An 81,729-nucleotide genomic window follows, 5' to 3' on the forward strand; every position below is an offset into this window, starting at 1 on the left:
TCAGCGAGGTGGCATTATAGAGATTGCGATCACATTGGCAAGCCCTTTTTCTCGTTTTTTTTGATTTTTTTATCGTTTGGGTGTTTTTTATTCTAAAAGGCGAGTTTTCACTACTATTCTACCTCCATACACCCTGTAATCGCCCTGAATAAGGAAAAAAGATGAGCTCAATGAGAAGCTACAAAGGTATAAAGCCTGAACTTGGTGAGCGTGTTTACGTTGACCCAACCTCTGTTTTAGTCGGTGATATCCGAATTGGCGATGATTCTAGCATTTGGCCATTGGTAGCAGCGCGAGGCGATGTAAACCACATTCACATTGGTGATCGAACGAATATTCAAGATGGCAGTGTTTTGCATGTCACCCATAAGAACGCCGAAAACCCAAACGGCTACCCATTGATTATTGGTAATGACGTTACGATTGGCCACAAAGTGATGCTGCACGGTTGTGAGATCCACGATCGTGTTTTGGTTGGTATGGGAGCTATTGTTTTAGATGCTGTTGTAATTGAGTCAGAGGTGATGATCGGAGCAGGCAGTTTAGTGCCACCTGGGAAAGTATTAGAAAGTGGCTACTTATATGTTGGAAGCCCAGTAAAACAAGCTCGCCCTCTATCAGAAAAAGAACGAGCTTTCTTGCAAAAGTCTGCCAACAACTATGTGCAGAACAAAAACGACTACTTAAATGAAGTAAAAGACTTGAACTAAAGCCCTGTTAACCGATGATGATATGGCCTTCTTCGTTGAAGGCTTCATCTTCTATTAGCTCTTCAGCCATTTCTTCTAGGTCGAATCGGTAATCAGTAAACACTTTAATTGCCGCTTGCTCAGTTTCAATCAGTGAACCACTGAGCTTTTCTAACTTTTGTTTCGTCACAAAGCACTCTATTAGTGCGCCTGATTGTTGCGCCGAAAAGTTTACCGATTGTGATACTTCATCCCATGATTGAATATCTGGGAATAAGATGGATTGATTCATCGCTTATTGACCTTCAAGGTTCTTTCTTAGTTCTCTGAGAATTTGTTTGGCACCAGGACGTAAGCCACGCCAGAGCATAAAGCTTTCCGCAGCCTGCCCAACTAACATTCCAAGACCGTCATACGCATGAGCGGCACCATTCTCTTTTGCCCATAAGTTAAAGCTCGTCACCCCTTTGCCATAAATCATGTCATAGCTTGTACTGTTAGCGGCAAAGATGGAGGATGAAATAGTCGGCAGTTCACCACTAAGAGAAGCGGATGTGGAGTTAATGATGACATCATACTCTTCATCAATACTTGCTATCTCTTTGGCGAGGATAGGACCGTGAGAGACAAACAGCTCTGCAAGCTCCTGTGCTTTACTAAAGGTACGGTTGGTAATGGTTAAAGAGGTCGGCTTTTGATCAAGTAGTGGCTTAATAACACCACGAGCTGCACCACCAGCGCCAATAATTAGGATTCGCGCGCCTTCCAATACAACCTGATGCTGAAGCAGATCTTGCACTAAACCTGCACCATCAGTGTTGTCACCGATGATTTCACCATCGTCTAACTTCTTGAGGGTATTTACCGCGCCTGCTAACTGAGCCCGTTCTGTCAATCGACTAGCAAATTGATAAGCATCTTCTTTAAATGGCATAGTGATGTTGCACCCCTTGCCACCTTCAGCAAAAAACACCTTCGCCGCGTCAATAAAACCATCAACAGGTGCACTTTCTGCGGTGTACACCAAAGATTGATTAGTTTGACGAGCAAACAAGGTGTGAATGAATGGCGACTTACTGTGTCCGATAGGATTACCAAACACGGCATAGCGATCGATTTGCTGGGTCATTTCCTTACCTTTGCTCCTTACTTAGATATAGAGAAAACAGGGCCACCTGATTACAGATGACCCTATCACTATCTATCTATATAGAAAAGGAGATTCCGTGCTTACCACTCTCGGGGCGTTAGGTATCGCTCGTAAAGTTCAGCTTCTGGCGATCCCGCTTCTGGCTCGTAGCAGTACTCCCAGCGAGCGAGCGGCGGCATTGACATCAGAATCGACTCAGTACGCCCACCACTTTGTAAACCAAATAAGGTGCCACGGTCATACACTAAGTTGAACTCTACGTAACGGCCGCGACGATATAGTTGGAATTCACGCTCACGCTCACCATACTTGAACTCTTTACGACGAGAAACGATCGGCAAGTAAGCCTGGCAATAGCCTTCACCGACTGCTTTGATGTAAGCAAAACACTTATCAAATTCCCACTGGTTTAGATCATCAAAGAACAAACCGCCAACACCGCGAGTTTCATTACGATGTGGTAGGAAGAAGTATTTGTCACACCATGCTTTATGCTCTTGGTAAACATCGTCACCAAATGGCGCACAAAGCAGTTTTGCAGTATCGTGCCATGATTGGCAATCTTCTTCAAATGGATAGAACGGCGTTAGGTCAAAACCACCACCAAACCACCAAATTGGGTCTTCGCCATCTTTTTCTGCAATAAAGAAGCGAACATTGGCGTGTGAAGTCGGTACATAAGGGTTTTTAGGGTGAATAACCAAAGAAACACCCATCGCTTCAAAACGACGACCCGCTAGCTCTGGACGATGCGCTGTCGCAGATGCTGGCATTTCTTTCCCTTCCACATGCGAGAAGTTCACGCCTCCCTGCTCGAAAACAAGGCCATCACGCATAACACGTGAGCGCCCACCGCCACCAAGACGTTCGCCCGGTTCACGATGCCATGCATCCTCGACAAAGACGGCCTTTCCATCTTCTTGTTCTAACTGCTGACAAATGGAGTCCTGAAGTGACATCAAGAACTGCTTTACGGCGTGCTTATCGATCGCTGACATACGTTATTACCTATTACGTGAAACCTAATGATGGCTGGTTAGCAGGGTTAACCCTGTCTTAATATTTGTGAAGTTTTGGCGTCACGAATCTCGCTGGGTTTATCACGACCGCTGGTCTCGCCACGAAGAATGGCGACCAGCTTATCACCCAACTGCTCTTCGACTTCTTCCGTGGTCATACACGGTGGTAAGCCGGAAAGATTCGCGCTGGTAGAGGTTAACGGCTTTCCGAATGCATTACACATTTTTTGCACCAAAGGATGATCAGTCACACGAACCGCAATTGAATCAAACTGCCCTGAAACCCAGTTGGATACTTTATCGCTCGCTGGCATGATCCAAGTGTATGGGCCTGGCCAAGTGGCATGAACAGTCTGTAATTGTTCTTCAGTCAACTGAGATTCATCAATATAAGGCAAGAGCTGATCATAACTTGCCGCGATGAGAATCAGCCCTTTTTCTACCGGACGCTGCTTGAGCTCTAATAGCTTTTGAATTGCTTCTGGGTTATCTGGATCACATCCGACACCAAAAACCCCTTCTGTTGGATAGGCAATCACTTCGCCTTGCTTGAGTGCGTTGAGCACTTGTTCAAAGTTATCCACCGATTACTTCCTATTTGTTTGACTGTGTTGTTTTCACTAAGTGTACAAATATTCATTCTCAGACACTAAAGCAATTTTTTTATAAAATGTATCAATAGCGCCAACAACAAAACGCAAACGTTTGCTTGAGATAAAAATCCCCGTATAATGCGCACAAATTTATAGCTCACCTAATTTTTGCAGCTTAAAGGAGTTTGAGATGAAAGTCGGTATCATCATGGGTTCTAAATCCGATTGGCCAACCATGAAACTAGCAGCGGACATGCTAGACCAATTTGGCGTGCCTTACGAAACAAAAGTCGTGTCAGCACACCGAACTCCTCAATTACTGGCTGACTACGCTAGTGGCGCAAAAGAACGCGGCATCAAAGTTATCATCGCAGGCGCAGGTGGTGCAGCCCACCTACCAGGTATGGCGGCGGCGTTTACTAGTTTGCCAGTGCTTGGGGTTCCCGTTCAGTCTCGTGCACTGAAAGGTATGGATTCACTGCTTTCTATTGTACAGATGCCAAAGGGAATTGCGGTTGGTACATTGGCGATTGGCGAAGCGGGCGCAGCAAACGCCGGTATCCTAGCAGCGCAAATCCTAGGCACTCATGATGAAAACATCATGGCGAAGGTAGAAGCATTCCGTAATGAGCAAACGGAAACAGTTCTCGCAAATCCAAACCCTGCAGAGGATTAATCAGATGCATGTACTGGTTCTTGGTGCGGGTCAGTTGGCTCGTATGATGTCTCTGGCTGGTGCGCCACTGAATATTCAAATTTCAGCTTACGATGTCAGCAGCGGTGATGTCGTTCACCCTTTAACTCAACAGGTACTTGGCCATGGCTTGGAAAATGCGATTACGCAAGTTGATGTGATTACTGCCGAGTTCGAGCATATTCCACATGACGTGCTCAAGGTTTGCGAAGCGAGCGGCAAGTTCCTACCAAGTACGCAAGCCATCAAAGCAGGTGGTGATCGCCGTATTGAAAAAGCACTGCTTGATGATGCTGGCGTGCGCAACGCGAAATACTACGTCATTGAAACTCGTGAAGACTTTGACCGCGCAATTGAACACGTTGGTATGCCAATGGTTCTGAAAAGTGCATTAGGTGGTTACGATGGTAAAGGCCAATGGCGCTTAAAAGAAGCTTCTCAAGTCGACGACATTTGGACTGAGATGGCAGAGTGCATCGCGGCAACACCAACTCAAGCGATTGTTGCTGAAGAGTTTGTTCCTTTTAACCGCGAAGTATCACTGGTTGGTGCTCGAAGCAAAGATGGCAGTGTGGAAGTGTATCCTCTTGCAGAGAACGTCCACACCAACGGTGTATTGAGTCTTTCTACTGCGCTTGATGCGCCAGGGTTACAGGAACAAGCAAAGCAAATGTTCACGGCAGTCGCAGATAACCTAGATTACGTTGGCGTATTAGCGCTTGAGTTCTTTGATGTCGATGGGGCACTTTTAGTGAATGAGATTGCTCCACGCGTGCACAACTCTGGTCACTGGACACAGCAAGGTGCAGAAACGTGTCAGTTTGAAAATCATCTGCGCGCAGTGTGCGGCTTACCATTAGGCAGTACGAAATTAGTTCGTGAAACCTCAATGATCAATATTCTTGGTGAAGACACACTACCAGAAGCATTGTTATCAATGGATGGTTGCCACCTTCATTGGTATGGCAAAGAGAAACGTGCAGGTCGCAAGATGGGACACATCAACGTGTGTGGCGACTACCCAGGAGAATTGCACCGTAGGTTGTGCGCTCTGGCAGACATCTTAGACCCAATAGCTTTCCCAGCCGTGCAAGCGTTCGCTAAACAGCCTCAACACTAACGTTTGGCAGCAAAAAAATAAAAAAAGGGTCGCACGATGCGACCCTTTTTAATTCCTTTGATGTATTTACCCTTGTTGGGTGTGCTGGCACTTACGGTTGGCACATTGCAATTTCACACCACTGGCAAGTTTCTTCTCCACCAACAGAGTAAAACCACACTCTTCGCATCGCCCCTTGACCGGAGCAAGGTTCACAGCAAATTTGCATTTAGGGTAGTTGTCACATGCGTAGAAGGTTTTACCAAAACGCGTCTTACGTTCAACTAAATGACCTTTACCGCATTCAGGACACGCTTGATGCTCTTGCGACTGTTTTTCTGGCTCTGGTTGATTAATCGACTCAATATGATGGCACGCCGGATAGTTACTGCAACCAACAAACATGCCGTAGCGCCCTTGGCGGAGTACCAACTCATTGCCACACTCAGGACAAGGCACACCCAACTCTTTCACGATGTGTCCATCATTGTTGTGCAGGGCTTTGATGTAATCACAGCTTGGGTAGTGGCTACAGCCAAGAAAGGGACCGTGTTTGCCATGTTTGAGGGTCAGCTCACCACCACATTTTGGACACGGCTCGTGCTCCAAAGCGTGTTCATGGGCAGAGAAAAGGGTGTTGTCGATTTTACTACTCATACTTACCGTTTCGTGAAAAACACACAAAAAGACAAGCTCGCGTTTATTCTAGTTAAACTCGAACTTGCCCAGATGGTTAGTGAAGAATCCCTTGTTCCTTGGTGTACAACAGCTCTTCCATTAGCGTGTAAGCGTTTTCGTTGCCAGGCACATTAAACAGCACCATCAGAATGATCCATTTGAGGTCTTCAAGCTCAAACTCACTCGTTTCTAATCCCATCACTCGGTCAATCACCATTTCGCGAGTTTCTGTGGTTAACACATTGATTTGCTCGAGAAACAATAGAAATCCTCGGCATTCCAAATCTAAACGCTGCATCTCTTTCGCTGTGTAGATACGAGTTGATGACGAAGCCATGCAAGTCGAGATTGCAGAAGAGGTGTCACTTTGCTGCAATGCGGCAAGCTCTTCTAACCAGACAAGGGCTTTGTAGATATCTTTTTGTTGGAAGCCTGCACGAAGCAACTCTTCTTCCAACTCGTCTTGTTCGACCTGTAACTCTGCATCGCTATGGATGTAGGTTTCGAATAGATACATCAGTATATCCATCATCATAGCTAGCCCCTCCCCTTTCGAATATAGCCACCTGAAACCGCAACGACATGCCCAGAGAGTTCTAACTCTAAGAGCTGCATCATGACTTCTTGGACAGGTATATTGGTCCTGTTTGCAAGAATATCAACCGGTGTAGCTTCACTTCCTACGTTAGCTAACAGCTGAGGAAATGGCAATTCTTCTTCATCATTTAACGTAGAAAATAAATCGGTACTCTGATTAATAGACCAATCAAGCAAGGACTGTATTTCATCTAAGACATCTTTCGTCTTTTCTACGAGGCAAGCGCCATGACGTATCAACTGGTTTCCACCGCAGGCATTGGGGGCATTAATTGACGCTGGCAGCGCAAATACTTCTCGACCTTGCTCAAGCGCGTAACGAGCTGTAATTAACGAGCCGCTCTTTTTCGCCGCCTCGACGACCAGTACACCAAGCGATAATCCACTAATAATACGATTACGACGCGGGAAGTTTTCTGGGCGCGGCTTGGCATTAGGCCGAAACTCAGACACCAAAGCCCCATGTTCAATAACACGTTGCGCTAAACCACGATGACGTGCCGGATAAATATTTGCTAAGCCAGATCCTAGCACCGCAATCGTCTTACCACCCGCTTGCAACGCACCATCATGCGCATGACCATCAATGCCTAAAGCGAGACCACTGGTGACAATAAAATCGTGCTGAACAAACTCTGCAGCAAACTGACGTGCATGCTGTAATCCATCAATACTCGCATTTCGACTGCCAACCATCGCGATTTGTGGCTGAGAGAGACAAGTAGAACTTCCTTGCACAAAAAGCAGAGGTGGCGGCGCAACGATTTGTTTGAGTTGAGGTGGATAATGCGGGTCAGTCAGTGTCAGGATATGATGATTTGTAGAAGCTTCAAGCCAGCTTAAACAAGCATCGACTTCTTTATCTGTTGAAGCCCAAGCTTGAATTTGCTTAGTTGTTAACCCAAGTTGTTGTAGCTGTTCAGGAGAGAAGTTTACGATGTTACGTGGCGTGTCTCTTGCCAGTAGCTTATTCATTTTGACGCCGCCAATGCCTGGCAAACAACTCAGTTTTAACCAGGCAGCGAGATCATCGTTATTTCGTCGATTCATCGATGGTTAATTCGTCCGCCAACGGTGACACCACCGAAATATCTTGGTTAATGGGTTTCTTACTGTTAGTGATCAGTGCCAAGCTAAAGTACTCATAAGGACGAATGACCAGCAACTCACCAACTTTGCTTTGAGGCAAAGTGATTTTCTTATCAAGCACGCCAAACTCTTTCTTGAACTCATCGCCGTCTTTGTAAACTGGGTGCGCGTCTTCTTTTAAATCAAACACACTGCCTTGCTTGAGATTATCTGACGTGCCTTTATCAATCACCACGACTTGGTTAGTTGAACTAAAGCGAATACCTTCGATATTACCTAGCAACTTTGCAGAACTGCCTTGTGGCGACGGCAGCGGATAGAACGTAGTCGTGAAGTCAGTATTCTCAACCGATTGATTTGGCAACGCGATATCGTTACGTAGGATTTCTTGCATTTGCGATGTAAGCTTCAAACCTGAATAATCACTCGAAGCTTCAACGAGCTCGCCTTTGGCAATCAAACGCAGCGCGGTAATCTCTTCGGACACATCGTCACGCGAAAAGGTAGCTACTGGTCGGTAAATAGCCCAACCTGTCGCGGTCTGATTGCCATTGATATACAGCACATCTTCTGTAGTCAGATACTTACTGCCTTTGCTGCTACCCATCACTTTTGCAGCATTGTTCAACGAATCTTTATCTAGCAACCGATCCGATTTGAGGTAAGGCATCACCAAACCTTCCGCGACCGTTGGTACGGCTTTCTTTTCTGTGATGCGAGCTTTCGGGCTCAGCTTCTTAACCGGTTTTAGGCTCAACACGGGCTGACCGTTAATCCATACCAAAGACAGCTTGTCTCCGGGATAAATTAAATGAGGGTTATCGATTTCCGGGTTTACTTGCCATAAACGAGGCCACAACCACGGGCTATCCAAGTACATGGCCGAAATATCCCATAGCGTATCGCCCTTCACAACTACATATGTTTGTGGCGCATCATCTTTAACAGTCAGTGGGTTCGCATCCACATTTGCTACAGCGTTGAAAGAGAAAAGTAACGGCAACGTAACACTGGCAACGTTGCGGAAAATTCGATTCATGACCCTCGTCCTTGGTCTATTAAGCAGGAACCAGAATGGAAATTGGTGCAAGGATGCTGTCATTTAGGCTATAAAATGTCTAGAATTGAGCCAACAAGGTTTGTGCTGTTTCGGCACAGTTCAATATTTCGAGTGAATATGTCTGTATTACAAGTATTAACATTCCCGGATGATCGCCTGCGCACAGTCGCAAAGCCTGTTGAAGCGGTGACACCTGAGATTCAAAAAATCGTCGATGACATGATTGAAACCATGTACGACGAAGAAGGTATTGGCCTTGCTGCAACGCAGGTTGATATCCACAAACGTATCGTAGTGATTGATATTTCAGAAACTCGCGATGAGCCGATGGTGCTAATCAACCCTGAGATTCTGGAAAAGCGTGGCGAAGATGGCATCGAAGAAGGCTGTCTGTCGGTACCAGGTGCGCGCGCACTTGTGCCTCGCGCTGCAGAAGTTACCGTTAAAGCACTGGATCGTGATGGCAAAGAGTTCACCTTTGAAGCCGACGACCTGCTAGCGATTTGTGTTCAACACGAGCTTGATCACTTACAAGGTAAGCTGTTCGTGGATTACCTATCGCCACTGAAACGCAAACGCATTCAGGACAAGCTAGCAAAAATCAAACGCTTTAACGAGAAGCAGCAAAACGCTTAATCTCGAACCATACCAATTAGAAGGAAGTCTACCTTGAGTCAGTCTTTACGAATTGTCTTTGCAGGTACTCCGGATTTCGCCGCCCGTCACTTGGCGGCGTTGTTGTCTTCGGAGCATGAAGTCATCGCGGTTTACACAAACCCAGATCGTCCAGCGGGTCGTGGCAAAAAATTGGCTGCGCCACCGGTAAAACAACTGGCGCTAGAACACAATATCCCGGTTTACCAACCTGAAAGCTTTAAGTCCGACGAAGCGAAACAAGAACTTGCCGATCTGAACGCCGACCTCATGGTTGTCGTGGCGTACGGTATGCTGCTGCCACAAGCGGTTCTTGATACACCTAAACTGGGTTGTATCAACGTACATGGTTCTATCCTACCTCGTTGGCGTGGTGCGGCTCCAATCCAACGCTCTATTTGGGCGGGCGATGCAGAAACTGGCGTGACCATCATGCAGATGGACATCGGTCTCGACACTGGTGATATGCTGAAGATTGCAACTCTGCCAATCGAAGCGACAGATACCAGCGCTTCAATGTACGAAAAATTGGCTGAGCTTGGTCCAGAAGCCCTGATTGACTGCCTAGTAGACATTGCTGCGGGTAAAGCAGTGCCAGTGAAGCAAGACGATGAGCTAGCGAACTATGCGAAAAAGCTCAGCAAAGAAGAAGCACGCATCAACTGGAACGACGATGCGGCGCACATTGAGCGCTGCGTTCGTGCATTTAACCCATGGCCAATGAGCCACTTTGAGGCGGCAGAAAACAGCATCAAAGTATGGCAAAGCCGTGTGGCAGAGCAAACCAGTGACAAGCCAGCCGGCACCATCGTACAAGCAGATAAAACCGGTATTTATGTTGCGACAGGCAACGGCGTACTGGTGCTAGAGCAACTGCAAGTTCCTGGCAAAAAAGCCATGTCAGTTCAGGATATTCTGAATTCGCGTGCGGCTTGGTTTGAAGTTGGCACTCTGCTGGTTTAAGCCATACTAGGGGTTATTATCCCCGATTATACGAACTTTTAGAGGGCAGAGATGCCCTCCTTTACTTTAAGGTACTCATCATGAATGTTCGCGCTGCGGCTGCTAACGTCCTGTATCTTGTCGTCGACAAGGGCCACTCACTTTCAAGCGCTCTTCCAGCGGCTCAACAAACGGTACGACCTCGTGACCACGCTCTGTTACAAGAGATCTGTTACGGTGCGCTACGTTACCTCCCTCGCCTAGAAATGATCGCAAACCAGTTGATGGATAAGCCGCTCAAAGGCAAACAACGTGTATTCCATCACCTAATTCTGGTTGGTATTTACCAACTGAGCTTCATGCGTATTCCTGCGCACGCAGCAGTCGGTGAAACGGTTGAAGGCACTAAAGAGCTGAAAGGTCCTCGTCTGCGTGGTTTGATTAACGCGGTATTGCGTAACTACCAGCGCAACCAAGAAGAACTCGACCAAATGGCCGTCAGCAACAACGCTGGCAAGTACGGTCACCCAAGCTGGTTACTAAAACTGCTGCAAGAGGCCTACCCACAGCAATGGGAAAGCATTGTTGATGCGAACAACCAAAAAGCACCAATGTGGCTGCGTGTGAACCATCAACACCACACTCGTGATGAATACCTTGCGCTGCTCAAAAATGAAAACATTGATAGCACGCCACACACAGAAGCAATGGACGCCATAAAATTGGCCGCACCATGTGATGTGATGAAGCTACCTGGTTTTGAAAAAGGTTGGGTTTCGGTCCAAGATGCGGCGGCGCAGCTCTCGATCAACTACCTAAAACCACAAGACGGCGAACTGATTTTAGATTGCTGTGCTGCGCCAGGTGGCAAGACTGCGCATATTCTAGAGCGCACGTCGGGCAGTGAAGTGGTCGCGATTGACTGCGACGACACACGCCTGAAACGTGTGCATGAAAACCTGAAGCGTCTCAACCTTCAGGCAAAAGTGGTTTGCGGTGATGCGCGTAATCCACAAGAATGGTGGCAAGGCGAGCAATTTGATCGCATTTTGCTGGATGCCCCATGTTCTGCGACTGGCGTGATTCGTCGTCACCCAGACATCAAATGGCTACGTCGTGCAGACGACATCGCCGCATTAGCAGAGCTACAGAGTGAAATTTTTGATGCCATGTGGACGCAACTGAAACCCGGCGGCACAATGGTTTACGCGACTTGTTCAATCACACCGCAAGAAAACGTGGAGCAAGTAAAAGCGTTTTTAGCACGTACCGCGGATGCGCAACTGCTGGATTCTGATCCCGACCAGCCTGGTCGTCAAATTCTACCAGGCGAAGAAGATATGGATGGTTTCTACTACGCAGTGCTAACTAAAACACACGCGTAACAGCATGCTAAATAGGGCGATTGAAGTGATTTCAATCGCCTTTTTCAGATACGAGAAAAGAGTATGAAGATCATTATTCTTGGTGCAGGTCAGGTTGGCGGCACACTGGCAGAAAACCTAGTGGGTGAAAACAACGACATCACCATCGTCGACAATAATGCCGACCGACTGCGTGAATTGCAGGACAAATACGACCTACGTGTGGTCAATGGCCATGCGAGCCATCCAGACGTGCTACACGAAGCTGGCGCGCAAGACGCCGATATGCTCGTCGCAGTAACCAACACTGATGAAACCAACATGGCCGCCTGTCAGGTCGCGTTCACTCTATTCAATACCCCAAACCGCGTTGCGCGTATTCGCTCTCCAGAATACTTGGCAGAAAAAGAAGCCCTGTTTAAATCTGGCGCTATTCCTGTTGATCACCTTATCGCACCAGAAGAACTCGTTACGAGCTACATCGAACGTCTGATCCAATACCCAGGCGCGCTGCAAGTGGTGAGCTTTGCTGAACAGAAAGTCAGCCTAGTGGCGGTGAAAGCCTACTATGGTGGCCCGTTGGTGGGTAATGCGCTATCTGCTTTGCGTGAGCACATGCCGCACATTGATACCCGTGTGGCAGCTATTTTCCGCCAGGGTCGCCCGATTCGCCCACAAGGCACCACGATTATTGAAGCCGACGATGAAGTGTTCTTCGTTGCAGCAAGTAATCATATTCGCTCAGTGATGAGTGAGCTTCAGCGCCTAGAAAAACCGTACCGCCGCATCATGATTGTTGGCGGGGGTAACATCGGCGCAAGCTTGGCAAAACGCCTAGAGCAAACTTACAGCGTGAAGCTGATTGAGCGTAACTACCAGCGTGCAGAAAAGCTCTCTGAGCAACTAGAAAACACCATCGTGTTCTGCGGTGATGCGGCAGACCAAGAGCTTCTCTCGGAAGAGAACATCGACCAAGTCGACGTCTTCATCGCGCTGACCAACGAAGATGAAACCAACATCATGTCTGCAATGTTGGCAAAACGCATGGGCGCTAAAAAAGTGATGGTGCTGATCCAACGTGGCGCTTATGTAGACCTGGTACAAGGCGGCGTAATTGATGTAGCAATCTCACCTCAGCAAGCCACTATTTCAGCCTTGCTAACGCACGTTCGTCGCGCTGATATCGTAAACGTATCCTCACTTCGCCGCGGCGCTGCGGAAGCGATTGAAGCCGTCGCTCACGGTGATGAAAGTACATCTAAAGTGGTTGGACGTGCGATTGGAGATATAAAGCTTCCACCTGGGACCACCATTGGTGCTATCGTTCGTGGCGAAGAAGTTCTTATTGCCCACGACCGTACGGTCATCGAGCAGGATGATCATGTGGTGATGTTCCTGGTCAACAAAAAATACGTATCAGACGTCGAAGCGCTATTCCAACCGAGTCCATTTTTCCTCTAGGATTTTCCTATGGTCAACTTACGTCCCGTACTGTTTGTTATCGGGCTGGTTTTATCCAAACTGGCCCTGTTTATGTACGTGCCGACTTTGGTCGCTTTCTTTACCGGTACGGGGGGATTCCTCGATTTCGCCCAAGCCGTTGTGATCACGCACCTTGCCGCCTTCATCTGCCTAACGATAGGTCGAACCGCCAAGTTCAAACTCAGCGTACGCGATATGTTCCTCATCACCAGTTTGGTTTGGACCATCGCGAGTGCGTTTGCCGCCTTGCCATTTGTGTTTATCAACCACATCAGCTTCACCGACGCCTACTTCGAAACGATGTCGGGTATCACCACGACGGGCTCAACGGTGCTCAGTGGCCTAGACAACATGGCGCCGAGCATCTTGCTGTGGCGCTCTATTTTACAGTGGCTTGGTGGCATTGGTTTTATCGTGATGGCGGTAGCAGTGTTACCTATGCTGAATGTCGGTGGTATGAAGCTATTCCAAACCGAATCATCAGATTGGTCGGATAAAAGTAGTCCAAGAGCGAAAACGGTCGCCAAAAACATCGTAGCGGTTTATTTGATGCTAACAGGCTTATGTATTTTGGGCTACTTGGTCACCGGCATGAACCTGTTCGAAGCAATCAACCATGCCTTTACTACGCTATCGACGGGTGGATACTCTACATCTGATGGGTCAATGAACCACTTCTCTAATGGCGCACATTGGGTGGCCACTACTTTTATGTTCTTAGGTGGTTTGCCGTTTTTGCTCTTTATCGCCGCATTACGTAAACGCCGTATTGATGTGTTGGTTAACGACGCTCAAGTTAGAGGATTTGCGTACCTGTTCGTATTCTCAAGCTTAGTGATTTCAGCTTGGCTAGTGATTCGAGATGGGTACACCATTTTGGATGCCCTGCGAGTGTCGATGTTTAATATTGTCTCTGTCGTCACCACAACTGGCTTTGGCTTAGAAGACTTCACCGCATGGGGCGCATTACCCACCACTCTTTTCGCATTCTTAATGATGGCGGGGGCATGCTCAGGCTCAACGTCTGGCGGGATCAAAATCTTCCGCTTCCAAATTGCAATGACGCTGCTAAACAAACAAATGATGAAGTTGATTCACCCTTCAGGAGTGTTTGTACAGCGTTATAACCAGCGACCGGTGAATGATGATATTGTTCGCTCAGTGGTGGCATTTGGCTTGATGTTTTTTATCACTATTATCTTTATCGCCGGTTGTTTAAGTGCACTAGGCCTCGACCCTGTGACCAGTATTTCTGGCTCAATCACCGCCGTTGCCAATGTTGGCCCTGGTATGGGCAGTGTGATTGGCCCAACAGGCAACTTCGCGCCTCTGCCCGATACTGCCAAATGGCTCTTAAGCTTTGGGATGTTAATGGGCCGCTTGGAAATTCTGACTATTCTTGTACTGTTCTTTCCTGCGTTTTGGCGCCGCTAAGCAGACTCTAATTAAAAGGTATAACAATGAAAACATGGATTACTCTGGCGACCCTACTTGCCGCCTCATCCACATACGCCGCCGAGGTCATCACTTTAGCCGATGGTCGAGAAGTGAAGTTGAACGATGACTTTACCTGGGAATACGTCATGAAAAAACCGGCGCAGCAAGCGACGGAGACACAAACAACAGCAAGCGTAGTTGAAACAATCGCAGCTCCTGCGATTGCGACAATTCCAGTGGTAACGAAAACCGTTGGCACGACCGTGGTGGTAAACGCCAAAAAGCCAACCATGCAGCTATCAGATTCAGGTGTGGATGTATTGATTGGTTCAGCAAGCTATCAAAGCGGTGAGCTTATTTTACCTACATCAATCACTAACCAAAGCTCTCAATCTGTCATTCAAGTGGAAGTTGAGGTGCAAGTGTTTGATATGTCTGGTCAGCAACTGGCAAAAGAAAACGTGACGGTTTGGCAATCCATCAAGCGCATGGCGGATACCTACCTGCGACCACAGCAAGCGGAACAAGGTAAGAGCATTAAATTGGCTGTACCGCAATCACAGCAATACCAGTTTTCTGCCAAAGTGCTAGAGGTAAAAACTCGCTAATACGTGTTTAATATTCTTTGTTGAGCCTATCGGCTAGATAGGCTCAACAAAGTAATAAATCGCAAAGAAATGGCACACGCAGCCAGCCAAAACAAAGCCGTGCCAAATCGCATGGTTAAAGGGAATGCGCTTCGCGACGTAGAAAATTACCCCTAGTGAATACACAATTCCACCAGCAGCAAGCAGTGTAAGTCCGCCGACATCCAAGTTAATAGCTAATTGATAAATCACAATCAACGATAACCATCCCATCACCAAATACGTCATCAAAGAAAGCTTTTTAAATCGATAGACGAACGCAACTTTCATGATGATGCCGATCAACGCAATGCTCCAAATAACGATCATCAACCCAAATGCTAGAGGTGTTCTTAAGCTGACTAACAAGAAAGGGGTATAGCTGCCTGCTATCAAAAGATAAATAGCACAGTGGTCGAAGGTTTTTAGCCAACGTTTCGCTTTGGGATAAGGGATCGCATGATAGAGCGTCGAGGCCAAAAATAGCACGATAATACTCGCACCATAAATCGCCATACTGGTAAGCGTTAAAGTGTCAGCTTGATGGTCTATGGCTTTAACTAACAGCAGTATCAAGCCAACAATACCAAAAATCATCCCTATACCGTGGGTGATGGTATTGGCCAGTTCTTCACGTTGACTGTATTGAGGTTTCTGCAGCTCGGACATCAATGCGCCTATACTAGAGTTTGAAATTTGCTCTAGTATGGCACATTAGGCTTACACGTGTAAGCTTAAATTAAGACTCATGAACGGCAGTAGTTTGATCGAGATAATTGAGTACCAGTTCGCCAACTTGATCTGGCTTAGTCGTGGCAGGAATGGTCAGCTCTCGCTTGAGTTTGCCACTACCCAGTAAGCTCGCGAGCATGCCACCTTGCCCCTTACGTGTGCGGTCAACTTCAAACCATAACTTGAGCTCTTGCTCACTGCGGTGGGCAACAAATTCTAATTCGCGCCACACGCCGTGGTAAGGTCCGTCGGTTGGCACCAGTTCAAACTCTTGCACAAATGGTAGATCGAATCCTTTCACTTCCTCGCATTCCACCTGGCGAATTCGTAAACCTTGCGCTTCAAATGCAGATAGTACCGCATCCATCAGTGGATCAGGTCGAACGGTGAGGATGTCTTTATCAGTCGGATCCAAAGCAGCGGCAACGTCTAAGCCGGTTTCTAACCATACTTTGGCATCACCAATGGTGATAGGCGTGTTCCCAGGCACATCGAGCTTAACATCGAAGGTACGCTCTTCGCCGGAATGGATGGTAAATGCGTAAGGGAGACTCCACTTAGCAAGCACATGAGTTTGAGGTACTCGGCGCATGCTGTATCCTTCTCGCGCACCACGGTCATCAGGGGCTTCGGCGATGTAGCGGCAACAGAGTTTTAAATCAATGTTGTCGATCGCTTGTTCAGTCGCACCACCATATACATGGATAGACACATCCACACTTTGACCTGGGTATAGCACGTCTTGGTTTAAGATTGAGTCGACCTTCGCGCTCCCAATCCCAAAACTGGCAAGTGTCTTCTTCAAAAATGACATAGGCACCTCCTTCATCGAGATCTCATACTACTACTGCTGATCGTGGGATCAAACAAAAATTGCCTCGAACATTGCGACAAAATGACAAAATCTAAACAATTCAATTGCTCAACTATCGACCAATTATTACAAGGATGCTAATCTTACACTTGATATGCATGCATATCGGTATTCCTGACTCATTAACTGGATTGGCGAGAGCCAGAAGAGTGATTCTTCAATCTTGTTGGAGCCTAGCTCATAATGATTCAGGCCATTACATCGGCAATGGATATGCCTGACAGTTAGGTAAATTAATGCGCCCAACAACAGTCAGGTTCGCACACACTAATACTAGTGCAATGCGCCGCCGCAGTGGCTTTACTACTGCACCAAAGGCAAAGCAAGTTGCGCCAGCAATGACATTGGTTGAGAAGACAGCAATGATGTCGAGTGTTCCGGCCAAAGTTATCAAAGCAGCTTAATCAAAAGCGCGGCGCCAGCTGCGCTTTTTTCTTTGCGCGCTACTCATAAACTTCAAAGACTTAGAACAAACCACGGTGAAAGAGATCGTTTTTCCTATTTGGTCTTAGCAAAGCAATTTGGTACCTTTACTGCTAATTACACCTATAAATTCTGTGGAGAAAGAAATGAAGTGTCATCGCATTGAAGAGCTGCTTGAGCTACTAGAGCCTGAATGGCATAAAGATCAAGAGCTGAACCTCTTGCAGTTCATCGTTAAGCTGGCAAAAGAAGCAGGCTATAAAGGAAAGCTAGAAGATCTGACCGACGATGTACTGATCTACCACCTTAAAATGCGTAATAGCAGCAAAGATGAAATGATCCCTGGACTCAAAAAAGACCAAGAGGACGATTTTAAAACGGCGATCCTACGCGCTCGTGGCATCATCAAATAACCAGCTCAACAGCCAGTATTCTTTAAGCGACTCTCTCTGTGAGTCGCTTTTTTATAACCAAAGTTTTTAGTCCCACAATTGGTTATAACTGTTCAGCCAATTATCAGGTTAACTGTACTGATTTTTGTTGTTAAACATTGACTGCGTTAAAGAAACGGAATTGTTATTGATTGTATAATCGCCGTTCATCAGTATTTACTAAAATAATTATGTTCGGTCATCTTTATGACGGAACGAGCAGCAATGTCATCGAGCGACATCAATAGAAATGACGCCGTACATTATAAAAGCCTAAGAAGGATGAGTGCATGAGTCAGGACAAGATCGATATCAAAGATGTGACTCCTAAAACCTATAATCCCAAAACCCATAAAGGAAACGGGGATCGGTTCAACCCAAGTAATCGCATCTATGTACGCGAAAGCAAAGGGACTTACCAGAAACTGCGTCGTTACGGTGGTTGGTTCTTACTGCTTCTCTTCGCTTTGATACCGTGGATCCCTTACGGTGAACGTCAAGCGATCTTGCTCGATATTGGCAACCAGCAGTTCAACTTTTTCGGTACCACGTTGTACCCACAAGATCTTACCCTACTCGCCTTGCTGTTTGTGATCGCGGCGTTTGGGTTGTTCTTTATTACCACCTTCTTAGGTCGAGTTTGGTGTGGCTATCTCTGCCCACAAACCGTCTGGACCTTCATGTATATCTGGTTTGAAGAGAAGCTCGAAGGTAGTGCCAATAAACGCCGTAAACAAGACTCCAATAAGCTGACGGCGAATTTAGCGATGCGTAAAACCGTCAAACATATAGCTTGGTTTGCCATTGCACTCGCCACTGGTTTTACTTTTGTTGGCTACTTCGTGCCAATGAAGCAATTGGTTATCGACTTTTTCACCTTTAACGCCAACTTCTGGCCCGTCTTTTGGGTAATGTTCTTTGCCATTTGTACTTATGGTAATGCTGGTTGGATGCGTTCCATCATGTGTATTCACATGTGTCCTTACGCGCGCTTCCAGTCTGCCATGTTTGATAAAGACACCTTCATCGTTGGCTACGATGCAAAACGTGGGGAAAAACGTGGCCCACGTCCGCGCAAAGCCGATCCAAAGCAACTTGGTTTGGGTGATTGTATTGATTGTGACTTGTGTGTGCAGGTGTGCCCAACAGGTATCGATATTCGTGACGGCTTGCAGTATGAATGTATCAACTGTGGCGCCTGTATTGATGCGTGTGACAACACCATGGATCGCATGGGCTACGAGAAGGGCCTAATTAGTTACACCACCGAGCACCGCTTATCGGGTAAGAGTACCAAAGTCATGCGTCCGAAGCTGCTGGGCTATGGAGCTGTGCTACTGGTCATGGTCGGTCTTTTCTTTGCCCAAATTGCAGCGGTAGACCCAGCCGGTATGAGTGTTATTCGCGACCGTAACCAACTGTTCCGCGTTAATAGCTCGGGCGAAGTAGAAAACACCTACACCCTCAAGGTGATCAACAAAACTCAGCAAGTGCAAGAGTACTCGTTGGATGTTGAAGGGCTATCCGATGTAAGCTGGTATGGTAAGCAGACAATTCAGGTCCAGCCAGGTGAGGTATTGAACCAGCCAATGAGTCTTGGTGCCGATCCTGACAAGCTAAACTCTGCGATTACGACAATTCAGTTTATACTCACCGATAAGAGCAACGAATTCACCATTGAAGTGGAAAGCCGATTTATCAAGAAGCTATAACTTCGATGACTAATGGAAAAAGGCTCAGTAATGAGCCTTTTTGTTTATATGTCCCAAAGTATGTTTAACTTTGACGCCCTTACCCCAGACTTTATGTGGTACGCGTTAGAAAGCATCGGCGTTCGCGCAGAATCAGGCTTTCTTCCCCTCAATAGCTACGAAAACCGTGTTTATCAATTTACTGACGAAGAGCGTCGTCGTTATGTCGTCAAGTTTTACCGTCCTGAACGTTGGAGCAATGAACAGATCCAAGAGGAGCACGACTTTACTTTAGAGCTGATTGGCAATGAGATCCCCGTCGCACCACCTGTGCGCATCAACGGTGAAACCCTGCATCACTATCAAGGCTATGCTTTTGCGCTGTTTGATAGTGTGGGTGGTCGCCAATACGAGGTTGACAATTTAGATCAGCTCGAAGGTGTAGGGCGTTTCCTTGGCCGAATCCATAAAGTCGGCAGCCGCCAAGCCTTCCAACATCGCCCTACGATCGGCTTACAAGAATACCTGTATCAACCAAGAGAGATTCTGCAAAACGCCAATATGATTCCAATGCACTTGGAGAACAGCTTCTTCAATGACTTGGATATGCTGATCAAATCAATTGAAAGCCACTGGCAAGAAGGCTTCAATATGATTCGTTTGCATGGCGATTGCCACCCAGGCAATATTTTGTGGCGAGATGGCCCTATGTTTGTTGATTTGGATGACGCTCGTAACGGCCCTGCAGTACAAGACTTATGGATGCTACTGAACGGTGAACGCCAAGACAAACTGATGCAGTTGGATATTGTTTTAGAGGCTTACCAAGAGTTTTGCGACTTTAATCCTGCAGAATTGAAACTAATCGAGCCACTTCGCGGTCTACGAATGGTGCACTATATGGCATGGCTAGCAAAACGTTGGCATGACCCTGCATTTCCTCTCGCTTTTCCATGGTTTAATGAGCCAAAATACTGGGAAGGTCAGGTCCTTGCATTTAAAGAGCAGATCGCCGCTTTAGAAGAAGCACCGCTGTCTTTAATGCCTCAATGGTAAGTCAGGCCAAAAATTCAAAAATGGAGATATTTCGATGAAAAAACTGTTCGCACTGTTTTCTATGCTGATGTTAAGCCTGTCGGCACATGCAGCGCAATTCAAAGAAGGTGAACATTACAAAGTATTGGATCTTGAGGCATCAAAAAAACCTCTTGTGACGGAGTTTTTCTCTTTCTACTGCCCGCACTGTAATAGCTTTGAACCAGTTATCCAGCAACTGAAAAAGCAGTTGCCAGAAGGTACTAAGCTATTAAAAAACCACGTTTCTTTCATGGGTGGCAACATGGGCCCATCAATGAGCAAAGCCTACGCAACGATGGTTGCACTAAAAGTGGAAGACAAAATGGTGCCAGTGATGTTTAACCGCATCCACAATCTAAAGAAAGCACCACGTAATGATGAAGAACTTCGTCAAATCTTCCTTGATGAAGGTGTAGATGCGAAAAAATTCGATTCTGCATTCAAAGGCTTCGCGGTTGATTCAATGGTTCGCCGTATGGACAAGCAATTTGAAAACAGCGGTCTAACCGGCGTTCCTGCGGTTATCGTTAACAACAAATACCTAGTTCAAGCACAAAGCATCAAAACGATGGATGAGTACTTCTCTCTGGTGAACTACTTGCTGACACTAAAATAAGCACATCGATATCAATCAAAAGGGGAACACGTCGCTCCCCTTTTGTTTATTTGTAAATCTCTTGTAGTAACCGATCTTTTTCTTGCCACACATCCCCCAACCATTGCTGAAATTGTCGCTTATAGGGCTTATCGTTGAAGTAATCACCAAGCACTCTTTCATCAACGGGTAACACATTTACACGCACAACCACCTTGCTCATGCGGCCCATCAATAAATCCTTGAACGGTTTATGCGTATTTTCTGGGTACGCCAACGTAACGTCGATAATGCTCTCGAACTGTTCCCCCATCGCCGCTAACGTGTACGCAATCCCTCCCGATTTTGGTTGCAGCAAATATTGATAGTTTGCTTTACTCTTACGCTGCTTTTCTTCGGTAAATCGGGTTCCTTCGACATAGTTAACCACTGTGGTTGGAGTGTGTTTGAATTTAGCGCACGAGCGACGTGTCGTTTCTAAATCTTGACCTCGCTTATGAGGGTTGCGGATCAGATACTCTCGCGAATAGCGACGCATAAATGGCATATCGAGCGCCCAACACGCCATCCCGATGAAAGGCACATACAGCAGTTGTTGCTTGAGGAAAAACTTCGGCATGGGAATACGGTCTTTAAACACGCAGCAAAGCACAACAATATCTGTCCAACTGAGATGATTACTGATCAGCAGATACCACCCGTCTTTTTTAAGCGCTTCACCGCCCTGAACATCCCACTCAACACGGTTAGATACCGCCAGAATGCACGCATTAACGGTAGCCCATAACCACATCACCTTATTGGCATAAGCGGTCGCTAGTGCTTTTAGCTTTACACCAGGAAGCAATATTTTAAATACAGCGATAACACAAATTGCGAGTGAACAAACCGCAGAATTGAGAATCACAAAAGAAGCGTTAAAAAAAAATAACAAATATGCCAACATGATAGTCAAACAACAGTGATAATGTGTGAAGAATAAAACAGCGTGTAATTATACTGCGCCTTTGCCACATTGGAACATGCGTGGGAATGGTCAGATTTGTTACCGCAACCAATATGTGCACCACTCATTCGACAACAAGGAGATAACGAATGAAACCAAGGCTACTTCTCTTGCCTTTGGCCTTTGTCGTCAGTTCTGCTCAGGCTCAACTCGCTGAAACCGCAGGTTTTGGCGGTGAAATTTCGCTGAATGCCGGATTCATATCATCAGAATCCAATTTCAATACAGAAAATAGTAACACCATCGATTCTCTCGATAAGCGTGCCGATAGTGACAGTTCCGTTATCGCTGCACCGCTAGGGAGTGTGACATACACCTTTGGTAGCCGACTCAACCACCAAGTTTACGCCGGTACCACACGCTCAGATGTCGCGGTAGGTACACTCGCTTTTCAGTTGGGCTATCAACACGAGCTACAATCTGGCACCGTGCTCGATGTTTCCTATCTGCCGACGGTACTCAAAGGCGAAACTTGGCGCAACCCTTATCAAGTAGGAACCGCACGTAAAGAGACGGATGTTGACGGCAATGCGTATCGCTTTCAGATCAAAGGGTTAATTGATAAAAACTTCAACCTTGATCTTGCTTATGCTGATAAAGACATCGAGCAGGAGGAAGTGACAGACCGCTCACTTGCTCGCGATGCTAACCTTTACTATGTCAAAGGCGACTATCGCATTCCACTCAACCAAACGTCTATGTTGCAACCCGCTTTCACCTACATCAATCAAGATGCCGACGGTAAAGCGGAGTCATTTGATTCGTACGGATTTGACATTAGCTGGTTTAAATTTATCAACCGCCATCGATTGGCCCTCACAGCGGGTTATGCATGGAAAGACTATCAAGCCGCTAGCCAAACTTTTGCTAAAACACGAAATGACGACACCATCAGCCTATTTGCGGCCTACGAATATCAAAACGTATTTGACTGGCAAGACTGGTCGTTCATTTCTTTAGCCGGCTATAGCCAAACTGACTCGAATATCACGTTTTATGAGGAGAAAGAGTACCTATTGTCGCTTGGTCTCAACTACACCTTCTAACGTCCTTCATCGCAACAAGGTGCTTACAAAACTTGTTGCGATGACACTTTGCTGTCTATACCGCTTGCGCCGTAAGCTGTTTCAGTAAACGGTCCATCGCTCGATACCCAAGTGCCTCGGCCAAGTGCGTTCGTTCAATTTGCTCCGCCCCATCCAGATCGGCGATTGTTCGCGCCACTTTGATAATACGATGATACGCACGAATCGAGAGTCCTAAACGGTGCAAAGCGGTTTCAAGAAACTCAGCATCACTCTTGTGCAAGGGACAAAACGCCTCAATTTCTCGACTACCTAGCAGTGCATTGACCTTACCACTGCGGTTTAGCATATTGTTACGCGCATGGCTCACACGCGCTTTTACGATAGCAGTCGGCTCACCGCGATCACCACCTTCTGCTAATGTCCCTTTGGGCAAAGCTGGGATTTCTAAAGACATATCAAAGCGATCTAACAGTGGTCCAGATAATCGACCAAGGTAGCGCAAAATAGCTTGTGGATTGGTGCGCGCTTGATTGCCTTCGTAATATCCTGTCGGGCTTGGGTTCAAGGCTCCAACTAATTGGAAGCGAGCCGGAAAGCGTGTTTTACCTTGCGCTCGAGAGATAATGATCTCGCCAGATTCGAGCGGTTCGCGTAACGAGTCTAGAACTTTACGATCAAATTCGGGCATTTCATCGAGAAACAATAACCCGTTGTGGGCTAAAGAGATCTCCCCTGGTCTGGGTACCGAGCCACCGCCGACTAATGCCGCCATTGAACTTGAATGATGCGGAGAACGAAACGGACGCGACTTCCAGTTATGCTCATTAATTTCACTCTGAGTCAACGATGCCACCGAAGCGGTTTCCATTGCTTCTTCGTCACTCATTTCCGGTAATAAGTCACACAAACGCGAAGCCAACATCGTTTTTCCAGTACCTGGCGGGCCAAGGAAAAGTAAGTTGTGGTTTCCAGCGGCAGCAATCTCCAGTGCTCGCTTACCTTGTTGTTGGCCAATAATATCTTGTAAGTCTCGACCATGTTTTTCGATCGTTTTTCGCTTAGGCGTTTGAAAAAGATTCAGTCGATGTTGACCACAAAGCTCGGCACATACTTCCAGTAATGATTGGGCCGATTTATGTTGTTCCTTCCCCACCAGCGCCGCCTGATCGCCATTCACATGTGGGACGACCAAATGGCGTTGAATCTTACTGGCTTCCAGCGCAGCAGGCAGCACACCTTTTACAGGTCTCAGACCACCAGATAGTGCTAACTCACCAACAAATTCGTAGTTTTTGAGCTTATCTGTCGCGATTTGCTCCGAAGCGGCCAAAATTCCCAATGCAATAGGAAGATCAAAACGTCCTCCCTCCTTGGGTAGATCTGCCGGAGCCAAGTTCACGGTGATCCGCTTAGCAGGAAATTGAAAGTTAGAATTAATGATCGCACTGCGTACGCGATCTTTGGACTCTTTTACCGTTGTCTCTGGCAAGCCTACTAAGGTAAACCCTGGCATGCCGTTGCTGATATGAACTTCTACACTAACCGATGGCGCTTGCACCCCGACGCTTGCTCGACTATGAATGATTGCCAGCCCCATACGTTCCTCAATTTTTTTGAACACTCTGTAAACAAATGTTTTATCTGGTTGGTTATGTTATATACCGCGTCCCAATTGAGAGTTAATGTGAAAAAAGAATGACTTTTTGCTTGTCATGCAGCGGAATTGTGTGATACCACTAATGACGCAAACAATTTCGTAGAACATTACACAACATTTTTTAACGAAAAAAGAACGACAGACAGATGAACCTTTTCGCTCATATCAACGCACTGCTAGCCCTGATTATCGTGGTCATTATTGGCACCGCGCGGGGTATTGTGGGCGAAAGGTAACCACAAATTACAAAAAACCCCCGCACTGAAAAGTCCGGGGGTTTTTTTACAACTACAAGTTGTCATCTGTCTAACCCTCGGACAGTTTAACGGGAAGAATGGGAGTGCACATGAAGTGCAATAAATATGGCAATCGCTACGAGCCACAACGTAGCAAAGGAGGTTTACGATGACTGGTGCACAACTTGTCGTAGCCGCTTTAAGACAGCAAGGCATCGAAACCGTTTTTGGCTACCCCGGCGGGGCCATCATGCCAATCTATGATGCTTTGTATGACGGTGGGGTGGAACACATCCTATGCCGTCACGAGCAAGGGGCCGCTATGGCAGCTATCGGGATGGCTCGTTCCACTCAAGACGTTGCTGTGTGCATGGCAACTTCTGGCCCAGGAGCCACTAACCTTGTTACCGGCCTTGCCGACGCTTTCCTTGACTCCGTACCTCTAGTTGCCATCACAGGCCAGGTTGCTAGCTCTCATATCGGTACCGATGCATTCCAAGAAATGGATGTGATCGGAATGTCCCTAGCCTGTACTAAGCACAGCTATCTCGTGACCGAAATTGAAGATCTAGCTCCGACACTTGCCGAAGCCTTTGAGGTCGCAAAAACCGGTCGTCCGGGTCCAGTCATTGTCGATATCGCCAAAGACGTTCAACTCGCTCAAGCACCCACAGACCTTCTTCCTCCATACATAGCACCAGCAATCGAAGATGTCAGCGCTGAAGATATCAAACGTGCGCAAGATGTGCTGGCAGCATCTACTCGCCCAGTGTTGTATGTTGGTGGTGGCGTGCAACTTGCGAAAGCAACCGATGCAGTACGCGAATTTCTTCGCTTAAACCCAATGCCTGCAGTTAGCACATTAAAAGGCCTCGGTACCATTGAACGCCATGATCCCCACTATCTTGGTATGTTGGGTATGCATGGCACCAAAGCCGCCAACCTAGTGGTTCAAGAAGCTGATCTATTGATTGTGGTTGGCGCGCGTTTTGATGACCGTGTGACGGGTAAGCTCGATACGTTTGCACCAAATGCGAAAGTGATTCACATCGACATTGATGCTGCGGAGATTCATAAACTGCGCCACGCCAACGCACCATTACGTGGCGACATCAACACCATTCTCCCTCAGCTAGAACTGACTCAAGATATCTCACCGTGGGTTCATCACAGTGAAAGTCTGCGCAGCGGCTTTAAGTGGCGTTACGACCACCCGGGCGAGTTAATCTACGCACCGCTATTGCTTAAACAGCTGTCTGACATGATGCCAGATAGCTCAATTGTCTCGACCGACGTCGGTCAGCACCAGATGTGGGCAGCGCAACATATCCAGCCACGCGAACCACAAAATTTCATCACTTCTGCTGGCCTTGGCACCATGGGCTTTGGCTTGCCAGCGGCGATGGGTGCTGCAGTCGCACGTCCTGATGATCAGTCTATCCTTATTACAGGTGACGGTTCATTTATGATGAACGTTCAGGAATTGGGCACGCTGAAGCGTCGTCAGATTCCAGTGAAGATTGTCCTTCTTAATAACCAACGTCTTGGCATGGTTCGCCAATGGCAGTCATTGTTCTTTGACGGTCGCCACAGTGAAACCATTCTTGATGACAACCCAGATTTCGTGATGTTAGCAAAAGCGTTCGATATCCCGGGCAAAACCATCACCAAGAAAGAAGAAGTCGAACCTGCTCTCAAAGAGATGCTAGCGAGTGAAACTTCTTACATGCTTCACGTTTTGATTGATGAAGAAGAAAACGTGTGGCCATTGGTGCCACCTGGCGCATCAAACAGTGATATGTTGGAAAATACATAGGAGACAATCGCATGGACAGATATTTACTCGACATCAAAGCCGATGACAAACCGGTACTGTTGGAGCGCGTTCTACGTGTGATTCGTCACCGAGGCTTCGTGATCAAACAAGTCGCTGCTACGCAAAACCACGAAAGCAAAGTAGCCAGCGTCGAGATCATCGTCGACAGCGATCGACCAATCTCGTTTTTGATCAATCAAATAGAGAAGTTGTGGGACGTTCGTAAGGTTGAGGTGCTAAAAATCCGCAACGATGAACTGCCAAATCACAACTTACAACAACACGTAAGTGCATAAGGAAGGCAACAAATGGCAACGAAAACTGCAGATTTCATTTGGTTTAATGGTGAGATGGTTCCATGGGCAGAGGCGAACGTTCACGTTCTGACTCACGCAATGCACTATGGTACATCCGTGTTTGAAGGCGTGCGCTGTTACAACACACCAAAAGGCCCAATTGTCTTCCGTCACCGTGAGCATGCACAACGTCTAAAAGATTCTGCCAAGATTTACCGCTTTCCGATCCCTTTCTCTGTAGAAGAAATCATGGAAGCGACCCGCGAAACACTGCGCCAAAACAAACTCGACAGCGCTTACATTCGTCCATTGGGTTTTGTCGGTAATGTTGGCTTGGGCGTATGTCCACCAGTTGGCACTGAGATGGATCTAATTATTGCAGCATTTCCTTGGGGCTCTTACTTAGGCGAAGAAGCGCTAGAAAAAGGTGTCGATGCGATGATTTCAAGCTGGAACCGCGCTGCGCCAAACACCATCCCAACTGCAGCTAAAGCAGGCGGTAACTACCTATCTTCACTACTGGTTGGTGGTGAAGCGCGTCGTCACGGTTACGACGAAGGTATTGCGCTAAGCGTAGATGGTTACCTATCGGAAGGGGCTGGTGAAAACATCTTCGTTATCAAAGATGGCGTAATCACCACACCACCAGCAACTAGCGCGATTCTACCGGGCATCACTCGTGACTCGATCATGACAATTGCACGCGATAAAGGCTACGAAGTCCGTGAAGCGAACATTGCTCGTGAAGCCCTTTACCTTGCCGATGAAGTCTTCATGACAGGTACTGCGGCTGAGATTGTACCAGTGGCAACCATCGACAAGATTGAAGTGGGCACTGGTAAGCGCGGCCCTATCACTAACGAACTACAAGCAGCCTACTTTGGCCTATTTGACGGCACCACGGAAGATAAGTGGGGCTGGTTAGACTATGTGTACCCAGAACAGAAGTAAGAAGGATTAGGAAATGCCAAAATATAGATCAGCTACCACCACACATGGTCGTAACATGGCGGGTGCACGAGCACTGTGGCGTGCAACGGGTGTGAAAGAAGAAGACTTCGGTAAACCAATCATCGCCGTTGTAAACTCGTTTACTCAATTTGTTCCGGGTCACGTACACCTGAAAGACATGGGTCAGCTTGTAGCACGCGAAATCGAAAAAGCTGGCGGTATTGCGAAAGAATTCAACACCATCGCGGTTGATGATGGTATCGCAATGGGTCACGGCGGCATGCTGTACTCACTGCCTTCACGCGAACTGATCGCAGACTCTGTGGAGTACATGGTCAACGCGCACTGTGCCGATGCCATGGTATGTATCTCTAACTGTGACAAAATCACTCCGGGAATGTTGATGGCATCTATGCGTCTCAACATCCCGGTTATCTTTGTTTCTGGTGGTCCAATGGAAGCGGGTAAAACCAAGCTTTCTGATCAGATCATCAAACTAGACCTTGTAGATGCGATGATCCAAGGCGCGGATCCAAAAGTGTCTGATGAGCAAAGCGAGCAGATCGAACGTAGCGCATGTCCAACGTGTGGATCGTGTTCAGGCATGTTCACTGCAAACTCAATGAACTGTCTAACGGAAGCACTGGGGCTTTCTCAACCAGGTAACGGTTCTATGCTGGCAACGCACGCTGACCGTGAACAACTGTTCCTTAATGCAGGTCGTCGCATCGTTGAACTGACTCGTCGTTACTACGAGCAAGATGACGAATCAGCACTGCCTCGCAACATCGCTACGTTTGATGCCTTCGAAAACGCAATGGCACTGGATATTGCAATGGGTGGCTCGACCAATACCATTTTGCACCTACTGGCTGCAGCGCAAGAAGGCGAAGTCGATTTTGATATGGAAGATATCGATCGCCTATCTCGCCAAGTACCACACCTATGTAAAGTGGCACCATCTACCCAGAAATATCACATGGAAGACGTGCACCGCGCTGGTGGCGTCATGGCTATCCTTGGTGAGCTAGACCGAGCAGGTCTACTGCACAATGATGCGCGCACCGTACTTGGCCTTTCGATGAAAGAGCAGCTAGCAAAATACGACATCATCCAAACTGAAGACGAAGAAGTACTTAAGTTCTACCGCGCAGGCCCTGCGGGTATTCGTACCACTCAAGCGTTCTCACAAGACTGCCGCTGGGATCGCCTTGATGACGACCGAGCAGAAGGTTGTATTCGTACTATCGATCATGCCTTTAGCCAAGAAGGTGGCCTAGCCGTTCTATCAGGCAACATCGCATTAGATGGTTGTATCGTTAAGACAGCTGGTGTTGATGAGAGCATCCATAAGTTCACTGGTCCAGCCGTAGTTTTCGAAAGCCAAGAAGACGCCGTAGAAGGCATCTTAGGCGGCAAAGTAAAAGCTGGCGACGTGGTTGTTATCCGTTACGAAGGCCCTAAAGGTGGTCCGGGCATGCAAGAAATGCTTTACCCAACCACTTATCTAAAATCGATGGGCCTTGGCAAAGAGTGTGCACTTCTGACTGACGGCCGTTTCTCTGGCGGCACATCAGGTCTGTCTATCGGCCACGCCTCTCCTGAAGCAGCAAACGGCGGTGCAATTGGTCTGGTAAAACGAGGCGATATGATCGCAATTGATATTCCAAACCGTTCAATTTCACTCCAAGTGTCTGAACAAGAACTTGCTGAGCGCCGTGCAAAACAAGACGAACTAGGCTGGAAACCAGTTGACCGCCAACGTGAAGTTTCCTTTGCACTCAAAGCGTACGCGAGTATGGCAACCAGTGCTGACAAGGGTGCAGTACGAGACAAGTCGAAGCTAGAGGGCTAGCAATGATGGAAGCTCAACCCGAAAAACAAGTGAACCAAACTGGCGCAGATTATCTGCGCCAAATCCTTCGCGCACCTGTTTATGAAGTAGCAACAGTGACGCCACTGCAAGAAATGCCTCGTTTATCTGCACGTATCGGGAATAACGTGCAGATCAAGCGTGAAGATCGCCAACCCGTACACTCGTTTAAATTGCGCGGTGCATACAACATGGTGGCGAGTTTATCTGAAGCACAAAAAGCCGCTGGTGTCATTGCAGCATCGGCAGGTAACCACGCTCAAGGCATGGCGCTCTCTGGTACTAAGCTAGGCATCAAGACCACCATCGTGATGCCCAAAACCACACCAGACATCAAAGTCGATGCGGTACGTGGCTTCGGTGGCAATGTAGTGCTGCACGGCAGCAACTTTGATGAGGCAAAAGCGGAAGCGGAACGCCTTTCTGATCTGCATGGGTACACATTTGTCCCTCCTTTCGATCACCCACTGGTGATTGCAGGTCAAGGCACCATAGGCATGGAAATGCTGCAGCAAAATGGTCACCTTGATTACATCTTCGTCCCTGTCGGTGGTGGCGGTTTGGCTGCCGGTGTTGCGGTACTCGTGAAGCAGCTCATGCCAGAAATCAAAGTGATTGCGGTCGAGCCAGAAGATTCTTCATGCCTCAAAGCGGCATTGGATGCAGGTGAACCAGTAGTATTAGACCAGGTCAGCATGTTTGCCGATGGCGTTGCAGTAAAACGCATTGGTGAAGAGACGTTTCGTCTATGCCAAAAGTACATTGATGGCCATATTGCAGTCTCTAGCGATGAAATCTGCGCAGCAGTAAAAGACATCTTTGAAGACACCCGTGCGATTGCAGAGCCTTCTGGCGCGCTTGCTCTGGCGGGTTTGAAGAAGTTTGCTGAGCAAAACAAACTGCAAGGTAAGAATTTAGGTACTGTGCTGTCTGGTGCCAACACTAACTTCCATGGCTTACGTTATGTTTCTGAGCGTTGCGAGCTTGGTGAGAAACGTGAAGGTTTGCTTGCCGTCACCATTCCTGAGCGTCAAGGTGCCTTCTTTGAGTTCTGTAACCTCATTGGCGGCCGCGCCGTAACGGAGTTTAACTACCGCTACAACGATGACGCATTGGCAAATATCTTTGTCGGTGTGCGTTTGCAAGGCGGTCAGGAAGAGCTAGAACATATCATTCACGACTTACGTGATGGTGGCTACCCAGTGGTTGATTTGTCTGATGATGAAATGGCGAAGCTGCACGTGCGCTACATGATTGGTGGTAAGCCGTCTAAGCCGCTTAAAGAGCGCCTCTACAGCTTTGAATTCCCAGAATATCCGGGAGCGCTACTCAAGTTCTTAAGCACACTCGGTACTCATTGGAATATCAGCTTGTTCAACTACCGTAACCACGGCGCTGACTACGGACGTGTTTTATGTGGTTTCGAGTTAGATGAAAGCGATTTAGCTCAGTTTTCTGCACATTTACGTGAACTTGGCTATCAATGCAAAGACGAGACAGACAACCCATCGTATAAGTTTTTCTTGTCATAAAACGCCACATTTTAAACATATCAATGAAAACACCTCGCTAATGCGAGGTGTTTTTTATGACTGTAACCAATCTTTATGTAGCTGATTAGGCGACCCAAGATAGTCCACCATCCACTGGATCAATTTATGATTATCATCTTTGCGCCATACTAAGCAGCAGTGACTGAGCGGTTTATCATCCGGCATGACCTTCTCCACCAGCACACCATCATTGATTAAGGGTGTTGCAATATGACGTGGCATGTAACCCACGCCCACCCCATTTTTTAAACATTCAATCGCACTATACCAATTGGGCAATAATAATCGGCGCTGTTGCGGATAATGGCCAGTATGGCGTTTTGGCAGCACGTTCGAAGTATCATCAAGACAGATCGCCGGAAATTGACTCACAAACGCTTCAGTAAGCACTTGTTGTCGAACGCAAGGATGAGCGGGTGACATTACAAATGCCCAATCTAATACGCCCATATCTTTGACTTCAAAATCTCCCCCAACGGGAACCGCAGATGTCGCGCCAACGACAATGTCGGCTCGACCTTGTGCTATGGCTTCCCAAGAACCATTGAAGACCTCCATATTGATCTGCAATTCAGCAAATTCAAACTCGCGATAGAAATCTTCCACCAAAGGTTTGAGTTTTTCTAACTTCACCACGTTATCTAAGGTCAGCTTTAACGTGCTTTTCCATCCTTGAGCCGCTCGCCGCGTTTGTGCTTTCACCTCTTCCATTTGACGCAGCAAAGAGCGCGCCTCGGCCATAAAAAGTTCACCCGCTGGAGTTAGCTCGACTTTCCTTGGTAAACGTCGAAACAGCACCACATCTAAATCTTGCTCGACCTGCCTTACTCCATAGCTGATGGCTGAGGGGACTTTATGCAATACCTCAGCCGCAGCGGTGAAACTGCCTAAACGGGCAACCGTATCCAGCATTTCCAAAGACGCTTTAGAGAACATGATTTAACCTTTCAAAAAATTTGATTGATAACCAACAATTTTAGCGTTTTATTTTCTCAAAATCGAAAAATAGAATAATAAGGTAAATAAATCAGGGTTGGCGCCAACTGATGTTGATTAAAAAATGATTAAATAATTTGACTGGTTGAATCATGAAAATCTCAAAACTACAGCTCATTTATCTGGCAGCATTATCGATGCTTGGCTTCGTTGCTACCGATATGTATCTGCCAGCATTCAAAGCGATGGAAATCGACTTTGCAACAGGCCCTGAGCAAATTGCGCTCTCTTTAACGGTATTCCTCGTTGGTATGGCGATTGGCCAGCTAATGTGGGGATTGGCATCCGATAAATTTGGCCATCGTAATACACTCGCAGCCGGGTTGGTGCTATTTACTATCGCGTCATTCGGTTTGGCTTTCTGTGATCAAGTATGGCAACTACTCACACTGCGCTTTATCCAAGCTATCGGTGTGTGTGCACCAGCCGTGATCTGGCAGGCTATGGTCATTAAACGCTACTCAAGCAGTAGCCAACAAATTTTTGCGACAATCATGCCACTCGTCGCGCTATCACCAGCACTAGCACCTCAATTAGGGGTAGTGTTGGCAGATAACTTCGGCTGGCACAGTATCTTTATTACGCTAACACTGGTTGGTGTCTTTTTGGTCTTTGCGACCATGGCACAAAAAGACGAGAAAGCAGAAATCAAACAAACCAGTATGTCTGCCGACATCAAAGCGCTGCTGAGTTCTAAAAAATACCTTGGCAACGTGTTTATGTTTGCGACGGCTTCAGCTGCATTCTTTGCTTACCTAACTGGGATGCCAGAAATCATGGCGCAACTGGGCTACGAAGCAAAAGATATTGGTTTGAGCTTTATCCCACAAACCATCGCGTTTATGGCTGGTGGCTACTTAGGTAAAGTAGGCGTTCGAAAATTTGGTGATGAAAAGGTTCTGCGCCAACTGATTGGCCTATTTAGTGTCGCGGCATTAATGATTTTCATTGCTTCACAGTGGGATCTGTCATCGATTTGGCCTATTCTTGCGCCATTCTGTTTGATTGCCGTTGCTAACGGCGCGCTGTACCCAATCGTGGTAAACCGTGCATTGGCCAGCGCACAACAGAGCCCTGCAACAGCAGCAGGTCTGCAAAACAGCCTGCAAATCTGTGTAAGTAGCTTCTCAAGTGCATTGGTAGCCGCAATGGCAAGCCAAGCTCAGATGGTTACTGGCATCGCAATCATCATCTGTATGGGTGGGCTGTGGATGGGATACATTCTGTCGAATCGCGAATTATCCAAGCACTTTACGACTCCTGACAACGCCCGAGTCGTGAGTGAAGACGAACTTTAATCGTTCAGATAATAAAAAGAGCCGCGCAATGCGGCTCTTTCTGTTTATAAGCTTTTCAACCCCCATTTCTTGGCAGTCTGCTTAAAAAAGCCTTGAGTCTTTTTCAACTCTACCCAGTGATTGATGTAATTAATCCATACTTGATCGTCTTGCGGCAACAACATAGCAATTGGGGTTGGTTTACGCGGTGCGGTCACTGGCACTATCGCCAACTGTTTAAACTTGTCCACTAACGTCGCTGCTTCCACATTGGACGTCACCGATACATCGGCCCTGCGAGCTAGTAGTTCTTGGAAGTCGCGCGCTGGCGCTTCAATAACAATATGTTGAGCAGACGGGAAGAATTCTTTCACCATTTTTTCTTGTACCGTACCTAACGTCGCCGCGACTTTTACTTCTGGTTTATTAAAATCCGCCCAATCAGAGAATTTGGCGAGATCTTTCTTTTGCACCACAGGTACAAAGGCAAGGTAGAAATACGGCTGGCTATATCCAGCTACTTTCGCGCGAGACATGTTCAGAGATGCGCTGCCAGTAATATCGTATTTGTTGGCGGTAATGCCATTAACTAGCGTCTTCCAATCCGTGGGCACATACTCCACTTTTACACCGAGATCTTTAGCAAGTTCTGTTGTTACATCGATATCGAAGCCACGATAACTGTTTGTCGCGGGGTCTTTCATCGTCATCGGATTCCAATCTCCCGTCGTTCCAACTCGGAGTACGCCATTGTCTAAAATGGATTGAAGACGGCTTTCAGCGTGAGCGACTTGAGTCGCAGCAAGCAAACACATTCCTAGCACTAGTAAAATCTTTCTCATTTTTATTCCCTTAAAAATAATGACCTTATACGGTTTAATAATTAACCTTTATTAGAGCTCTACTGATAACATAGCAGCAACAAAGGAAGTTTTTTAGTTAATTCAGGGAGTAAATGTGACGTTTCGAACTATATGGCTGTTTTCACTGCTATTACTCACTGGTTGTTCAGATTATCAATGGGGCTGGTATGTACTTGACCCTTCGACGGATCAAGGACTCACCAATCTAAAGTTTTTAATCGCTGGGTTTAATGACACCATTCAGGTATCACTCCTCAGTATGTTGTTTGCGATGAGCTTGGGTCTGATCGTTGCGTTACCCGCTCTGTCGGACTCAGCCTCTCTGAAGTGGATAAACCGTATTTATGTCGAGGTGATCCGTTCAGTGCCAGTTTTAGTCTTACTACTTTGGGTGTATTACGGCATGCCTACGCTATTGGATGTCTCACTCAATCACTTTTGGGCGGGTGTTATTGCACTGACTATCGCTGAGAGCGCGTTTATGGCGGAAGTATTTCGCGGTGGAATACAAGCTATCAGCCGTGGCCAGCATGAAGCGGCTGAATCTTTGGGCTTAAGCTATTGGCAAAAGATGCGCTTGGTAATTCTTCCCCAAGCGTTTCGGCAAATTCTCCCACCACTGGGCAATCAATTTGTCTACATCCTCAAGATGAGTTCTTTAGTCAGCGTGATTGGTTTAAGCGATCTCACTCGCCGTGCTAATGAGCTGGTGGTGAATGAGTACTTACCCTTAGAGATTTATACCTTCCTCGTTTTGGAGTACTTGTTACTCATCCTATTTGTATCTCAAGCCGTTCGTTGGCTCGAAAAACGTATTGCCATTCCTAGCTACTAGCGATGAAGCCTTAGCTAGAAACAACAAAGCCGCTCTTGTTGAGCGGCTTTGACAATATAGAGACAGAGTGTAGGTAATGCTTATTTCTGTTTTACAGGACGCTGCCAGCCAGTAATTTTGCGTTCTTTGACGCGAGTAATTACTAACTCACCTTCTTCAACATCTTTTGTTAGTGTCGTGCCAGCACCGATGGTTGCGCCATCAGCGATAGTGACAGGCGCCACCAGCTGGCTATCAGAACCAACAAAAACATCATTACCGATGATGGTTTTAAACTTGTTCGCACCATCGTAGTTACAAGTGATAGTACCTGCGCCGATGTTAGTACGTTGACCGATCTCTGCATCACCTAAGTAAGTTAGGTGGTTCGCTTTTGAACCTTCTCCGATGCGCGCATTTTTCACTTCAACGAAGTTACCCACATGGGAATCGTTACGCATTTCAGCACCAGGACGAAGGCGAGTAAATGGACCAACCGTACATTCTTCACCAACCGTTGCACCTTCAATCACACTGTAAGGGCGAACGATGGTGTTGTCGTCGATTTCACAATCTTTCAGTACACAACCCGCACCGATAACCACGTTATCACCCAGTGAAACATTACCTTCGATGATAACATTCACGTCGATTTCACAGTCCATACCGCACTGTAACTCACCACGCAAATCAAAGCGTGCTGGATCGCGTAGCATGACACCTTGCTCTAGTAGCTTCTGAGCTTGCATTGACTGGAAAGCACGCTCTAGACGAGCAAGCTGTGCGCGGTCATTGACCCCTTCCACTTCAATGGCATTGACTGGGTGTACAGCCTCAACGGCACGACCTTCATCGTGTGCAGCTGCAATAACGTCAGTTAGGTAGTATTCGCCTTGTGCGTTGTTGTTGTTTAAGCCAGACAACCAACGCTTAAGATCCCCACCAGTCGCAACCATCACGCCAGTATTGATCTCTTTAATTTGTTTTTGTTCTTCTGTTGCATCTTTTTGCTCAACGATCGCCACAACAGGACCATTCTTACGGATAATACGACCGTAGCCTGTCGGGTTATCTAGAATCACTGTTAGTAGTGCAATACCGCCTGTTGGCTGTGCATCTAATAGGTTTTCAATCGTTTCAGCTGAAATCAGTGGAACATCACCGTAAAGCACCAGTACTTTTTCATCGTCTTCAAACTTCGGAGACGCTTGATCAACCGCATGACCTGTACCTAGTTGCTCCGCTTGCAGTACCCAGTTTACAGGCTCTTCTGCTAGCGTTTGCTGCATTTGATCACCACCGTGACCATATACTAAGTGGATGTTTTGTGCGCCAAGACCTGTACATGTATCAATCACATGTTTTGCCATTGGCTTCCCTGCCAAAGTGTGTAGCACTTTAGGCATGTTTGAATACATACGGGTACCTTTACCCGCAGCAAGGATCACAGCACTGAATTTCATTAATAACCTATTGACGTTCTATTTTAATTGGGCGTTATTTTAAACACCTTGGAAGGATTAGTTAATGGTGGGATGTAAATTTCCAACTAAAATTAATCAAAAAGGCGACCAATTGGCCGCCTTTTTTCATGCAACGTTGCTAATTGAGCTTAGCGACGCTTTTTTGTCAGCTCGATAACTCGTAGCTGAGCAATGGCTTTAGCCAGTTCACTGGCCGCTTGTGCGAAGTCCATGTCACCATGCTGATTCTGGATTTGCTCCTCAGCGCGGCGTTTGGCTTCTTCTGCCTTCGCTGCGTCTAGCTCTTCACCACGGATAGCTGTATCAGCTAGTACAGTCGCTGTACCAGGCTGAATCTCTACCATACCACCAGAAACATAAATAATTTCTTCGTGGCCGTGCTGTTTCACAATACGCACCATACCAGGCTTGATAGCGGTCAGCAGCGGTGTGTGACCATGGAAAATACCAAGTTCACCTTCGCTACCGGTCACCTGAAACGTTTCAACACGACCAGAGAAGATTTTCTTCTCAGCGCTTACTACGTCTAGGTGAAAGGTTATTGCTGCCATATCGCCTCCTAGTTAGCCTTATAGCTTCTTCGCATTCTCAATAGCATCGTCGATGCTACCGCAGTACATAAATGCCTGCTCAGGAATGTCGTCGTATTCACCAGCTAGTAGGCCTTTAAAGCCACGTAGAGTCTCTTTTAGAGGTACGTAAATACCAGGGTCACCTGTAAATACTTCTGCTACGTGGTAAGGCTGAGTTAGGAAACGCTCAATCTTACGTGCACGAGATACAACTTGCTTATCTTCTTCAGATAGCTCGTCCATACCTAGGATAGCAATGATATCTTTCAGCTCTTTGTAGCGCTGAAGAGTCTGCTGAACACCACGAGCAACTTCGTAGTGATCTTGACCAACGACTAGTGGATCAAGCATACGAGATGTTGAATCTAGCGGGTCGATCGCAGGGTATAGACCCATTGCAGCGATGTTACGGTTAAGTACAACCGTTGCATCCAAGTGCGCGAACGTTGTTGCTGGAGACGGGTCAGTCAAGTCATCCGCTGGTACGTATACCGCCTGTACAGACGTGATAGAACCTGATTTCGTTGACGTGATACGCTCCTGGAGTACACCCATCTCTTCTGCAAGAGTTGGCTGGTAACCTACCGCAGAAGGCATACGACCTAGTAGTGCTGATACCTCTGTACCTGCAAGTGTGTAACGGTAGATGTTATCAATGAACAGTAGTACGTCACGACCTTCGTCACGGAAACGCTCTGCCATTGTTAGACCAGTCAGTGCAACACGTAGACGGTTACCTGGTGGCTCGTTCATCTGACCGTAAACCATCGCTACTTTTGATTCTTCAGGCTTCTCAACGTTTACAACGCCCGCTTCCTGCATCTCGTAGTAGAAATCGTTACCTTCACGAGTACGCTCACCAACACCAGCAAATACTGATAGACCTGAGTGCTGTAGTGCGATGTTGTTGATAAGTTCCATCATGTTAACGGTCTTACCTACACCTGCACCACCGAATAGACCGATTTTACCACCCTTAGCGAATGGACAAATTAGGTCGATTACTTTAACGCCTGTTTCTAGAAGTGCAATTTCGTTTGATTGCTCTTCGTAGCTTGGTGCACTACGGTGGATAGAGTAAACCTCTTCCGCACCTACTTCACCACGCTCGTCAATCGCGTCACCTAGGACGTTCATGATACGACCTAGAGTTTTAGTACCTACTGGTACTGAAATTGGAGCGCCAGTGTTAACCACTTCTACTCCACGACGTAAACCATCAGAGCTACCCATTACGATACAACGAACTACGCCACCGCCTAGCTGTTGTTGAACTTCAAGAACTAGACGCTCTTTTGAGTCCGTTACGTTTAGAGCGTCATATACACTAGGTACATCGCTCTGTGGGAACTCTACGTCGACTACCGCACCGATGATCTGTACGATCTTACCTGTAGCCATCGTTAATCCTCTAAACTATTTCGTTTTACCTAAGCTTAAACCGCAGCTGCACCACCAACGATTTCTGATAGTTCTTGTGTAATCGCAGCCTGACGGGCTTTGTTGTACACAAGTTCCAAATCGTCAATCAAACTGGTTGCGTTATCCGTTGCAGCCTTCATCGCAATCATTCGAGCCGCTTGCTCACAAGCAAGGTTCTCAACCACACCTTGGTATACCTGAGACTCTACGTAACGCACTAATAGCGTATCCAGTAGAGGTTTTGGTTCAGGCTCATAGATGTAGTCCCATGAATGCTCACGCTGCATCTCTTCGCTGTCCGATTTAGGCAAAGGTAGCAATTGATCGATCGTTGGTTGCTGAACCATAGTATTTACAAACTTGTTGAATACTACATATAGACGGTCCAGTTCACCTTCATCGTATTTCTTCAGCATTACGCCAACAGAGCCGATTAGGTCTTGTAGGCTTGGATTATCTCCAAGACCAGAAACCTGTGCCGCAACTTTTGCGCCACCATGTTTAAAGAAAGCTGTTGCTTTTGAGCCAACAACGGCTAGCTCAATCTCAGCACCTTTCTCTCTCCATGCTTGCATGTCTGTAACGGCTTTTTTGAACACGTTAATATTCAAACCACCACACAGACCACGGTCTGTCGAAACGATGATGTAACCAACACGTTTAGCTTCACGCTCTTCTAGGTACGGATGACGGTACTCTAGGTTTGCGTTAGCCACATGACCGATCACTTTACGCATTGTTTCAGCGTATGGACGAGAAGCTTCCATTGCATCTTGAGAACGACGCATTTTTGAAGCTGCTACCATTTCCATCGCTTTCGTAATTTTCTGAGTGCTTTTAACACTACCGATTTTATTACGTATCTCTTTTGCGCCGGCCATCGTTACTCTCCGTTAGTTGGTGGCAGAAACTGCCACCGACCTAATTACCAAGTTTGGGTTGCTTTGAAGTCGTCAGTCAGTTTCTTCAACTGAGCTTCGATTTCATCGTTGTAAGCGCCAGACTTGTCGATCTCAGCTGCTAGTTCAGCGTATTGACCGCGAGCGTACGATAGTAGAGCCGCCTCGAAATCTAGAACTTTGTTAAGTTCTACATCATCAAGGTAACCGCGCTCTGCCGCGAAGATAGTTAGAGCTTGGTCAAATACAGACATTGGAGCGTACTGCTTCTGCTTCATTAGTTCTGTAACTTTTTGACCATGGTCTAGCTGTTTCTTCGTTGCGTCATCAAGGTCAGAAGAGAACTGAGCAAATGCCGCTAGTTCACGGTATGCAGCTAGTGCTGTACGGATACCACCTGATAGTTTCTTGATGATTTTCGTCTGAGCTGAACCACCTACACGAGATACTGAGATACCTGGGTCAACAGCAGGACGAACACCAGCGTTGAATAGCTCAGTTTGTAGGAAGATCTGACCATCGGTAATCGAGATTACGTTAGTCGGTACGAATGCTGAAACGTCACCTGCTTGAGTTTCGATGATAGGAAGAGCAGTCAAAGAACCAGTCTTACCTTTCACTTCACCGTTAGTGAAACGCTCTACGTACTCTTCGTTTACACGAGCTGCACGCTCTAGTAGACGCGAGTGTAAGTAGAATACGTCACCTGGGAATGCCTCACGGCCTGGTGGACGTTTAAGTAGTAGAGAGATCTGACGGTAAGCTACCGCTTGCTTAGATAGATCATCGTAAACAATCAGTGCGTCTTCACCGCGATCGCGGAAGTATTCACCCATCGCACAACCTGCGTAAGGCGCTAGGTATTGAAGCGCTGCAGATTCAGAAGCTGATGCAACTACAACGATAGTGTTTTGTAGTGCACCGTGCTCTTCTAGTTTGCGAACAACGTTAGCGATAGTCGATGCTTTCTGACCGATTGCTACGTAGATAGAGAAAATACCAGAGTCTTTCTGGTTGATGATCGCGTCGATCGCCAGTGCTGTTTTACCAATCTGACGGTCACCGATGATAAGCTCACGCTGACCACGACCGATTGGGATCATTGAGTCAACTGACTTATAACCAGTTTGCACAGGTTGGTCTACCGATTTACGGTCGATTACACCTGGTGCGATCACTTCTACAGGCGAAGTCATTTTCGCTTCGATTGGACCTTTACCATCGATAGGCTCACCCAGCGTGTTTACTACGCGGCCTAGTAGTTCTGGACCAACTGGCACTTCAAGAATGCGGCCAGTACCTGTAACTTTCATGCCTTCCTTAAGGTCAGCATATGGGCCCATTACAACCGCACCAACCGAGTCACGCTCAAGGTTAAGTGCCAGTGCATAACGGCCACCCGGTAATTCAATCATTTCACCTTGCATCACGTCCGCTAGGCCGTGGATGCGGATGATACCATCGCTTACCGATACGATAGTACCCTCGTTGCGAGCTTCACTAACAACTTCGAAAGATTCGATACGTTGTTTGATCAGATCGCTAATTTCCGTGGAATTAAGTTGCATGCTCCAATCCCCATTAAGACTGCAATGCATCGCTCAGGCGGTTCAAACGACCACGCGCTGAGTCATCGATGACTAGGTCTCCGGCTCGAATAATAACCCCACCAAGTAGGGTCTCATCTACACTGCAATTCAGCTTCACTTTGCGTTCAAGACGCTTTTCAAGTTTGCTGCCAATGTTTGCAAGTTGTTCATCAGAAAGCTCTGTTGCTGAAATTACTTCAACATCAATTTCTTTCTCATGTTCTTTTTTCAGAGTAAAAAACTCTTTACAAACATCAGGAAGGGCCGCTAAACGACCATTCTCAGCCATTACCTTCAAAAGGTTTTGACCGTGCGCATCAACTTGCTCGCCGCAAACTGCAACAAAAATTTCTGCCATTTTGTCAGCAGAAACCGAACCCGTTAGTAGTTCGTTCATTTGTTCGTTTTTGGCCACTTCAGCAGCAAAAGATAACATTTGGCCCCATTGGTCCAACTGGTCTTTCTCTAAAGCAAAGTCGAAGGCTGCTTTAGCATAGGGGCGTGCGATAGTAGTCAAATCAGACATATGCGCCCCCAGACTTAAAGTTTTGCAGTAATGTTGTCGAGAATATCTTTTTGCGCATCTTTATCGATAGAACGCTCAAGGATTTTCTCAGCACCAGCTACAGCCAGAGTAGCAACTTGTTTGCGCAGCTCATCGCGTGCACGATTGCGTTCAGCTTCAAGTTCTGCTTCTGCTTGCGCTAGGATTTTCTGGCGTTCTGCCTGAGCTTCCTCGCGAGCTTCATCAAGAATTTGAGACTTACGCTTGTTCGCTTGTTCGATGATCTCAGTTGCTGTGCGCTTCGCTTCTTTCAATTGATCAGAAGCGTTGGCTTGTGCTAGATCCAAGTCTTTCGCAGCACGTTCTGCTGCTTGAAGACCATCAGCAATTTTCTTCTGACGCTCTTCGATCGCTTGCATCAATGGTGGCCATACATACTTCATGCAGAACCACACAAATAGTGCGAACGAGATTGCTTGACCTAGCAGAGTTGCGTTTATGTTCACAACAGCTACCCCTCTATTTGGACTTAGTGTTAATCAGTGACAAGCGATAATCGCCCGTCCCGAGTTAAAGGTGATTAACCTAGTTGACCAACGAATGGGTTTGCGAAAGTGAATAGTAGCGCGATTACGATACCGATCATTGGAACCGCATCAAGTAGACCCGCGATGATGAACATCTTAACTTGTAGCATAGGAGCCATTTCTGGTTGACGTGCAGCACCTTCTAGGAATTTACCACCTAGCAGTGCGAAACCAATCGCTGTACCAAGAGAAGCAAGACCGACGATAATACCTACGGCGATTGCAGAAAAGCTCAGTAAAGTTTCCATTACTATCTCCAATTTATAGTTGTTGGCTTAGTGCCCAAATAAAAAGCTTTAAAAAAATTAATGATCAGGATCTTCGTGTGCCATTGACAGGTAAACAATTGTCAACATCATGAATACGAAGGCTTGAATCGTAATAACCAATATATGGAAGATTGCCCACGGTAGTGAACCCATCCATTGTAAGTACCATGGTAGCATTGCCGCACAAAGAATGAATACAACCTCACCCGCAAACATGTTACCGAATAGACGCATACCAAGTGATAGAGGTTTCGCTAATAGCGATACCACTTCAATTAGTAGGTTAAACGGAATCATCAGTGGGTGATTGAATGGATGTAGTGCAAGTTCTTTTGCGAATCCACCTAGACCTTTTACTTTGATGCTGTAGTAAATCATCAATGCAAAAACGCCTAGAGCCATAGCCATGGTGATATTCACATCAGCAGACGGTACAACCTTAAGGTAAGGAATACCTAGCCAATGCTCTGCTGGGTATGGTAAGAAGTCGATAGGAACTAAGTCCATCACGTTCATCAAAAATACCCAACAAAAGATAGTCAGTGCTAAAGGCGCGATCAGTGGGTTGCGTCCATGGAACGTGTCTTTGACGTTATCGGCGACAAATTCAACGATCATTTCTACAGCACACTGAAGCTTACCCGGTACACCCGCTGTTGTTCTCTTTGCTACTTTGTAAAAAATTCCGAGGAAGATTAAACCAGTAAACCAAGAAAAAAACAGGCTATCGATATGTACGTTCCAGAAACTTGTCTCCGACCCTACTAAACCCAACTTGTATAGCGATAGGTTAGAAAGGTGGTGGGCAATGTAACCGGACGATGTTAGCGCTTCACCTGGCGCAGCCATAACTCATCCTATTTTTTGTTGTTAATGAATAGCACTGGTGCACAGATATTAATACCTAGTACCAGCAAATAGGTTAGTTTGAGGGGAACAAGTTCCACCTGCATATACATGTAGGCAACATAGAACAGTGCAACCGTGATGAGAATTTTCAGTACTTCACCCGTATAGAAGGAAGCAGCGATGCGCTTGGCAGCGCGAGCTCCACTAAACATGAAAGCACACAGCGCGAATACTGCATTGGCAACAACAAAAATGCCTCCGCCAATCAGCGCTGAAAATCCCCAGTCAGGATTTATGGCTACCGCCATTCCTGCTGCCACAAAAATAACCGCGCCAGACTGGATCATTAACAATTGCCTTGCGAGCTCTCGTCCTGGTCTAGCTAACGCAGCTACCATGTATTCGTACCTCTAGTAATATCCACTTCGCACTTAACTCTCTGTGCTGGGAAATTGGCGAAAATTATACGTTCAGTTCAACGTAAAGCAATTCGATTGCATCAAAAACTTACAGTTTTGTTTACAAAACGACAACTTTCGCACAAAATTCGATTAATTAGATTAATTGACCTAAATCAATTATCTCATCTAGGCCTCAAGCTTGGCAATTAGTTGGTCCAATTTGTGAGGCTCATCAAGACTTATCGTCAATTTCGCTTTTCCGTTTGCAGAACGGGTAAGAGAAACTTTTGCATCAAGCAGCTGACTCAATTTATGCGACATTTGCTCGGCTTCGGTATCCTCTTGTTGCCCTTTTTGCTCATTTTGTGGGGCTAAGCACTTTTTTACTAACTGTTCGGTTTGGCGAACAGTCATTTGCTTCTTAGCCACTTGTTGAGCTACTTCGACTTGCTGTTCGCCTTCTAACGCTAACAGAGCTCGAGCATGACCCATTTCCAATTTTTTATCTGCAACCAGACCTTTTACATCAACTTCCAACTGATTCAGACGTAATAGGTTACTCACCGTCGTTCTTGATTTACCAATCACATCGGCCACTTGCTGATGTGTCAGCGTGAATTCATCTTGTAGACGCTCAAGCGCTTGGGCTTCCTCAATCACATTCAAGTCTTCACGTTGAATGTTTTCAATCAACGCCATGGCGATGGCGGCACGATCTTCAACTTTTTTCACCAAACACGGCACGCGTTTTAAACCCGCCTGCCTTGCAGCACGCCAGCGGCGTTCACCTGCGATGATCTCAAACTGACCACTTTCGACCTGGCGAACCACGATTGGTTGAATAATGCCTTGTGATTGAATCGAAGCCGCTAGTTCTTCTAGCGCTTCAGGCGCCATATCTTTACGCGGTTGGTATACGCCCGGCTGCAATTGACCAATCGCTAAATCGGTTAACTCACCGTCTGCCGATAATTCTTGGCTATGCGATGCAATATGCTGTTTTTCACGAGCAAACGAACTGGTCGACAATAACGCATCCAGTCCTTTTCCGAGACCACGCTTAGACATGGGATTGAATTCCTTAGGTTAGAGTTAAACTGGGATTTCTTCGCGGCGGAGCATTTCGCCCGCTAGAGCAAGATACGCTTTGGCACCTGCGGAGTACTTATCGTAGTACATTGCAGGCTTACCGTGACTTGGTGCTTCAGCCAAACGAACATTACGCGGAATGACAGTACGGTAAACTTTATTCCCAAAGTGTTTTTTAAGTTGATCGGATACTTCATTCGATAAGCGGTTGCGTGGGTCGTACATGGTACGCAATAAACCTTCGATTTTGAGGTTTTCATTCACAACAGCCGCTAACTTGCTGATTGTATCCATAAGAGCAGTTAAACCTTCTAACGCAAAGTATTCACATTGCATCGGCACCAGCACAGAGTCAGCTGCCGCCATCGCATTGATTGTAAGAAGGTTTAGAGAAGGAGGACAATCAATAAAGATGAAATCATAGTTATCGCGAACTGACGACAATGCATTTTTTAGACGCACTTCACGAGCGAAAACTTCCATCAATTTGATTTCTGCCGCGGTTACGTCTCCGTTCGCCGCGATCAAATCATACTTCCCTGTTGTTTGGGTACAAACGACTTGATCGAACGGTGTATCTTCGACCAAAAGATCGTATGCGGTGGCGTCAACCATATACTTATCCACGCCACTGGCCATCGTAGCATTACCTTGCGGGTCGAGATCGATCACCAAAACCTTGCGCTTTGTTGCCGCCATCGAAGCCGCTAAGTTAATGCACGTTGTTGTTTTGCCGACCCCACCTTTCTGGTTGGCGATTGCTACAATTTTACCCACGATTACCTCGCTAATTTTCCTTGCGCGATAAGATTACTAGATGACGATCACCTTCCAACTCAGGAACAGCCAAAGATATGATCTCTGTCACACTGCACCATTCAGGAAGCTGATCCATTTCATCTTTAGGGTGCTGTCCTTTCAGCGCTAGAAACACCCCGTGCTCTTGTTTCGGCAAATGGTGGCACCATTCCACCATGTCTGTCATTGAAGCAAAAGCTCGACTCAAAACGCCATCAAATTTTTCTTCAGGCTGGAATTCTTCGACGCGACTTTGAATTGGTGTCACGTTTTTCAGCCCTAATGTGTGCACGACTTGCTTGATAAAACGGATGCGTTTGCCAAGACTGTCGAGCAAAAAGAAGGTTTTCTCAGGGTTCATGATTGCCAAAGGGATGCCCGGTAACCCCGGACCAGTACCAACATCAATGAAGCGCTCACCGGGCAGGTGTGCGCTTACAACGATACTATCAAGAATATGTTTCACTAACATATCAAGCGGATCACGTACCGATGTTAAATTGTACGCTTTGTTCCATTTGTCGAGCAGTTCGACATAACCAACTAACTGCTCTCGTTGCTGTTCTGACACTTCCAAATCGGTTTTCGCGATCAGTGAATCCAGCTTTGTTCGCAATGCGCTCATTATTCTTCCTCACCTTTCTTCAGCAAACCATGCTTTTTCAAGTGAACAAGTAGAATAGAAATTGCAGCAGGCGTAATACCAGAAATGCGTGATGCAATACCGATGCTCTCTGGTTTGGCCTCGCTCAGTTTAGCAACGACTTCGTTTGATAAACCTTTTACATCGCGGTAATCCAAATCAGCAGGTAACTTGGTATTTTCGTGACGCAGTGATTTTTCGATCTCTTCCTGCTGACGCTTGATGTAACCATCGTATTTCACTTGAATTTCAACTTGCTCAGCCGCTTGCTGATCTTCAAGAGCAGGAGCAAACGCTTCAAGTTGCGTCAGTTGCGAATAAGTGATCTCTGGACGACGCAGAAGATCCTCACCACTCGCTTCACGGGCCATTGGGGTTTTCAGCAGCTTGTTCAACTCATCAACACCCTCTGACTTCGGATTCATCCACGTTGCTTTCAAACGCTGACGCTCCGTTTCCATATTGTTGATTTTCTCGTTAAAGCGAGCCCAACGAACATCATCAATCAAGCCTAGCTCGCGCGCTTTTTCCGTTAAACGTAAATCGGCGTTATCTTCACGAAGTAGCAGGCGGTATTCCGCACGAGAAGTGAACATGCGGTACGGCTCTTTGGTACCCATGGTCGATAAGTCATCAATCAACACGCCCATGTAAGCTTGGTCACGACGTGGGCTCCAGCCTTCTTTGTCTTGGCTAAACAAGCTTGCGTTTAGGCCCGCCATCAAGCCTTGCGCTGCGGCTTCTTCGTAGCCAGTCGTACCATTAATCTGGCCAGCAAAGAACAAACCATGGATGAACTTCGTCTCGTACGTTTGCTTCAAATCACGTGGATCGAAGAAATCGTATTCAATCGCATAACCTGGGCGAACGATGTGTGCATTTTCAAACCCTTTCATTGAGCGCACGATTTGTACTTGCACATCAAATGGCAAGCTGGTCGAGATACCATTAGGGTATAACTCGTGCGTGGTTAGGCCTTCTGGCTCAATGAAGATTTGGTGGCTGTTTTTGTCAGCGAAACGCATCACTTTGTCTTCAATAGACGGACAGTAACGCGGACCAATACCTTCAATCACACCTGCGTACATTGGACTGCGATCCAAGTTACTACGGATCACATCGTGAGTTTGTTCATTGGTGTGGGTGATGAAACATGGAATCTGACGCGGATGCTGTTCACGTTTGCCCATGAACGAGAATACAGGCGTTGGGTTATCACCGTGCTGAGCTTCTAGCACTGAAAAATCAACAGTACGAGCATCAATGCGCGGTGGAGTACCTGTTTTTAAACGATCCACACGGAACGGCAGTTCACGCAGTCGATCCGCTAATGCGATCGATGGTGGATCCCCGGCACGACCACCAGACGAGCTTTCCATACCTATGTGGATCTTACCACCAAGGAAGGTACCCACGGTTAGCACAACGGCTTTCGCATGGAAGCGAAGTCCCATTTGAGTTACCACACCAACTGCGCGATCTTGTTCAACAATCAGATCATCAACTGATTGCTGGAACAACGTTAAGTTAGGCGCATTTTCTAATGCATTACGAACGTACGCTTTGTACAGAGCGCGATCGGCTTGAGCTCGAGTTGCTCGTACTGCAGGACCTTTGGAGGCATTTAGTGTACGAAACTGAATACCTGCATGGTCGATGGCTTCAGCCATCAAACCGCCCATAGCATCTACTTCTTTTACTAAGTGACCTTTACCAATACCACCGATCGCCGGATTACAAGACATCTGGCCTAATGTATCGATGTTATGGGTAAGGAGAAGCGTTTTTTGTCCTGTGCGTGCAGATGCGAGCGCGGCTTCCGTTCCTGCGTGTCCGCCACCGACAACAATGACGTCAAAGTTTTCGTGATAAAGCATGAACTGACCTCAGGTATTCAAAGGGATTTAATGGACAGATAAAGGAGCCGTATTTTACCTGCTTTATGCCAGAGAGAAAAACGTTTTCTCGTTTTATCCGTTTTAAGCTTCAAGATAAATATATATAAGATCTATATATATGATCTTTTATTAGATCTACTATTAGGATCGACCGTTTCTGTGGATAACCTAAAAATGATCAACAAGATCATGGATCTTCTTTGGATCATATCTTGTGATCATGATTGGATCAGATCGAGGATTACCTGGGATCAAAAGTGGTGGTTATACACAGGGGGTGAAATTGATCAAAGTTGTTATTGGGATAACTAAAGGAAAATCACTGGATCTTATTGTAGTTATCCACAGTCTGTTTGATTGGTTTTTGAGCGGTTAAACAAAATAATTTGGTGGGAGTTATTCACATGGGAGAAAACAGAGCCGAATTTCGACTCTGTTGAAGGGAAAGTCGTGAGTTTAAAAACGTTCGATATTCTCTTTTAACCACATTTCTGCGGCGTCTTCTGGCACATCATGGCTCAGTACATCGATTTTAAAGCAATCTGCGAGAGGGGTTGCACCAATATCCTCTAATAAATCATAAGCGTGTTGACCAGCGGCACAGAACGTATCGTAGCTAGAGTCACCAATCGCAATCACCGCAAATTTTACATCAGTCATTTTTGGCGGTGTATTTTGTAATGCTGCGATAAAAGGTTGGATATTATCAGGATACTCACCAGCTCCATGTGTAGAGGTGATCACCAACCACGTACCTTGATTTTCGATATCACTGAGGGAAGGCTGGTTGTGGATCGTTGTTTCAAATCCATTCTCGTTGAGTAGATCACTCAGGTGATCCCCTACGTATTCTGCGCCACCTAACGTGCTGCCTGTAATAATGTGGATCATACTTCTTCCTTATTGAATGCGACGGCTAAAGCTCATGGATGGCTTGCCGTACAAAAAGAAACGCGGTGTGAGTTAAGCTCAGCACCGCGCGTTCGATTATTTACTTCCCGATACAGAATGAAGAGAAGATTCGTCCCAGTAAGTCGTCAGAACTGAACTCACCGGTAATCTCATTGAGATGTTGTTGGGTGATGCGTAGCTCTTCAGCCAATATTTCACCTGCCATATAGCCTTCAAGCTGCTCCTGGCCTATTTGAAGGTGCTGTGCGGCACGTTCTAATGCATCGAGATGACGACGACGAGCCATAAAACCACCTTCACTGTTGCCAGAGAAGCCCATACACTCCTTGAGATGATCGCGCAGAGCTTCAACCCCTGCACCAGTCTTCGCTGACAAACGGATAAGAGTAGGGTTATTGACGTGGCAGATCCCCATATCTTCACCCGTTTGATCCGCTTTATTACGGATCACAGTTATGCCAATGTTGTCTGGTAGGCGATCCACAAAATCTGGCCAGATATCTTTCGGATCGGTGGCATCGGTTGTTGTGCCATCTACCATGAACAACACGCGGTCTGCTTGGGCTATTTCATCCCACGCACGTTCGATACCGATTTTCTCTACTTCATCGGAAGCATCACGCAAACCTGCTGTATCAATGATGTGTAGTGGCATGCCATCAATATGGATGTGCTCACGCAGTACATCACGCGTGGTTCCTGCGATGTCGGTTACGATTGCAGACTCTTTACCCGATAGTGCGTTCAGCAGGCTTGATTTGCCCGCATTTGGACGACCCGCAATCACGACTTTCATCCCTTCACGCATAATAGCGCCTTGGTTAGCTTCTTTGCGCACCGCATCTAGGTTGTCGATGATGGCTTGTAGGTCACCAGCCACTTTACCGTCGGCCAAAAAGTCGATCTCTTCTTCAGGGAAGTCGATGGCTGCTTCAACATAGATACGCAAATGAATCAGCGACTCAACTAAGGTATTAATGCGGCCTGAAAATGCGCCCTGTAAGGATTGCAGTGCCGATTTTGCTGCTTCTTCAGAACTGGCATCAATGAGGTCTGCGATCGCCTCGGCTTGAGCGAGGTCGAGTTTATCGTTCAGAAATGCGCGTTCAGAGAACTCACCAGGGCGAGCAGCTCGAATACCATCTATACCTAGAATGCGTTTTATCAGCATATCCATCACGACAGGGCCGCCATGGCCTTGCAGCTCAAGTACGTCTTCACCTGTAAATGAGTGTGGGTTAGGGAAGTACAGTGCGATGCCCTGATCAAGCACAGTGCCATCTTCTGACTTAAACGGCAGGTACTCTGCGTAGCGGGGCTTTAGTGTTTTGCCAGTGACTTCTAACGCCACTTGGTTGGCTTTAGGGCCAGAAACACGAATAATACCGACACCGCCACGACCAGGCGCGGTCGCTTGAGCGACAATCGTATCTGTAGTCATAATTTTGCCTTTTGAGCTGGGCTATAGGGAAGATACCTAGGGAGCCATTACAATTAATTAGCTGAATTGTAATCAGCCAAAAACAAAAAGGCGACCTTTTGGCCGCCTTTCTCAATCATTTCCTAAAAGGTTACTTGCTGTGTAAGCCTTTTTTCTCTAATCCTTTGTAGATCAGAGTTTGCTGGATAAGCGTTACGATGTTCGACACCAACCAGTACAGAACGAGACCTGATGGGAAGAACAAGAAGAAGAAGGTAAACATAACCGGCATAAAGGTCATGATCTTCTGCTGCATTGGATCCGTTACCGTTGTCGGGCTCATCTTCTGGATTAGGAACATTGACGCACCCATCAGTAGAGGCAGGATGTAGTAAGGGTCCTGCGCTGAAAGGTCATGAATCCAACCGAAGAATGGAGAGTGACGTAGCTCAACCGATTCCATTAGTGCCCAGTAAAGCGCGATGAAGATAGGCATCTGTAGGATAAGAGGTAAACAACCACCTAGTGGGTTCACTTTCTCTTTCTTGTACAGTTCCATCATTTCTTGGCTCATGCGCTGACGGTCATCACCGATACGCTCACGCATTGCTTGCAGCTTAGGCTGAAGCATACGCATTTTCGCCATAGACGTGTATTGCGCTTTTGTTAGTGGGTACATTGCACCACGAACGATGAAGGTCAGGCAGATGATTGCCACACCCCAGTTACCAACAAAGCTCTGGATGAATGAAAGCAACATATGAAGAGGCTTCGCAATGAACCATAACCAGCCGTAGTCCACTACTAGGTCTAGGTTAGGTGCCACTTCTGCCATTTCATCTTGCAGTTTTGGACCAACCCAAAGTGTTGCTTCAAACTTAGCTTGATCGCCTGTTGCGATAGTTTTGTTCGGCATACGAACGCCGATGTCGCCTAGGTTGCCAATTACACGAGTGTATAGGTTAGTACCTGGTTCGTTACGTGGGATCCAAGCTGCGGCAAAGTAGTGCTGAATCATTGCTGCCCAACCTTGGCCATCGGCTAGGTTAAGAGACAGGTTGCGATCCTGCATATCATCAAAGCTGTACTTCTTGTAACGCGTATCTTCTGTTGAGTATGCGCCACCACGGTAAGTAGGCATTGTGATGCTACCACCATCGTCCATTAGGTTTTGACGTAGGTGAGCGTACATACCAAATGTTGCGTTGTTGCCTGAGTTGTTCACTACATCGTATTCAACATTAAGCGCGTAGCTGCCGCGTTTAAAGATGTAAGTTTTGGTGTATTCGATGCCGTTTGCAGTGAATGTCATCGGAACGCGAAGTTCATCTTGACCGTCAGCCATTGTGAATCTGTCTGCACTTACGTTGTAGTGAGGGCGATTTGTGCTGCTCAAGTCGATACCTTGAGGACCCACTAGACCGCTTTGAGCGATAAATTGGTGACCTTGAGCGTCTTTAAGCAGAACAAAGGAATCTGATGAATCTAACTCAGCAGAGTATTCGTTAAGGTTGGCATGTACCACATCGCCACCAACGGTGTCGATCGACAGAGTTAAAACATCAGTCGTTACTGTGATAGTTTTTGCAGAAGCTTGCTGTTGACCAGGAACTGGGTCAAGTTCATCAGCAAAAGATGGTGCAGGTAGAGTGCTGCTTGATTGAGCCTGTTCAACTGCTTGAGGTTCTGGATTCTTTGCAACTTGCCATTGTTGAAACAGCAAAAAAGAAACCAGGGCCAAACCGATGAGCAGGATATTACGTTGAGAATCCATCGTTAGTTATCTCTGTCTTGTTTTTGGACTGGTGGAACGGGGTCATACCCCCCTTCATTCAAAGGGTGGCATTTTAATAGACGTTTGCCTGATAACCAACATCCTTTTACAAAACCGTGAGCTCTCAAAGCTTCTAGCGCGTAAGTGGAACAGGTTGGTGTGAACCGGCAACGAGGACCAATCAAAGGGCTGATAAACCAGCGATACAGATAAACGAGCCCAATGGCTATCCACGTGAAGGGCGAGACAGGCGTTGCCATAGCTTATCAAACAACTTAAAAATTTCCTCATTGCTTAAATCTTGCGCGCTTTTCTTTGCAATCACAACAAAATCTTTGTTTGGAAGCTGATGTTGATTGTTACGAAAGCTTTCACGAGCCAAACGCTTAAATCGGTTACGACCGACAGCCGTTTTGATTTGCTTTTTGGGAACCGCTAAACCTAATCGTGGGTGAGAAAGTTTGTTATTGCGAGCAATGATGGTGAAATGAGGCGAGCCAGCTCGATGAGCTTGCTGGAAGACGTTTTGATAATGCTCGGGAGTTAACAAACGTAACTCCCGATTAAACGCGTACGTGTTCAAAATAAACTAGCGATTATTTTGATAGGCGCGCACGGCCTTTTGCACGACGTGCGTTGATAACTTTACGACCGTTCTTAGTTGCCATGCGAGCACGGAAGCCGTGAGTACGCTTGCGCTTTAGAACTGTAGGTTGAAAAGTGCGTTTCATGATAATTACCTTTACTGATCAGTAGTTTTAGGTTCTTGTTAAACCCGGCGTGGGTATTTGCTTTCTTATATAAAGAAGCTCTTTATATAGAGAAGGACAACCGACGCCTCTCAACAAAGAGGCGGAATTGTAATCACACTCACATAATGTGTCAATGACTCAATGAGTACGAAATTCCGGCCGGGCGATTATACGTAGTGTGAGTAAAATCTCAAGGATCAATCGATCCTGATGCTTGATCGTTACTCTATTCCTACTTGGTTAAGGAATTTTTTCAAACGAGGATCTTGTGGATTATCGAAGATATCCTGTGGAGAACCTTGCTCAACGATATTGCCTTCCGCCATGAAGATCACTCTATCAGCGACTTCTTTCGCGAATTGCATCTCGTGCGTCACCACCAGCATGGTTTGATGCTGATTAGCTAACTTCTTCATTAATGAGAGAACTTCACCGACCCATTCAGGATCCAGCGCAGAAGTTGGTTCGTCAAACAACAGCAGTTCTGGTTGCAGCGCCATCGCTCGGCCGATACCCACACGTTGTTGTTGGCCGCCAGACAATGCCGCTGGATAACTATCGCCTTTATCCCCAAGGCCGATGTCATCCAGAATTTGTTGCGCTCGTTTGAGAGCATCGGCTTTTTTCCAACCTCGAACGGTCACTAGACCTTCGGCAATGTTCTGGCGCGCATTCATGTGGGCAAACAGGGCATAGTTTTGGAACACAAAGCCAGTTCGACGACGCAGCGCTAATACTTCGGCTTTAGTGTGTTTTTGAGTATCAACGGAGATGTCATCTATCGTGATACGACCTTCATCTGCTTGTTCTAGAAAGTTCACCGTACGCAGCAAGGTTGATTTACCCGTACCACTTGAGCCGATAATCACGATGATCTCACCTTGCTTAATATCGAGGTCGATGCCTTTCAGCACTTCAGTCTCACCAAAACGTTTGTGAATATTTTCTAACTTAATCATCGTACGTACGCCTTATTCAGTTTTGCTTCTGCCCAGATTTGTACGCGAGTCAGAATCACCACCACGCCCCAGTAAATAAGAGCAACCGCAAGGAAAGCTTCAAAGAAACGGAAACTTGATGAGGCTTCCATCTGTGCTTTCGCCATGATTTCGGCCACACCCAGCGTGAAAGCAAGAGACGTTGACTTGATCATATCGATGAAATAGTTCATCAATGAAGGCAGTGCGACACGCGTTGCTTGAGGTAAAATCACTCGGCGCATTGCTTGGGATGTCGTCATACCGACCGATAAGCTCGCTTCCATTTGGCTGCGATCAATGCCAATAATGGCGGCACGAATACTTTCCGCCATATAAGCGGCAAAGTGCAGCGTTAAGCCGATAACCGCTGCTGAAAAGGCGTCGATACCGACCATCAATGGAAAAATTTGCGGTAAGCCGTAATAGAGCAGGAAAAGCTGAACCAACAGTGGGGTGCCACGGAAGAAGCTGATGTACAGTTGGCTTAATTGATCCAGAACTGGCAGTTTAAATACGCGAATATTGGCTAAAATGACGGATAAAATCAGCGAAAACACCAATCCCCATGTCGCCATTTCCATGGTTGTGCCAAGATATTTCAGCAATATCGGCAGCAGTTCCAACATGTAATTAAAGTCAAATCCCATACGGCTTACCTAAAGGCTAGAGAAAAGAAAAGGTGGAAAACAAGTTCCACCTTTACGTAAGTTTATTTTAGTCCGAGAGTGATACCACTTTGCGGCCTAAAGTACAAAGAGTTCTTATTTCGTGATGTCAGCGCCAAACCACTTCACGGAAATTTTCTCTACTGTACCATCTGCGCGCATCTCAGCCAGTGCTTTGTTTACTTCTTCTTGCAGCTTACGACCTTTCTCGTTGTCAACGAAAGGCCATGCGTTTTGAATGGTCTCAAACGGTTCGCCTGCCAATTCCAGAGGAAGGCCAGTTTTCTTAATCAGCTCTAACGCAGAAAGACGATCCATTACAAACGCGTCTGCACGACCGAGCGCCACGTCATGTTCGATACCTGTGTCGTACGTTTTAATGTTGATCTTGCCGTCTTTGTCGTATTGACGCAGCAGTTGCTCAAAGTTAGAGCCTAGGTTCACCGCAACGGTCTTGCCCGCAAGATCGTCAACACCTTTGATGCTGTCGTTGCCTTTACGCACGGTAATTTGTGCGCCATCTACAACGTAAGGGTCAGCAAATAGGTATTTAGCTTTACGCTCGTCAGTCATGGTGATTTGGTTGGAGATCGTATCGATACGACCAGTTTCTAAAAGACCAAATAAACCAGAGAAGTTGGCTGTTACGTATTCGATTTTGTAATCGTTACGTTTACCGATTTCATCCCACATGTCGACTTCAAAGCCTTGTAGCTTGTCTTGCTTTACAAAAGTAAACGGGAAGTAGCGACCTGACATACCAACTTTGACTTCAGTAGCGGCTTGTACGGTTGCTGCCGACAGTGCAATGGCTGCAACGGCAACCTTAATCCAGTTTTTCATAATACATCTCCATAATTTTATGGTTGGAAATACTACTGTTAGTTAGCTCAATTAAATAAATAACCAAGAGCAATAACCTAGACCTGTGAGTTATTAGATAATAGAAGAAGAATGTTAAATGTGACGAAAATGCGAACTGAACCTAGCGAAATGATCGACAAAATCAACATTGGGAATAAAATAATACACAGACTTATCACCAATCGCTCGATCTTGTGAATTTTGCCCAATTGTGGATCGTTGTGTGGGCAAATTTGGGGCAAGGTGTGTTGATCTCATCAAGTTTGCAGAAATAATTGTGAATAACTTGGATCTTATTCACTGGATCGTCGATCAATCGCTGGCGATCTTGGTTATCAACAGGTAAAATTGCCAGTCTTTTCCGATAATTCAATTACTCAGTGGGGGCACCGTGTCATCTTCGCTTTGGCTGCAATGTTTGCAGCAGCTTCAAGAAGAGCTACCAGCTACAGAATTCAGCATGTGGGTTCGTCCGCTACAAGCGGAGCTCAATGACAATACTCTCACTCTATTCGCGCCAAACCGCTTTGTGTTGGACTGGGTGCGTGATAAGTATCTGAACAATATTACTCGCTTACTGCAGGAATACTGCGGTGGCGATATTCCTAACTTACGCTTTGAAGTGGGGAGCCGACCTGTCTCTGCTCCAAAACCAGCGCCGACACGTACGCCTGCAGATGTGGCTGCCGAGTCATCTGCACCTGCACAATTACAAGCGCGTAAGCCAGTACACAAAACCTGGGATGACGACGCTCAGGCGATTGCGGCTATCAATCACCGCTCAAACATGAACCCAAAACACAAGTTCGACAACTTTGTTGAAGGTAAGTCGAACCAACTGGGTTTGGCTGCGGCGCGTCAGGTATCGGATAATCCTGGAGCTGCTTACAACCCGCTGTTCCTATACGGCGGCACGGGCTTGGGTAAAACGCACTTGTTGCATGCGGTGGGCAACGCGATTGTGGATAACAACCCGAACGCAAAAGTGGTCTACATGCACTCAGAACGTTTTGTGCAAGACATGGTAAAAGCGCTGCAAAACAATGCGATTGAAGAATTCAAACGCTATTACCGCAGCGTGGATGCGCTCCTTATCGATGACATCCAATTCTTTGCTAATAAAGAACGTTCACAAGAAGAATTCTTCCATACCTTCAACGCATTATTGGAAGGTAATCAGCAGATCATTCTAACGTCTGACCGTTATCCTAAAGAAATTAATGGCGTTGAAGATCGTCTTAAATCTCGCTTTGGTTGGGGGCTTACTGTTGCGATCGAGCCGCCTGAGCTTGAAACGCGTGTGGCGATCTTGATGAAAAAAGCCGAAGATCACCAAATCCACCTTGCTGATGAAGTGGCATTCTTCATTGCCAAGCGTCTGCGTTCGAACGTTCGTGAGCTCGAAGGTGCACTGAACCGTGTTATCGCGAACGCGAACTTTACTGGTCGTCCAATTACGATTGATTTTGTTCGTGAAGCGCTGCGCGATCTGCTTGCTCTACAAGAGAAGCTGGTGACGATCGATAACATTCAAAAGACCGTGGCGGAATATTACAAGATTAAAGTAGCGGACTTGCTGTCTAAGCGTCGCTCTCGTTCTGTTGCGCGTCCTCGTCAGCTGGCCATGGCGTTAGCAAAAGAACTAACCAACCATAGCTTGCCTGAAATTGGCGATGCGTTTGGGGGCCGCGATCATACGACCGTACTTCATGCTTGTCGCAAGATTGAGCAGCTGCGTGAAGAGAGCCACGACATTAAAGAAGATTACTCTAACTTGATTCGCACCCTGTCTTCGTAATCGGTTAGAATAACGGTATTCTAAGCAAATCATTTATTGAGCTGACAGCGTAAAGAGCCAAGCATGAAATTTACCATTGAACGTAGTCATTTAATCAAACCGCTACAGCAGGTTTCGGGCGCTTTAGGTGGCCGACCAACTCTGCCAATCCTGGGTAACCTACTTCTTAAAGTAGAAGAGAACGTATTGTCGATGACGGCAACCGATCTTGAAGTAGAGTTAGTAAGCAAAGTGATGCTAGAAGGTGATTTTGAAGCGGGCAGCATTACCGTTCCTTCGCGTAAGTTTCTCGATATCTGCCGTGGTTTACCGGACGATGCGATCATCACATTTGTATTAGAAGGTGATCGCGTACAAGTTCGCTCTGGTCGCAGCCGTTTCTCATTGGCAACGCTTCCTGCGAACGATTTCCCTAATATTGAAGACTGGCAAAGCGAAGTGGAAGTATCACTGAGCCAAGCTGATTTACGTACGCTGATCGACAAAACTCAGTTCTCGATGGCGAATCAAGACGTTCGTTACTACCTCAACGGCATGTTGTTTGAAATTGACGGCACCACGCTACGCAGCGTGGCGACGGACGGCCACCGTATGGCGGTATCGCAAACTCAGCTAGGTGCGGACTTTGCGCAGAAGCAAATCATCGTGCCACGCAAAGGTGTGCAAGAATTAGTAAAGTTGATGGATGCGCCAGAGCAGCCCGTAGTACTTCAGATCGGTAGCTCCAATGTTCGTGCTGAGGTGAATAACTTTACTTTTACCTCTAAGTTGGTTGATGGTCGTTTCCCTGACTACCGCCGTGTATTGCCTCAGAGCACCAATAAGACACTAATAGCAAGTTGTGACGAGTTGCGCCAAGCCTTCTCTCGTGCTGCGATTCTTTCCAACGAAAAATTCCGTGGCGTGCGTGTGAATCTGGCTGATACTGAAATGCGCATAACCGCGAATAACCCAGAACAAGAAGAAGCGGAAGAGATGCTTGATGTAACCTTTGAAGGTGACGCCATCGAAATCGGCTTTAACGTAAGCTATGTGCTTGATGTTCTGAACACGTTGCGTTGTGAAAATGTACGTGTGTCGATGTCGGATGCTAACGCTAGCGCGTTGATTGAAAATGCCGACGATGACAGTGCCATGTACGTGGTGATGCCAATTCGTCTATAAGCCAACTGAATGCCTCTTTCTCGTCTCATCATTCAGCAGTTTCGAAACATTAAAGCCTGTGATATTGAGTTATCAGCAGGCTTTAACTTTCTTATCGGGCCGAACGGCAGCGGTAAAACCAGTGTCTTAGAAGCGGTTTATCTGCTCGGGCATGGCCGCTCATTCAAGAGCTCTCTCACCGGACGAGTGATACAAAATGAGTGTGACGAACTGTTTGTTCATGGTCGTTTTTTGAACTCGGATCAATTTGAGCTACCTATCGGCATTAATAAGCAGCGTGATGGCTCAACAGAGGTTAAAATAGGCGGTCAATCTGGACAAAAATTAGCGCAGTTGGCACAAGTTCTGCCTCTGCAGTTGATACACCCAGAAGGGTTTGATTTACTGACAGATGGCCCTAAACATCGTCGTGCGTTTATTGATTGGGGCGTGTTTCATACCGAGCCCGCTTTTTATCAAGCATGGGGAAGGTTCAAGCGCCTGAACAAGCAGCGCAACGCGTTGTTGAAAACCGCCAATAGTTATCGTGAGCTCAGTTATTGGGATCAGGAAATGGCAGGATTGGCTGAAAACATCAGCCAATGGCGAGCAAGTTACATCGAGCAGATGAAAACTGTCGCAGAAACTATCTGTCAGACATTTTTGCCAGAATTTGAGATCCAATTGAAGTATTATCGTGGCTGGGATAAAGACACTCCATACCACGAGATACTAGAAAAGAATTTTGAGCGTGATCAGGCATTGGGATACACCTTTAGTGGCCCAAACAAAGCTGATTTGCGCATTAAAGTGAACGGAACGCCCGTTGAAGATGTTCTGTCACGCGGTCAATTAAAACTCATGGTGTGTGCATTGCGTGTAGCGCAAGGGCAACACCTGACAGAGATGGCCGGTAAACAATGCATTTACCTAATTGATGACTTCGCGTCGGAATTAGATAGCCAACGTCGCAAGCGTCTTGCTGACTGCTTAAAAGAGACGGGCGCACAAGTATTTGTAAGCTCTATCACTGAAAGCCAAATCGCCGATATGTTGGACGATAACGGTAAATTGTTTCATGTGGAACATGGCAGGATAGAGTCAAACTAGAAGAGAGAAACTCATGTCTGAAAATTACGATTCATCGAGTATTAAGGTACTGAAGGGTCTGGATGCGGTACGTAAGCGTCCAGGAATGTACATCGGCGATACGGACGACGGCACCGGCCTTCACCACATGGTTTTCGAGGTGGTGGATAACTCAATTGATGAAGCGTTGGCAGGTCACTGTAAAGACATCGTTGTGACAATTCATGAGGATAACTCGGTTTCCGTTAGCGATGATGGTCGTGGCATTCCAACAGAAATCCACTCTGAGGAAAATGTCTCTGCAGCAGAAGTAATCATGACGGTTCTTCACGCGGGTGGTAAGTTCGACGATAACTCATACAAAGTATCGGGTGGTCTTCACGGTGTAGGTGTTTCAGTAGTAAACGCACTATCAGAGAAAGTTGAGCTAACGATTCATCGTGGTGGTCATATCCATACGCAAACCTACCGCCATGGTGAGCCTCAAGCGCCACTAGCCGTTGTGGGTGATACGGATAAAACCGGTACACAAATTCGTTTCTGGCCAAGTGCCGAGACGTTCTCTAACACTGAGTTCCACTATGACATTCTGGCGAAACGCCTGCGTGAACTGTCATTCCTGAACTCTGGTGTGTCGATCAAATTGGTTGATGAACGTGAAGCGGACAAACATGATCACTTCATGTATGAAGGTGGTATTCAAGCGTTCGTTGATCACCTAAACACCAACAAAACGCCAATCATCGAAAAAATCTTCCACTTTAACTCTGAGCGTGAAGACGGCATTTCAGTTGAAGTGGCGATGCAATGGAACGATGGTTTCCAAGAGAACATCTTCTGCTTTACCAACAATATCCCACAGCGTGATGGTGGTACTCATCTTGCTGGTTTCCGTGCTGCGCTAACACGTACATTGAACAGCTTTATGGATAAAGAAGGTTTCTCGAAGAAAGCGAAAACAGCGACTTCAGGCGACGATGCGCGTGAAGGTCTAACTGCGGTTGTTTCGGTGAAAGTGCCTGATCCTAAGTTCTCAAGCCAAACAAAAGACAAACTAGTTTCTTCTGAAGTGAAATCAGCTGTTGAGTCTGCAATGGGTGAAAAACTGTCTGAGTTCCTGATTGAGAACCCGACAGAAGCGAAGATGGTTTGTTCGAAAATCATCGATGCAGCACGTGCTCGTGAAGCAGCGCGTAAAGCTCGTGAAATGACGCGCCGTAAAGGTGCACTAGACCTAGCTGGCCTTCCAGGTAAACTTGCAGACTGTCAGGAAAAAGATCCGGCACTCTCTGAACTATACATAGTGGAGGGTGATTCGGCAGGCGGCTCCGCAAAACAAGGCCGTAACCGTAAGAACCAAGCGATCCTACCGCTAAAAGGTAAGATTCTTAACGTAGAAAAAGCACGTTTCGACAAGATGCTATCTTCTCAAGAAGTAGCAACACTGATCACCGCACTAGGTTGTGGTATCGGTCGTGACGAGTACAACCCGGACAAGCTTCGTTACCACAACATCATCATCATGACCGATGCCGATGTCGATGGTTCGCACATCCGTACGCTACTGTTGACCTTCTTCTACCGTCAAATGCCAGAGCTTATCGAGCGTGGCTATGTGTACATCGCTCAGCCACCACTATACAAAGTGAAAAAAGGCAAACAAGAGCAGTACATCAAAGATGAAGAAGCGATGAACCAATACCAAGTATCATTGGCTCTGGACAATGCATCGCTACACGTAAACGCAGAAGCACCAGCATTGGCTGGTGAAGCACTAGAGAAGCTTGTTCAACAGTACAATGCGGGTATTAAACTGGCGGAACGTATGAGCCGTCGTTACCCAAGTGCTTTGGTAAACGAGTTGATTTACACTCCTCGCCTAACGCCAGAGCAATGCCATGACGCATCAGTTGTGGAAGCGTGGACGAAGCAGCTTATTGAACAGCTGAATGCGAAAGAAGTGGGTGCAAGCCAGTACAGCTACGAAGTTGAGCAGCACGAAGAGCTAGGCTTAAACTTGCCTAAGATTGTGGTTCGTACTCACGGCGTGACGCACGAACATGCAATTAGCATCGACTTCCTAAACTCGAAAGAGTACGGCAAGTTGGCTGATCTATCAGAAGCACTTGATGGACTTCTGGAAGAAGGCGCGTACATCAAACGTGGTGAGCGTACTATGCCAGTGGCAAACTTTGCAGAAGCGCTTGACTGGTTAGTGAAAGAGTCAATGCGTGGCTTAAGCCGTCAGCGCTACAAAGGTCTAGGTGAGATGAACCCAGACCAACTTTGGGAAACCACCATGGACCCAGAAACTCGTCGTATGATGCAGGTAACGATTGAAGATGCGGTAGGCGCAGATCAACTGTTCACTACGCTAATGGGTGACCAAGTAGAACCTCGTCGTAACTTCATCGAAGAGAACGCACTGAAAGTAGCGAACCTAGACGTATAACGACACTGTTCGTGATAGTAAAAAGCAGCGAGAAATCGCTGCTTTTTTTGTTTTACCACCAGCTAAAATCGCCACTTTCTGCTAAAGCGGATGTTTTTCTGGTACTAACTGCCAACAACCCGATCAAGCCTGCCATTTTATTTCTGTTTTCTTTTTTTCTCGCCATTTTGTTCGCTTGAGCGTTTTTGCTTTCTTTTTTCTGCTCGCTATAGTGCTGAAGAGCTGATGAATAAGGAGACTAAGAAAATGGTGATGACTTTCCTGAACTAAGCCGGAAGTGATGCACTTCCGGTTCAATGCACTGAATTTATTTGTAAGACAAGGCATTAAGAAGGAAATAATCATGTTTGAACGCTGGTTCTCAGCGTACTGCTTGGCGCTGCGAACTTGGTGGTTAACCAGTCGCTTTTTAACCTATCAATCACCACTAAGGTTGTTATCGCTATTTGAAATCTGCGAGCAACAAGCCCATTGCCGTAACCGAGCTCGTATTGCGGTTGGGGACATGGTTCGCTTAGTGGATGTTGAACGCGCCTATCAATATCGCATGACATTGGTCAGCTCGCGTAAGGGGCAACCCATGACAGGTATGCTCGCGGTCGATTCTTATTTGGGGTCTCGACTGTTAGGTCGAGCTAAAAATGATGCGCTCGAAGTGGAAATTTTTAATCAGCGACGCTGCTTTGTGATTACTGAAATTGTTCATCAATCGCAGCCACCAGGTCAGAAAATGCTGTGTGGTTGTCTGTTGTGCCAATAAATAGAGGTGAAGTCATGAGTAAGAAAGAAAAGAAACAACCGCAGTTGAGTCTAAAAGAAAAGCGCAAACTAAAGCAGGAAAAGGCGGCAGAAAAGGGCGTTGTAAAAGCGCGTAAATCCTCCCGCAAGTAAAGTGTAGATTGAGCCCTCCAGAACGGCGGGCTTTTTATCACTGATCGCGAAGTGATGAGGAACTAAGCTGTTCAAGGGGATAGTGGATGCTTTAAAAATTTTTTATTTTTTCCCTTGAAAGTCATTTTTGACGACCTTATATCTAGTTATGAAGAGGGTGACTGGCTTGCTAGAGACTAGAAGACCAGCCCTCTGGAATCGCTAAAACGAGATCGCTCAGAAGAGGATATGGCGTTTTGGTACACAACTTAAACCTTTAGATTCAATATCATGTCTCCGAGCCAAACCAAGGCCAGTGGAATGATAAGAATCTCTTAGTTCGGCGTTGGTTTTTGCATAAACACGCCAGTAGGATGGAACTCATCTGAACTAAGACTATTGCTTAATTAAGAGGATAGATTTATGCGTAATGTAGATTTCTCACCACTATACCGTAATGCAATTGGCTTTGATCGTCTGCTAAACCTGATGGAAGCGAATACAGCGAAAAATACTTCTGGCGGTTACCCTCCATACAACATTGAGCAAAAAGACGAGCACAACTACCGTATTACTATGGCCGTTGCTGGCTTTGCTGAAGAACAGCTCGATCTGACTCAAAACGAAAACATGTTGATTGTGAAGGGCGAACGTAAAGCCGAAGAAGGCAAAAACTACGTTTACCAAGGTATTGCAGAACGCGATTTTGAACGTAAATTCCAGCTAGCGGATTACGTAAAAGTCGTGGGTGCATCAATGGAAAACGGTCTGCTTCATATCGATTTAGTTCGTGAAATCCCTGAAGCCATGCAACCACGTAAGATTGCTATCGGTGGTAACAACCTGATTGAGAACAACTAATCAGTTAACCACCCGGTTATAGAATGAGAAAGAGTGCCATATGGGCGCTCTTTTTAGTTTGGGGTTTTCAAATCCGCTATTTTAAAGCCGTAATTTCAAAGAGAAGAACGGCTGAGTTCAATCCGTCTATTTACCTTCGCGGTAAGCCTTTTCCACTTCTTCAGCGATAATCGCAATACCTTTTTGCATCATCTCATCATCTTGAACGTAGTTCATACGCAGGCATTGGTGCGCGTGATCCCACTCGTCTTGCTGACCAATAAAGAAATATTCACCAGGGACAATCAATACGCCACGCGCTTTCAAGCGTTGGTACAGTTCCATTGTTGTGATTGGCAGTTCATCAAACCATAACCACAAGAAGATAGCGCCTTCCGGCTTGTGGATGCGGAATCGCTCATCGGTAATTGCTTGTTGGAGCAGTTCAACCGCACGTTGTGATTTTTGCTTGTAGAACGGCTTAATCACCTCTGAACTCAGTTTAAGCAGATCACCTTTGCCAATTATATGGTTTGCTAGCGCTGGACCAACACTGCCCGGCGCTAGGCTGATGATGCCGTTCATATTGGTTAACGCTTGAGTGATTTCTTCACTCGCAATCACAATGCCACAACGCCCGCCCGGTAAACCAAGCTTAGATAGGCTCATGCATAGGATGGTGTTTTCATTCCAGAACGGTTCGACATCTTCAAAGATGATGTTCGGGAAAGGTAGACCGTAGGCGTTATCGATGATCAGTGGGATGTTGTTCTCACGTGCTAGCTTGTCCAGCTTACGTACTTCTTCATCTGTCAGTACATTACCCGTTGGGTTAGTTGGGCGAGACGCGCAGATTGCCGCAACAGAGTCGTCGACGGTTAGCTGCTCAAAATCGACGTGGTATTTAAACAGGCCGTTATCTAACAGCTCGATTTCTGGGTGGTAAGAGATAAAGATATCTTCATCAATGCCAGCATCACCATAACCGATGTATTCAGGCGCGATAGGCAGTAGCACTTTCTTGTGCGAACCGTCTGGCTGTTTACCTGCCAACAAGTTGAACAAGTAGAAAAAGCCACTTTGGCTACCGTTAGTTAGGCTGATGTTTTTTTCGGAAATATCCCAGCCGTAAGTTTCACGGAATAACTGAGCTAGCGCTTTGACGAACGCGTCTTTACCCTGCGGGCCATCGTAGTTGGCGAGGGCGGCGACGAGCTCCCCACTGGCGAGCATTTCCTCACTGGCTTGGTGAAAGTAATCGAGCATGGCAGGAATGGCGGCAGGATTACCTCCACCGAGCATGATGGCACCTGGTGTGCGCAGACCATCGTTCAAATCGTCCATTAACTGCGTAATACCTGAATACTGATTAAATTTTTCACCAAACTTTGAGAACTGCATGCTGACTTATACCTAATTCATTGTGATTGCTTTGTGTATGTTTATGCCGATGTTTTATCGGCTTATCGAGTAATCCTTGACCTTACCTCAATGTGTAATTAACGCAAAGTGTGAATTAAGCCGAAAAAGAAAAAAGTGCGTCATCAGACCAGAGGAACGAGACAAAAGGGCAAAAAGAACAATAAAAAAGGGAAGCTTATGCTTCCCTTGCTGGTGGAGAGAGTGTGATTTACTCACCGGTGTAAACAATCAGCACCTTGTCGTCTTGGTATTGGCGTTCGAACGCGTAGTAACCTTCTTGGTTGCGAGTGATGTGCTTACCTTGAGCTACCGCTGGGTGGCGTTTACGGAATTCGCCCAACTTTTGCCAATGTTGCAGTAGATCTTCTCGCTCGCCATGAATCTTATCCCATGGCATATCTGAGCGTGTGCCTTGGTGGGCGTCTGAACCAGTAATGCCAAAATCACGAGCTATCTCATCACCGTAATAGATCTGTACTGCACCGGGAGCCAGCATCAGTGCATTCGCGGCACGAGCTTGGTCATCAAAACTGCGGCTGCGAGCCGACCAAAACAGCTGTGTATCGTGTGAAGACAGGTAGCTCAACACATTGAACTCAGGATCGGTATTGATGCGTTCTGCATAACGGCGGTAATCATTATCAAGTTGAGCGAAACACTTCAGCGCTTTTGGTGCTACATCAGATTGGAACTCGAAGTTGATTATGGAGTCGAAGCCGTTATCGAAATACGGGCTTTTCACCACGCTGTGTGCCCATACTTCACCTGTCATCCAGAAAGGTAGGTCATCCAAGGCTTTGTCCGGGTTGTTTTGTTTCCATTGAGCAAGCGCTTGGGTGGTGCTGGCTTTCAACTCTGCCCACGCTTCCATTTCAACGTGTTTAGCGGTGTCGACACGGAAGCCGTCAATGCCATAGTCGCGCACCCAATCGGATAACCAGGTAATCAGGTGTTCACGCGGGGTTTGCAGCTCATCTTGCGCATTGGTGTCTTTATTGCGGAAGAAGTTTGGTAGTCCGGTTTTTTGAGTTGATTCGGTTTTGAGATCCGGTAGGTAGTTCAAAGACATGGTGATGTCGTTGTAGCCCGGCGCATCGTAGTCACCAATGTCGGTGCGGATCCAATCTTTGCCCCACCATTTATCCCACGCTTCGCTATCACCGTATTTGATGTAATCGTTGAAGCTGTGCCAGCTTTGTCCTGATTTTGGCTGCCAGTCGGTCCATTTTTCACCGAGGACTTCTTTGGCTTCTTGGTCATCTAGGTAAAGCTGACCAAAGCCGAATTCCTGCATGTCTGCTAATGTCGCATAACCTGTGTGGTTCATGACTACATCCCAAATCACGCGGATGCCTTTCTTATGGGCGGTATCGACGAAGGTTCTGAGTTCATCTTCGGTACCCATGTTGGCATCAAGCTTGGTCCAATCTTGGTGATAGTAGCCGTGGTAGCCATAGTGCTTAAAGTCGCCTTTATCGCCGCCACCAACCCAGCCGTGGATTTGTTCCAGTGGTGAAGTTATCCAGATAGCATTCACACCGAGTGATTCAATGTAATCGAGTTTTTTCGTTAGACCCGCTAAGTCACCACCGTGGAAGGTACCAATCTCGTATTTTCCATCTTTGCTGCGACCGTAGCTGTTGTCGTTGTCTGGGTTGCCATTGTAGAAGCGGTCGGTCATGACGAAGTACACCGTCGCGTTATCCCAGCTGAAAGGTTTATCGGCTTGCTGTTCAAGTTCTTCTAGCAGCAATAGACCTTGGCTCATAGGACCCGGTTGCATGGTGACGCTGCCATTGGCGACTGTGGCTTCTTGTCCGGTTAAGGCATCACGAACGACAGTGCCATCATTAAAGGTTTGAGCAACATTGATGGTTTTTGGCGTGTCAGTTGCGACAGGACAAGAGTAGGTGATGTCCTGACTCTGTTTTGGTTTGATTTTTACTGTCAGCTCGTTGGTGGTTGGATTGAGCGTAAATTGATAGGTATTGGCTTTGAAGATGCGCAGCGGCATTTGTGCATCAGTGGCGCAGTTATCCATTTTTAATGGACGATTGAATTTGATGCGATCTTCTTCTGCAAGAGCAAAGCTACTGCCACAGCTTTGCTTGCTGTCGGCAATGGTAAAGGTGTAGCTGCCTTTTTCGAGTTTTTGCTCGGCGACAAGTAAGCCCTGTGAGTTTTCCTCAAAAACAGCGGTATCATCACCAACGCTTAATACGATGGCATTTTCTGGAATCTGGCTGCAGGCGCTCAGTAGACCGATAGAGAGTGCGAGAATTGTTTTTTTCATTGTGTCCTTCCCCCGAATAAACAGTCCAGTTATAGCAAAACTGTGCCTCTACAATCCGAGCTCTACACCAACAAGTTAAACGCGTCTCACCCTACAAATTTTCGCCTTGTTCACAAAATGAATAATAAGCGTCACCTTCATCGGTTTGAAGGCAACAAAAAAGGGAAGCATCTGCTTCCCTTTTAGTTATTTCTTAATCACTTTGAAGAGTAATGAATTACTTTTGAAGCAAAGAAATGTCTGCGATCTGTAGGAACAGGTTACGCAGGTTGTTCAGTAGTGTCAGACGGTTCTTCTTAAGTGCTTCGTCGTCTGCCATTACCATTACGTTATCAAAGAACGCATCAACTGGTTCACGTAGGTCTGCTAGCTTGCTTAGGGCTTCTTGGTAGTTACCTGTAGCAAATGCTGGCTCTAGCGCTTCTGTCATTACTTCAACGCTTTCTGCTAGTGCTTTCTCTGCGTCTTCTTGTAGAAGTGCTAGGTCGATGTCTGCTGCTAGTTCGCCGTCGAATTTCGCTAGGATGTTACCTACGCGTTTGTTCGCTGCTGCTAGAGACTCTGCTGCTTCTAGTTCACGGAAGTGAGAAACCGCTTTAACTCGTTGGTCGAAGTCTGCTGGTTTCGTCGGACGACGAGCTAGAACCGCTTGAATGATGTCTACGCTGAAGCCTTCGTCTTGGTACCAAGCACGGAAACGACCAAGCATGAACTCGATAACGTCTTGTTCAACGTTGTCATTGGTTAGGCGGTCGCCAAACAGTGACTTCGCTTTCGCTACTAGGTCAACAAGATCTAGGTTGTAGCCGTATTCAACGATGATACGTAGTACACCTAGAGATGCGCGGCGTAGTGCGAATGGATCGCTGCCTTTAGGCGCTTGACCAATACCGAAGATACCTACGATAGTGTCTAGCTTGTCTGCCATTGCAACTGCAGTTGAAACACCGTTTGATGGCAGTTCATCACCTGCGAAACGAGGCATGTATTGCTCGTTCAGTGCTACTGCAACTTCTTCTGCTTCACCGTCGTGGCGAGCATAGTGCATACCCATAACACCTTGAGTATCCGTGAATTCGAATACCATTGAGGTCATTAGGTCACATTTTGCTAGTAGACCAGCACGCTTTGATTTCTCAACGTCAGCACCGATTTGCTCAGCAATGTAGCCAGCAAGCTCTGTGATGCGGTCTGTTTTGTCTTTGATCGTACCCAGTTGCTTTTGGAAGATCGCTTGCTCTAGTTCAGGCAGACGGTCGATAAGCGGACGCTTACGGTCTGTGTTGAAGAAGAATTCTGCGTCAGCAAGACGAGGGCGAACTACTTTCTCGTTACCTTCGATTACGTAACGAGGTTCTTTTGATTCGATGTTCGATACGAAGATGAAGTTAGGTAGTAGCTTCTTGTTTTCGTCGTAAACAGGGAAGTATTTTTGGTCACCTTTCATGGTGTAAACCAACGCTTCAGAAGGCACTTTTAGGAACTCTTCTTCGAACTTCGCTGTTAGTACTACTGGCCATTCAACCAGAGACGTTACTTCTTCTACTAGGTCATCTTCTAGGTCAGCGATACCGCCAACCGCTGCTGCCGCTTTTTGTGCGTCAGCTAGGATGATTGCTTTACGCGCTTCGTAATCTGCCATTACTTTACCGCGCTCTTCTAGGATCGCAGGGTATTGCTCAGCAGAATCGATAGTGAACTCTTGCTCACCCATGAAGCGGTGACCACGGATAGTGCGGTCAGAAGCAACACCAAGGATCTCGCCTTCGATTAGGTCGCTGCCCATTAGCATGGTTAGCGTCTTAACTGGACGGATGAACTGAGTTGTTTTGTTACCCCAGCGCATTGGTTTTGCGATAGGTAGGTTTGCTAGTGCTTTCGCTGCAAGTTCAACGACGATCTCAGACGTTGGCTGACCTTTCACTTCTTGTTTGAACAGTAGCCATTCACCTTTGTCTGTAACCATGCGTTCTGCTTGGTCAACAGTGATGCCACAACCGCGTGCCCAACCTTGAGCCGCTTTTGTTGGGTTGCCTTCCGCGTCAAACGCTGCAGAAACCGCAGGACCACGCTTTTCAACAACTTTGTCAGACTGGCTGTCTGCTAGTGCTGCTACTTTAAGTGCAAGACGACGAGGTGCCGCGAACCATTTCACGCCTTCATGAGCAAGCTCAGCGCCTTTTAGTTCTGCTTCGAAGTTTGCTGCGAATGCTTCAGCTAGAGTGCGAAGTTGCGTTGGTGGTAGCTCTTCTGTACCTAGCTCGATTAGAAATTCTTTTGCCATGTTACTCTACCCCTTACGCTTGTTCTTTCTTACACATTGGGAAGCCAAGAGCTTCACGCGATGCGTAGTATGCTTCTGCAACTGCTTTTGTCAGGTTGCGGATGCGTAGGATGTAACGTTGGCGTTCAGTTACTGAGATCGCTTTACGCGCATCTAGTAGGTTGAATGCGTGGCCAGCTTTTAGAATGCGTTCGTAAGCAGGCAGTGGCAGTGGCTTTTCAAGCTCAAGTAGTTCTTTACACTCTTTTTCACACTGTTCGAAGAAACCAAATAGGAATTCAACGTCTGCGTGCTCGAAGTTGTAAGTTGATTGCTCTACTTCGTTTTGGTGGAAGATGTCACCGTAAGTAACGATGCTACCGTCTGGTGCGATGTTCCAAACTAGGTCGTAAACAGAGTCTACTTCTTGGATGTACATTGCTAGACGTTCGATACCGTAAGTGATTTCACCAGTTACTGGCTTGCACTCAAGACCGCCAACTTGCTGGAAGTAAGTAAACTGGGTCACTTCCATGCCGTTTAGCCAAACTTCCCAGCCCAGACCCCATGCGCCTAGTGTTGGGTTTTCCCAGTTGTCTTCTACGAAACGGATGTCGTGTACAAGAGGGTCAATACCAAGAACTTCAAGGGAGCCAAGGTACAACTCTTGAATATTGTCAGGCGATGGTTTTAGCGCTACTTGGAATTGGTAGTAGTGCTGAAGACGGTTAGGGTTTTCACCGTAACGGCCATCAGTAGGACGACGTGAAGGTTGTACGTAAGCTGTCGACATTGGCTCTGGGCCAAGCGCTCGTAGACAGGTCATTGGGTGAGAGGTACCCGCACCCACTTCCATATCTAGCGGTTGAACAATGGTACAACCATTTTGAGCCCAATAATCCTGCAGCGCGAGGATCATTCCCTGGAAGGTTTTGATATCGTATTTTTGCATAAGTCAGGTTCGCGCGATTCTCTTGTTACTCGTTAATTCGTCATCTATGCCGAGTTTTTCAACTCTAACAACGGCGATAAAGAGTAATTACGGTTGAATAAATTAACAATCTAGTATAACCAGATATTGAGCATGGGAGTAGAGCTAATCTTGATTAATTCGTGGGCGATTTTCTCCTTTAATGAATTTTTACCGCGTTATCTGCTGTATTTTTCCTAAAAGGGAGTTTTTGCCTGCTTTGGCTCTTGAGAAGCGCAACAAAGGTGGCTAGAATTGCGCCTGTCTTTGGGGAGTAGCTTACCTGATGAAGTTTCTGTTTCATCTGGTTCGTCCGTCAACACCATTGGTGCAAAATCACCATGGCGTTCGAGACTTGAAGCCTTTCAAGTTTAGCAAGACCTTAGACAAATCATCACGAACCGGGGTAGGGGCGTGAGGTTTGTCTTCGGTTAAAAATAATAATCCCTGCCCCAATGAGCATGTCGTGAGCGTTTTAGCTATTTCAATTACTACTGTAGCGTTAGCAGAAATTGGCGATAAGACCCAATTGCTATCTCTATTACTCGCAAGTCGTTACCGAAAACCAATCCCAATTATTGCAGCAATCTTTTTGGCAACTATTGCCAACCACGCTTTGGCTGCATGGTTAGGTGTGGTTGTCGCAGACTATCTATCACCTGAGATTTTAAAGTGGGTGCTGGTGGTCAGTTTTGTCGCGATGGCGGCTTGGGTTCTGATCCCGGACAAACTGGATGATGACGAACAGATTTCTAATCGAGGCCCATTTATTGCCAGCTTTATCGCGTTCTTCGTTGCGGAGATAGGCGATAAAACTCAGATCGCCACTTCCATCTTAGGGGCGCAATACGCGGATGCGTTAAGTTTGGTGATTATCGGTACCACAATCGGTATGCTGCTGGCGAATGTTCCTGTGGTCCTGATTGGTAAATTGTCGGCCGACAAGATGCCTTTAGGGCTGATCCGTAAAATCACCGCATTTTTGTTTATTGCTCTGGCAATAGGGGCTGCACTGTTCTGATTTTTTGCACGTGAAATGATTTGAGTTATCAATCATTAGTGGCGTGCTGCGCGAGTTCAAACTCTGACTCTAAATCGTTCCGTTGCGTGACGGATGACATATAAGTGTCATACTTGTCATGGTAGTTTAATGGTGTGAATGATAGCGAGAGGGCAAGTTTATGCTTACACGTTACATGGGGATGTCCCCGAAGAGTCAGAGTTATTTATTCACTTTTGGTTTAGCGCTGTGTTTACTAGCGATGGTGCTAACTGATATGTGGTTACCGATTGTAGCAGGATCGTTCGTTCTTACTGGATTGACAGTAGAAGCGTGGATTCGTGTCGCTCACATCATTCCTATGCATGAAGAGATGCGGGCAATGAAGAAACAACTTAACAAGCTCCAATCAGAAGTTCGCACACTCGAATACGATGAATAAACAAACGGCAGCCAATATTGGCTGCCGTTTTTAGTTCGACCAGATTATTCCAATCCTTTCTTGATCAGGTACTGATACGGAACTTGCTCCGTTTGTGCCGCAACTAATTGGTGGTCCATAAAGCGGCAGAAACTCGGAATGTCTCGAGTTGTGGATGGATCGTCTGCTTTGACCAGCAAAATCTCACCATCTTGCATGTTGCGAATTGTCTTCCTGACCATCATCACTGGCTCTGGGCAGCGCAGTCCTTCCGCCTCTAATGTCTTGTTTGCCAGTTCAGGATTAAAGCTCATAGTGTGATTCTCGTAACTAACTGAGCGTTGAATTTTACTTTCGTTGAAAAAATATTCAATAACCACTTGGCAAACCGAATTTTTTGTTTTACCTTAAATTAACAATTTGGTAACAACTGGCAAGGGAGAGGCAATGTTAACAGCGTTAGACAGACTTACGATTTACTCAGTGCTGTGTTTTATCTCGTTTTGTGCATTGGTACTCAGGACGCCAGCTGACACCTCTTTGACGCCTCTAGTAGGCATGGTTGCAACGATTATTGGGATTTGGATCGAGATGCGCAGATGGTCTGGCGCATCTGAGCAAGAAAATTAGCGCTTCTTGCTTGGATCAGAATGCTTTTAATAACGCTCACCTATTTTTTACCGACACTTCATTCCGACACTATCCCCATTTTTCTTGGGCTTCCCCGCTGAAAGGCGGGATTTTTTTTGCCTAAAGAGTACAATTTACCCAAACACATACAAAATAAGTGGCTAATTCGTGGAACTGGAAGACATCTATCGCCGAGATTTAAATTTACTGGTTGCGTTGCGAGTACTGATAGAAGAAAACAGTGTCAGTAAGGCGGCAACACGTCTGAACTTGAGTCAATCGGCAATGAGTCGTGTGCTTGGTCGTCTACGTGACTTGTTGGGAGACCCGCTGTTTACTCGTCAGGGACAGCATTTGATCCCAACTCAGAAAGCGTTAGAGATCGATCGCTCATTGGGCGAGCCATTAGAGTCTTTACGTCAGTTGTTATCTCCGGTTGAGTTTGACCCATTGCAATGCGTACAGACTTTCAACATCGTGACCACCGACTATGCCATGCAAACGATCTTACCGTTCGCTTTGCCGAGAATTTACCAAGAAGCGCCAAACGTGTCTTTCAACTTCTTACCACTGCAACACGACCGTTTATCAGATCAGCTCACTTATGAAGGTGCAGACTTAGCGATTTGTCGTCCGACTGGCCCGGTGGAGCCTCTACGCAGTGAAGTGTTGGGGCGAGTGGGGGTGCTGTGTATGCTTTCAAAACAGCATCCATTAGCGGATAAAGAAATGAGCTTGGATGATTATCTGAGTCATCCACATGCCATGATCGCCATCAGTGATGGTGTTAAGGCACTGATCGAACAAGCTTTGATGGAGAAACCTAAGCGTAAAATGGTTCTGCGGGCGTACCATTTAGAAGCCGCATTGGCGATCATGGATACCTTGCCAATTATCATCACAGTGCCAGCGGACTTGGCGTATCTGGTTGCCGAGCGTTATGACTTGGTGGTGAAACCGTTACCATTCCAATTCACGCCGTTTGAATACTCGATGATTTGGCATGCGCGTTGCGAGCATTCTCCCGCTCAAGAATGGTTAAGAACGATTGTGCGTGAAGAGTGTAGCCGTCTGATAGCTAAACGTATCGAAGATATGGGACTGAACTGCTAACAAAAAAGAGCCAGCAATGCCGGCTCTTCGTCTGTTTACACTGAGTCAGTGTTTATAGCTTGATAACCACACGACCCGTTACTTGACCGTTGGTGATGTCTTCTGCATATTTCGGTGCTTCAGCAAGAGCAACTTCAGTACACGCTTGCTCGAAGTAGCTGTCTGGTAGTAGCTCGACCAGCTTTTCCCATGCTGCGATACGTTTCTCTGTTGGGCACATTACTGAGTCCACACCTTGTAGGCGAACATTACGTAGGATGAACGGCATCACTGTGGTTGGTAGATCAAAACCACCTGCAAGACCACAAGCTGCAACTGCACTGTTGTAATCCATTTGCGCCAATACTTTAGCCAGTACTTTGCTGCCTACAGTATCAACCGCACCTGCCCATACTTGCTTTTCAAGTGGACGTGCTGGTTCTTCAAATTCAGTACGGTCGATGATGCGGCTAGCACCTAGTTTTTCAAGTAGCGGGCCATTTTTTTCTACACGACCTGTCACTGCAGCAACTTTGTAGCCAAGCTGTGCTAGAAGCGTTACTGCGACTGAGCCTACACCGCCACTTGCGCCAGTTACAAGGATTTCACCATTTTCAGGTTTGATGCCTGCATCAAGCAGTGCTTGAACACATAGCATGCCTGTGAAACCAGCAGTACCAACCATCATTGCTTTCTTGCTGTCTAGACCTTTTGGTAGTGGTACTAGCCAATCTGCTTTTAGACGAGCACGCTGAGACATACCACCCCAGTGGTTTTCACCCACGCCCCAACCAGTAAGGACAACTTTGTCACCAGCTTGGTAGCGGTCGTCTTCTGAGCTTACTACCGTACCTGCTAGGTCAATACCTGGCACCATCGGGAAGTTACGGATGATTTTACCTTTACCTGTGATCGCAAGACCGTCTTTGTAGTTTAACGATGAGTAATCAACGTCAATCAGAACGTCGCCTTCAGGCAGTTGTGTTTCATCGATTTGCTCGATGTTAGCGATAGTACGTTTGTCTTCTTGATTTAGAACTAGAGCATTAAACATAAGGTTCTCCGATTGTGCGGTAGCATGACTCTGGGTCACATGCAGCAAGATATCAACTGGTCTAAGTGTATGTCTTCTTTGTCTATGAATAAAATGAAACTTGAGCATTTAATGTATGCTCTTCATGCATGTTTGATGTAAAACAAAGGGCGACATCAATTGTCGCCCTTAAGTGTAATACTAAAAATTTTAGTACTAGTTTATTTGCTTATGATTGTTGGCTCGATAACTACAACAACGTTTTGAACTGTTATGGTCGTTCAAATACTGTCGCAATGCCCTGACCCAAACCGATACACATGGTGGCCAGACCGTATTTCGCGTCTTTCGCTTCCATTAGGTTGATCAACGTTGTTGAGATACGTGAACCAGAACAGCCTAGTGGATGACCCAATGCTATCGCACCACCGTTAAGGTTGACCTTCTCATCCATAACATCAAGTAGGCCTAAGTCTTTAGCACACGGCAGAGACTGCGCGGCAAATGCTTCGTTTAGCTCAACCACATCCATGTCTTCAATTGAAAGACCGGCACGCTTGAGCGCTTTTTTCGTCGCAGGTACAGGACCGTAACCCATAATAGAAGGATCGCAGCCCGCAATGGCCATGCCTTTAATACGTGCACGAATCTTCAAACCAAGCTCATTGGCTTTCTCTTCACTCATGATCAACATCGCTGATGCACCATCGGACAGCGCCGATGAAGTACCGGCTGTTACTGTACCGTTTGCAGGGTCGAACACTGGGCGAAGTTGAGATAGACCTTCAACGGATGTTTCAGGGCGAATCACTTCGTCGTAATCCAGAGTGAACAGTGTGCCGTCTGCTGCGTGGCCTTCAATTGGTAGAATTTCGTTTTTAAAACGACCCTCTACGGTTGCTGCGTGCGCACGAGCGTGAGAGCGAGCGGCAAACTCGTCTTGTTGCTCACGGCTAATACCATGTAATTTACCAAGCATTTCAGCCGTTAAGCCCATCATGCCCGCAGCTTTTGCTACGTTCTTTGACATACCTGGGTGAAAGTCTACACCGTGGTTCATTGGCACATGACCCATGTGCTCAACACCACCAATTAGGCAGATTTCAGCATCGCCAGTCATGATGGCACGTGTACCATCGTGAAGCGCTTGCATTGATGAGCCACACAAGCGGTTCACCGTCACGGCGCCAATTTCAATCGGCAGACCAGCAAGCAGCGCCGCATTACGTGCAACGTTAAAGCCTTGCTCTAGTGTTTGCTGTACACAGCCCCAGTAGATGTCTTCAATCTCGCTTGGGTTCACTTGTGGGTTACGCGCAAGAATGCCTGTCATTAGGCGCGCAGATAGATCTTCTGCTCGTGTATGACGGAAAGCACCACCTTTAGAGCGACCCATTGGAGTACGTAGACAATCGACTACGACAACATTTCTTGTTTGATTAGTCATTTTAGAATCCCTCCTTAGATAGAACCTTGCTGTTGTGCACCGTAAAAGCTTTCACCTTTCGCCGCCATATCAATCAGCATTTGCGGTACTTGGTACATCGCACCTAGCTCGGCGTGTTGTTTTGCCATTTCAACGTATTCAGCAATACCCACGCTGTCTAGATAGCGGAATACGCCACCGCGGAATGGAGGGAAACCAAGACCATAAACCAATGCCATATCTGCTTCCTGCGGAGTGGCGATGATGCCTTCTTGTAGGCACAGCACCACTTCGTTGATCATTGGAATCATCATACGTTGAATGATGGTCTGATCGTCAAAGTCCTGCTTATCGGCACAAACGTCAGCAAGTACCGGTAAGATCGCTTCGGAGAAGGCTTTCTTCGGCTTACCTTTTTTATCTATGGTGTAGCTGTAGAAGCCATTACCATTTTTCTGACCATATTTGTCTGCTTCGAACAGTGCATCAATCGCATCACGACCTTGTTTACCCATACGCTCAGGGAAACCGTCAGCCATCACAGCTTGTGCGTGGTGCGCGGTATCAATGCCGACTACGTCAAGCAAGTACGCCGGTCCCATCGGCCAGCCAAACTTACGCTCCATTACTTTGTCGATTTTCGTAAAGTCAGCACCATCACGAAGTAGCATGCTGAAGCCGCCAAAGTATGGGAACAATACGCGGTTAACGAAGAACCCTGGGCAGTCATTAACGACAATTGGTGATTTGCCCATTTTCGCAGCATACGCCACAACACGATTGATGGTTTCATCAGAGGTGTGCTCACCACGGATGATCTCAACAAGAGGCATACGATGCACTGGGTTGAAGAAGTGCATACCACAGAAGTTTTCTGGGCGTTTTAGTGATTTTGCCAATAGGTTGATAGGAATCGTCGAGGTGTTTGAGGTGATAACGGTGTCGTCACCGACATGGGACTCAACTTCACTCAAAACTGCTGCTTTTACTTTCGGGTTTTCAACGACAGCTTCAACAATCACATCAGAGTTTTCAATACCTGCGTAATGTAGGCTCGGTGTGATTGACGCTAAAATACCCGCCATCTTAAAGCCATCAATACGACCGCGAGATAAGCGTTTATTCAGCAGCTTAGATGCTTCAGTCATGCCTAGGTCGAGCGACGCTTGCGCGATGTCTTTCATTAAGACTGGCACACCTTTTAGCGCTGATTGGTAAGCAATGCCGCCACCCATGATACCTGCACCTAATACGGCTGCACGTTGCGTGTCTTTACTTGCTGACTTCGCTGCTTTTTTCGCAATGCCTTTGATGTATTGATCATTAAGGAATAGGCCAACGAGTGATTTTGCTTCTTCCGATTTAGCCAGTTTCACGAAGTGCTTACGTTCAATGTCTAACGCTTCATTACGTGCAAAGCGAGCACCTTCTTCAATCGTGATAACGGCTGTCATTGGGGCAGGGTAGTGAGGACCTGCTTTTTGTGCCACCAGCCCCTTCGCCATGGTGAAGCTCATCATTGATTCAAGCTTACTCAGCGTTAGCGGAGATGTTTTCTGTGCTCGGCGTGCTTGCCAGTCAAGTTTCTCGTTAATTGCAGAGTTAAGAGTTTGTAGTGCTGATTCGTATAAAGCATCAGTCTCTACAACAGCATCGAGTAAGCCAATTTTCAATGCTTCATCAGCTCGGCATGCTTTACCTTGGGTGATGATTTCCATTGCGCTGTCTGTGCCAATAACGCGAGGTAAGCGTACACAACCACCAAAGCCCGGCATGATTCCCAGTTTCGTTTCTGGTAGGCCGATGCTGGTGGTTTTGTCACCAATACGCATGTCTGTTGCTAGCACACATTCACAACCGCCACCAAGAGCGTGGCCTTTGATCACTGAGATGGTCGGAACGGGTAAGTCTTCTAATTTGTTAAAGATGCTATTAGCAAATTGCAGCCATTGGTCGAGCTCGGCATCCGTTTTAGCAAACAGACCTAAAAACTCGGTAATGTCTGCGCCTACAATGAATGCGTCTTTATCTGAAGTGAGCAACAACCCCTTGAGGCCTTGATGGGCAATGAGCGCATCAAGAGCTTTATCTAGCGATTCTAATGTCGCTAGGTCGAGTTTGTTGACGGATTTTGGAGAGCAGAAGCTTAGCTCTGCAATACCATCTTGTATTTCCTTTACCTGTAGGGTTTCGGCTTGGTAAATCATTGTCTATCTCCATGACATACAATCGTGGATTGTCTGTATACCTATTTCAACGACGCCGTGTACCTCGGCAAATAGGTATCGAGGAAGTCGTTTTATTTTTGTTCTGGTTTGACCAGTAAAGTTAGTTTGGATCGTGGATTGTTTAATTTCAATACATTTTTTAAACAAGTGTTTAACATTGTGCGCTGTGGCAGATCTTATGCGACGGGTAAATCACACTCGTGATAGACTTCAGGCAAATAGACATGAATCCATAATCCTATGAATGACAAGCCTTATCTGATTCCAGCAGAGCCCGCTCAATTTGAAGAAGAAATTAAAAAGAGCGTCTTCATTACTTATTTGGCACACACGCCAAGTATCGAAGCAGCAAAAGCATTTGTTGATCAAATCAAAGCTAAACACGCTGATGCCAGACATAACTGTTGGGGCTTTGTTGCTGGTCGCCCGGAAGATTCAATGAAATGGGGCTTTAGTGATGATGGGGAGCCGTCCGGAACAGCAGGCAAACCAATCCTGGCGCAGCTGTCTGGATCTGGGGTGGGGGAGATCACGGCTGTGGTCACGCGATACTCTGGTGGAATCAAGTTAGGTACAGGCGGCTTGGTTAAAGCGTATGGGGGTGGGGTTCAACAAGCGCTCAAGCTGCTTCAAACTATTGAGAAAAAAATAACCACAAAGCTCAGACTAACGTTAGACTATGGGTTTATGCCTATCGCACAATCAATCATGCCGCAATTTGGCGCGATAGAAGTCGAGGCTGAATACAGCGATCAGGTCGTATTAGTGGTGGAAATTGAGCTTCGAGAAGTGAGCGCGTTTACCCAAGCAATCATCAATAAAAGCGGGGCAAAGGCAATTGTCACTCCGCTAGACGGACAATAATGAAAAACAGGAAGCAACAGGGACAGCTTCGCTAGTCAATTTATCCATGCAATTTCGTTCAATTATTCGAATCGTCGGGCTACTGCTCGCACTCTTTAGTGTCACTATGCTTGCGCCAGCACTCGTTGCGCTGATCTATCGAGATGGTGCTGGTGTGCCTTTTGTCACGACATTTTTTGTTCTGCTGTTTTGTGGGGCCGTTTGTTGGTACCCAAACCGCAGGTATAAGCACGAGCTTAAAGCTCGAGATGGCTTTCTTATTGTCGTCTTATTCTGGACAGTACTTGGCAGTGCAGGCTCGATCCCCTTTCTCATTGCTGACAACCCGAACGTCTCAGTGACAGATGCGTTTTTTGAATCGTTTTCTGCTCTCACTACGACCGGGGCGACCGTTATTGTTGGTTTGGATGAGTTACCTAAAGCGATTCTATTCTATCGACAGTTACTGCAGTGGTTCGGCGGTATGGGAATCATCGTATTAGCGGTGGCGATTTTGCCAGTACTTGGCATCGGTGGTATGCAGCTTTACCGCGCCGAGATCCCTGGTCCAGTCAAGGACACTAAAGTGACGCCGCGCATAGCAGAAACTGCTAAGGCGCTTTGGTACATCTATTTGAGCCTGACTATCGCCTGTGCTTCGGCTTTTTGGTTAGCTGGTATGACGCCATTTGACGCCATCAGTCACAGCTTTTCCACCATTGCTATCGGTGGCTTCTCTACCCACGATGCCAGCATCGGATACTTTGATAGTTACGCGATTAACCTGATTACGGTGGTTTTTCTGCTTATATCTGCATGTAATTACACACTGCACTTTGCTGCATTTGCATCAGGTGGCGTACATCCCAAGTATTACTGGAAAGATCCTGAGTTTCGTGCCTTCTTGTTTATTCAAGTGCTGCTATTTATCATTTGCTTTCTATTATTACTGAAACATCACTCTTACACATCGACATACGATGCTTTCGATCAGGCTCTGTTCCAAACCGTATCAATATCCACAACAGCGGGCTTTACGACAACAGGTTTTGCGGATTGGCCGCTCTTCTTACCTGTGCTGTTATTGTTCTCTTCCTTTATAGGTGGTTGTGCTGGTTCAACAGGCGGCGGCATGAAAGTGATCCGTATCCTGCTTCTTACCTTACAAGGTGCGCGTGAACTAAAACGTTTAGTCCATCCACGCGCGGTTTACACCATCAAAGTAGGTGGCAGTGCCCTACCGCAACGTGTTGTCGATGCGGTTTGGGGCTTCTTCTCCGCATACGCATTGGTATTTGTGGTTTGTATGTTGGGGTTGATTGCAACAGGAATGGATGAGCTCAGTGCGTTCTCGGCGGTGGCTGCGACTCTGAACAACCTCGGTCCTGGCTTGGGAGAAGTAGCGCTGCACTTTGGTGATGTTAACGACAAAGCAAAATGGGTATTGATAGTTTCTATGCTGTTTGGTCGTTTGGAAATCTTTACCTTACTTATTCTACTTACGCCGACGTTTTGGCGTAGCTAAGGGGAAATCGTGGCAAAAGCATTATTTCTATACTCTTCCCGCGAAGGGCAGACTAAAAAAATTCTCCACTATATAGATGAACAACTTCCAGATTTCGATTGTGAGCTGGTGGATTTACATAATGTTGAGACGATTGACTTCAGCCAATACGACAGAGTATTGATAGGCGCCTCTATTCGCTATGGCCATCTTAATAAAAAGCTATACCAGTTTATTGAGCGAAACCTCAATCAATTGGAGCAAAATAAAGTGGCATTTTTCTGCGTAAACTTAACCGCTCGTAAAGAGGACCAAGGAAAGGATACACCTGAAGGTAGTGCCTACATTCGCAAGTTCCTAATTAAGTCCCCTTGGAAACCAACGCTAATCGGTGTTTTTGCTGGTGCACTTTATTACCCACGTTATAGCTGGTTCGACAGAACTATGATTAGGTTCATTATGTCGATGACGGGTGGCGAAACCGATACGACCAAAGAGGTGGAGTACACCAATTGGGAAAAAGTGGCTCTTTTCGCAGATAAATTTAGAGAACTGTAGAAATAACGTGCTCTTTTGACCGCTTTTGATGCAAATTTATCCGAACGATAAAAAAATCAAAAAAAACGAGAAAAAGGGCTTGCCAATGTGATCGCAATCTCTATAATGCCACCTCGCTGA

General features: G+C 46.6%; 80 protein-coding genes. 35 read left to right on the forward strand and 45 right to left on the reverse strand.

What is annotated here, in order from left to right; translation table 11 throughout:
- Nucleotides 1-161 precede the first annotated feature (161 nt).
- Entirely contained in the window at nucleotides 162-710 is a 549-nt protein-coding gene (locus R7P72_RS18775) for a gamma carbonic anhydrase family protein (protein WP_005379096.1), read from the forward strand.
- A gap of 7 nt (nucleotides 711-717) precedes the next feature.
- On the opposite strand, the gene R7P72_RS18780 is transcribed toward R7P72_RS18775, so the two are convergent.
- From R7P72_RS18780 to R7P72_RS18795, 4 genes are all read right to left on the reverse strand, one after another.
- Nucleotides 718-981, reverse strand: a complete 264-nt coding sequence (locus R7P72_RS18780) for a DUF1488 domain-containing protein (RefSeq protein WP_005379090.1) — start codon at nucleotides 979-981, stop codon at nucleotides 718-720.
- A gap of 3 nt (nucleotides 982-984) precedes the next feature.
- Nucleotides 985-1,818 (reverse strand): shikimate dehydrogenase, encoded by an 834-nt coding sequence (gene aroE / locus R7P72_RS18785; protein ID WP_005379088.1) that lies wholly within the window; start codon nucleotides 1,816-1,818, stop codon nucleotides 985-987.
- Nucleotides 1,819-1,919: 101 nt separating this feature from the next.
- Entirely contained in the window at nucleotides 1,920-2,837 is a 918-nt protein-coding gene (gene hemF / locus R7P72_RS18790) for an oxygen-dependent coproporphyrinogen oxidase (protein WP_005379086.1), read from the reverse strand.
- 47 nt (nucleotides 2,838-2,884) lie between these two features.
- Nucleotides 2,885-3,442 (reverse strand): L-threonylcarbamoyladenylate synthase, encoded by a 558-nt coding sequence (locus tag R7P72_RS18795; protein ID WP_005379084.1) that lies wholly within the window; start codon nucleotides 3,440-3,442, stop codon nucleotides 2,885-2,887.
- Between the two features lie 199 nt (nucleotides 3,443-3,641).
- Here R7P72_RS18795 and purE point away from each other — a divergent pair, with 199 nt between their 5' ends.
- Both purE and R7P72_RS18805 read left to right on the forward strand, forming a co-directional pair.
- Nucleotides 3,642-4,127, forward strand: a complete 486-nt coding sequence (gene purE, locus R7P72_RS18800) for a 5-(carboxyamino)imidazole ribonucleotide mutase (protein WP_005379082.1) — start codon at nucleotides 3,642-3,644, stop codon at nucleotides 4,125-4,127.
- A gap of 4 nt (nucleotides 4,128-4,131) precedes the next feature.
- Nucleotides 4,132-5,265, forward strand: coding sequence for a 5-(carboxyamino)imidazole ribonucleotide synthase (locus R7P72_RS18805; RefSeq protein ID WP_213907442.1), 1,134 nt, complete (start codon nucleotides 4,132-4,134; stop codon nucleotides 5,263-5,265).
- Between the two features lie 66 nt (nucleotides 5,266-5,331).
- On the opposite strand, the gene R7P72_RS18810 is transcribed toward R7P72_RS18805, so the two are convergent.
- From R7P72_RS18810 to R7P72_RS18825, 4 genes are all read right to left on the reverse strand, one after another.
- Entirely contained in the window at nucleotides 5,332-5,901 is a 570-nt protein-coding gene (locus R7P72_RS18810; protein WP_005379078.1) for a type I DNA topoisomerase, read from the reverse strand.
- Between the two features lie 76 nt (nucleotides 5,902-5,977).
- A complete protein-coding gene (locus R7P72_RS18815) occupies nucleotides 5,978-6,457 on the reverse strand; it encodes a DUF494 family protein (RefSeq protein WP_005379074.1) in 480 nt (159 codons plus the stop codon).
- Between the two features lie 2 nt (nucleotides 6,458-6,459).
- Nucleotides 6,460-7,569 carry a DNA-processing protein DprA gene (dprA, locus tag R7P72_RS18820; protein ID WP_005379072.1) on the reverse strand — a complete coding sequence of 370 codons (1,110 nt, stop codon included), beginning with the start codon at nucleotides 7,567-7,569 and terminating at the stop codon, nucleotides 6,460-6,462.
- Nucleotides 7,553-8,647 carry a LysM peptidoglycan-binding domain-containing protein gene (locus tag R7P72_RS18825; RefSeq protein WP_005379070.1) on the reverse strand — a complete coding sequence of 365 codons (1,095 nt, stop codon included), beginning with the start codon at nucleotides 8,645-8,647 and terminating at the stop codon, nucleotides 7,553-7,555. Before R7P72_RS18825 ends, dprA begins: the two co-directional genes overlap by 17 nt.
- 138 nt (nucleotides 8,648-8,785) lie before the next feature.
- On the opposite strand from R7P72_RS18825, the gene def reads away from it, so the two are divergent.
- The 6 genes from def to R7P72_RS18855 all read left to right on the forward strand — a co-directional run bounded on the left by def (nucleotide 8,786) and on the right by R7P72_RS18855 (nucleotide 15,155).
- A complete protein-coding gene (def, locus tag R7P72_RS18830) occupies nucleotides 8,786-9,304 on the forward strand; it encodes a peptide deformylase (protein WP_005379068.1) in 519 nt (172 codons plus the stop codon).
- Between the two features lie 33 nt (nucleotides 9,305-9,337).
- A complete protein-coding gene (gene fmt / locus R7P72_RS18835; protein WP_005379066.1) occupies nucleotides 9,338-10,285 on the forward strand; it encodes a methionyl-tRNA formyltransferase in 948 nt (315 codons plus the stop codon).
- Between the two features lie 80 nt (nucleotides 10,286-10,365).
- Nucleotides 10,366-11,649, forward strand: coding sequence for a 16S rRNA (cytosine(967)-C(5))-methyltransferase RsmB (rsmB, locus tag R7P72_RS18840; RefSeq protein WP_005379065.1), 1,284 nt, complete (start codon nucleotides 10,366-10,368; stop codon nucleotides 11,647-11,649).
- Nucleotides 11,650-11,712: 63 nt separating this feature from the next.
- Complete coding sequence (gene trkA / locus R7P72_RS18845) at nucleotides 11,713-13,089, forward strand: Trk system potassium transporter TrkA (protein ID WP_005379062.1); 1,377 nt, start codon at nucleotides 11,713-11,715, stop codon at nucleotides 13,087-13,089.
- 9 nt (nucleotides 13,090-13,098) lie between these two features.
- Entirely contained in the window at nucleotides 13,099-14,544 is a 1,446-nt protein-coding gene (locus tag R7P72_RS18850) for a TrkH family potassium uptake protein (RefSeq protein WP_005386656.1), read from the forward strand.
- Nucleotides 14,545-14,570: 26 nt separating this feature from the next.
- Entirely contained in the window at nucleotides 14,571-15,155 is a 585-nt protein-coding gene (locus R7P72_RS18855; RefSeq protein ID WP_005379050.1) for a DUF3157 family protein, read from the forward strand.
- Nucleotides 15,156-15,188: 33 nt separating this feature from the next.
- On the opposite strand, the gene trhA is transcribed toward R7P72_RS18855, so the two are convergent.
- Both trhA and R7P72_RS18865 read right to left on the reverse strand, forming a co-directional pair.
- Nucleotides 15,189-15,842, reverse strand: a complete 654-nt coding sequence (gene trhA / locus R7P72_RS18860) for a PAQR family membrane homeostasis protein TrhA (RefSeq protein WP_005386658.1) — start codon at nucleotides 15,840-15,842, stop codon at nucleotides 15,189-15,191.
- A gap of 70 nt (nucleotides 15,843-15,912) precedes the next feature.
- On the reverse strand, nucleotides 15,913-16,719 hold the full coding sequence (locus R7P72_RS18865) for a sporulation protein (RefSeq protein ID WP_238972167.1): 807 nt from the start codon (nucleotides 16,717-16,719) through the stop codon (nucleotides 15,913-15,915).
- Between the two features lie 296 nt (nucleotides 16,720-17,015).
- Here R7P72_RS18865 and R7P72_RS18870 point away from each other — a divergent pair, with 296 nt between their 5' ends.
- The 5 genes from R7P72_RS18870 to R7P72_RS18890 all read left to right on the forward strand — a co-directional run bounded on the left by R7P72_RS18870 (nucleotide 17,016) and on the right by R7P72_RS18890 (nucleotide 21,017).
- Nucleotides 17,016-17,183, forward strand: a complete 168-nt coding sequence (locus R7P72_RS18870; RefSeq protein ID WP_005379043.1) for a hypothetical protein — start codon at nucleotides 17,016-17,018, stop codon at nucleotides 17,181-17,183.
- Between the two features lie 165 nt (nucleotides 17,184-17,348).
- On the forward strand, nucleotides 17,349-17,615 hold the full coding sequence (locus R7P72_RS18875; protein ID WP_005379040.1) for a YihD family protein: 267 nt from the start codon (nucleotides 17,349-17,351) through the stop codon (nucleotides 17,613-17,615).
- 308 nt (nucleotides 17,616-17,923) lie between these two features.
- Entirely contained in the window at nucleotides 17,924-19,345 is a 1,422-nt protein-coding gene (gene ccoG, locus R7P72_RS18880) for a cytochrome c oxidase accessory protein CcoG (protein ID WP_238972168.1), read from the forward strand.
- A gap of 48 nt (nucleotides 19,346-19,393) precedes the next feature.
- Nucleotides 19,394-20,380: a serine/threonine protein kinase gene (locus R7P72_RS18885; RefSeq protein WP_005379037.1), complete on the forward strand. Its 987-nt coding sequence runs from the start codon at nucleotides 19,394-19,396 to the stop codon at nucleotides 20,378-20,380.
- 34 nt (nucleotides 20,381-20,414) lie between these two features.
- Nucleotides 20,415-21,017 (forward strand): thiol:disulfide interchange protein DsbA/DsbL, encoded by a 603-nt coding sequence (locus tag R7P72_RS18890; RefSeq protein ID WP_005379036.1) that lies wholly within the window; start codon nucleotides 20,415-20,417, stop codon nucleotides 21,015-21,017.
- 46 nt (nucleotides 21,018-21,063) lie between these two features.
- On the opposite strand, the gene R7P72_RS18895 is transcribed toward R7P72_RS18890, so the two are convergent.
- Entirely contained in the window at nucleotides 21,064-21,942 is an 879-nt protein-coding gene (locus R7P72_RS18895) for an acyltransferase (protein WP_213867299.1), read from the reverse strand.
- Nucleotides 21,943-22,091: 149 nt separating this feature from the next.
- On the opposite strand from R7P72_RS18895, the gene R7P72_RS18900 reads away from it, so the two are divergent.
- Entirely contained in the window at nucleotides 22,092-23,048 is a 957-nt protein-coding gene (locus R7P72_RS18900) for a DUF2860 domain-containing protein (protein ID WP_005379034.1), read from the forward strand.
- A gap of 55 nt (nucleotides 23,049-23,103) precedes the next feature.
- Here the strand turns inward: R7P72_RS18900 and R7P72_RS18905 are convergent, their stop codons facing one another.
- On the reverse strand, nucleotides 23,104-24,627 hold the full coding sequence (locus tag R7P72_RS18905; RefSeq protein ID WP_005383862.1) for a YifB family Mg chelatase-like AAA ATPase: 1,524 nt from the start codon (nucleotides 24,625-24,627) through the stop codon (nucleotides 23,104-23,106).
- 465 nt (nucleotides 24,628-25,092) lie between these two features.
- Here R7P72_RS18905 and ilvG point away from each other — a divergent pair, with 465 nt between their 5' ends.
- From ilvG to ilvA, 5 genes are read left to right on the forward strand one after another with little or no spacing between them, the layout of a single operon-like run.
- Nucleotides 25,093-26,739 carry an acetolactate synthase 2 catalytic subunit gene (ilvG, locus tag R7P72_RS18910; protein ID WP_005378960.1) on the forward strand — a complete coding sequence of 549 codons (1,647 nt, stop codon included), beginning with the start codon at nucleotides 25,093-25,095 and terminating at the stop codon, nucleotides 26,737-26,739.
- 11 nt (nucleotides 26,740-26,750) lie between these two features.
- Nucleotides 26,751-27,035 (forward strand): acetolactate synthase 2 small subunit, encoded by a 285-nt coding sequence (ilvM, locus tag R7P72_RS18915; protein ID WP_005378958.1) that lies wholly within the window; start codon nucleotides 26,751-26,753, stop codon nucleotides 27,033-27,035.
- A 12-nt stretch (nucleotides 27,036-27,047) separates the two neighbouring features.
- Nucleotides 27,048-27,986: a branched-chain-amino-acid transaminase gene (gene ilvE / locus R7P72_RS18920; RefSeq protein ID WP_285437759.1), complete on the forward strand. Its 939-nt coding sequence runs from the start codon at nucleotides 27,048-27,050 to the stop codon at nucleotides 27,984-27,986.
- Between the two features lie 13 nt (nucleotides 27,987-27,999).
- Nucleotides 28,000-29,841 (forward strand): dihydroxy-acid dehydratase, encoded by a 1,842-nt coding sequence (ilvD, locus tag R7P72_RS18925; protein ID WP_005378951.1) that lies wholly within the window; start codon nucleotides 28,000-28,002, stop codon nucleotides 29,839-29,841.
- A 2-nt stretch (nucleotides 29,842-29,843) separates the two neighbouring features.
- Complete coding sequence (gene ilvA / locus R7P72_RS18930) at nucleotides 29,844-31,391, forward strand: threonine ammonia-lyase, biosynthetic (RefSeq protein WP_017635600.1); 1,548 nt, start codon at nucleotides 29,844-29,846, stop codon at nucleotides 31,389-31,391.
- Nucleotides 31,392-31,445: 54 nt separating this feature from the next.
- Here ilvA and punR read toward each other — a convergent pair whose 3' ends face one another.
- On the reverse strand, nucleotides 31,446-32,348 hold the full coding sequence (gene punR / locus R7P72_RS18935) for a DNA-binding transcriptional activator PunR (protein WP_005378948.1): 903 nt from the start codon (nucleotides 32,346-32,348) through the stop codon (nucleotides 31,446-31,448).
- A 152-nt stretch (nucleotides 32,349-32,500) separates the two neighbouring features.
- Between punR and punC the strand changes: the two genes are divergently transcribed.
- A complete protein-coding gene (gene punC / locus R7P72_RS18940) occupies nucleotides 32,501-33,706 on the forward strand; it encodes a purine nucleoside transporter PunC (protein ID WP_054579443.1) in 1,206 nt (401 codons plus the stop codon).
- A 44-nt stretch (nucleotides 33,707-33,750) separates the two neighbouring features.
- Here the strand turns inward: punC and R7P72_RS18945 are convergent, their stop codons facing one another.
- Nucleotides 33,751-34,527, reverse strand: a complete 777-nt coding sequence (locus R7P72_RS18945) for a transporter substrate-binding domain-containing protein (protein ID WP_005378944.1) — start codon at nucleotides 34,525-34,527, stop codon at nucleotides 33,751-33,753.
- A 115-nt stretch (nucleotides 34,528-34,642) separates the two neighbouring features.
- Between R7P72_RS18945 and R7P72_RS18950 the strand changes: the two genes are divergently transcribed.
- Nucleotides 34,643-35,383, forward strand: a complete 741-nt coding sequence (locus R7P72_RS18950; protein ID WP_005378941.1) for an amino acid ABC transporter permease — start codon at nucleotides 34,643-34,645, stop codon at nucleotides 35,381-35,383.
- Between the two features lie 80 nt (nucleotides 35,384-35,463).
- On the opposite strand, the gene glmU is transcribed toward R7P72_RS18950, so the two are convergent.
- The 23 genes from glmU to R7P72_RS19065 form a co-directional block, all read right to left on the reverse strand.
- Entirely contained in the window at nucleotides 35,464-36,825 is a 1,362-nt protein-coding gene (glmU, locus tag R7P72_RS18955) for a bifunctional UDP-N-acetylglucosamine diphosphorylase/glucosamine-1-phosphate N-acetyltransferase GlmU (protein WP_005378938.1), read from the reverse strand.
- 149 nt (nucleotides 36,826-36,974) lie between these two features.
- Complete coding sequence (locus R7P72_RS18960) at nucleotides 36,975-37,397, reverse strand: F0F1 ATP synthase subunit epsilon (RefSeq protein ID WP_005378937.1); 423 nt, start codon at nucleotides 37,395-37,397, stop codon at nucleotides 36,975-36,977.
- A gap of 18 nt (nucleotides 37,398-37,415) precedes the next feature.
- Nucleotides 37,416-38,819, reverse strand: a complete 1,404-nt coding sequence (gene atpD / locus R7P72_RS18965) for a F0F1 ATP synthase subunit beta (RefSeq protein ID WP_005378933.1) — start codon at nucleotides 38,817-38,819, stop codon at nucleotides 37,416-37,418.
- Nucleotides 38,820-38,854: 35 nt separating this feature from the next.
- Complete coding sequence (gene atpG / locus R7P72_RS18970; protein ID WP_005378932.1) at nucleotides 38,855-39,721, reverse strand: F0F1 ATP synthase subunit gamma; 867 nt, start codon at nucleotides 39,719-39,721, stop codon at nucleotides 38,855-38,857.
- Between the two features lie 44 nt (nucleotides 39,722-39,765).
- Nucleotides 39,766-41,307: a F0F1 ATP synthase subunit alpha gene (gene atpA / locus R7P72_RS18975; protein WP_005378931.1), complete on the reverse strand. Its 1,542-nt coding sequence runs from the start codon at nucleotides 41,305-41,307 to the stop codon at nucleotides 39,766-39,768.
- A gap of 13 nt (nucleotides 41,308-41,320) precedes the next feature.
- Nucleotides 41,321-41,854 (reverse strand): F0F1 ATP synthase subunit delta, encoded by a 534-nt coding sequence (gene atpH, locus R7P72_RS18980; protein WP_005378930.1) that lies wholly within the window; start codon nucleotides 41,852-41,854, stop codon nucleotides 41,321-41,323.
- A gap of 14 nt (nucleotides 41,855-41,868) precedes the next feature.
- Complete coding sequence (atpF, locus tag R7P72_RS18985; RefSeq protein WP_005378929.1) at nucleotides 41,869-42,339, reverse strand: F0F1 ATP synthase subunit B; 471 nt, start codon at nucleotides 42,337-42,339, stop codon at nucleotides 41,869-41,871.
- A gap of 74 nt (nucleotides 42,340-42,413) precedes the next feature.
- Complete coding sequence (gene atpE, locus R7P72_RS18990; protein ID WP_002540812.1) at nucleotides 42,414-42,668, reverse strand: F0F1 ATP synthase subunit C; 255 nt, start codon at nucleotides 42,666-42,668, stop codon at nucleotides 42,414-42,416.
- Nucleotides 42,669-42,725: 57 nt separating this feature from the next.
- Nucleotides 42,726-43,538 carry a F0F1 ATP synthase subunit A gene (gene atpB / locus R7P72_RS18995; protein ID WP_005378922.1) on the reverse strand — a complete coding sequence of 271 codons (813 nt, stop codon included), beginning with the start codon at nucleotides 43,536-43,538 and terminating at the stop codon, nucleotides 42,726-42,728.
- 8 nt (nucleotides 43,539-43,546) lie between these two features.
- Entirely contained in the window at nucleotides 43,547-43,936 is a 390-nt protein-coding gene (locus R7P72_RS19000) for a F0F1 ATP synthase subunit I (protein ID WP_005378921.1), read from the reverse strand.
- Between the two features lie 189 nt (nucleotides 43,937-44,125).
- The gene (locus tag R7P72_RS19005) at nucleotides 44,126-45,007 is read right to left on the reverse strand and encodes a ParB/RepB/Spo0J family partition protein (RefSeq protein WP_017821562.1); all 882 of its coding nucleotides are present in this window, start codon (nucleotides 45,005-45,007) and stop codon (nucleotides 44,126-44,128) included.
- Between the two features lie 24 nt (nucleotides 45,008-45,031).
- On the reverse strand, nucleotides 45,032-45,805 hold the full coding sequence (locus R7P72_RS19010) for a ParA family protein (RefSeq protein ID WP_005383838.1): 774 nt from the start codon (nucleotides 45,803-45,805) through the stop codon (nucleotides 45,032-45,034).
- Nucleotides 45,806-45,815: 10 nt separating this feature from the next.
- Entirely contained in the window at nucleotides 45,816-46,451 is a 636-nt protein-coding gene (gene rsmG, locus R7P72_RS19015) for a 16S rRNA (guanine(527)-N(7))-methyltransferase RsmG (protein ID WP_005378902.1), read from the reverse strand.
- Nucleotides 46,451-48,346 (reverse strand): tRNA uridine-5-carboxymethylaminomethyl(34) synthesis enzyme MnmG, encoded by a 1,896-nt coding sequence (mnmG, locus tag R7P72_RS19020; RefSeq protein ID WP_005378901.1) that lies wholly within the window; start codon nucleotides 48,344-48,346, stop codon nucleotides 46,451-46,453. Before mnmG ends, rsmG begins: the two co-directional genes overlap by 1 nt.
- Before the next feature lie 477 nt (nucleotides 48,347-48,823).
- Nucleotides 48,824-49,258 carry an FMN-binding protein MioC gene (mioC, locus tag R7P72_RS19025; RefSeq protein WP_005378900.1) on the reverse strand — a complete coding sequence of 145 codons (435 nt, stop codon included), beginning with the start codon at nucleotides 49,256-49,258 and terminating at the stop codon, nucleotides 48,824-48,826.
- Nucleotides 49,259-49,358: 100 nt separating this feature from the next.
- A complete protein-coding gene (mnmE, locus tag R7P72_RS19030) occupies nucleotides 49,359-50,720 on the reverse strand; it encodes a tRNA uridine-5-carboxymethylaminomethyl(34) synthesis GTPase MnmE (RefSeq protein WP_005383836.1) in 1,362 nt (453 codons plus the stop codon).
- Between the two features lie 130 nt (nucleotides 50,721-50,850).
- Nucleotides 50,851-52,473 (reverse strand): membrane protein insertase YidC, encoded by a 1,623-nt coding sequence (gene yidC, locus R7P72_RS19035; RefSeq protein WP_171343338.1) that lies wholly within the window; start codon nucleotides 52,471-52,473, stop codon nucleotides 50,851-50,853.
- A gap of 2 nt (nucleotides 52,474-52,475) precedes the next feature.
- Nucleotides 52,476-52,733, reverse strand: a complete 258-nt coding sequence (yidD, locus tag R7P72_RS19040) for a membrane protein insertion efficiency factor YidD (RefSeq protein ID WP_005378822.1) — start codon at nucleotides 52,731-52,733, stop codon at nucleotides 52,476-52,478.
- On the reverse strand, nucleotides 52,700-53,023 hold the full coding sequence (rnpA, locus tag R7P72_RS19045) for a ribonuclease P protein component (RefSeq protein WP_005394102.1): 324 nt from the start codon (nucleotides 53,021-53,023) through the stop codon (nucleotides 52,700-52,702). The genes yidD and rnpA overlap by 34 nt, the downstream gene beginning before the upstream one ends.
- 46 nt (nucleotides 53,024-53,069) lie before the next feature.
- The gene (rpmH, locus tag R7P72_RS19050) at nucleotides 53,070-53,204 is read right to left on the reverse strand and encodes a 50S ribosomal protein L34 (protein WP_005378825.1); all 135 of its coding nucleotides are present in this window, start codon (nucleotides 53,202-53,204) and stop codon (nucleotides 53,070-53,072) included.
- A gap of 242 nt (nucleotides 53,205-53,446) precedes the next feature.
- Entirely contained in the window at nucleotides 53,447-54,184 is a 738-nt protein-coding gene (locus R7P72_RS19055; RefSeq protein ID WP_005378827.1) for an amino acid ABC transporter ATP-binding protein, read from the reverse strand.
- Nucleotides 54,181-54,852 carry an amino acid ABC transporter permease gene (locus tag R7P72_RS19060; protein WP_005378829.1) on the reverse strand — a complete coding sequence of 224 codons (672 nt, stop codon included), beginning with the start codon at nucleotides 54,850-54,852 and terminating at the stop codon, nucleotides 54,181-54,183. The genes R7P72_RS19055 and R7P72_RS19060 overlap by 4 nt, the downstream gene beginning before the upstream one ends.
- Nucleotides 54,853-54,966: 114 nt before the next feature.
- A complete protein-coding gene (locus R7P72_RS19065; protein WP_005378831.1) occupies nucleotides 54,967-55,713 on the reverse strand; it encodes an amino acid ABC transporter substrate-binding protein in 747 nt (248 codons plus the stop codon).
- A gap of 412 nt (nucleotides 55,714-56,125) precedes the next feature.
- Between R7P72_RS19065 and dnaA the strand changes: the two genes are divergently transcribed.
- The 6 genes from dnaA (at nucleotide 56,126) to R7P72_RS19095 (ending at nucleotide 63,947) form a co-directional block, all read left to right on the forward strand.
- Nucleotides 56,126-57,532, forward strand: coding sequence for a chromosomal replication initiator protein DnaA (gene dnaA / locus R7P72_RS19070; protein ID WP_005378835.1), 1,407 nt, complete (start codon nucleotides 56,126-56,128; stop codon nucleotides 57,530-57,532).
- Nucleotides 57,533-57,595: 63 nt separating this feature from the next.
- On the forward strand, nucleotides 57,596-58,696 hold the full coding sequence (gene dnaN, locus R7P72_RS19075) for a DNA polymerase III subunit beta (RefSeq protein ID WP_005378837.1): 1,101 nt from the start codon (nucleotides 57,596-57,598) through the stop codon (nucleotides 58,694-58,696).
- 9 nt (nucleotides 58,697-58,705) lie between these two features.
- Nucleotides 58,706-59,785: a DNA replication/repair protein RecF gene (recF, locus tag R7P72_RS19080; RefSeq protein WP_005378839.1), complete on the forward strand. Its 1,080-nt coding sequence runs from the start codon at nucleotides 58,706-58,708 to the stop codon at nucleotides 59,783-59,785.
- Nucleotides 59,786-59,798: 13 nt separating this feature from the next.
- The gene (gyrB, locus tag R7P72_RS19085; RefSeq protein WP_005378841.1) at nucleotides 59,799-62,216 is read left to right on the forward strand and encodes a DNA topoisomerase (ATP-hydrolyzing) subunit B; all 2,418 of its coding nucleotides are present in this window, start codon (nucleotides 59,799-59,801) and stop codon (nucleotides 62,214-62,216) included.
- Nucleotides 62,217-62,559: 343 nt separating this feature from the next.
- Nucleotides 62,560-62,976, forward strand: coding sequence for a GreA/GreB family elongation factor (locus R7P72_RS19090; RefSeq protein ID WP_005378854.1), 417 nt, complete (start codon nucleotides 62,560-62,562; stop codon nucleotides 62,974-62,976).
- A gap of 533 nt (nucleotides 62,977-63,509) precedes the next feature.
- Nucleotides 63,510-63,947: an Hsp20 family protein gene (locus R7P72_RS19095; protein WP_005378857.1), complete on the forward strand. Its 438-nt coding sequence runs from the start codon at nucleotides 63,510-63,512 to the stop codon at nucleotides 63,945-63,947.
- A gap of 126 nt (nucleotides 63,948-64,073) precedes the next feature.
- On the opposite strand, the gene R7P72_RS19100 is transcribed toward R7P72_RS19095, so the two are convergent.
- The 4 genes from R7P72_RS19100 to glyQ all read right to left on the reverse strand — a co-directional run bounded on the left by R7P72_RS19100 (nucleotide 64,074) and on the right by glyQ (nucleotide 70,856).
- The gene (locus R7P72_RS19100; protein ID WP_005378868.1) at nucleotides 64,074-65,327 is read right to left on the reverse strand and encodes a valine--pyruvate transaminase; all 1,254 of its coding nucleotides are present in this window, start codon (nucleotides 65,325-65,327) and stop codon (nucleotides 64,074-64,076) included.
- Nucleotides 65,328-65,556: 229 nt separating this feature from the next.
- Complete coding sequence (locus R7P72_RS19105; RefSeq protein ID WP_005378874.1) at nucleotides 65,557-67,641, reverse strand: alpha-amylase; 2,085 nt, start codon at nucleotides 67,639-67,641, stop codon at nucleotides 65,557-65,559.
- A 217-nt stretch (nucleotides 67,642-67,858) separates the two neighbouring features.
- Nucleotides 67,859-69,925, reverse strand: coding sequence for a glycine--tRNA ligase subunit beta (gene glyS, locus R7P72_RS19110; RefSeq protein WP_005378875.1), 2,067 nt, complete (start codon nucleotides 69,923-69,925; stop codon nucleotides 67,859-67,861).
- A 13-nt stretch (nucleotides 69,926-69,938) separates the two neighbouring features.
- Nucleotides 69,939-70,856, reverse strand: coding sequence for a glycine--tRNA ligase subunit alpha (gene glyQ / locus R7P72_RS19115; RefSeq protein ID WP_005378876.1), 918 nt, complete (start codon nucleotides 70,854-70,856; stop codon nucleotides 69,939-69,941).
- Between the two features lie 484 nt (nucleotides 70,857-71,340).
- Between glyQ and R7P72_RS19120 the strand changes: the two genes are divergently transcribed.
- Nucleotides 71,341-71,895, forward strand: coding sequence for a TMEM165/GDT1 family protein (locus R7P72_RS19120; RefSeq protein ID WP_005378877.1), 555 nt, complete (start codon nucleotides 71,341-71,343; stop codon nucleotides 71,893-71,895).
- A gap of 160 nt (nucleotides 71,896-72,055) precedes the next feature.
- Nucleotides 72,056-72,316, forward strand: a complete 261-nt coding sequence (locus R7P72_RS19125) for a hypothetical protein (RefSeq protein ID WP_005378878.1) — start codon at nucleotides 72,056-72,058, stop codon at nucleotides 72,314-72,316.
- Between the two features lie 44 nt (nucleotides 72,317-72,360).
- Here the strand turns inward: R7P72_RS19125 and tusA are convergent, their stop codons facing one another.
- On the reverse strand, nucleotides 72,361-72,609 hold the full coding sequence (gene tusA, locus R7P72_RS19130; RefSeq protein ID WP_005378879.1) for a sulfurtransferase TusA: 249 nt from the start codon (nucleotides 72,607-72,609) through the stop codon (nucleotides 72,361-72,363).
- A gap of 133 nt (nucleotides 72,610-72,742) precedes the next feature.
- On the opposite strand from tusA, the gene R7P72_RS19135 reads away from it, so the two are divergent.
- Together R7P72_RS19135 and R7P72_RS19140 are read left to right on the forward strand one after the other, a co-directional pair.
- On the forward strand, nucleotides 72,743-72,925 hold the full coding sequence (locus tag R7P72_RS19135) for a hypothetical protein (protein ID WP_005378880.1): 183 nt from the start codon (nucleotides 72,743-72,745) through the stop codon (nucleotides 72,923-72,925).
- 168 nt (nucleotides 72,926-73,093) lie between these two features.
- Nucleotides 73,094-74,038, forward strand: a complete 945-nt coding sequence (locus R7P72_RS19140) for a LysR family transcriptional regulator (RefSeq protein WP_005378881.1) — start codon at nucleotides 73,094-73,096, stop codon at nucleotides 74,036-74,038.
- Nucleotides 74,039-74,090: 52 nt separating this feature from the next.
- On the opposite strand, the gene R7P72_RS19145 is transcribed toward R7P72_RS19140, so the two are convergent.
- From R7P72_RS19145 to fadB, 3 genes are all read right to left on the reverse strand, one after another.
- Nucleotides 74,091-75,071 (reverse strand): MDR family oxidoreductase, encoded by a 981-nt coding sequence (locus R7P72_RS19145; protein WP_005378882.1) that lies wholly within the window; start codon nucleotides 75,069-75,071, stop codon nucleotides 74,091-74,093.
- A gap of 250 nt (nucleotides 75,072-75,321) precedes the next feature.
- Complete coding sequence (gene fadA, locus R7P72_RS19150; protein WP_005378883.1) at nucleotides 75,322-76,497, reverse strand: acetyl-CoA C-acyltransferase FadA; 1,176 nt, start codon at nucleotides 76,495-76,497, stop codon at nucleotides 75,322-75,324.
- 14 nt (nucleotides 76,498-76,511) lie between these two features.
- Entirely contained in the window at nucleotides 76,512-78,683 is a 2,172-nt protein-coding gene (gene fadB, locus R7P72_RS19155; protein ID WP_213907436.1) for a fatty acid oxidation complex subunit alpha FadB, read from the reverse strand.
- A 261-nt stretch (nucleotides 78,684-78,944) separates the two neighbouring features.
- Between fadB and R7P72_RS19160 the strand changes: the two genes are divergently transcribed.
- From R7P72_RS19160 to hemG, 3 genes are read left to right on the forward strand one after another with little or no spacing between them, the layout of a single operon-like run.
- Nucleotides 78,945-79,568, forward strand: coding sequence for a YigZ family protein (locus R7P72_RS19160; RefSeq protein ID WP_005378891.1), 624 nt, complete (start codon nucleotides 78,945-78,947; stop codon nucleotides 79,566-79,568).
- A 46-nt stretch (nucleotides 79,569-79,614) separates the two neighbouring features.
- Nucleotides 79,615-81,072: a TrkH family potassium uptake protein gene (locus R7P72_RS19165; protein WP_005378893.1), complete on the forward strand. Its 1,458-nt coding sequence runs from the start codon at nucleotides 79,615-79,617 to the stop codon at nucleotides 81,070-81,072.
- A 9-nt stretch (nucleotides 81,073-81,081) separates the two neighbouring features.
- Nucleotides 81,082-81,609 (forward strand): menaquinone-dependent protoporphyrinogen IX dehydrogenase, encoded by a 528-nt coding sequence (gene hemG, locus R7P72_RS19170; protein ID WP_005378894.1) that lies wholly within the window; start codon nucleotides 81,082-81,084, stop codon nucleotides 81,607-81,609.
- The last annotated feature ends 120 nt before the right edge of the window (nucleotides 81,610-81,729 follow it).

The sequence above is a fragment of the Vibrio sp. Vb0888 genome (assembly GCF_033338835.1).
In the GTDB taxonomy this organism is placed as follows: Bacteria; Pseudomonadota; Gammaproteobacteria; order Enterobacterales; family Vibrionaceae; genus Vibrio; species Vibrio alginolyticus.

Bases quoted from the DNA above. Each gene is read 5' to 3' on its own strand.
- R7P72_RS18775 (WP_005379096.1), top strand. From the start codon at position 162: ATGAGCTCAATGAGAAGCTACAAAGGTATAAAGCCTGAACTTGGTGAG.
- R7P72_RS18780 (WP_005379090.1), bottom strand. From the start codon at position 981: ATGAATCAATCCATCTTATTCCCAGATATTCAATCATGGGATGAAGTA.
- aroE (WP_005379088.1), bottom strand. From the start codon at position 1,818: ATGACCCAGCAAATCGATCGCTATGCCGTGTTTGGTAATCCTATCGGA.
- hemF (WP_005379086.1), bottom strand. From the start codon at position 2,837: ATGTCAGCGATCGATAAGCACGCCGTAAAGCAGTTCTTGATGTCACTT.
- purE (WP_005379082.1), top strand. From the start codon at position 3,642: ATGAAAGTCGGTATCATCATGGGTTCTAAATCCGATTGGCCAACCATG.
- R7P72_RS18805 (WP_213907442.1), top strand. From the start codon at position 4,132: ATGCATGTACTGGTTCTTGGTGCGGGTCAGTTGGCTCGTATGATGTCT.
- R7P72_RS18810 (WP_005379078.1), bottom strand. From the start codon at position 5,901: ATGAGTAGTAAAATCGACAACACCCTTTTCTCTGCCCATGAACACGCT.
- R7P72_RS18815 (WP_005379074.1), bottom strand. From the start codon at position 6,457: ATGATGATGGATATACTGATGTATCTATTCGAAACCTACATCCATAGC.
- dprA (WP_005379072.1), bottom strand. From the start codon at position 7,569: ATGAATCGACGAAATAACGATGATCTCGCTGCCTGGTTAAAACTGAGT.
- R7P72_RS18825 (WP_005379070.1), bottom strand. From the start codon at position 8,647: ATGAATCGAATTTTCCGCAACGTTGCCAGTGTTACGTTGCCGTTACTT.
- def (WP_005379068.1), top strand. From the start codon at position 8,786: ATGTCTGTATTACAAGTATTAACATTCCCGGATGATCGCCTGCGCACA.
- rsmB (WP_005379065.1), top strand. From the start codon at position 10,366: ATGAATGTTCGCGCTGCGGCTGCTAACGTCCTGTATCTTGTCGTCGAC.
- trkA (WP_005379062.1), top strand. From the start codon at position 11,713: ATGAAGATCATTATTCTTGGTGCAGGTCAGGTTGGCGGCACACTGGCA.
- R7P72_RS18850 (WP_005386656.1), top strand. From the start codon at position 13,099: ATGGTCAACTTACGTCCCGTACTGTTTGTTATCGGGCTGGTTTTATCC.
- R7P72_RS18855 (WP_005379050.1), top strand. From the start codon at position 14,571: ATGAAAACATGGATTACTCTGGCGACCCTACTTGCCGCCTCATCCACA.
- trhA (WP_005386658.1), bottom strand. From the start codon at position 15,842: ATGTCCGAGCTGCAGAAACCTCAATACAGTCAACGTGAAGAACTGGCC.
- R7P72_RS18865 (WP_238972167.1), bottom strand. From the start codon at position 16,719: ATGTCATTTTTGAAGAAGACACTTGCCAGTTTTGGGATTGGGAGCGCG.
- R7P72_RS18870 (WP_005379043.1), top strand. From the start codon at position 17,016: ATGCGCCCAACAACAGTCAGGTTCGCACACACTAATACTAGTGCAATG.
- R7P72_RS18875 (WP_005379040.1), top strand. From the start codon at position 17,349: ATGAAGTGTCATCGCATTGAAGAGCTGCTTGAGCTACTAGAGCCTGAA.
- ccoG (WP_238972168.1), top strand. From the start codon at position 17,924: ATGAGTCAGGACAAGATCGATATCAAAGATGTGACTCCTAAAACCTAT.
- R7P72_RS18885 (WP_005379037.1), top strand. From the start codon at position 19,394: ATGTCCCAAAGTATGTTTAACTTTGACGCCCTTACCCCAGACTTTATG.
- R7P72_RS18890 (WP_005379036.1), top strand. From the start codon at position 20,415: ATGAAAAAACTGTTCGCACTGTTTTCTATGCTGATGTTAAGCCTGTCG.
- R7P72_RS18895 (WP_213867299.1), bottom strand. From the start codon at position 21,942: ATGTTGGCATATTTGTTATTTTTTTTTAACGCTTCTTTTGTGATTCTC.
- R7P72_RS18900 (WP_005379034.1), top strand. From the start codon at position 22,092: ATGAAACCAAGGCTACTTCTCTTGCCTTTGGCCTTTGTCGTCAGTTCT.
- R7P72_RS18905 (WP_005383862.1), bottom strand. From the start codon at position 24,627: ATGGGGCTGGCAATCATTCATAGTCGAGCAAGCGTCGGGGTGCAAGCG.
- ilvG (WP_005378960.1), top strand. From the start codon at position 25,093: ATGACTGGTGCACAACTTGTCGTAGCCGCTTTAAGACAGCAAGGCATC.
- ilvM (WP_005378958.1), top strand. From the start codon at position 26,751: ATGGACAGATATTTACTCGACATCAAAGCCGATGACAAACCGGTACTG.
- ilvE (WP_285437759.1), top strand. From the start codon at position 27,048: ATGGCAACGAAAACTGCAGATTTCATTTGGTTTAATGGTGAGATGGTT.
- ilvD (WP_005378951.1), top strand. From the start codon at position 28,000: ATGCCAAAATATAGATCAGCTACCACCACACATGGTCGTAACATGGCG.
- ilvA (WP_017635600.1), top strand. From the start codon at position 29,844: ATGATGGAAGCTCAACCCGAAAAACAAGTGAACCAAACTGGCGCAGAT.
- punR (WP_005378948.1), bottom strand. From the start codon at position 32,348: ATGTTCTCTAAAGCGTCTTTGGAAATGCTGGATACGGTTGCCCGTTTA.
- punC (WP_054579443.1), top strand. From the start codon at position 32,501: ATGAAAATCTCAAAACTACAGCTCATTTATCTGGCAGCATTATCGATG.
- R7P72_RS18945 (WP_005378944.1), bottom strand. From the start codon at position 34,527: ATGAGAAAGATTTTACTAGTGCTAGGAATGTGTTTGCTTGCTGCGACT.
- glmU (WP_005378938.1), bottom strand. From the start codon at position 36,825: ATGAAATTCAGTGCTGTGATCCTTGCTGCGGGTAAAGGTACCCGTATG.
- R7P72_RS18960 (WP_005378937.1), bottom strand. From the start codon at position 37,397: ATGGCAGCAATAACCTTTCACCTAGACGTAGTAAGCGCTGAGAAGAAA.
- atpD (WP_005378933.1), bottom strand. From the start codon at position 38,819: ATGGCTACAGGTAAGATCGTACAGATCATCGGTGCGGTAGTCGACGTA.
- atpG (WP_005378932.1), bottom strand. From the start codon at position 39,721: ATGGCCGGCGCAAAAGAGATACGTAATAAAATCGGTAGTGTTAAAAGC.
- atpA (WP_005378931.1), bottom strand. From the start codon at position 41,307: ATGCAACTTAATTCCACGGAAATTAGCGATCTGATCAAACAACGTATC.
- atpH (WP_005378930.1), bottom strand. From the start codon at position 41,854: ATGTCTGATTTGACTACTATCGCACGCCCCTATGCTAAAGCAGCCTTC.
- atpE (WP_002540812.1), bottom strand. From the start codon at position 42,668: ATGGAAACTTTACTGAGCTTTTCTGCAATCGCCGTAGGTATTATCGTC.
- atpB (WP_005378922.1), bottom strand. From the start codon at position 43,538: ATGGCTGCGCCAGGTGAAGCGCTAACATCGTCCGGTTACATTGCCCAC.
- R7P72_RS19000 (WP_005378921.1), bottom strand. From the start codon at position 43,936: ATGGTAGCTGCGTTAGCTAGACCAGGACGAGAGCTCGCAAGGCAATTG.
- R7P72_RS19005 (WP_017821562.1), bottom strand. From the start codon at position 45,007: ATGTCTAAGCGTGGTCTCGGAAAAGGACTGGATGCGTTATTGTCGACC.
- rsmG (WP_005378902.1), bottom strand. From the start codon at position 46,451: ATGAGCGCATTGCGAACAAAGCTGGATTCACTGATCGCGAAAACCGAT.
- mnmG (WP_005378901.1), bottom strand. From the start codon at position 48,346: ATGCTTTATCACGAAAACTTTGACGTCATTGTTGTCGGTGGCGGACAC.
- mioC (WP_005378900.1), bottom strand. From the start codon at position 49,258: ATGATCCACATTATTACAGGCAGCACGTTAGGTGGCGCAGAATACGTA.
- mnmE (WP_005383836.1), bottom strand. From the start codon at position 50,720: ATGACTACAGATACGATTGTCGCTCAAGCGACCGCGCCTGGTCGTGGC.
- yidC (WP_171343338.1), bottom strand. From the start codon at position 52,473: ATGGATTCTCAACGTAATATCCTGCTCATCGGTTTGGCCCTGGTTTCT.
- yidD (WP_005378822.1), bottom strand. From the start codon at position 52,733: ATGGCAACGCCTGTCTCGCCCTTCACGTGGATAGCCATTGGGCTCGTT.
- rpmH (WP_005378825.1), bottom strand. From the start codon at position 53,204: ATGAAACGCACTTTTCAACCTACAGTTCTAAAGCGCAAGCGTACTCAC.
- R7P72_RS19055 (WP_005378827.1), bottom strand. From the start codon at position 54,184: ATGATTAAGTTAGAAAATATTCACAAACGTTTTGGTGAGACTGAAGTG.
- R7P72_RS19060 (WP_005378829.1), bottom strand. From the start codon at position 54,852: ATGGGATTTGACTTTAATTACATGTTGGAACTGCTGCCGATATTGCTG.
- R7P72_RS19065 (WP_005378831.1), bottom strand. From the start codon at position 55,713: ATGAAAAACTGGATTAAGGTTGCCGTTGCAGCCATTGCACTGTCGGCA.
- dnaN (WP_005378837.1), top strand. From the start codon at position 57,596: ATGAAATTTACCATTGAACGTAGTCATTTAATCAAACCGCTACAGCAG.
- recF (WP_005378839.1), top strand. From the start codon at position 58,706: ATGCCTCTTTCTCGTCTCATCATTCAGCAGTTTCGAAACATTAAAGCC.
- gyrB (WP_005378841.1), top strand. From the start codon at position 59,799: ATGTCTGAAAATTACGATTCATCGAGTATTAAGGTACTGAAGGGTCTG.
- R7P72_RS19090 (WP_005378854.1), top strand. From the start codon at position 62,560: ATGTTTGAACGCTGGTTCTCAGCGTACTGCTTGGCGCTGCGAACTTGG.
- R7P72_RS19095 (WP_005378857.1), top strand. From the start codon at position 63,510: ATGCGTAATGTAGATTTCTCACCACTATACCGTAATGCAATTGGCTTT.
- R7P72_RS19100 (WP_005378868.1), bottom strand. From the start codon at position 65,327: ATGCAGTTCTCAAAGTTTGGTGAAAAATTTAATCAGTATTCAGGTATT.
- R7P72_RS19105 (WP_005378874.1), bottom strand. From the start codon at position 67,641: ATGAAAAAAACAATTCTCGCACTCTCTATCGGTCTACTGAGCGCCTGC.
- glyS (WP_005378875.1), bottom strand. From the start codon at position 69,925: ATGGCAAAAGAATTTCTAATCGAGCTAGGTACAGAAGAGCTACCACCA.
- glyQ (WP_005378876.1), bottom strand. From the start codon at position 70,856: ATGCAAAAATACGATATCAAAACCTTCCAGGGAATGATCCTCGCGCTG.
- R7P72_RS19125 (WP_005378878.1), top strand. From the start codon at position 72,056: ATGCTTACACGTTACATGGGGATGTCCCCGAAGAGTCAGAGTTATTTA.
- tusA (WP_005378879.1), bottom strand. From the start codon at position 72,609: ATGAGCTTTAATCCTGAACTGGCAAACAAGACATTAGAGGCGGAAGGA.
- R7P72_RS19135 (WP_005378880.1), top strand. From the start codon at position 72,743: ATGTTAACAGCGTTAGACAGACTTACGATTTACTCAGTGCTGTGTTTT.
- R7P72_RS19145 (WP_005378882.1), bottom strand. From the start codon at position 75,071: ATGTTTAATGCTCTAGTTCTAAATCAAGAAGACAAACGTACTATCGCT.
- fadA (WP_005378883.1), bottom strand. From the start codon at position 76,497: ATGACTAATCAAACAAGAAATGTTGTCGTAGTCGATTGTCTACGTACT.
- fadB (WP_213907436.1), bottom strand. From the start codon at position 78,683: ATGATTTACCAAGCCGAAACCCTACAGGTAAAGGAAATACAAGATGGT.
- R7P72_RS19160 (WP_005378891.1), top strand. From the start codon at position 78,945: ATGAATGACAAGCCTTATCTGATTCCAGCAGAGCCCGCTCAATTTGAA.
- R7P72_RS19165 (WP_005378893.1), top strand. From the start codon at position 79,615: ATGCAATTTCGTTCAATTATTCGAATCGTCGGGCTACTGCTCGCACTC.